This window comes from Jeotgalibacillus haloalkalitolerans, from assembly GCF_034427455.1.
GTDB classification, from domain to species: Bacteria; Bacillota; Bacilli; order Bacillales; family Jeotgalibacillaceae; genus Jeotgalibacillus; species Jeotgalibacillus haloalkalitolerans.
The window spans coordinates 56731-172073 of sequence record NZ_JAXQNN010000005.1; the positions used below are offsets into that span (position 1 = coordinate 56731).

A 115343-nucleotide genomic window follows, 5' to 3' on the forward strand; every position below is an offset into this window, starting at 1 on the left:
CTGCGATCAAGCCAATAATAATAACGAGTATCAGTATGCCAGTCCCCTTCCACCCTAATGAACCGACGAGATCGGAAAGATTACTGCCATGAATACCGCTTGAAGCACTTCTCAACTCTTTTTGCCTCAACTTTTCTCTTCTATCCCCAGCAGTTTGTTTCTCTTCACTCATACGATCCACTCCTTCTGCCTCGATTATTTTTTTTGTTTTTATTACGTGGGCTATTCTCTCTTCTGTTATTCTCCTGCTTCAACCAGTAGCGAATCCCTTTTCCCGCCAATGGTTCATCATGATACCTGGGGATAACGTGCAGATGGCAATGGGGGATCTCCTGATTTGAGACCTTCCCGACATTCCACCCAATTGTGTAGCCATCAGGACTGACAGTTTCCTGTAAGACCTTTTTCGCTTCATGAAGCATATTATATGTATCGTTCCACTCTTCTTTCGTTAACTCAAATATATCCTGTCTGTGTTTTTTCGGGACAATTAACCCGCTGCCTTCAAGGACATCCTGATGTCTGTTATGCTGCAAAAAATAACAGGTTTTGCTTTCCAGCACGATCTGCTGTTCAATATCCTGATGCGGGTTACATAATGGGCAATTCAAATCGTAAGACATATTTCTCCTCCTGAAGTAAAACTGACGCCAAAATAAAAACCGCCGGGCTCATGTCGGCAGTTTTATGCACCCGGTCTGATCCGGTCCTTGTATCTCGCAATGCTTTTTTCAACGCTCAGTACAAGCTGCTTTTCCTTACGCCGCTCATGCCATTTCGTGACAAGAGAGTGAAGAAACATCAGCCCGATAAATGGAACAATGCTTATGTAAATAAAATGAGACTCTCCCTGGAAAATCTCCTGCAGGATAAACCACCAGTAACCGATGTAAATGATCGTGAAAGTAAGATTTATGAGCCCTTCGCCTGAAGATCTGCTTCTTTTTTTACGCATTCATTCACCTGCTTTGCTATACAAGATAGTCTAATCCTATCATAACTTGTCAGAAAATTCATTTCTTTTCTAATTGGCTTTATTAATGTTGACTGTTGATTTCCGCTTCAGGGGGACGCTTTCCGTCGGTGGACCGTTTTTTGGTCCTGTCCTTGAGCCCGCAGGCTTCGCCATAAGCCTCACCTGTCCCTTCCTGCGAGCCGCCCCCTTACGCTCCAATCAACAGCTGTGCAGAATCAACAATGATCTTTAACATGGTTTTCTCATTTAAAAAATCCCGCCGGAAGCGGGATTTTTAATTAGCGGCTGTATTAAACACCTGATCCAGGTACTGAATACTTCCGCTTAGAGAAATTAAGAGCATGACCATCATCACGAGTGAAATGAGCAGCAGGACTGCATATAGAATATCCTTCACTCTGAGGCCCTCTTCTTTTCTGTGCTGGAATGCAAGTATTACACGCTGCAGAAGGTACACAGCAAAAATACCGAGTGTCAGTGACAGTACCCAGGACTGGATCGCACGATTAACTTCGTCCTGAAACAGTAAGTATCTGAGTGTATTATCGTCATTGACTTCAACTGTTACATCTTCTTTTACAAACGTTCCACGCTCAAGCGTTAACTGCTGTGTGCTTTCGTCATAAATATAGCCATAGCCGCCCGGATATACATTCAGTGTGACTGCTAATGTAATCAGCAGAATGATAATGCTGTAACCGCCGGCTGTGAACCAAAATGATCGTTTACTTTTCATTCAATCAGGCCCTCCGCTTTAAATCAGCTAACGTTTATTCTATCAGACTGACAGCCCAATCGTAAGTCATAGCGATTTTTTCACGAAATTACAGAAATTTCACCCTATTTCAGACTATTTATAGTAGAATACATAAGTACTAATGGGGTATATATCTAGTAAACAGCGGTAGTGTTTAAAGAAACGGCTCACCTGATGTATAATGGGATGCAGTCCGTTACAAATTATTTTTTAAGAATATGGGGTGCTGATATGACACAGGCTAATGTAGGACAGAAAGTTAAATTTACACGCCATGGATTTGATATCACTGGCGAAGTGACAAAAATTCTCGAACGATCTGTGATTGTAAGTATATCAGAAGAGGACGCTTTGCTTTTAGATTACGGTACAAACTTCACAGTTGTTTCGCATGAAAATTATAAAGTGGTAGAAAAAGCTTAATGATTTTATAGCAGCGGCGTCTGCCTCTATGTAAAAATCTCCTGTCAGGATGCTGACAGGAGATTTTTAGTATCTGCAGCCAGCGCTTCTGCTGACGCATACTGCTCAGGATCAAAATTGAGCATCAGTATAAAAATAAGAATGATCATCACGATGACAAGTGCTACAATTGCAATTACGCTTTTTTTACCACTCACATGCTTCAACTCTTTTCTGTAGAATGTATGGTTAGCAGCATATCCACGTGAGGAATGCCGTCATCAAGATATTCTGCCGAGATTTCTTCAAAACCGAATGAACGGTAAAAATCTCTTAAGTAAGTCTGCCCCTGCAGCATAATCTCTTCAGTGCCCCACTCCTTCATCAGATCAATTGACTGTTGAACAAGCAGGCGGCCAAGCTTGCGGTTTCTGAATTCCTCGAGCACAATAATTCTTCCAATTGAGGCCTTATTATACTTTGTCCCTGCCTTCATCAGTCTTGCATATGCTGCAAGCCTGCCGTCAATCCTCAGCTGAAGGTGCCAGGATTCAGGGTCATATCCATCCACTTCATGATAAGCACAGTTCTGCTCTACGACAAAAATATCCACGCGCGCTTTTAAAATATCGTGCAGTTCTTTTGCTGAAAGCTCGTCAAAGCGAGTACACTTCCATTCCATTATGGTTCCCCCGTTCTGCTTTTACATCTCCTCTCATTATATTAGAATGAGAGAGAAATTTCACATCATTGGAGGGATTGAATTGGAAAGTGCAATGGACTGGGTATTTCAGGTACTGTTTGGTATCGGCCTGTTATTTATCATCAGCTTTGGCATTGTCATTATGCTGTTACTGCAAAAAAAGAACTCTAACCGCCGGAAAGACGATTAGAGCTGAAGACTACTTATCTAAATCAAGTGACTGCGGCTCTTCTCCTGAATTCATCAGGCGAATAGATGTCGGTTCAACCTCAAGTACCACATACTTTGGATCATCCGGGCCTTCAAACCAGTTTGAAAAGCGTTCATTCCAGAGCTTTTCCTTGATCTCTTTTGAATCACGGATCACAGCTGTCCCTTCAACCTCTACATATGAATCGGCATATCCGTCTCCCTCATATCCGAGTAATACATGCACAAATGGATTGTCATCAATTTCTTCAGCTTTATGCGTATCAATACTCGTTGGTGTATGAAGCACATAGCCCTCATTATAAAAGGTCATATAACGTGAATGCGGACGGTTGTTTTTCACCGTTGCAAGCGTCCCTGTTTTATTATTTTCAAGTACATTTAAAATATGGTCCTTCAGTTCTTTCTGGTTCATGAATACTCCACTCCTTTTTCTGGTCATGGTTTTAGTATTTCCACGAAGTGGGGGATGGGAAACATTTGGAGGTGTTTTATTTTGGGAGGCGCAGTGGGGACGCCATACAAAAAACGCCCTGCCGCAGCAGAGCGTCTCAGATTTATTCAGCTAAAAAATACTCTTCAATGTCATCCAGCATCACATTTGCTGCAAGCACGCCGCCTGCTGTGTTCCAGATTGTGTCGCTTACTTCCTGGATGTTACCTTCCTGAACGACTTCGAGGTTCTGGAATAATGGGTCATTCAGCCAGTCTTCAGCGTTCTGGTTCGCTTCACCGTCTCCTGTTTCGTAAGTGAAGTAGAATAGGACGTCACCTTCCATCGCTTCGACACGTTCTTTTGTGACGCCGTTTTCTGAGAAGTCATCTACATCCTGCTCGGGTGGACGTGCAAAGCCGAGCTGATCCAGGATAATTCCTGAGAATGAATCTTTATGATAAATACGCGTGTCTCCTGCAAGGAAACGGACCATTGAGATTTCTTTTTCAAGGTGTCCGCCTTCTTCAAGCTGACCGCTCAGCTCGTCAACGCGTGTTTCAAAATCAGCCATGACCTGTTCGCCTTCTTCAGTCATGTTCAGTGCTTCAGCGTACAGTTCAAAGTTTTCCTGCCAGTCACCTTTCAGTGTTTCTGACATCACAGTTGGTGCAATTGCTTCAAGCTGCTCGTATACAGCTTCCTGACGAAGTTTTGTACCGATAATCAGATCCGGATCAAGCGCAGCAATGGCTTCAACATTTACTTCACTTTCTGTTCCGACTACTTCGACACCTTCCATCTGATCAGCAATATGGTCATACCACGGATCTCCAGTCCATGACTGAACAGCTCCTGCAGGTGTTACGCCCATTGATAAAAGAGCTTCCGTTCCTTCGTTTGTCAGGATCACGACTTTTTCAGGTGTCCCTTCAATTTCGGCTGTACCCATTGCGTGTTCCACTGTATATGTTTCAGCAGATTCCCCGCTGTCAGCTGCTTCTTCATCTGATGATTCAGATGAGCCGCCACATGCTGCAAGGATCAGCGCTGCTACACTCATTAAGAGTAATAGGTAACTAAACTTTTTCATATTCGTCTCTCCCTGTATATAAAATGTTGATAATGATTCTCACTACTATTTAAGCATAATCAACAGACTTCACAGTGTCAACAGCTAAATGAAAACCGTTTTCATTTAACAGTTTTTTCGATATAATAGACCTACTTGTTTGAGGAAGGATCTTTTATCATGAAATCTTCGAAATTCTTTACACTTTTTTCAATCATGGGTGCATTTGTTTTTATGCTGATTCTATTGTTTGCAAGTGTGAGGTTCGGTTACCAACAGACTTCGATGCAGCAGATTATTCAGTCATTCACTGCATTTGACGGGTCAAATGCCCATTTAATTATACAAAACGTCCGCATTCCAAGAGCACTGATTGCAGCTGCAGTTGGTGCAGCACTGGCTGTGTCAGGTGTGCTGATGCAGACGCTGACGAAAAACCCGCTTGCTTCCCCGAGTATTTTCGGGGTGAATGCCGGCGCAGGGCTTGCGGTTGTGATTGGGGTTACAGTGTTCAACGTCAGTTCTCTTAATGCCTTTGCAATTCTTGCTTTTATTGGCGCAGCTGTTGCGATTACAGCGGTGTTCGGATTGGGCTCACTTGACCAGAGAGGCTTATCACCGCTTCAACTGACACTTGCCGGCGCTGCATTATCCGCGCTTTTTGCATCAGTTACCCAGGGGCTTCTGGTGCTGAATGAATCAGCGCTCGAATCCGTGATGTTCTGGCTCGCCGGTTCTGTGCAGGGACGCGATCTGGCGCTGTTACAGACAGCTCTTCCCTACCTTGCTGCCGGCTTTATCATTGCGCTGGTCTTTTCAAGGTCCTTTAACATTCTCGCGATGGGTGATGATGTCGCAAACGGGCTTGGCGTGAAAACCGGTCCTTTAAAAATCTGGATCGGCGTTATTGTTGTGCTGCTGGCCGGCGGCGCTGTATCTGTTGCCGGGCCAATTGGATTTATCGGAATTATGATTCCCCATTTAGCGAGAAAGTGGATCGGAATTGATCACAGGGTATTGATACCAATGTCTGCCCTGCTTGGTGCAAACCTACTGCTCGCAGCTGATATTGCCGCAAGGTATGTGATTATGCCTCAGGAAATCCCTGTAGGCGTCATGACGGCAATCATCGGTACACCAATCTTTATCTATATCGCAAGAAGGGTGGGGACATCACAATGAGCCGTTTTAAATCTGTGCGTTTTGGTAAACGGGGTCCCTCCTTCCTGTTTGATCAGCGGACGATGCTGAGCGTAGCTGTGGCACTAGCTGTTGTGATCGGCGCATTCCTGATCAGTCTTGGATTAGGTGAAGTCTGGGTCTCGCCGCTTGATATTATAAAAGTGTTCTTAGGAATGGGGGAACCGCTGAACGAGCTGGTCATACGGGAATTCAGGCTGCCGCGTGTTCTGATCGCTCTGCTTGTAGGTGTAGCGCTGGCTGTTGCCGGTGCGATGCTGCAGGGAATGGTCAGAAATCCGCTCGCTTCACCGGATGTGATCGGAATTTCAGGCGGGGCAAGTGTCTTTGTTGTCGGATTCCTTGTGCTATTCAGCGATTCGAATGGGGCGCTGTCAGTTTCTATTCAGTGGCTCCCGGTTGCCGCCTTTCTCGGTGCATTGATTGCAGCTATACTTGTCTATATTTTTTCATGGAAAAACGGGCTTTCTCCGATTCGCCTCGTGCTGATCGGGATCGGCTTATCTTTATTCGCAAATGCCGTGACCACCATGCTGATGCTGATTGGTCCTATCTACCGGGCCAGCCAGGCAAACATCTGGATTACCGGGTCAGTGAACGGATCCACGTGGAGTCAGGTATGGATTCTGCTGCCGTGGGTCAGCGTATTGTTTCTTGCTGCGCTATTCATGGCACGTCATTTAAATCTGCTTGAACTTGGTGATGATATCAGCACGTCAATGGGCTCAATCGTCTCCAGACAGCGGATATTGATTCTGCTGATCAGTACCGGACTTGTTGGAGGTTCTGTGGCCTTTGCCGGAGGGATTGGTTTTGTCGGACTGATGGCACCGCATCTTGCAAGAAAGTTAATCGGATCCTCGTTCGGTTCGCTGATTCCAATGTCAGCGCTGATCGGGGCAGGGCTTGTCATGCTGGCTGATTTAATGGGACGGCTGATTGCTGCACCACTTGAGATTCCGGCAGGGGTATTCACTGCAGCAATTGGCGCACCTTACTTTATTTATCTTTTATTTAAAGAAAGGGGCAAAAAATCATGAATCAACAGGAACTTTTATCTTATATAGAAGACGCGTTTCCAGTCAGGTTCAGTGAAACAACTCTTGGGACGGAGTGGAAGCTTTCAGAATGGCTTTCAGAAGATACCGTAGCGGATGATCTTGCGTATATTCAGCGGATCCAGGAAGCCCCGAGACTGATGGTAGCAGGCTCCCTTTCAATGAAACGGACGGCCTTTACCCTTGTCAGTGTGCTGCTTGCCCATTATAAAAGCGGTGAAGCCTGGGACCTGTCTTCTTCTGATGTCAGACTCGTCCATGATCAGGATGCGCCATTTCAGCTAGGGGTACATCTGAGCGGTATTCAATCTTACGATGATCAGCCTGCGTGGGATGAATTGCTGAGAAGATTATACGCGGACTGGGTGAAGCCGTTGATTCAGTCTGTTGAGAAAGCCGGTAAAGTGAAGCAGATTGTGCTGTGGGAAAACTTTTTCATTTACCTGAGATGGTTCTATAAAAGTCTTGCCCCTGAGTTAAAAGGGCTTGAACAGCAGGACTGGGATTCGCACTGGCAGCAGATCGTCTCAGAAGATTTCTTTGGAGATAATGAGCCGAATCCATTTACCCATCTTGAACAATTCGAAGCAAAACGTAAGCTTGAGGATGCACGTGTCAGAAGCACGTGCTGCTATAAATATATGCTCCCGGGCAAGAAGAACTGCCGGACATGCTGCCTGATTAAAGAATAAAATAAAAAATGCGCTGTTCCCTTTTATGGGACAGCGCGTTTTTATTATAGCGGTCTCATCTCATCATCTGTACGCTGATACGGATCCTCTACCACTTTCGGTTTGCGGACAAAGCACATGATTCCTGCGATCAGGAATAATAGTGCCGGCAGCCAGCCGAGTAGCACTGTTCCTACTGCCACAACCAGTGTACTTGCAATTAATAATCCACCTGCAAGCTTCGGTTTTTTATTGCGTTTCATTGCAAACAGGGCGATTATGCTTAGAATTGTACTGATAATAACAACTACATTAAAATATAAGCCCAGTCCTGCGAACATATCTGTAATCATTGTCGGGTCAATACCCGCATCTGCCATTGCAGGGTCATTCTGTAACTCTCTTTCAAATTCCGCCTGCATCGCAGGATCATTAAATAATGCACCGATTAAAAATACACCGATGATCATCAATACATTAACGATGATCCCAATAATCGTCATTACGCCTTCTGCTGTTCTTTTCATCTGATTACCTCCCAGTAATGTAATATGTATGATTTCCATATCCCCTACTTTACGGAAACTTACACCTAAAGGTTTCAAATTTTCACAGCAGATTTAAAATTTCTTTCAGGCGGCTGATGGTCCGGTCAGGCCTACCGTCGCCTTCACCAGGTGTTTTTGACGCGTCATGCTGGATCCAGATGCTGTGGATCCCCGCACGGTTAGCCCCAAGAATATCTGTTTTCAGGTTGTCCCCGATCATCCAGACGTCTTCGGCAGCTTTCCCAGAGACTCGGAGTGCATGCTCGAAAATAGGCTGTCCCGGCTTCCCTTCTGCGACATTTCCCGAGATCACGATATGGTCAAAGTAAGGTATCAGCTCAGGAGTGATCCGTAATTTTTCAAGCTGCAGTGACGGCGCACCGTTTGTGACAACGACAAGCTGATATTTTTCTTTGAGTTTGTCCAGTACATCGAGGGTTTCTTCATATAGAAACGGTGAGGACTTTCGATGGCTGATGAATTTCTCTCTTAATGCTTCACCTGACTGTTCGATGCCTTGTGCTTTGAGCGCTTCCTGCCACACACGAAGCTGGTAATCCTTTATTTCAGCGCCCATCTCCCTGAATTTGTGGTGTACCGGATCACCAAACTGTCCCCAGAGCCCTTCGAACGGGTTGATCCCAATCATTTTTGTGAAGTCGTAGAACGCGTACTCCTGATAAAGCTGTGGCGCGGTTTCTTTTACTGCTGTAAGGAGTTTTTCAGGATTTGTTCCGTACAGCTCTTCAGCATCCTTTACCGTTTTCTCAAGTGCAGTCTCAATACTTTTTTTATCCCATAAAAGTGTATCGTCAAGATCGAAAAAAATTGCAGATGGCATATCCTCAGCTCCTGTTCTCTTAGATTTTAATATTGTCACAAAATTCGGTGGATAAAGCAATTGGAATTTGGGGGTTGGGTGGTGCACGTTCGTAGAATAGTAGCCGGGGTTCGTGGAATAACCCGGGTGGTTCGGAGAATAATACGGCATGTTCGGAGAAAAAGCAGAACGGTTCGGAGAAAAATCGATCTGATTCTTAGAATAGTGTAATTTTACCTATGACCGTCCCTCCGCTTTTCTCATGTACGCCACTCCCGACGAATTAAAAACCCCGCAGCCACACCAGCCACGGGGAACATTAAAATTATGACGGATTCAGCACCCGGTCCAAAAACTGCTTCGTTCTCGCTTCTTTCGGCGCCTTAAGAATCTCTTTTGGCGGGCCCTGTTCAACAACGACACCGCCGTCAATGAACATGACATGGTCAGCGACATCTTCAGCGAATTTCAGCTCATGGGTGACGACAACCATTGTCTGGCCTTCTCTAGCAAGTTCCTTCATGACGCTGAGTACTTCGCCTACAAGTTCAGGGTCAAGCGCTGAGGTTGGTTCATCAAACAGCATTAGTTCAGGCTGAATGGCAAGCGCACGCGCAATACCGACGCGCTGCTGCTGACCGCCTGAAAGCTGGTGCGGGTACAGGTCCATTTTTTCGCCCAGCCCTACTTTTTCAAGCAGTGAGACGGCCTTCCCGCGCACTTCTTCTTTATCGAGTCCCTGGACAATGACGGGTCCCTCCATCACATTTTCAAGCGCTGTTTTATGAGGGAAAAGGTTATAGGATTGAAACACCATACCTGATTTCCGGCGGAGCTTCAGAATTTCATTTTTCTTCGGCTGCTTTGAAAAATCGAGCTTGAAGCCATCGGAGAATTCAAATAGTCCTTTGTTTGGCATTTCGAGCGCGTTCAGACAGCGCAGGAAAGTCGTTTTACCGGAGCCGGACGGACCAATAATCGCGACAACGTTTCCTTTTGGCACTTCAAGGTCGATCCCGCGAAGTACCTCGAGCTTTCCAAATGATTTATGAAGATTTTGTACCTGAATCTGCATCTGTTCCACTCCTTATTTCGCGACGTAGCGATCCAGTTTTTTCTCGATCCGGTCCTGAACGAGTGACAGGACGAAGCAGACAATCCAGTAGAGGATGGCCGCTGTAATGTATAACTGAAGAAAATCGTAGGTCCTGGCTGCGATTTCCTGTGATTTCCGAAAGAGCTCTACCACCAGAATCTGTGACGCAAGCGATGTATCTTTTACCAGGCTGATAAATGAATTTGACAGCGGTGGTATGGAGACACGTGTCGCCTGCGGTAAGATGATCCTGCGTAATGTCTGCGGGTACGTCATCCCGATTGTATACCCTGCCTCCCATTGTCCTTTTGGGACTGAAAGGATTGATGCACGGACAATCTCAGATGCGTATGCCCCTACATTCAGAGAAAACGCAATGACCGCACTTGGGAATGGGTCGAGTGTGATGCCAAGGTCCGGTAAACCAAAGAATACGATAAACAGCTGAACGAGCAGCGGTGTGCCACGGATGGCTGAGACATAGACTCTTGCAATGCCTGACAGGATTTTGTTGCCTGAGAGGCGGGCTAATGCTGTTAACAGTGCGAGAATCAGACCAAATGTAAAGGATAAAAGAGTAAGCGGAATCGTATTTTTGATTCCGCCCTCCACCATTGGTCCAATTGAAGACCAAAACAGCTCCCAGTCAACGAGTGGATCAGCTGCTCCTAATATGAAATTACTGAGAAACATCTTCGCCAAACCATTTCTCTGAGATTTCTGTCAGTGTACCTTCTTCTTTCATGTCTGCAAGATGCTTATTGAATTCTTCCACAAGTTCTTCGTGACCCTGACGGAACATGAATGCACTTTCTGATACGTCGCTTTCTTCTGCTGCAATTTTAATACCTGCTTCAGGCTGCTGCTTCTGGAAATCAAGAATGGCCAGTTTATCATTGACTGTTACTTCTGCACGGCCCGTTTTAATCAATTCAATTGCCTGTGCAAGTCCTTCAACCTGGACTAGCTCTGCGCCATATTCTGTAGCGATTTCAGCATAGTTACTTGTCAGTGACTGTGCTGACTGCTTTCCTTCAATATCTTCAAATGAAGAAACTTCACTGTTGTCTTCAGGTACAACGACTACTGCTGATGAAAGCGTATATGGCTCTGAGAAATCATATGTTTCAAGGCGCTCATCGTTAATCCCGACCTGATTTGCAATCACGTCAAAACGCTCTGAATTCAGCCCTTCAAACATTGAATCCCACTGTGTTTCGTTATATTCAACTTCAACACCCATGCGTTCTGCGATTTCGTTCATGACTTCCACATCATAGCCTGTCAATGCATCTGACTCATCATGGAAAGTAAATGGTGCATACGTGCCTTCCGTTCCAACTGTAATGACGCCTTCTTCCTGGATTGATTCAAGAAGATTTTGATCCCCGCTTGAAGCGTTATTGCTGCTACCTTCCTCTTCTGAAGATCCGCAACCTGCCAGTACACCTGTTAATAGTAATGATGCTGCTAATGTTTTCTTCATATTTAAAACCCACCTATTCTTATCGGAATTATGTCATAAGCATGATTGTACGTCGAATCGGGTAAATTGTAAACACCAAATTTTTTTGAGCTTTGGGGTTGCATTTATTTTCAGGAGATGATTTAATACAAATATACCCCACAGGGTATTAATAAAATCTCTGTGAAACGATCAAGGAGGAGTTATACATGTTATTCCGTTCTTATTTTGATGATAAACTTGCACAATATTCATATCTTGTAGGATGCCAGCGTACAGGTGAGGCGATTCTGATTGATCCGCCGCGTGACGTTGAGCCAATTCTTGCGGATGCAAAAAAAGAAGGTTTAAATGTTTCAGCCGCGACTGAAACACATATTCACGCAGACTTTGTTTCCGGCGCACGTCAGCTTGCTGAAAAATACGGCGTAAAGCTTTATCTCTCAGATGAAGGCGACAACGACTGGAAATATCAATATACAGACAATCTGGATGTTCAGCCGCTTACAGACGGTGATGAATTCAAGATTGGTAACATCAAATTCGAAGTGATGCATACACCGGGACATACCCCTGAGAGTATCTCCTTCGTCTTAACGGATCTTGGCGGCGGTGCTGATAAGCCAATGGGTATCTTTACAGGAGACTTTGTCTTTGTAGGTGATATCGGCCGTCCAGACCTGCTTGAAAAAGCTGCCGGTGCTGCAGGTACTGCTGAAACGGGCGCAAAGTCAATGTTCAAATCACTTCAGCGCTTCAAAGAGCTGCCTGATCACATGATGGTCTGGCCTGGTCACGGTGCAGGAAGTGCATGCGGTAAATCACTTGGCGCTGTTCCTCAGTCAACCGTCGGCTATGAAAAGCAGTTCAACTGGGCACTGAATGAAAATGATGAGCAGAAATTTATCGAGGAACTGCTGAAGGATCAGCCGGAAGCACCAAAATATTTCGCTCAAATGAAAAAAGTAAATAAGCTTGGCCCTGCAATTGTTGAAGATCCATCAGTTGAATGGTTTGAAAATGCTGAAGATGTTGTTGAATTCAGCACACAGGATGGCAACATTCTGATTGATACACGCCAGTCTAAAGAAGCTGAAAAAGGACTTGTTCCAGGCTCAATCAACATTCCATTTGGCAAAATGCTGCCGAACTGGGCTGGCTGGTTAGTGGATTATGATGAAAAGATTGCGCTTGTTGTTGAAAAAGACCAGGCTGAAGAAGCCATGAAGATTCTGCGTTCTATTCATTTAGATAACGTCGTAAAGCTTGCTGAGCCTTCACTGATTGAATCAGTTGCAACTGAAACGTATCAGTCTGTTGATACTGAAGAGTTTGCAAAGCAGAAGGATCTGACTGATTATCAGGTGATTGATGTGCGTAACGATTCTGAATGGAACAGCGGACGCATTGAAGGAACTGAACACAAGATGCTTGGACACCTTCGTGAGGCGGGCAAAGCGCTTGATAAAAACAAGCCGGTATTAATCCACTGTCAGTCAGGGGCACGCTCTGCAATCGCAGCAAGTGTCATGCTGTCACTCGGATTTGACGATGTGACGCACCTGAGCGGCGGATTCAATGCATGGTCCAATAACCGCCCTAAAGAAGTTGTAACGAACTAAGAAAGGGGCCTGCTCTATGGAATGGATTTTAATCGGAGCTGTCGTACTCTTCTTCGTCTGGCGCATGATGCCGGCGAAGGGTGTACGCAACATTTCCGCGGATGAATTGAAAGCAATGAAAAAAACAAAGGATTCCCAGTGGATTGATGTCAGAACACCTGGAGAATTCAAAGCACGTAATATGAGAGGGTTTGACAATATACCGCTTGGCAGTCTGCCGAATCAGACATCAAAGCTTGACCCTGAAAAAGAAACGATTGTCCTGTGTCAAAGCGGAATGCGCAGTGCGCAGGCTGCAAAAATTTTAAAGAAAAAAGGATTTAAAAACGTTGCGAATGTCCGCGGCGGAATGAATCAACTTTAACCAAGGAGTGTTTACATTTTATGCATGCAGATCACAAGTTAGATGCAAAGGGCCTTGCCTGCCCAATGCCAATCGTACGTACGAAGAAATCAATGGCGAACCTTCAGGAGGGTGAAGTGCTTGAAATCACAACGACTGATAAAGGTTCCCTTGCAGATATGAAAGCATGGTGCCGATCTACAGGTAATGAATACCTGTCAGGTACTGAAGAAGGAAACGTGCAGATACACTACATTAAGCGCGTTGAAAAGAAGCAGTATGTGCCGAAAACAGAATTGAAATCTATTACGAATGAAGAGCTTGAAGCAATCATCGCTGAAAAGCCGGCAGTGATTCTTGATGTGCGTGAGCCTGAAGAATATGCCGGCGGCCACATCCCCGGCGCTCACTCTGTTCCACTGTCACAGGTTGAAAACTATATTGCAGCTCTTCCTGAGGAAGAAACAGTGTATGTCCTCTGTAAATCAGGAAAACGCAGTCAGGCTGCATGTGACAATATCAGAGCCAATGGCCGTGAGAACCTGATTCGTGTAACGCCTGGTATGAGCGAATGGAATGGACCGATTGCAACTTCACTTGCAGCAACTGCAGGTGTGAGATAATCATTTTTGTGTGACCCGGAAAGCGGAGGCTTTTCGGGTTTTTATTTTGGATGATGTGGCGTAGGATGGGGTGTGGCGGAGGGTTCGTGGAATTTTTGCTGATGTTCGGAGAATACAGCGCGGGGTTCGGAGAATAACATGCTTGGTTCGGAGAATAAACCGGATGGTTCAAAGAATAATCGCTTTTGTTCGTGGAATCGTGTAATTTGACCTACTCCGACACCATCAAAAAGCCAGGGAGCATCCTCTACTCCCCGGCACCATCAGTTGGAAACAGCATCTCCACAGAACCTTTATAAGACAAAATCGTTCCAAACAAAGGCTGATAAATATGAATATGAACATCAAAAAGTTCAGTCGCATCATTGTATTCTTCAAGAACCGTCGCTCTCACACCAAGCAGTCTTGGAATCTTCATATATTTTTTTCCGATATGAAGCGTCATATCACGCGAAGTTAAGAGCATTCCGCCTGTTTTAGTCGCCTTCAGATTGAGCGGCAGCCGAGCGATTCCCCACTGGTCAGTGAAGTTATCTACCGTGTTCGGCTCTTCCCCTTCTTTCATTTTGTCATAAAAGCAGCGGACTGTTTCAGGGAAAGTAAAGCTGCGTCTCCAGGACATCGTTTCCCGTCCGTGCCTGTCCCTGTAAGCTGCATTTTCCATATAAAAAGGAATCTCTTCTCCCCTTTCAGGAAAGGCAAAGTTCATTTTCACACCTAAGTGAGATAATTTGCGCACCAGTCTGGAACCGCCTTTGATTTCGTGCATGGTCCCTTTTGTGATGACTTTGTAGTCAGATGAGCTGTTCAGCGCGTACTTTTTCTGGAGTGATGGATGCAGTTTTTCAAAATCATCACCCATTGCTTTTTGAAACATCGATTTCATCCGGACACGCCTCCTTTGGGCTTAACTTTACACGTTCATTATATCACGGAACGCCATTCATTCCCTGATCCGGTCTGCAAAAGCGCCACTCATCAGAATGAGCGGCGCTTAGTAAAAAGATTACTTATGAATTTGTTTCTGATATTGAGAGATCTTCTTCCACTTTTTCTTTTCTAAAATCTGCTCACGCTTATTTGATTTTCTGTCCAGATAAGCCAGTTCTTTTTGCAGCTTCACGTAACTATTGTAACGATCCTGCTCGAGCTCGCCCGCTTCAATCGCTTCACGGATCGCACAGCCCGGCTCTGTTTCATGGCTGCAATCTCTGAATTGGCATGCTTCAGCAAGGGTTTCGATATCCTGAAAGCCCTGCGAAAGACCGCTGTCAGATTCCCACAGCTGCAGCTCTCTCATCCCTGGTGTATCAATGATCACGCCTTTATCAGGAAGCAAAATCAGTTCTCTGTGGGTCGTCGTATGCTTTCCCTTACTGTCGTCTTCACGAATGTCATTGACCGTCATCTTTTCTTCGCCGATCAGCGCATTGATGATCGAGGATTTCCCTACACCTGATGAGCCCATCACCGCAACTGTTATTCCCTCACTGATATGACTTTTTAATTCATCGAGTCCGGTTCCGTTATACGCACTGGTGACCAGCACCGGTACACCCATCGCAGCGGCTTCGGCTTCAGCTGCTTTTTCAGTGCTGTTTTCACAAAGGTCTGCCTTTGATAAAACAACAATCGGGTTCGCACCACTTTCCCAGGCAGCGATCAAATACCTTTCAAGTCTTCTCAGGTTGAAATCATGATTGAGCGACATCACCAGAAAAGCGATATCAATATTCGCCGCAACGATTTGTTCATTCGTCAGCTGGCCTGCTACTTTTCTTGAAAATTTTGATGTTCTTTCAAGCACCTGATGAATCATGGCATGACCTTCATCAGCAGGCGTCGAGACCATGACCCAGTCACCGACAGCAGGATAATCTTCTCTTGCTGAAGCCTGGTGACGGTATTTACCTGTTACTTCCGCTAAATGGATTGAGGTGTCAGTTTGTATTTTGTACAGGTTTTTATATTCAGTAATGATTCTTGCAGGTGTGAGGTCTGTTTGACCTGCTTTTTCCTGCCATTTTTCGTTCCATCCTAATTTCGTTAATGTATTCAATGTTGGTTCCTCCTGTTTTTAAATAGATAGCTTTGTGAAAGTTGGCTGATGATTTCCGTTTCAGGGGGACGCTTTCCGCGGACGAACGCTCAAGCCTCCTCGGGCAGAAAAGCGTTGCCCTGCGGGGTCTTTCACGATCGTTTTTCCGCAGGAGTCGCCCCCTTACGCTCCAATCATCAGCTGTGCATATTCATCTATTCTCTTTTCCAAAGCTAAATAAAAAAGTCCGCTGATTTGTGATTGTACACAAACCCGCGGACTTCTGATGTTTAAACAGAAAGATCCTATTCCTTAATTGGAAGCCTCTAAATGGGCAGACGGGTTGTGTACAATTGAAACAATGATCGTTTTAAGGTTTCTCATCGTACATCACTCCCTTTCCAAATACTTCTTGTTCATTATAATTGAAAGCGCTATGATTGACTAGCGGTTTTTAAAAGTTTTTTCTTTAATATTTTGGCTGATGATTTCCGCTTCAGGGGGACGCTTTCCGGACGGTGGTTGCTGAGCCTCCTCAGGCTTCGCCTTGCGGGGTCTCAGCTTCCCACTAATCGTCCCGGAGTCGCCCCCTTCCGCTACAATCATCAGCTGTGCAATTAAAATGATGGATTTTAATAAATTTAATCCTTAAAAGGGAGGTTTTACAATGAAAAAAATTCTATTAATCGGTTCTGGCGGAGCGGGTAAGTCTACGCTTGCGAAGCAGCTGGGTAAGAAGCTTTCGGTTCCTGTTTATCATCTTGATACAATCTTCTGGAAACCCGGGTGGACGCCTTCTGAAAGAGAGACGTTCAGGGCAAAAGTTGAAGAGCTGATGTCGGGTGATGAATGGATTATGGATGGCAACTTCGGGGGTACGCTTGATAGCAGGCTGCAACGGTGTGATACAGTGATTTTTCTTCATTATTCAAGGTGGACCTGTCTGTCTCGTGCGGTAAAACGCAGGTTCATGTACCACGGAAAAAGCCGTCCGGACATGACGGAAGGCTGTAAGGAAAAGATTGATCTGGATTTTTTGAAATGGATTTACTTTTATAATGACCGTAAGGCGCCTGAAGTGATCCAGAAGCTGCGTCAATCGGAAATAGAGAACATCATTATACTGAAATCCCCGGCTCAAACGGAGAAGTGGCTGAATACTATCTCTTCTTCTTAAAGCCGACAGCAGTCACTGCCATCTCAGGCCAGAAGTTACGGTAAGTGAGTGTGATGTGTTCAAATCCTGCCTTCTCCAGGCGGTGGTACATATTATTTCCCATCATTCTGGTGAGGTTCGGGCTTGCTGTTTCTTCTCTCGGCTGCATGGTGATGACAATCCGCCCGTCATCTTTTAAGGATGTATATAATTTCCCGAGGGCTTTGTCCGGGTCTTCCCATATCGTAAAGTTATTGACAGAAAGAATTTTATCGTAGTATTTTTCAGGCAGATTGATATGTTCTGCTTTCCCCTGCATGATTCTTACCTTTCCATTTTCAAGCTGTTTTTTGAGCCTTTTTTCAGCTAGCTGAGCCATTGCTGCTGAGGCATCCAGACCATCTACTGTGACCCCTTTTTTCAAGAGATTTTCTATACATACACCAGGTCCAAAACCGATTTCAAGAACGTGTTCACCAGGGTGTAAATCCAGACAGCCTGATGCCCATCGGTTGAGTTTCCGGTTTTCTTTTGACATGATAAAACCAGCCACTTTTCCTGCTTTTCCTTCCGGGTGGCTGAACTGCTTAAAAAATGGAACTGTCATTTTCCGCACCTGCCTCATTAGTTTGTACAGTTACTTTATACTGAATCTCACCATTTTAAACTTTTCAATAAGCTGTTTAGTCATTTTACATATAGGGAATTAAGCACTAAGGTGGATCAAAATAACCAGGACACCAGAAAGGAGACAATATGAAAAAAGAGAAAAAACCACTAGGCAGGGTATTTTACATATCCGCTGCAATCATTGCTACACTTGTGCTGATTGGAGCATTCTTACCTAACCAGTTTGCCGCGGGTGCGAATGCTGCGTTCGGATTCACAACCCAATCGTTTGGGTGGCTATATTTATTAGCTGTATTCTTCTTTGTATTATTCTTAATTTTTATCGCTTTAAGCAGGTATGGGCGTGTAAGGCTTGGCGGGGATGATGAACGTCCGGATTACCCGGTTTTTACCTGGATCGGGATGTTGTTCTCGGCCGGATTTGGTGTAAGCCTTGTATTCTGGGGAATCGCAGAGCCAATGAGCCATTTTTACACCTCACCTGAAGCCGGAGTTGAGCCATTAACCGAGGAAGGTGCACGACTTTCAATGGCCTATTCATTTTTCCACTGGGGCGTCAGTCAGTGGGCAACGTTTGCCATTGTTGGATTAATCATTGCATACTTCCAGTTCCGCAGAAAAACGAATGGGTTAATTTCAACCAGTCTTTCACCTATGATTAAAGAAGGAAAAATGAAGCAGCCACTCGGCCAGACAATCGATATTCTCGCTGTTATTGCAACAGTGATGGGGGTTGCAACATCACTGGGACTTGGCATACTGCAGATCAACGGCGGTCTGAACAGCGTGCTTAACATTCCAAATAACGCTTTTGTACAGGTCATGATTACTTTAGTATTAACTGCTCTGTTCCTGCTATCAACTACGACCGGTATTGATAAAGGAATCAAATGGCTGAGTAATATTAATCTTGGGGCAGCATTGGTACTGATGGTATTCGTATTCTTTGTTGGACCGACAGTCTTTATTCTTGAAACATTCGTACTTGGGCTTGGAGATTACATTACAAACTTTGTACGGTACAGTCTCCGTCTTCAGCCTTATGTTGAGGGGACATGGGTTCGCGACTGGACCATCTTCTACTGGGCATGGGCAATTGCCTGGTCACCGTTTGTAGGCGCATTTATCGCGCGTGTTTCAAGAGGACGTACGATCCGGGAGTTTGTTGTCGGCGTACTGATTGTTCCTCCGGCAATTGCAATATTATGGATTGCCGTATTCGGGGGTACTGCACTGCACCTTGATTTATTCCAGGGCACTTCTATTGCTGAGGCTGTTAATAATGATGTGACGAGCGCATTGTTTGCAACTTTTGATCAATTGCCGCTATCAACTGTATTATCAGTACTTTCGATTCTGCTGATTCTGACATTCCTGATTACTTCAGCAGACTCAGCTACTTACATTATCAGCAGTATGACAACGAGCGGCGGACTGAATCCACCATTAGTTGTACGTATTGTATGGGGCGTGCTGCTTGGCTCTATCGCTGCTGTATTGCTTGTAGCCAGTGGACTTGAAGGGCTCCAGACAGCCTCCCTCGTATCCGCTCTGCCATTTACGATTATATTGATCTTTATGATCTTTACACTGTTTAATTTACTGCGAAAAGAGTTTCCGCGTCCTAAATTGAAGACTGCTAAACAATTAAAAGCGGAAAGAAAAGCACGTGAATAGAAATAAGTTGTATCTGCCGGGGACAAGTTCCCCGGCAATTTTTTGTTGCAGCATTATTCTGCGCCTTCTTCCTTTTCCTTTAAAGCTGCGAGTATGCTTGTCTGCTGGATGTCAATTTCTCTTTCGATGGATGATGGAACGTCACCACGTGGCATCCGCCATCTGACATGCCACGGGAATAATTCCTTCATGCTGTCCTCATAAAGCTCACCCTCATCAGGCAATTCATGGCCCACCACTTTTCCATTCTCTATCAGCAGCTTTACAGCAAGCGAGGCGCCTGAGCCTGTTTCATTTTCTTCTGCCAGAAACTCATCAAAGGCATACCAGATATACAGTTCATCATCATTTCCACCATACACTTTAAATGAATCCGTTACTTCTCCCTGATTACTTGTAAAAGCTACTTCTTTTTCAAGATATGCTGATGCACTCTCATGCTCATAGTCAGGTACGGATACCAGCATATTGACAGCGATCATGGCTGCTGTTGAGAGTGATATGACGATCAGTCCTGTTTTTGCAGATTTTTTTAATTTCATGGCTGGTTCATCCCCTAAACCTTTTCCTTTTATATTCTGCAGTTTTTTGGAAAATCCTGTTTTGGGTGAAAAAATTTATTTAAAATATAGTCTTTATAAAAGTTGGCTGTTGATTTCCGCTTCAGGGGGACGCTTTCCGCGGCCGGGCGGTGAGCCCGCAGGCTTCGCCAAAAGCCTCACCTGTCCCTTCCTGCGAGCCGCCCCCTTCCACTCCAATCACCAGCTTTGCAGAAACAACATGGACTTTAACAAAGCGTAAAATATAAAAAAGGATAAGACAAATATCTGTCTTATCCTCTCGTTTCGCTGCGCTTCAGGCGGACGCTTTCCGGACGGTGGACCGTTTTGTGGTCCAATCTTTATCCCTCAGGCTTCGCCTTGCGGGGTCTCAGCTTCCCTCTATTCGTCCCGGAGTCGCCGCCTTACGCTCCGCTGCACTTAAATGTCTTTTAAATTTTATTTAACGAAAATAAATTGTTTGTCTCAAACATATACTTAAGAAGGCTGTTTTTGCGTTTCGTGTTCCTTGATCAGGTCGGCTGTCAGCTGTCCTGATAGTGTGACCATCGGAACACCGCCACCCGGGTGAGTAGAGCCGCCTACGAAGTAAAGGTTGTCGTATAGCTCACTCTTGGCAGGAATCTTGAACCCGCCGTTCTTTTTCTTATCTGAAGCCACACCATAGATTGAACCGCCGTTTGGTCCGTACAGTTCTTCAAGGTCTTCAGGTGTGAAGCGGTATTCGAATTCAATTGAATCTCTCAGCCCCTTCATCCCGTTTCTTTCAAGCTTATCAAGGACAAGCTCGCGGTATTCTGCCCAGTCGTATTTCCCCTGTTCCCCTTCTTTTAAAGGAGGAACATGCGTCAGGACGAACAGGTTATCTTTACCCTTTGGCGCCTGTGTTTCATCTGAACGCGCAGAGATCCCGATATAGACGGTCGGGTCATCTGAAGGAATCCCTTTTTCAAAAATATCATGGAATTCTTTTTCAGGATTTTCCGAGAAGAAGAAGTTATGGTGCTTCAGGTCTGTAAATTCACGGTCCACACCAAGCAGCAGCACGAGTCCCGACACACTTGGAACAAACTTTTTGTTCAGCTTCTTCGCTTCCTTCTTACCCTCTTTATGCGGTACGAGGTTACGGTAGGCTGGAATTGCTTCAAGATTGGATACGACAATATCCGCTTCATGGAGTGTACCGTCAGCCGTACGGATTCCTTTTACCTCTTTTCCTTCAATCACCAGATGATCAACAGGTGTATTTAATTCAATGTCTACACGCAGCTCGTTCAACAGCCTCTTCATGCCTTCAGCGATATTATACATGCCGCCTTTTACATAATGGATGCCAAGACCAAGCTGCACATAGATCAGCTGATTTAAAATAGCAGGTGCCTGGTAAGGATTTGAGCCTACATACATGACAAAGAAGTTAAACATCTGCTCAAGATATTTATTATTCAGGCGCTTGTTCGTCCCATCTGCAACTGTGCTTAAAGGATCCATCGCCATCAGTTCTTTTAACGTGTGGTGCTGCTTCAGGTCCTTCAGGTCAGCAAGGCTGTATTTATAGAAGCTCTTCATACAGAGCTCATACATATTTTCAGCATAATGGATCAGTTCAGTCAGTTTTGCTGATGTGTCTCCGGATACTTTTTTCATTTGCTCAAGCATATCCGGCAGATCACTTGTGACATCGATTTTAGTGCCGTCTTCAAAGAAGGTTCTCCACTGAGGCTCGACTCTTTCTATCGTTATGTAATCCTCCACTCTTCTGTGAACGCTTGAAAACAGCTGTTCAAGTACCCACGGCATTGTAAGGATGGATGGGCCAGTGTCAAAGCTGAACCCTTTTCCTTCTCTTTTATTCAGCTTTCCGCCTACATTGCTGTTTTTCTCAAGGATCTTTACGTCATACCCGTCTCCTGCCAGGCGGATTGCTGCTGACATACCGGCTAGTCCCGCTCCAACTACGATTGCTTTTTTCTTCATACTTCCACTCCCTTTTTTATCAGTATATAAATGGAATCAGCCTGAATCTTTGCTTCATCCATTGTTCATATTCCGGGCCGAACTTTGATACAAGCAGCTTTTCTTCATAACGGATCCGGATTAATAGTGTGACCGTCAGAACTGCTGCCCCTGCAAGTGTAGCGATGATGCTTGCAAAAAATAATGTCATACCTGTTCCAATAAAAAAAAGACCTGTGTAAAGCGGATGCCGCAGTTTGCTGTAAGGACCTGTACTGACGATTCTGTCGCCTTCCCTTACTGTTACGTGGCGTGTGAACTGGGCTTTGAGGTGAAGAATGCCCCAATACCTGAGACCTACACCTGATGCAAAAAGAATCAGTCCGGTCCAGGTGACAAATGCTTCTGCTCCGGTCCCTCTTAATTCCTGCAGGATCAATGCAAGTCCGATCATGCCAAGCAGACTCAGCAGAATATAGTAAAAGGACTTCTGCTCAAGCGGATCCCCTTCTCCGGTACCCCGATTGCGGAAGAATACAAATTCCCCAATCCATGCGATACTGACGATGATAAATAACCATTCAGCTAGAGACATTGGATTCTCCTTCCGCATTCATTGCTTCTTTTAAATATATAGAATTTTCAGACTTAAAACAATGAATAATAAGCGCGTATATAGCTGTTATTTCCTATTTAATGCAGAAAAAAACCTTCTTATTGATAAAAGAAGGTTTTCTTTGATAATAGGTATTCTAATGTTTATTTGCTTTATTAAAATTGGCTGCTGATTTCCGCTTCAGGGAGACGCTTTTCGCGGACGAACGCTCAGGCCGGGCAGAAAGCGACTGCACTGCCCTGCCCTGCCCTGCGGGGTCTTTCCCGATCGTTTTTCCGCAGGAGTCGCCCCCTTACGCTGCAATCATCAGCTGTGCAAATAAGATGATGGACTTTTACAAAGCATATATATTATTTTATTGTCTGTTTCTCTATTACGCTGACTGCTCAAGCTCTTCATCGACTACAATCGGGCGAAGTCCTGAGTCGCTTGCAGCAAGACGCGCTCTGACTGTGTAAAAGAATGCTGCAATAGATGCTGCTGTGATGAGTGATGCGCCTGCGTATGCCCATTCAATCGGCAGACGGAATCCGATTTCTGCATTCAGAATATAAGTGAATGTTGCCATCGTGATAAATGCTGCCGGGACTGCTGCAATCCAGAAATTTTTACGCTGCAGCGCCAGGTACATCGCACCTACCCACAGAGCGATCATTGCTGTTGACTGGTTAGCCCAGGAGAAATATCTCCATAGCAGGTTAAAATCGACCTGCGTCAGCACAACTGAAATCACAAACAGCGGCAGTGCAATCCAAAGACGATTTGAGATTTTCTTTTGACCCACTTTAATGTAATCCGCAATAATCATACGAGCGCTTCTGAACGCAGTGTCACCTGATGTGATTGGAAGTACAATGACACCAAGAATCGCAAGGGTTCCGCCAATCGCGCCAAGCGTTGTAATCGATACTTCTCTGACAACTGCAGCTGGTCCGCCGGCAGCAAGGATTTCATTCAGTCCTGCTCCATTGAATAGGGCCATACCTGCAGCAGCCCAGATCATCGCAATAATACCCTCTAAAATCATCATGCCATAGAAAATTTTTCTTCCCTGGCTCTCTTTTTGTGTGGTTCTTGAAATAATCGGTGATTGTGTCGCATGGAAGCCTGACAGTGCACCACATGAAATTGTTAAGAATAGAAGCGGGAATACTGCAAGTCCACCCGGATGCATGTTTTCAAGCGTCATTTCCGGAATTGGATGCCCCTGTACAACTAATGCTCCCCCGACACCAATCGCACTGATCAGCAGTAATGCACCAAAGAACGGGTACAGACGCCCGATGATTTTATCAACCGGAAGCAGTGTTGCGACAATGTAATACAGGAAGATGCAGACAATAATTGCACCCATTGTGATCCAGGCCGGTGAAATATCTGCAATTAGTGCTGCAGGCGCTGTTACGAATACCGTTCCGACAAGTACAAGCAGAAGAATTGAGAATGCGTTCACTACGTGTCTGAAGGCTTTCCCAAGGAACTTTCCTGCAAGTTCAGGTAAGTGAGCGCCTCTGTTTCTGATCGAAATCATACCGGTTAAGTAATCGTGAACTGCTCCGGCAAATATACAACCGAATACGATCCATAAGAATGCAACCGGTCCGTACAGCGCTCCCATAATCGGACCGAAAATCGGACCAACACCGGCAATATTCAGTAATTGAATCATTGAATTTCTCTTTGTATCCATCGGCACGTAATCCACGCCATCTGCATTCGCATAGGCAGGTGTCATACGTTCTTCTTTCACCCCGAATACTTTCTCTACAAACTTTCCGTACGTAAAATACCCAACAATTAAGATGGCAATTGCGACGAGAAATGTAACCATTTATGTTTCCCCCTCATCTTTTTTGTATCCGCTTACATTTTATCGCGTCTGTTCATTTTTTGGACAAAAACCGGTTAACGTGCAATTTTTCAGGATTGAAAAGTAGAATAAAACGCCTGAACTGTATGAAGAGATTCTTCACAGTTCAAGCGTTTCACGTAACTCTTTTACATAATTTCTACTGACTGGAATCAATTTCTGGCTGTTTCTTACTTTCAGCTCAAATACATTGGTACTCCATGAAACGAGCTCTTCTACTTTTTTGATATTGACCAGATAGCCTTTATGAACCCGGAAAAATGAGTAGTGCTTTAATTTAGCTTCGAGTTCCTTCAGCGATGTCTTTGTCGGATACGTTCCTTTTTCACTTACCAGAAAGGTGTCACGCCCTTCCCGGTAGACGTAAAGAAGTTCTTCCGGCTCCAGATAAATGATCCGGTCCTCACTCTGAACAGCAAGCCTGCCTGCAGAAGCCGGCTTCGTTTCCGTAGGCTGCAATCTGATTTTCAGTCTGTTGACTGCCTGTGTGAGCTGGTTATCATCAAACGGCTTTAACAGATAGTCAACCGCTTCAACGCGGAAGGCTTTCACCGCATAGTCCGGATAAGCCGTAGCAAAAATGATCGCCGGCGGTTTTTTCATATTTTGAAGGGTCTCTGCCAGTTCCACCCCATTCATGCCGGTCATTTCGATATCTAAAAATAACACGTCCGGTTCTTTTGTCAGGATGATCTCCATTGCTTTTTCTGCAGAAGGCGCTTCACCTATTACATGAATATCAGGATGTTCAGTTAAAAGGTGAAGCAATTCCTGTCTGCTCAGCGGCTCATCATCAATAATCACTGCACGTATCTCCATTTACATCACCTCTTCCAAACGCTTTACTCCCGGGCATGGGACAGAAAAGCTGATAATTGTGCCCTCCCCTTTCCCGGATTGAATCGTAAGCTTTGATTGTTCATCTATCATTTTAACCAGGCGCTCATTCAGGTTATACAGACCGATGCCTGTTCCTTTTTCTGAAGTGACAGGACTTTCAAGTAAAGTGGCGATCCGCTCCTGATCGATGCCTTCCCCGTTGTCTTCAACCTCGATTTTGATTCTCTTTCCTTCTTTTCCGGCTCTTACAATCAGCCGGCCATCCTCACTTTTGCCCCTTAGCCCATGCTTTACTGCATTTTCAACAAGGGGCTGTAGTGTAAGCGGCGGGACTGATGCCAGCAGTGCTTCATCTTCAATTTCATACGATACATCCAGCCGGTCATAGAACCTTGCTTCTTCAATTGATAAATAGGATTTTACATGCTCTACTTCTTCACTTAATGTGGAAACTTTCCTCGTTGTCCCGGCTAAGTTCTGTCTGAAAAATGCGGAAAGGGAAATTAAGAGCTTTCTCGCGTGATCCGGATTCGTCCTGATTAATGAGACGATCGTATTCAGTGCATTAAATAAAAAGTGCGGACTGACCTGCGCCTGCAGCATTTTAATCTCCGATTCCCTTGCAAGCTCCCGGTGCTTTTCACCATCTGCAATTTCAAGCTGATGGCTGAGAAGGGTGGATAATCCCCTGATCAGTTCAAGCATGATGGGAGAGATCATACGCTCTGAAGAAAAGTAGACTTTCAATGTTCCGATCGTCTGGTCCTTTCTTTTCAGCGGCGCAATCACTGCGGCCTGCAGCATACAATCCGGATTTTCACACTGAATTGATTCTTTTCCGACGGTTACACCCTGACCGGATTCAATCACATATTTCGTGGCTTCTGTCCGGATCTCCTCACCTGATCCATGGTGATCAAGCCCGTTGCCAATATGGGATAAAATCTTGTTGCGGTCAGTAATTGCAACGGCCAAAGACGGAATCTCCTTATAAAGAATAGCGCACACCTCTCCTGCTGAAACAGGTGTTAACCCTTTTCTCATATGTGTAAGCGTCAGGTTTGCGATTCTCAGCGCCTTTTGGGACTGCACAGCGCCCATCCGCTCTTCTTCCTGGATAACACTGCGTATAATGAGAACAAATAATGCTGTTCCGATTCCATTTGCGATAATCATTGGCAGTCCGATGTCCTGTACAAGTGCAAGTGCCAGGTCAAATGGGCGCGCAATTCCAAGGATAATTAACATCTGCACAGCCTCTGCAGAAGCCCCTACGATAAATGCAATTTGCGGGGAGACAATCCTTGTTTTCTTCTGCTTTTTAGAAATGATGCCAGCCATTGCACCGGCTACAATCGTCGCAAGACCGCATGCAAATCCTGTAAATCCACCCAGGAAAAAGCGGTGAACGCCTGCGATCAGACCTGCACCTACACCAATCCGCCAGCCGCCAAGCAGTCCGGCAACCACAACACCGAGCACCCTGGAGTTCGCAATCGCCTCATCTTCATTTAACACTGTCGTCCACCTGTTCAGGGAGTCCTCAACAGGGTTAACGACAATACCGGTATAGGTCCCGATAATCCCAAAGCAGCCGAATACAACAACCAAAATAAGCCGCTGTCTGACATTAATCTGCAGCTGTGCGTCAAACAGTCTTCTGAAAAACGGCAGTCTCGTTAACAGGAAAGCAACTGTTACGATAATACCCAGTCGTTCTAGCATGGCCAGTACAAGCATAGGATCACCTTCTGAATTTTTGTTAACGCTATCATATCACCTTTTTGAGTACTTGGCTTTTTTAATATTAGTCAGCAATTCCTTCAATTTGAGAATAATTCCCTCAGATCGCCTGCTGATTCGCTCAATCCTGAAATGATTCCTTCAAAATCGACATTAATTCCTTCAGCAGTCGTACGGCAGTGCCTATTTCCTTCACTTTGATACAGATTACCTTCATCCATCCAGTCAATTCAATCAACTCTGAACGCAGTTCCTTCACAACTTCTCTATAAAAGACAAGCACTCGCCAACGTCCATTAAGCCTATAAAAATAAAATGCTGCTTATGGTAAGCTAAAGTCATCGAGGTGAAAAACATGAATTCGACACAATTTATTCACGGCCATCAAATCTATGGCACATGTACTGATTCTGAGACAAGATGTGCTCATTATCATAGTGAGAAGGATATTATAGCGATCAAATTTTATTGCTGCGGCCGGTACTTCCCATGTGTAAGCTGTCATGATGAAAGCGGCTGCGGTAATAGGCAGGTATGGCCTGTGGAACGTTTTAGTGAAAAAGCAATTCTGTGTGGAAAATGCGGAACCGAGCTGACCATTCACGAATATCTGGGGTCAGGTTCACGCTGTCCTTCCTGTCAATCAGCCTTCAATCCGGGGTGCAGTCTTCACAAACACTACTATTTTGAAACCTCTTAATGGTTGATTAAGAGCGTAATAGTGTGTTTAGATTATAAAAGAAAAAGTTTGTAAAGGAGTTGCCCCTTTGCTTCATTATCGAACGTATTTTACACAGCAGTCCCTCCCATGGGTGACCTTTATTCACGGTGCGGGAGGCAGTTCAAGCATATGGTTCAAACAGATTAAAGAGTATAGAAAACATTTTAATGTACTGGTGATCGACCTCCGCGGACACGGTCAGTCTGAGCGCGGCCGCTGGAGAAAAGGCGACACATTCAAAGATATCGCAAAAGAAGTGATTGATGTACTTGATGCAGAAGGAATCAGACATTCCCACTTTATCGGTATTTCACTTGGCACAATCGTGGTTCAGACGATTACCAGTGAATATACACAGTACGTACGCTCCCAGACGTTGTGCGGTGCGATTATTCAGCTTGATATCCGTACCAAGTTCCTGCTTTGGGTTGGGCGTACGACAAAGCGTTTTATTCCTTATATGCTGCTTTATAAGCTGTTTGCATGGATCATCATGCCAAACAGAGACCACGAGGAATCACGCCTTGCATTTGTCAATTCAGCAAAAAAGATGTGTCAGAAGGAATTTATTAAGTGGTTTTCACTCACTAAGATGATTAATCCATATCTGGCAAAGTTGCAGCTTGACCATAAGGGAGTCCCTACTTTCTTTGTGATGGGTCAGGAAGACTACCTTTTCAGGGCGCCTGTTGAGGAGCTTGTGAAAAGAGACCCTTCTTTAAGCTACGTGACAATCCGTAAATCAGGACATGTCTGTAATATTGACCAGCCACAGGAATTCAATGACCGTACAATTGAATATATTAAACAACAGGAAGAAATCTTTTCTGTCACCGGCTGATTTTCCAGCCGGTTTTTCTTTATCTATCAATCTATCAGGAAATTGATATATAATAAGCAGAAAAAGGCAGGTGAATAAACGTATGCGGAATATGATGAAGGAATTCAGAGAGTTTGCGATGCGCGGGAATGTACTTGAACTGGCGATCGCTGTCGTACTTGGCGCCGCTTTCGGGAAAATTGTTACTGCACTTGTAGAAAATATTATTATGCCGATTGTTGGAATTATCCTCGGAGGTGTCAACTTTTCAGCCCTTGCCGTTACAGTGGGAAATGCTGTGATTACATACGGCATTTTTATTCAGGCAGTCATTGATTTTATCATCGTTGCCTTTGCCATCTTCCTTTTTGTTAAAGTGATTAACCGCTTTAAGCGTAAAGAAGAGGCTAAAGAAGCAGCAGCGCCTGTGATTGATCCACAGACAGAGCTGCTGACTGAAATCAGGGATTTGCTGAAAAAAGAGCGTGTATGAAAAAAATTCCGCCGGGAACTCCGGCGGAATTTTTTTATGTCTTCATTTTAGGATCGAGTGCATCACGCAATCCATCTCCCATTAAGTTAAATCCGAGTACGGCAAGCATAATGGCAAGTCCCGGGAAGAACAGTGTCCATGGCGCCTGCACGAGCAGTGCTCTTGATGCAGCCAGCATTGCGCCCCATTCAGGCTCCGGAATCTGTGCGCCGAGTCCAAGGAAGCCAAGTGCTGCTGCTTCAAGTATGGCTGTCGCAACAGCAAGTGAACCCTGAACAATGATCGGCGTCATTGAGTTAGGCAGTACATGTGAAAATAGTATACGCCGGTCACTCATACCGATTGCTTTTGCTGCCATAATGTATTCTTCCTCTTTGACACTCAATACACGAGATCTGATTAAGCGCCCAAAGTTCGGAATATTAATAATGGCGATTGCAATTAAAGCATTACGTAGTGAAGGTCCAAGAATCGATACAACCGCAATTGCTAATAGAATACTTGGAAACGCAAGCATGATATCAAAAAGGCGTGAAATGATTGTATCCACCCACTTACCATAATAGCCTGCAATGATCCCAAGCATACTGCCGACAATCGCTGATCCTACTACTGCAAGAAATCCGACTGTCAGCGATAACCTTGCCCCGTACACGACACGGGAAAAGATATCCCGGCCGAAATCATCTGTACCAAACCAGAAATCTGCTGATGGTGGCTGCAGCCTGTTCGGCAGATCCTGTTCATTAATTCCCTGCGGTGCAATCAGCGGTGCGAATAGCGCTACTAAAATAAAGAAAAAGACAATACTGGTTCCTACCAGTGCAATTTTATTTTTTCTGAACTTTCTCCAGGCCTCTTTCCACGGAGAAACTGTCTCCTCCTGAGGCGGTTTATTTGCCGGTTCCAATTTACGAGCCGGTTCACCCATATACGGTCACTCCTCTCCTGTCTAACATCCTTTAGTTATAGCGAATCCGCGGATCAATAATTGAGTAGAGAATATCTACAATCAGATTGATCATGACGAAGATAAAGGCGACGATTAAAATACCGGACTGGATTACAGGATAATCACGGGATGAGATGCCTTCATAGATATAACGTCCAACCCCTGGTAATCCGAAGATCGTTTCAGTCAGAATCGCTCCTCCAAGTAAAAGCCCCGTCTGCAAACCGATCACTGTCAGAACAGGAATCACAGCATTCTTTAATGAGTGCTTATAGACAACCCAAAACATTTTTTCACCCTTCGCACGTGCTGTACGGATGTAGTCAGATTTCATCACTTCAAGCATACTTGAACGTGTCATACGGGCAATGATTGCCATTGGGATTGTTGCAAGTGCAATCCCCGGCATGACCAGATGTTTTAGCACATCGACAAATTGGTCAAAACGCCCCTGAATTAATGTATCAATCAAATACAGATTCGTGATGGCATTAACCGGATTACGCACATCTTCACGTCCGGTTGTCGGGAACCAGTCCCACTGCAGTGAAAACTGATACTGCATCATCAGGCCAAGCCAGAAGATTGGCATAGATACACCAACAAGTGCAAGTACCATGGCTGTGTAATCAAACCATGAGTTCTGGAACCAGGCAGAAATAATCCCTGCGTTCACACCAATAATGACAGCGATCACGATCGCAAAGATTGAAAGCTCAAAAGTCGTAGCCAGATAAGGCCAGATTTCTTCATTTACCGGTGTTCTTGTACGGATTGATTCCCCGAGATCACCAGTCATTAAATTCCCCAGGTATTGAAAGTATTGAACATACCATGGGTTATCCAGTCCGAGAGATTCTCTGAGTGCCGCTACGGCATCCTCAGTTGCCTGTTGTCCAAGAATTACAAGCGCAGGATCTCCGGGAATTGCCCGTATGATCAGGAAGACGATAAATGTCATTCCAAGCAATACAGGAATTAGCTGCAGTAGACGTCTGATAATATACTGGAGCATATTCTCTCACCCCTCAAAGTTCAACATGATGTTTTTAGTATGTAAAACAAATATTTTAAAAGACCGCTGCCCCTTTCCATACAGGACTCCGCTTTCCGCACCCGGGCGCCGAGCCTCCTCAATGCTGCGCATTTCCGGGGTCTCGCCCGCCCTTCCCTGGTGCAGGAGTCTACGTCCTGTACTCCAAGTGACAGCTGGTGTGTGCAAATACTTCATTACATTTCAATGATTAAGAAGAAAAATACAAAGAAAAGGGAAAGGCGAATGTTCACCTTCCCCTTAAAAAGGTCTTACCGGATTATTCGAATGAAACTGTGTGTAACCAGTCAGAACCGGTCGGGTGAGCCATGAAGCCCTGAAGGTTTGCACTTCCTGCCAATAAAGGCGTAGAGTGTGCAAGTGGTACCCATGGTGCGTCCTGGTGAATCAGTTCCTGTGCTTCCATGTAAAGTTGATTACGTTTTTCTTCATCAACTTCAGACTGCGCTTCGATCAGCAGGTCATGGACTTCCTGGTTTTCATAGTACGTATAGTTGTTACTTCCGATGTTGTCCTGATCAAGAAGAACGTAAAGGAAGTTGTCAGCATCTCCGTTATCTCCAGTCCATCCAAGAAGGAAAGCATCTGCTTCTCCCATACGTGCTTTTTCAAGATAAGTCGCCCACTCATACGTGACGATTTCTGCATTGATTCCTACTTCAGCAAGGTTACTCTGAATTGCTTCGGCTACCTTCTGACCATCCGGCATGTAAGGACGCGGAACCGGCATTGCCCAAAGTTCCATATCAAATCCATCACCAAGGCCTGCTTCTTCAAGAAGCGCTTTTGCTTTTTCAGGATCGTACTCATAGCCTTCGATCTCGTCGTTATAACCAGCAATAACTGGTGGCATCGGGTTTTTCGCTACTTCTGCACGTCCCTCGAAGAATGCATCAACAATTGCCTGACGGTCAATTGCATGGTTCATTGCCTGACGTACTTTTGGATCATCAAATGGTTCACGTGTTGATGTTAAACCAAGGTAGCCAACGTTCATTGAAGGACGTTCGAACAGCTGAAGGTTTTCATCTCCTTCGATCTGTGCAGCATCACTTGGATTAATACCATCTGCAAGGTCGATCTCACCGCTCATCAGTGCGTTCAGACGTGCAGAGTTTTCAGGAATCGAACGGAAGATTACCTGATTTACTTTCGGATATTCAGAATTCCAGTATTCCTCGTTTTTCTCAAGTACAATACGCTCATTTCTTCTCCACTCAACAAACTTGAATGGACCAGTACCAACCGGATTTTCAGCAAGCTCTTCTTCACTCATATCAGAAATTGCTTTTGGTGATACAAGTCCAAACGGGCTCATTGCCAGGTTTTTAAGGAATGGTGCCTGTGGACGCTTCAGTTTGATTTCTACAGTTGATTCATCAACTGCCTTAACTGATTCAATTACGTGTCCTTCTTCATCACCAAATCCACCGAACATTGATTTGTAATAGTAGAACTTGTCTTCTGTACCATTTGCCCAGCGGTCGAAGTTAGCGACAACCGCATCAGCGTTGAAAGCTTCTCCATCATGGAAAGTAACACCATCACGAAGCATAAATGTGTAAGTAAGACCGTCTTCAGAAACATCCCACTCTTCAGCAAGACCAGGGTTGATTTCAGTATCCTGCTCTCCAAACTCAACAAGCTGTTCAAAAATATTCTTTGTTACTTTGAAAGATTCCCCGTCAGTAACTGTGATCGGATCAAGGGCTACAGAGTCTCCCCCGCGTCCAAATACTAATGTGTCCTGAGTTTCCCCACCTGACTCTTCAGCTGCGTCGCCCCCATCATTGCCTGAACCGCCGTCTTCCGATGAACCATCATCGCTAGAGCATCCAAACAATGCTGTTGATACTGTAAGTAATAATACAAAAAATAATAACCAGGCTTTCTTATTCATGCTTTCCCTCCTCAAGTAATTGTTTATTTTGACCCGCTGCACTGCCTTCTTCTGTGTATAAATGGCAGGCAACGTAATGTCCGGGTTCATGTTCCCTTAATTCAGGGACTTTTTGTGAGCAGACATCCATTTTAAAAGGACATCTTGTGTGAAATGCACACCCTGAAGGTGGGTTAGATGGACTTGGAATGTCCCCTTCAAGTACAACTGCATCCTTTTGATACAGAGGATCCGGAATCGGAACCGCTGATAGCAGTGCCTGTGTATAAGGGTGAAGCGGTTTGTCATACAGCTTTTCACTGTCTGTCAGCTCAGCCATGCGGCCAAGATACATCACACCTACACGGTCACTTATATGGCGAACGACACCGAGATCATGAGCGATCACGATATACGTCAGCTGAAATTCTTTTTGCAGATCCTGCATCAGGTTCAGTACCTGTGACTGAATCGACACATCGAGCGCTGATACGGGTTCATCTGCAATAATTAACTTAGGCTGGGTCATTAATGCGCGCGCGATACCAATCCTCTGACGCTGACCGCCACTGAACTGGTGAGGATAACGCTTCGCATGGTAGCTGCTTAAGCCTACAATTTCGAGCAGCTCACGGACTTTCTGTTTACGTTCTTTCGGCGTGCCGATGCCATGAACCTTCAGCGGCTCTTCAAGAATCTTTTCAACGGTATGTCTTGGATTTAGTGATGCAAAAGGATCCTGAAAGACCATTTGCATGTCTCTTCTCAGCTTTCTCATATCACCAGTGCTGAGCTTTGTCACATCCTGCCCTTCAAAATATACTTTTCCATCCGTCGGTTCGATCAGTCTCAGCAGCATCCGCCCTGTTGTCGATTTACCGCACCCTGATTCCCCTACAATGCCAAGCGTTTCTCCTTTTTTCACTTCAAATGAAACGCCTTCCACTGCTTTAACGGATCCCACTTCTTTTCCGAGGATTCCGCCACGTATCGGAAAGTGCTTTTTAAGATTTTCAACTTTTAACAGTGTTTCTGTTGTCATGAACCGTTTCCTCCTTTTCATCGAATAGGAAACATCTTGTCGAATGCCCCTCTGCTGTTTTGTATAAAGGAGGATCTTCCTGTCTGCAGCGGTCAAATGCAAATTCACAGCGGTCTGCGAAACGGCATCCCTGTTTGATTGAACCCGGTTTTGGGACATTCCCGGGAATTGAATAAAGACGCTGCTTTTTGTAGCGCATATCAGGAACTGACTGTATCAGTCCTCTTGTGTATGGGTGCTGAGGGTCTTTAAATATCTCAACTGCCGGCCCCGTTTCTACTACCTTCCCTGCATACATCACGACAATCCGCTCACACGTCTCAGCAACGACACCCAAATCATGTGTGATCATCATAATGGCTGTATTCATTTTTTCGTTCAGGTCCTTCATCAGCTTAAGGATCTGAGCCTGGATCGTCACATCAAGCGCAGTGGTCGGCTCGTCCGCAATCAAAAGCCTTGGATTACATACCATTGCCATCGCAATCATCACACGCTGACGCATCCCGCCTGATAGCTGGTGAGGGTAATCATTCATCAGCTCTTCTGCCCGCGGCAGTCCCACAAGCTTAAGCATTTCAATCGAGCGTTGTTTTGCCTGTTGTTTATTTCCCATTTTATGTATACGCATCGCATCCATCAGCTGATTGCCGATTGTAAATAGCGGATTCAGTGAAGTCATCGGTTCCTGAAAGATCATTGCTACGTCTTTCCCTCTGATCTGTCTCATTCTTTTTTCTGAAGCTGTCGTCAGCTCTTCACCATTTAATTTAATTTCCCCACCGATAATTTTCCCCGGCGGATTTGGAATCAGTCCCATGACTGAAAGTGAAGTAACACTCTTGCCGCAGCCCGATTCCCCTACAATACCGAGCACTTCACCTTCACGGACGTAAAAATCAATATCATCTACTGCAGGTACTTCTCCTTCGTCTGTAAAAAACGATACGCGGAGGCCTTTTACATCCAGTACCTTCTCCTGAGCCTTCATTGTGATCCCCCTCAAAATGACACGTTCTTTTATTTTTCTAATATACTTAGTTTTCTGAATTTTGATAAGACTTATTATACGATGTTACAGATAGATTTCAATAGCTATTCGTCATTTTTTCGTCAAATTGAATAAATTTGCAGTACTTTTTCTTCAAATTCGTTATCCCTATCATTTTTATTGGAATTAAGAAAAACTTCATTTAGCTAATTAAAATAAGGATAATCACATCTCTTTACACCCGTGAAACATTTCACATTCCTTTCTAAATTTTATTCAAATAATTTTATAATTATAAGTCATACAGAATATTTATAACCCTTCCATGTCTATACAGGAAAAAGAGAATGATTTTTATTCTTGACATACTGTTTAATCGGGGCTGAGATACCCATTTAAAAAGGCTCCCGGAATTTCCGGGAGCCTTACTTATTACTGCTGTGATTCATTAATTGGTTCTTCTTCTGATCCACCGAACAGACCTGAGATTGCATCAATTAATCCCTGGAAGAAATCTCTGACACCCTGCCAGAATCCTTCATCATTGACAACATCACTCAGACGATCCTGAATCGCTGTTGAAAGATCATTCAGCTGCTCTGACACATTATCAAAGTTGATATTCAGGTTACGCATCTGCTCGAATAAATCTGTCAGTCGCTGACGGTCTTCTTCACTCAAGTTAATTTCCAGGTTTGACAGCTGCTCATTAATGATCTGCTCAACATCTTCACGCGTTGCCGGGTTCTGTTCTGCGATTGCCTGCTTAATTTCAGCCAGCAGTTCACTTACCTTTTCCTGATCAATTCCCTCTTCTTCTGCAAGATCAGTCGCCAGGTTCAGCTCATCATTCGCAACTTCAAGTCTTGCTGTATCAAGTTCTTCACCGCTTACTTCATACGCTTTATAGATTCCTGTCAGTGCAGAATGACCGCTTACTTTTACCGGTGAAGCAATTTCAACCGTTGCATTTTCAATACCTGCTGTGAGTAAAGCATTGGCATACATTGTATCCGTTACCTGTGTAATATTTTCAGGGTTAACTCTTTCAATAACCAGTCCGTGTCCTTCATCTTGACGCGTGATTTTTGCTGAAGAAAACATACGTGCTCTGCTGTCTTCTCCTTCAATATAACGTACAAGATCTTCTCCTGTTACAACCACTTCTTCAACTGATTCAGGATCAGTCACGCCCAGCATCTCTCTTACTTCCTGTTTTTGGTTATCGTCAAGATTTCCGCCAAGCACCAGGATCGGAAGACCGAACCTTTCATCAATGCCTTCATCTGTATTATGGTCTGAAGCACCCGCTGTGCCGACTGCCGGAATAAGTAATATGATCGCTAGTAGAGCTGTAATCAACTGTTTCATCATTTGCATTCTCCTTTTGTTTTCAGTTCAGCAGAAATTTCCTCTGCATCTAATAGACGTTAAAATCTCCAAAAGGTTTCATGATGTTTTTTTCAGGTCCTCAGTCAGATGACCAGCCTGGTCTTTTACAGCATATGCAAATTGCGCAATTTCATCAAAAGCTGTTTCGAGCTCATGGACGGCATGGACGATTCCCTCAATGCCCTGGTCATTGTCAGCCGCGTGCTGCTGCATCATCTGCATGGTTCCCTGGACTGCCGTTCCACTCTCTGATGACAGCCTGGCTGCTTCAAGAATACGTCTGAATTGCAGCTTCAGTTCTTCCTGTTTACCAATTAACACTTCAAAAACATCTGAAGTCTGATTAATCGCATTCATGCTGCCATCCATTTTGTTTCTGGTTTCTTCAAGTGAGGCGGCCACTTCTTCTTTTGCAGAAGAGATTTCAGCAACAACTGTCCGGATATTCACAGAAACAGAAGCTGATTGTTCAGCGAGCTTCCTCACTTCATCCGCTACAATGGCAAATCCTTTTCCATGCTCCCCTGCTCTTGCAGCCTCAATAGAAGCATTTAAGGCAAGTAAGTTCGTCTGTGCTGCTATCCCGGTGATCTGGTCCAAAGCAGCGTCAATTTCCTTTGTTTTTTCATCGAGTACCTGAACCGTCTCAGCTGAATAACCGGACTGCTGTTGCACTTCTTTCATTTGACTGATCGTTGACTTTAGATTCTCTTTGTTTTCTTCTGCAGCCAGAATGACTTCATCGGTCAGTTTATTCATTTCTTCAGATCTCCTGGATACATCTGACACTTGTGACACAATGCCTGAAACATTTTTTTCTGCCGTGGCAGATGATTGCCTGTATTTTGATGACGCTTCTTCCATGATTTCAAGCTGCCCGCTGACAGAAGAAACTGAACTTGAGGAATCCGCAAGCTGGGTTGTCAGCTGGCTGACCATCTGATCAAGCCGGTCTGCCGTTGCTTCCACGTTAACCAGCATAGACTTCAGCTGAGTCTGAAGTTCAACACTCTGCTCATTTTTAAGACCGGCTCTTTTCACTGCATATAGTAAAATAATTGCGATTGGTACATATTGAACAATGTGATAAGCACCCGTCAGGATCGCATACTCCATCGAGGTTTCCACCATCATCGGTTCTGCAAAATAAAGATGGACAAACTGAGCAATGGCCAATAGAAAAGCGGTTGCGATCAGTGCCTTCTTCATGAGCTTTGCATCTGCATAAACGGCTGCAATACCGAGTGGAACAAACCAGAAGTATGGTACATTCACCCATGCATTCGCATAAAAGATAAATGACAGCAGTAATGTCGCAAGGACAGATAATTCCTTAAAATACTTAGCATCATTTGATAGCCTGTAATATAAAGCGGGAGCTACCAGCAGTAAAAACTGTGTATTGTACAAAACATTCATTAATGTCAGTTCCGGCACCCCATACATGATGACCTGCGCAATCATGTTCACCAGCATTAAAGCTGCTGACACCAATAAAATTCTGCTTAATAAACCTGAAAGTCTCCCCTCTTTCATTAAATCTTTCCCGTCCCCTTTCATTCTTAACCCCCCTGTACGTATATGAACCAACACCATTATTATAGTGAGTAAAATCCTAAATGAAAAGTAATTTTTTACAATTTTCAGTATAATAAGCATTCATTTTTCGAATTACTTTAAAAGATAGCGTATGATAGGAATACAACATTCAAGGAGGTCTACATAATGAATATTCTGATTGCAGGCGCCGGCGGGATTGGCGGCTATTTTGGCGGGAGACTGATGGAAAAAGGTCAGAAGGTTACTTTTCTTGTGCGTGAAAATAGAAAGAAACAGCTTGAAAAAACAGATCTTGTCATTGAAAGCCCTCACGGAAATTTCACCGGAAAACCCGATCTGATTACAAAAGATCAACGTGATCAAACGTATGATGCCATTATCATTACGACAAAAGCTTATCACCTTGAAGAAGTAATAAATGATATAAAACCGTTTGCTGATGAGTCTACACTGATTCTTCCTCTTTTAAATGGAATTGCTCATATGGAACCGTTGATTGAGGCTTTTGGCGAGCGTGTGATCGGCGGTCTGTGCTTTATTGAGACGACGCTGAACGCTGAAGGTCATGTGATTCAATCAAGTCCGATTCATGACCTGGTCTATGGAGAAAGAGACGGAAGTCCATCTGAACGGATCATGAAGCTGCAGGAGGCTTTTGAAGGTGCCCATGCAGGTTTTACACTCAGCGAAAATATCATGCAGGATATGTGGCATAAGTATTCATTTATCACTGCGATGTCCGGTATTACCACATTAATGAGGTCACCAATTGGTCCGGCAGTCAAACTGCCTGCAGCAAGACAGACACTTGAAAGACTGCTGCATGAAATTTCAGCTGTCATGCATGCCATTGACGCCCCAATCGCTGAAGGCCTCCCTGACATGCAAATGGCAAAAATGGAGGAAATGAAAGACGAAATGAAATCCTCTATGCTGCGTGATATGGAAAAAGGACTGCAGACAGAGACTTCACACCTGCAGGGCTGGCTGCTCGGGAAAGGAAAAGAAAATGGCCTTGAAACTCCTGTACTTGAAGCAGCTTTTGCACATGTGAAGATCTATGAGTCACTCAAATCCTGACAGATGACGACAACCTCAATTCTGCTGTATAATGAACTGACCAGATCGAAAAAAAGGAGGGAAAGATATGGCTGCGATGTCACTATGTCCAAAGTTCGAACAAGCTTTTCAAATTCTGGGCAAACGCTGGAATGGCGTGATCATACGCGTACTTGCTGATGGTCCTAAGCGCTTTTCAGAAATTGCAGAGCCGATCCCTCATATCAGCAATAAAATCTTAACTGAACGTCTGAAGGAACTAGAAGAACACGGGCTTGTTATACGTGAAGTGTATCCGGAAACACCTGTGCGGATTGAATATAGATTATCGGATAAGGGTGAGTCACTTACACCTATTTTGGATGAGATTCAACATTGGGCTGATCAGTGGATGGCTAAATAGAAAAAAGCCGGGACAATTTTTATTGTTCCGGCTTTTTTCTGTTTGGCGGGCTTCGGGTTAAATGTAACCGTTTCAGGCGGATGCTTTCCGGACGGTGGTTGCTGAGCCTCCTCAGCCTGCGGCTTCCGGGGTCTCAGCTTCCCACTAATCGTCCCGGAGTCACCGCCTTACGCTTCGCTGCACTTGGATTTCATTATAAACTGATGAAATTGTTTAGTTTTAATATCATTCTTTCCCATATTTAGTCCGGCCATTTTAGGCTTGCGCTCCGTCGAAAGCTTTTTTAAAGACAGACCCTAATCACTATAGTGAAAAAAAGCATATTTATTCTTCCACCGAAGATTCCAGCCTCTTAATTTTGAACTGTCCATTTTCTTCTGTGATCAGGAAACGGTAGTCAAATAAGGTTGATTCGGGTTTGTTGTTTATCAGTTCTTCTTTTTCGACTGAGGCCCTCACTTCAACGTCTCCTGAGACAACAAAGGCATCGGATGATTTTAATGAGATGGATAGTAAGTTTTGAAACTCGTCTTTAAATTCCGCAAATGTGAATTCCTGTTGAACAGATACGCTTAACAGTGAGTAAGCCGTAACAAAATCACCGAATTCAATGCTGGATAAGTAATATTGTGCGATATACAGCGCCTGCTCTTCTACTGTTGGCGTGACTGCGTCTGCAGGCTGTTCTGCATATTGATCAAATGTCGGGAGCTCCTCCATCGGTTCTGCAATCCAGCCGTCTATTAAATCAACCACATCAGCGATTGGGATACTGTATCCAAGATTCTGATCCGGTTCTTCTGCAGAATTGAGTCCAATCACTTTCATTGTATCTGCATTTAATAACGGTCCACCACTATTCCCCGGGGAGATCGCTGCTGTGAATTGATCAATATTTTCATATTTGAATGGCTCAATGACAAATGACCGGTCCGTTCCATCAATGACACCTGATGTGACGGTATTCTGAAAGCCGAGTGGGCTTCCGAGCGCGAGTACCTGGTCAAGCAGCTGAGCTTCATTTTCCGTTTCAAGTTCCATTGGTTCCTTACCTGAAAGTTCATCTACTTGAACGACAGCAACGTCCGTCGTTTCACTGATTCCTTTTACATAGCCTGTATAACGGGCAGAATCCGCAGTGATCACCGTGACTTCAGATGCGTTGGCAACGACGTGGGCATTGGTTACAATGGCGCCTTCTGTATTATAAATAAAGCCTGAACCAATTGAACCGATCGGCGTTTCAATCTGGATCACTTTTTGCTGTGCATCAAAAAGGGCTTCTTCTCTTGTCATTGACAGCTGACTGAGGAACTCTTCTTCATCTGCATTCAGACTGCCGGTTGTTAAGTATGAAGGTTCCTGTTTGATTGAGCCGGCCACATATTGCTTGATGGCTACACCGCCCCACACTGTCAACCCGACGATCATTGCTGCTGCGATCAGGCTTGCAGTCCATTTTTTATTCATACTTCACCTCTATTCCAAATACCACGTAATGGATTCAATTTCCACTTTTTCATAGGATTCACTTACTTCAAGCTCATCGGTAAACAGCCCTGTCCCCTCAGGCACAAGGTACTCAGGGTCCGCAACCGTGAGACTTTCAGCTACAACATTTCCCTCTTCGTCAAATACGCTCCAGGAAATCTCAATCCAGCTGATTGGCCGTGATCCGTTATTTTTCACTTCGCCTGTGAGCTGAATCTTCTTTTCATCTGCCGTGACTTCCCACTCCTCTACAGAAACTGCTTCTGTCCTGTTGAAGTGGTCCTGCCTCTCAGCCTCTTTCATCGCTTCAGCAAGCCGGTTGTACTCTTCCTCCTGATAAGCAGTCCTCTGCGTCTTGATCTTTTCTTTAAAGGACTGTAATTGCTCATTATCCGGCGCATATCCAAGTCCGATCTCTATGATATCAAGCGCTTCAGAGAAATGGTAAAGTTCAAGCTCATCAGCAGCATCACGGATTGATAAAGAGGCAATCTGTTCAACGATCCGCGCTTCCAGCTCTGAAGCACCTTCCTCGTCGATCTCACTTACCTCCAGCAGTTTACCCGCCAGCGATTGAATAGACAGCTGTTCATTTAAATCATCTTTGATCGAAAGTAATAATGCTTTTTCTTTTATATCAATCATGCGCTGCTGTTCTGCAAATAGCAGCTCATTCTGATTTTCTTTCATTTTTGATGTTAAGTTTTCAATTTCTTCCTGTATATTGTCATATTGTCCATTTTCAAGCTGCTCCTCAAGCTTTGTCAGCTGCTTCTGAAACCCTTCAGCCTGCCTGACTGCTCTGAGACTTTCCCTCAGAGATTCATACTCAGGACGCGCATTCGCAGCTTTCGCCAAATTCTGCTCCGCTGTACTCCAGTTCTTATAAAAAGCCGCATTTTCACCGGCAGATTTCCATTCTGTCACTTTATCATTAGTCCAGGTTTCATATCCATATATCGTTCCTAAAGATAAGATGCTGATCATGACTACGATCAGCAGGAATTTAAATGGGGTCAACATTCTTTTTTTTCCACTGAAATCTTTAGAAGGAGATTTGGACGATGGTTTGTTTTCTGACTGATCATGATTCATCGATGCATTCCCCTTTCCTTATCTATTGTACTACCCTTTTTTCCTTAATTTCACTCTAAATGAGACAATTTGCTAAAATTCTTTGATTTTTTTACAGAAGGGTTGATTTTAACAAATTCATTGATTTTAAAAAAATAAAATTTCCTTGTTGACTTTATCTCGAATTCAAGATAAACTAATTACAAATAACAACCGAGTTACAAAAAGTAACTCTAAACACTAAGGAGGAATTTATAATGACAAACACAACAGCAAAAAAATGGGCAGTAGATACAGCACACTCAAGCGTGGATTTTTCAGTTAAGCACATGATGATTTCAAAAGTAAAAGGTTCTTTCCACGAATTCAGCGCAGATATCTCAGCTGACCCTCAGGATTTGACTGGAGCAGACATCAGCTTCTCTATCAAAGTGAACAGCATCGATACACGCAGCCAGGATCGTGACAACCACTTACGTTCAGCTGACTTCTTTGAAGTTGAAACATACCCTGAAATCACGTTCCGCTCTACAGATATCAAAAAGACTGGCGAAGACGAGTATGAAATGACTGGCGACGTAACAATTAAAGATGTAACACGCCAGGAAACATTCAAAGTGGAATACGAAGGTTCAGGTCAGGATCCATGGGGCAACCAAAAAGTCGGCTTCACTGCAGACGGCAAACTTAACCGTAAAAACTACGGTCTTACATGGAACCAGGCACTTGAAACTGGCGGGGTTCTTGTAGGTGAAGATATTAAGATCAACCTTCAGATTCAGGCACAGGAAGCATAGAAAAGCGGAGGCAGGCGTTCAGCCCCCACAAGCATAAGACGCAATGAGAGAAATGGGTGACCTTCCCCATTTTCTCATTGTGGCTTATGACTCGAGGGGCTGCCTGCTGGGCTGGACATAGTATAGAAACCCCGCCGAGGCCCAGCTCGGCGGGGTTTCCTCTTTATATGGCGGCGTTTGTGGAAGGTGGCTTGTCTGTAACAAGAGTAGCCGCTATCCGGGGGGGAATGACTACGGCGTTCGAATAATCTGAAAGGTGATGGAATAAAACAAAAGGTGACTGAATAATCCTGATAGGTGAATGAATTAATTCGGCCGCGCCTTCATAACGTTGAATTAATCAAAAGGTGATAGAATTAAATGAATTGCTGATCGAATAATATATATTGATGGCCGAAAAAACGCCCACCCACCCTGCATACTAAACCATTTAAGCAAAACCCTATCCCCATCTGAAAAAGTCATTATCAACATGAATTCACCCTCCTATTTCACAAAAAAAACCGCCAAAGCCCGGGCTTCAGCGATTCCTCCACATCAGTTAATCATCTTCCCCTCTTTATCCTTCCAGAACTCCTTCCTCAGCACGACCTTCTGAATCTTACCTGAGGCCGTCTTTGGCAGTTCATCAGCGAAACTGAAGCTTTTTGGAATTTTAAAGCGTGCAAGCTTTTCGTTGGCAAAAGCAACAATGTCCTCTTCAGTCAGTTCAGCGTCTGGACGCTTCACGACGACTGCATGAGGCACTTCACCCCATTTTTCATGTGGTACGGCAATGACGGCTGCTTCCATAATATCCGGATGGTCGTATAGCGCAGCTTCCACTTCAATAGAAGAAATATTTTCTCCGCCGCTGATGATCACGTCTTTTTTGCGATCTACAATTTCCATGTAGCCCTGCTCGTCAATGACCGCCATATCACCCGTATACAGCCATCCATCCCGAATAGTCGCGGATGTTGCCTCAGGATTTTTATAATAGCCTTCCATCACATTATTTGAGCGGACAGCAATTTCCCCGATTGTTTTTCCGTCATGCGGCACTTCATCCCCGCTTTCATCAAATACACGGACTTTTGTGCCAATCAGCTCATAACCGGTTTTTGCTTTTAACCTTGCGTAGGCACTTTCATCTTCCGCTGGTGTATTTTCCCGAGGCTGCGAGGTCGTCACAAGCGGTGAGATCTCTGTCATACCGTATACATGAATGAATTCCCATCCGAGTTCCTCTTCAACCTTTCTGATAAATGCCGGCGGTGGTGCTGATCCGGCAATGACGATTCTGAGCGGATGATCAAATGTTGATTTTGTATGCAGAGATTCCTGCAGTACCATATTCAGAACGGTTGGCGCCATATGCATGATCGTCACCTGATGCTCTTCAATACGCTCAAGCATTTGCTTCGGATCCACTTTCCGCTGCATCACCTGTGTGGCACCATTCGCTGTATAGTAAAAAGGTGAGCCCCATCCATTTACATGAAACATCGGTAATACATGCAAAAGCGTATCCCGGTCACTCACGCGCAGGTGGTGCATCGTGGACAGTGCATGCAGATAATTTGAACGGTGCGATAATAACACACCTTTTGGATCCCCGGTTGTTCCGCTCGTGTATAAAAGAGAGGCGATATCTGTTTCTTCAAGCGGTTCCCTCTCAAATGATTCGTCTGTAAATGTCATCAGCCACTCTTCGTAATCAATGCATCCTTCAGCGGAACCACCCTGCACAATAATCGTATGAACACTTTCAAGCCTGTCTCTGATCGGTTCAACAAGCTGGTACAATTCTGTGTCTGCAAATAGCACTTTACTTTCACTGTGATTTAAAATAAACAGGTAATCATCCGGTCTGAGCCGTGTATTCAATGATGTCATGATGGCACCTGTCTGATAAATGCCGTAAAATCCTTCATACATTTCAAGAGAGTTTGGCGTTAAGTAAGCTACTTTGTCCCCTTTTTTGATATCCAGACTTCGCAAACCGCGCGAAAGTCTGTTTACTCTTTTTTCAACTTCTTTATAGGTGAGTGCTCTTTCTCCATCAATGACTGCTGTTTTATTCCCGTAAAGTGTTACTGCCCGATCCAGAAAGTCTGTCAAGATTAATGGCACATGCATCCTTACATCCCCTTTGTTTGTACTTAAATATGGGTGTATTGTATACGTTTTCAAAAAGTAAATCAATTATTGACAGAACTTTCAGGTATTTATCTATTAGCTAAACTGGCTGCTGATTTCCGTTCCAGGGGGACGCTTTCCGCGGCCGGGCGCTGAGCCAGCAGGCTTCGCCATGCTCTGTCTCACCTGTCCCTTCCTGCCGCAGGAGTCGCCCCCTTCCACTACAATCATCAGCTGTGCAGATACAACATTGACCTTTAATAAAATTTATCTTTTCAAAACTGTATCTAAAATAAGTGAGGATTTTCAGGGAGTGCCGAGACTCCAACTATGAGCTAAACATGCTATATTACATAGACATTAAATGTTAAAGAGCACCTCGCTAAAATGATTAATTCATTGTCAGTCGGGAAGAATATATACTATACAAATCTAAGGAGATGATTGAGATGGCAGATAAAGAGAATAAGAAAGAACAAAATAATAAGAATGATGCGGAAGAAAAAATCCAGGATATGTTTGAAGAAGGTACCGTGGATCGCAAGGAAGATGAGGAAGACAAAGAAGATAAGGATTGAAAAAAACCGGGTTGCCGTATTTGAGCAACCCGGTTTTTTTAGCTTCGGTTAACAGGCAGCGTGCAGCATCTGAAAGAGCCGCCAGACTTAATAATTTCTGAAATATCACATTCGATCACATCATAGCCCGCTCTTTTAAGCTTCTTATTGATGTCCTGATTGACGGGCAAACTGATGATTTTATCGTGCCCAATGCTAAGTACATTCGGACCCATCGTGAACTGTTCATCATCGGTTACATCAATCAGTTCATAGTGCTCCTTGAACTTATCGATCATTTCCTGTGAAAAAGCCGGGCTGTAAATCAGGGCTTCTTCAGGTGAGATGATGTTGAACAGACAGTCCAGATGTAAGTACTGTGAATCAAACGGGACAGCTGTGATGTCGTGTTCGGGCAGCTTCGCACGCAGTTCTTCAACTGCATCTTCTGTTGTTCTGCTGCTGATGCCGACCCATATTTTTTTGCCGTCTGTAATTACATCTCCACCTTCAATTGAGGGTGAAGTGATCTTTTCGAATTTCATTTTCGATTCCTGCAGCCATTCCTTTAAAATCCTGTCTTCTCCGCTGCGCATGTCTGTTCCCATGGTGGAAATGAAAACTGTGTCACCAATGGTAAAGCCGATGTCACGTGTGAAGACCTGTTCAGGATACATCGCAAGCGGCGGCAGCTGAACGACATCTGCACCGTGTTCATGAAGCAGCTGGATAAAGTTACGGTGCTGTTCCATTGCTTTTTCGCGGTCGATATTATCTTTTAAAAAGTGTTTTTGCGTTTCATTTATGGCCTCTTCAATTTTCATAAAGGCAGGCGGACATACAAGGACACGTTCAAGTGCGCCAAATTCATTTTGACAGCCGGCCTGGTTATGATTTTCTTTTCGTTCCATCAACATGCTCCAGTCCTCCGTTTTTACTCTTTTTGTATGTTATTCCTTTTTCACAGTAAAAATAAACGGAGGGTTCTAGGAAAATTATTGAACTGAATACTTTTGAAGCCCGGTATGACTGTTTTCGAGGATCGAAAAAATTTTTTCTTTGTACGATGCGAGACTTAAATCACTTCTGCTTCTCGGCTTTGGCTGGCTGATTTTGATTTCAGCTGCCAGTTCACCAGGCTGTCCGCTCAGCACCAGAATTCTGTCACAGACATGCAGTGCTTCATCAATATCATGCGTCACCATTACCATTGTGGTTTTTTCTTCCTGCCAGATATCAAGCAGCAGATCCTGCAGCTGCATTTTTGTAAATGCATCAAGTGCACTGAATGGCTCATCCAGTAATAGCACCGAAGGTTTTGAAGCGAGTGCCCGCGCAATCGCAGTTCGCTGCGCCATTCCACCTGACAGGTCACGTGGAAGTGCTTTTGAAAATTCACTTAACCCTACGAGGGATAAATAATGTGCACCCTGCTCACGGTATTTTGCAGGATGTTTAAATCCAAACAGCACGTTATCTTCTACTGACAGCCAGGGCATCAGCCGGGGTTCCTGAAAAATAACGCCTGCTCCTTTTCCGCTGCCGTCATGTAAGTGAATTGTGCCGCTGTCTGCCTGATCTAGTCCTGACAGTACGCGCAGCAGCGTACTTTTACCACAGCCGCTCGTCCCGAGAATACCGACAATTTCACCTTTTTGAACAGTGAAGGATATATCCTTAAATCCGGCTGCCCCATCTTTAAATAAGCGGGATGCTTTTTTTACTGTTAACAATGCAGTCACCTCTTTTACTGAGCATTTTGCAGGTTATCCTGCCACTTCAATGACTTTGCTTCAATTCCTTTGAGCAGTGCATCTGTCCCTTTACCGAGTGCTGCAAATAAGATGATACTTGCGATAATTAATTCCGGTGAAGATGTATTCTGCCCAAGTACAAGCAGATATCCAAGTCCTTCACTTGCACCAAGCAGCTCTGCAGCAACGACAAACATCCACCCTAAGCCAAGTCCGCTCCTGATCCCTACGAGAAACGATGGCAGAGACGCCGGCAGGATAATTCTTCTGACTAACTGCAGTGAGCTGAAACGATAGACCTTTCCCACTTCAATCAGCTTTCTGTCGACACCCTGAATACCTGATACGATATTTAAATAAACCGGGAAGAATACGCCGACTGCGATTAACGTGACTTTAGAAGGCTCTCCAATGCCCATCCATAAAAGAAATAATGGAACCCAGGCAAGTGACGGGATAGATCTGAATGCCTGCAGAATCGGATCGAGCAGCCTTTCTGCCTGTTTAAAGTATCCGACTGCTGCACCGACTATCAGGGCAGCTGCGGTTCCGATCAGAAATCCTGCCCCCACTCTGTATAATGTGATGGACACATGCGACCAGAGTGTACCCTCCTGTGCCATTTCAATTATTGACGTGACCACAACGGTCGGGGCTGGCAGCAGGTATGATTCGATCCAGCCGAGTCGGGCCGCTGCTTCCCAGACAGCGATCAGCACAACTGGGAGGATCAGTCCGAGTCCAATCAGATTCAATTTATTTTTCATACCGCTCCCTCCTTTACTCCAGACTCTCTGTAAATGACGGGTTTAACAATTCATCAACAAGTGCTTCAATATCTGCATCCTGATCAATCACTTCCTCCTGGCGCAGCACCTCACCCGCTGCAATCAGCGCTTCAGTATGTTCATCTCCAATGACCGGATTTGAAAAGTCATTGCGGGCAAGACTTGCTTTTGCCACCTCAAGGTTCATTTCCGCTTCATCTGCAAGAATTTGTGCGGCATCATCAGGATTCGCAATCGTCCATTCACGTGCTGCTTCATATTGCGCAATTACTTCTTCCACAATCTCAGGATAATCTTCAGCAAATTCTGATCTGACATTCAGTGTTCCATACGTATTAAAGTCAGGATTCCGGTAAAACAGTTCTGCATTCGTATCCAGTTCTGCTCTTGCCATATGCGGATCCAGTCCGGCCCATGCATCGACCTGACCTGAAGATAATGCATTTGCTCCATCCGGATGCTGAAGGTTCACAATTTCCACTTCATCTGAGGATACCCCTGCTTCTTCAAGTGCACGAAGGAGGAATATGTAAGGGTCTGTTCCAAGCGTTGCGGCGACTTTTTTTCCTTTCAGGTCTTCCACTGACTGAATATCTGATCCTTCAGCTGCAACAAGTGCAGTCCACTCCGGCTTTGCGTATAAGTAAACGGATTCCACCGGAGAGCCGTTTGATTTTGCGATCAGGGCTGCCGCTCCTGCAGTGGACCCAAAATCAACACTTCTGGAATTAAGAAACTCCAGTGCCTTATTACTTCCCTGACTGAGTACCCACTCCACTTCAATTCCTTCATCCTTCAGTGCTTCTTCTACCAGTCCCTGCTCTTTCAGTACAAGGCTCGTTGGTGAATAATAAGCATAATCAAGCGTAATTTTTTCCGGCTGTTCATCTGAACTGGCGTTTGCTGAGCATCCAGCGAGGACCCCGATTGCCGCTGATGATAAGATAAGTGCACTTAATTTATTCATTTATATTCCTCCCTGTTTACTCAGAATTATGTTTAAAAGAAACGGACAGCTTTTACTGTCCAGTTTCAAAATGATATTTGACGAGCTCCCCCCATTTTTCAAATTCAACGAGGAAGCCGTCATGACCAAAATCTGTATCGACTTCATGAAAGTCAGCTTCAGGTACATAGCTGATAAACTGTTCAATTACGTTCGGCGGGTATAGCAGATCCCCCTTAAATCCAATGCCAAGCAGCTTTGACTTAATCTTCCCGGCTGCTTCCTGAATACTGCCGTGATACCTGCTGATATCGTGATGATTCATCGCATATAAAAGTGTCAAATAGCTGTTCGGGTCAAACCGTTTCGTGATTTTTTCACCCTGGTATTTTAAATAGGATTCCACCTGATAAAATGGCTGCTTTTCTTCCACTTCTTTTTCTTCTCTGTTGAATCTGCCTGTAAACAGGTAGGGACTTCTGTAAGTGACAAGACCGACCATTCTGGCAACCTCAAACCCTTTTACGTCAGAGGCATTTTCATACAAGCCGTTGTTCCAGGCCGGGTCATTTTCAATCGCATGAATTCCGATCCGGTTGAAAGCTATCCCGTAATCACTTAATGATGGCGTCGCTGCAAGGAGCACTGCTTTTCCCATAAAATCAGGATAGCTGATGCACCATTCAAGTGTCTGCATACCGCCGAGTGACCCGCCTATGACACCGTGCAGGCTTGTGATTCCAAGCTTCAGACAGGCGTGATACTGGGCGTTCACCATATCTTTTACCGTGATAAATGGAAAGGCTGTGCGGTACTTTTCACCGTTTTGATTAAGTGAATCTGGACCTGTAGAACCGCTGCAGCCGCCAAGAACGTTAAATGTAATCACCTGAAACTTTGTTAAGTCAATGTAAGCATGTTCACCGGCAAATCCACGCCACCAGCCCGGATCCTGCTCCGTTCCGACTGACTGGTGCGTCCCGGTTAACGCGTGACAGATCAGGATCACAGGTAATGACGGATCTCCTGACCGCTCATAGCGGAGAGAGACATCATCTATCACTTTTCCGGATTCAAGTGTCAAAGAACCGATGTTAACTGTCCCTTCACGATGCATGACCTTCTCAGTTAATGTCTCTCCCATGGTGGTTCCTCCCTTACGAATGCGCTGGTACTGCCGCTTTTTCAATCGCCTGATTTAAATCGTTAATTAAATCTTCAACAGATTCAATACCGACTGATAATCTGATTTGCTCTTCCTTTACGCCGGCTGCCTCAAGATCTGCAGCTGTCAGCTGTGCGTGTGTTGTTGAAGCCGGGTGAATGATGAGTGATTTCGCATCCCCAACGTTAGCAACATGTGACCAGAGCTGCGTATGATCAATCACTTTTCTGCCTGCCTCGCGTCCACCCTTAATGCCAAATACAATAATTGATCCGGCTCCTTTAGGCAGATACTTTTTCGCCGCCTCATATGATGAGTGGCTTTCAAGACCCGGATACTGCACCCAGTCAACTGAAGGATGCTGATCCAGATACTCAGCGACTTTCAGCGCGTTTTCCACGTGACGCTCCACTCTCAGATGCAGCGTCTCAAGTCCCTGCAATAAATAAAATGCATTTTGAGGGCTGAGGCATGCGCCTGTATCACGCAGCAGATTCACCCGCAGCTTTGCGATAAATGCCGCTGCTTCAAGATCCACAAAGCGTAATCCGTTATAGCTTGGGTCAGGCGTTGTAAAATCCGGGAAGCGTCCGTTATCATAATTGAATGTTCCTGCATCTACAACGACACCGCCAATCGTTGTGCCGTGTCCACCGATCCATTTCGTTGCTGAATGGACAACGATGTCTGCCCCGTGTTCAATCGGTTTGTTCAGATAAGGCGTTGCAAATGTGCTGTCAACAATCAGCGGAACGCCTTCTTCATGAGCGACTTTTGCCACTCCTTCTGTATCAAGTACATGCAGACTCGGGTTTCCAATCACTTCTGCAAAGACAGCCTTCGTTTTCGGACCGATCGCTTTTCTGAAGTTCTCCGGGTCTGTCCCGTCAACAAATTTTACATTCACACCGTATCTCGGCAACGTCTGGGCGAAAAGGTTGTAAGTGCCGCCATAAAGATTTGCAGCAGCGACAATTTCATCTCCTGCGCCTGCAAGGTTCAGTACTGCATAAGTGATTGCCGCCATGCCGGAAGCTGTTGCCACAGCACCGACTCCGCCTTCTAACAGCGCGATTCTATTTTCAAAAGCAGCGACTGTCGGGTTTCCGATTCGTGTATAGATATTTCCTTCTTCAGCAAGTGAGAATAAATTCTGCGCATGCTCAGCGCTGTCAAACGTGTAAGACGTTGTCTGATAGATCGGGATTGCTCTTGAATTCGTAGTCGGATCTGATTCTGTTGCACCGTGAAGTAATAGCGTCTCAATATTGTATTGCGGCTGATTGTTGGTCATGAATGAATCTCTCCTTTAGTGAGTTGATGGATTTTTTTACAGTGAAGTTGTAACTGGATGAAGGTGAAAGGGGAAAACAAAAACCCCCTTCATAAGAAGAGGGTTATATATCCTCCTCTTATCTTTCAGACCTTTTCAGGGTCTGTAGGAATTAGCACCTTTCCGTATCAGGATTTGATACGTTGGTTGCCGGGCATCGCAGGGCCTAGTCCCTCCGCCACTCTGGATAAGAGTTATAAAGTTGTAAGTACATGTTGTGTTTGCTCTTGTTGAGGATTATAAAGAGTCTGAAAAAGGAAGTCAACCTTTTTCTGAATATTTATTTTATTGGGCTTTGAATTCTATTACCTCTGCTTCTGGATCGGACTGAATTTCTATGTGTGCCGGAACCCGCAGATGGATGACACTCATGCCACTCGAATAATTTAAGCCTGAAGCCAGGTCCGCACGCTCCCCTTTCATGAATTGCTGTGCGGCAACCGGTGGATTAAACTGATTGAACTGAAGCCTGTTGGTGTGAAATGAGTTTTCTACATTCACTGTACCAGCGGCAATTGACACTTCTGCTCTTTTGATGGTTTCCGTAATGTCATAACCATTTAATACGACAGGTGTTTCATAAATGTCAATCAGAATTTCACGGTCAACCTCTTCATCTTTTGTAACAGCAATTAGCACATCTCCATAAGACGACCCATAACCTGGCGCAGGAATAATCAGCCGGTCCATTGAAAAATCATACTGCTTTTGTTCCACCAGAAATTCAGGCGCAATATCATCAAACCTGTTTTGCTGAGCGGGTCCATACAGGTCAAAGTAATAGTCTGATGGTTCCGCTTCTGACATGGCATTCGTGTCATCAGCTGATACCGGTAAAATATAATATGCAGCCATAGCAACCAAGAGAACGCCGGAATAGATGATATAGATCAGTCGGGTACGCAACAGCTTCCCAGTAAATATTCTTTGTTTTTTGGGCTTTAATTGCTGCTCTCTTCTTCTCCAAAAGAGTGTGAAAATCAGTAAAACGAGTGCGATTGGAAGTATTTGAACAAGGAACATCATATTTCTCTCACCTCACTATTATTGGTCAGCGCTACTGCCAGACCATACAATATGACTGCAGTAAAAAGTGCTTTTACCAGAAAAATCAGCAGTGAGCTTTCCTGAACATAAAAGAGATGAGCGAATTCAAATAGAACGTAGTTTTGCAGGATGTTCGGAACAAATATGATTGCCGGGATCAGTGCAAAAAACAGCTTACTGATCTTCAATAATGTTCCAAACAGATACCCAAGCGCAACAGCCATTAAGTAATACCCGAACATACCGGCACCTGCAATGAACAGTTCCCCGGGTGACCCTACCGTTGAAAGCCCGGGAAAATACTCTGCCGGACGTACCAATAACATAATGAGATAAATCAGATAGCTGCTCAATACAGTAAAAATGGCAGCAATCAAGACAACAGAAGCAAACAGAATTGCATTGGAAACCTGAGAAATGAAACGGTTTGTAACAAATGAGAAATCTTCATACAAATAGTTTTTAGCAGTGAGCATAGCCGGCGTAACGAACATCCAGAATATCGTGAAAGCAAAAACAGTATTCGTCGAGTAGGTTGACACTTCAATCGAAAACAAATCATTAGTCGTCGCCATTCCTCCAGATCCAATCGCAGAGAATATAATCCCGATCACCTGCAGAAGAACAAGACTGCGCAGCAGATACGTATAGGAATACCATTTATAAATCACTTGCTGCCGGATCACATCACCCGTGCTGACTGTTGCTAAAGACATCATCAATCCCCCCTGTATTTCTTCTCGTCATATACACACACAAATCACTCGCAGACACCGGCGAAAATCTAAGATCACGCGCAGCTGCTTTCTCAGCCGCAGTAAAATGATTTTTCACAACCACTGTTGAGAATCCGCTTTTTTCTTCAAGACGGGCAATCACTTCCTGCTGATCTGACCAGCTTTTAACCTGAACAGTCGGGCCGGTGACAGCCATCGCATACTCTTTTACTTCTTCGATCGGGAGATGCAGAACCGAACGTCCCCCATCAATCAGCAGCAGATCTTCAATCAATTCATCAATTTCATCAAGGTGGTGACTTGAAATCAGAATCGTTCTCGGATGTGCAAGATAATCCTTCAGCAGTGCCCGGTAAAAATCTTTTCTGACTGAGGCATCCATGCCGGTTGTCGGCTCATCAAATATCGTCAGCGGACAGCGTGCTGCAAGACCAAGGATTCCGAAAAACGTATTTTTCTGTCCCTTAGACAGATAATCCGTTCCAACATTCATGGGTAAGGCAAAATACTCCGCAAGACGCTGTGCAAGCTCTGCGTCCCAGTTCGGATAAAAACGGCTGTGGTGATGCAAAATGTCTTTCGTCGTCAGCGCATTCGAGAAAACAGTGTATTCATCAAGATACATACTGTTGGCAGATACCTTCAGGCTGTTAAAGGGCTTTTCACCGAACACACTGATGTCCCCGCCTGTCTTTTTTAAATAACCGGCGATCGTTTTCATGAGCGTTGTTTTACCAGACCCGTTTCTTCCGACAATGCCGGTAATCGTATTTTCCTGAATGATAAAGTCCGCATCTTTTACACCGGCACCGTTTTTGAACCTTTTCTCAAGATGTCTGCATTCAATAACCGTCATGACGTTTCCCCTTTCCGGCGACTTTGCTCCAGCTGAATCATGTGGATCAGATCTGTTTCTTTTACATTCAGGTGTTCTGCCTCGGCAACTACATCGGATACAAGCGCTGCCAGAGTTTCGTTGATTCTCCTGTGGCGGATCTGTTCAGCCGCCTCTTCTGTCACAAACATCCCAAGTCCCCTTTTCTTATATAGAATCCCTGCATCTGCAAGTATGGTCAGCCCTTTTGCTGCTGTGGCCGGATTGATATTGAACTGATCAGCCAGCTGGTACTGCGAAAACATCTTTTCATGTGCTTTAAATCGTTCATGCAAAATTTCTGTTTCCAGCCACTCTGCAATCTGTATATAAATCGGTTTTGTACTGTCTGCATTCAGCATCAGCTCAGTCACCTCCTTTATCTGATATAGTGCATTACTGTTGTAATGTACTATATAGTATTTTGTAATCTTTGGCAATAGGTGTTTGTGGAAATTTTTGATATTGGGCGCGTGCGTTGGTTCGTGGAAAAGTGAGGCATGTTCGGAGAAAACATGTGGAAGTTCGTAGAAAAACATGGTGCGTTCTCAGAATAAACAGGGTGGTCCTTAGAAAAATAAACAAGGTTCACAGCTTCATGACGAAAGACTCACAAAAAAACTGCACAATTGCTGTGCAGTTTTAATTCGTATTTATGATTTCAACACCTTTGCCAACGGATGAACGCCTATACTTTGTATAAATAGCGACAGCAATACGGCAATAAAGGAAACGGTCATCACGGTTTCAATTTCTCCCGTGCCAGAGGCCTCGAGTAATAACAGCAGCACAACTGACATCGTTCCTTTCACTCCGCCAAATGAAATCAGCAGTGATTCCTTCCAGGACAGGTTCCTGCGGATCGGCGGCACGCTTTGAGCGGTAAGCACGACAAGCAGGGTTCTGATCACAAGTGACAGGATAAATACAATCGCCGCAAAGCCGAACCACTCCCATTTCAAATAGTCGACTGCTGTAAATCCGATGAGTAAGAAGACGAGTGATAACAGCGTCGGTTCGACTACATCCCAGAAGTGATCGAGTGATTCCCGGTAATGATCCTCTTTATTAATCCTGTTAAATTCCCAGGAAAGCATCAGTCCTGCTGCAACGGTTGCCAGCACCCCCGAGATGCCAAACGATTCCGCAAGCAGAAATAATCCGTAAGCCATGATAATGCTCAGCATGACCTGATACTCCTGATGATGCGTGAAATGAACTGCTCTGCTGACAATCCAGCCGAACACAACTCCGATCAGTGCGCCACCGATCGCCACATATAAGAATTCTCCCATAAACGAGAAAAACGAAAAGCTTTCATGACCCTGGTGAATAGATAACAGTGTCGCAAAAATAACATAGCTTGTTCCATCATTGATCAGTGACTCACCTTCTACAATGTCACCGACTTTTTCATTATCCAGAGACTTATGTAAGATGGAAGTCACTGAAACCGGGTCAGTCGGTGTCAGGACAGCTGCAATCAGCAATGCTTCTGTAAAATCAAGCGGTACAAACCACGTGGCAATCAAATAAATGACACCACCCAGTCCGAGCACTGTCAGCATCAGCCCGACAGTACTGAGCAGTGAAACCGCCCAGCTGTTTGTCTTTAAAGCCCCAACTGAAAACTTGTAAGCTGAAATGAATAACAGCGCGGGCAGGATGATTTCATACAGTGCTTTTTCAGATAATTGAATGCCTTCAAAAAAAGGAATGAAAAATAAGAGCATTCCGATGCCGACTAAAACGGGTGGTCTTGGAAACACCTGTGTCCGTTTATCAATTGTAAAAATGATATAGCCGATCAACAAAAGAACGACAATCTGAACCGGCTCCATCTGACGCACCTCCTTATCTCATAACGGCACCGCCCGAGATTTTCACAGATTCACCAATGATATTTTCAGCAGCATCTGAACATAAGAACAGAATGGTTCTTGCCACTTCTTCAGGCTGTGTAATGCGCCCGGAAGGCAGCCCTTCTTCAACGACCTTTAATTGTTCTTCAAAAGAACGCCCGGCACTTTTTCCTTTTTTCTGAATCGCATTACGACCCATTTCAGTATCCACAAATCCCGGACAGACTGCATTTACTCTGACACCATGCGCTGCAGCTTCATGAGCGAATGCCTGAGTAAAGGCAATCACTGCAAACTTGGATGCGGCATAGGCAGTGTTTCCATGTGTTGCCCTCAGACCGGATAATGACGATACATTCACGACTGCTCCAGCCTTTGCTTCCTTCATTTCCGGGTAGACGAGCTGCGTGAGTGCCACGGTGGAAAAATAGTTCAGCTCCATCACCTTACGCATATCTTCTTCTGACAAATTTTCAACCGTATCACCTCCGGATATACCGGCTGAATTGACAAGTGCTGTAACCGGTCCGGCATAATCTTTTGCTTTTTGAAGCAGTCTTTCTCTGTCTTCAGACTCGTTCAGATCTGCTGAGACAATTAACAGTTTCGCTTCGATTCCTGCTTCCTGGCATTTTTCTTTCAGATCATCGAGCTTATCTATATTACGCCCGGCAGCTGTGACTGCTGCGCCGGTTTTTAGTGCCTCTATGACTGTGTGCCAGCCGATTCCACCGGTTGCGCCTGTGACTAAAATGTGCTGATCTTTCAATCCATCCTGTGCAAAAATCATTGGTCATCCTCCTAAAAAGTATTTAGAAGTCTTTACCACTGATTTTTGCGGGCAAACAAAAAAGACTGGAACAAATTGTTTCAGTCTTTTCAACCGTTTCGCTGCGCTTCGAGCGGACGCTTTCCGGACGGCGGTTGCTGAGCCTCATCAGGCAAGCCTTGCGGGGTCTCAGCTTCCCGCTACTCGTCCCGGAGTCGCCGCTCTACGCTCCGCTACACTATGATTATGGAAATCATTTTTGTCGTATAGAATATCTAATATCATTACAACCAGTATTTGCTTTATACCTGCAGCGTCTGGTACGCGCCAACTTTATCAAGTGCCTGGCGCAGGTCAGCGAGCAGGTCTTCGGTGTCTTCCAGACCGACTGACAGACGCAGGAGACCTGAGGTGATACCGCGTGATTCGCGCTCTGATGGCGGCATTGCGGCGTGACTCATGGTTGCAGGGTATGACAGAATTGACTCGACAGCACCCAGGCTGACTGCAAATACAGGAATCTTCATTGCTTCAACGAGTACGCCGGCACTTTTTTTGTCAGGCAGTCTGAAAGATAGTACGGCGCCCGCTCCAGTCGATTGCCTCTGATGAATATGATATCCTGCGTGAAATGAAAAGCCCGGATAATAGACTTCATCAACAAGCGGGTGGTGATGAAGAAACTGTGCAATTTCTCTTGCTGAATCAGATGACTGCTTTAATCTGACGCTGAGTGTTTTTAACCCGCGCAGCAGTAACCAGCTGTCCTGAACACCAAGAATCGAGCCAAATGAATTCTGAATGAATTTCAGCTGTGCGGCAATTTCCTCGTCTTTTACCGCAGCAAGTCCTGCGACCACATCACTGTGACCGGAAAGGAATTTTGTCGCACTGTGTAACACGACATCCGCTCCAAGATCAAGCGGCTTCTGATAAAGCGGCGTCATGAACGTATTATCCACAAACGTCAGACAGCCGTGTGCTTTTGCCACTTTTGCCACGCCTTCAATATCAGTAATATTGAGCGTCGGATTGGATGGCGTCTCCACGTAGATCACTTTGGTATTCGGCTGAACGTTACGTGCCGTTTCATCAAGATCTGTCATATCGATAAATGAATGATCAATATTAAAGCGTGTTAATACTTCTGTGATCATGCGGTACGTGCCGCCGTAGACATCCTTTGAGACGAGGACGTGGTCACCTGCAGAGAGCAGCATGAACGCAGAAGAGATCGCAGCCATTCCTGATGCAAAAGCAAAGCCTGCGTGCCCGTTTTCCAGATCAGCAATGGTTTCTTCAAGTGCTTCACGTGTCGGGTTCCCTGAGCGGCTGTAATCATATGGACCGAATTCATCAATCGACTGCTGATGATAGGTCGATGAGTAATGCAAGGGCACATTGACAGCCCCTGTCTGTTTATCAATATATGATGGCTGGTGCAGTAATTTCGTATCAAAATGACGTGTCATAAATGATCTCCTCCTTTTCCGGCTGCTTCAAGCGCCTGTTTCAAATCAGTGATTAAATCCTCCGACTGTTCAATGCCAACAGAAAAACGTAAAAGTCTGCTACAGACGCCCTTTGCTTCACGTTCTGCCTCAGGAATATCAGCATGCGTCTGGGTAGCAGGATACGTAATAAAGCTTTCCACTCCACCGAGACTTTCAGCAAATGAGATGACCTTAATTGATCTTAAAAATGCATCGATCCATTCTGAATGCTCAAGCCTGAATGACACCATCCCGCCAATTCCCGGATAGATTACGTCTCTTACCTGCGGCTGCGTTTCAAGAAAGGCTGCTACTGCCGCTGCGTTCTGCTGATGGCGGTCCATTCTAAGGGCCAGTGTCTTCATTCCGCGTATTAACAACCATGAATCCATCGGCGAAAGGACGGCGCCTGCTCCGTTGTGGATCGCAAAAAGCTTTTCACAAATCTGTTCACCCTTCGCTGCAACCAGACCTGCAAGCACATCATTGTGACCACCGAGGTATTTTGTTGCACTGTGAATGACGATATCTGCTCCAAGCTCAATTGGACGCTGCAGGTAAGGCGTTAAAAATGTATTATCAACAATGAGATGAATCTGCTGATCGCGGGCAAAATCTGCTACCTGTCTAATGTCCGTTATTTTCATCAGCGGGTTTGTCGGCGTCTCCACAAAGACTGCCTTCACCCGCTCCGTACAGGCCTGCTGGAGTTCATCAGGATTGTTTGTATCAACATACACAAACTCTATGCCATAATGCTCGCTGTAATGATCAAATAAACGGTATGTGCCACCATACAAATCATCAGAAGCTAAAATGGTGTCTCCCGGTTTGTACATTGACAACACCAATTGAACAGCCGCCATTCCTGAGCTTGTTGCAAACCCCTGGTCCGCGCCCTCAAGTGCTGCAATCCCTTCTTCGAGGATCGCCCTCGTCGGATTTTTCGTTCTCGTATAGTCATAGCCGGTGGACTGTCCAAGTCCTTCGTGTCTGTAGGCCGTTGACAGATAGATTGGCGGATTCACCGTTCCCGTTAATTCTTCACTTCTGTTTCCAAGCTGGGCAAGGATGGTTTCAACTGATGTCATAAAAGCAGCTCCTTCAAAATCGTTCTGTATATACAGGAAAAGACCTTCTGATAAGAGAAGGTCTTAGTAAGCATTCTTCTTATCTTCAGGCTGATCGCCTGCTGGAATTAGCACCGTGCACTGCCGGTTGCTGAGGTTTCTAAGGGCCAGTCCCTCCACCTCTCTGGATAAGTTATGAAATTGTCTGAAAATAATAGTTGTTGTCTAGCCTACATCATATTGAGAGAATGTGCAAGATTTTTCACAGAAAAAAATGAAAATGAGAGGAAATATGTGGCTGGAATAAAGGTGGAGCGGGAAGAGCGATGTGACTGCAAATTTCAGGTATGTGAACTGAAATTACATACCCCTGGCCAAATGTGACCCCAATTTCCCGGAATCTGACCCTGGATTCTAAGTAACTGACCTGAAATTTCTAAAATGTGACCCGAAACCCGAGCAGCCCCTTTGAAAAGGAAAAACATCATAAAAACCGCACGCTGGTGTCAGGCAGCGTGCGGTTAAGGGAGGGGGCGTCGCTTTCTTCGGCGCCTTCTTTGTAAAAAGCCGGTGCGAAACGACTGTTTACAGGCTTATATAGTAAGTGCGACGTTTTATTTTTAATTGAGAATGAATCTCATTATTATTGTATACACAATTCAAATCTTTGTCCAGTCTTTAATCAATCTTTTTTTCACCATGGACATTTAAAAACTTTTCAAGGATCGGCTGAAAGCGGTTATGACTTTGCTCCACGTAGCCCGGATCCGCTCTTGGTCCTTCCATATCAACTGTTTTATCACGCTTTTCGATTTCCTGATCATCGTGATCAATCAGATTCTGAATGCCTTCCACCGTCATTTCAGGATGGAATTGAAATGCCAGAATGTGGTCTGTGTAAAAGCCCTGGACTGGTGTTATTTCGGATTTCCCTACCGGCTTAGTACCTTTGGGCAAATCATAAATATCACTGTGCCAGTGAAACATCGGGATGGTGAGCTGATCCACATCAAAGTCTTCAAGAAAAGAGGTATGCCAATTCAATTCTGCCCAGCCCATTTCATATTTTGGAAGACTCGAAACTTCTGTGCCAAGAATATGGGCAATCAATTGGGAGCCAAGGCAAATGCCTATGATTTTCCGCTTTTCATTGATTGCTTTTTCAATGTAATCCACTTCCTTTTGCATCCAGGCAGTTTCAGGCAGCTCCTGTACACTGTTCGGTCCACCTAAAATGACCAGCACATCCTGATCCTTCAGTACAGGGTAATCATCCGGTTTTTTCGCGTCTATATAATGGAGCTCGCAGCCCCAGGCTTTTGACCATTCTTCCAGATACCCCGCGTTGTCATACCAGACGTGCTGCAGACAAATAAACCTCATGACACATTCCTCTTTCCCATGACCTCAGTCATTAATTATTCGATGAACTTGCTGATGCTGCTGCACCTGCTGAGATCGCAGCAAGGACAGCCGCCTGCTGTGCCTGCAGGATCGACTCGATTGTTGATGCAAGTCCCACATCAAGCACGTTATTTTCCTCGACTTTTTTCTGAAGCACAAATCTCACAGCTGTCATAAAGCAAAGATCTTTATGCCATTTAAAGCTTTTAATGGCAACCAGCTGCTCATATGTTTCTTTCACTTCATTTAACAGCGCTGAGGGCGTCCCGGCAAGTGCCAGTACGCCGACAATCGGCAGATGATTACCGCGCAGCTTAATTTTGTTCGTCTTCAGGTCATCCAGCCAGGTAACTGTATTTTGTACGAGCAGCTGTCTGTTATCCTGTCGCCCGTATGTAAGAATCTGTGATAAGAACTGGCGGTTATTCCCCTTAGCCAGAACGATATGGAGCTGATCATAGTAATAAGCCATATCGTCGAGCAGTTCCTCCTCTTCCCCTTCTTCTTCTGCAAGCAGCACAGATAACGGATAATCTTCATGTGACGTTAAGAAGAAGTGCTGCTTTTTCATACCGCTGTACATACTTTTAGCGCGCTTCACGTGCTCATCCATTTCCTCTTCTGAACCTGTGTCGAGTGAAACGTAGAGGGCATACGCTGCAATGTAGGCATGCGGACTTCTTGAAAAACCTGCTTCGATCAACTTTTCATAGACAAGCATCATGTCATCAAATGATTTTTTCGGTTCATCAAAGTTTGATACCAGCAGCCCTGTCAGCATCAGCCGCAGATCTGCTGATTGAATATAGGAAAACTGGCTGGACTCTTTCTTGATTTTTTCATTTAAAGAAATCAGTCTCTTAAGTTCAAACGGCTTTTCAGCAGCCACCAGCTGACCGGCTAACATCATAAGCGATGTATTGCTGACACGCCAGCGGTATTTCTTTCTGAGCTGTTCATAAATTGACAGGTATTGTTTGATTTGCTCGTTTGTGTCCATTTGAATCACCCTTTTGACTTATTGTATAGCTTTTTTGCCATTACACCTGGCCAAGAAACGCTTCAAGCTGAGCTGAATCCTGAATTGACTGGTTACATTCCTTACTGTCATAGCAAATATACTGTCCGTAGGATTTCAGCCCCTCTGATTCACGCGGCTTATTCTGAATGCTTGTCAGCGCCACGTCACCAAAACGGTTGCATAGGCTGCAGATCCCTTTTTTAGCTGAAATCACATACCTTCCCTGTATTCCCTTCAACTTTCCATCTCTTACATATACAAAATACTGTTTACTCTGCCCGATATCCTTCCACCCAAGGTAAGTCAGTGCACGAAAATCCATATTTTCAAGATCAGGAACAGGTAATTTTTTCACCTTTGGAAAAAGCCCGCGTAAATCTGCAGGTGTCACGTCTGGAAATGATGTTCTGTATGGCATCAGATCCATCAGAAATTTCGTCCGCTCTTCTTCAGTTTCAAGGGATGCAATACCTGAAATCAGCTTCTCCTGATCAGGTGTCAGGTGTTGAAATATATCATGCACCTTTGCTTCTGCCGCTTCTTTTACCGCAGTTTTAACTCCCTCATCCGAAGTCACGTTCGCCTGCCTCTGCATACCGATAATCTGTGATTTAATCATATTAAATTGTTCATTAGAGATAAAATGCTCCATATAAAAAAGCCCCTTTACTTCATTTGAACTTATACTTTATATACTGTATATGTTACTCAATAGTTTCACGAATCCTCTGCTTCTTTATGCATATACCCCATTTTAAATACTTTGACGCATACTGCACCCACTGGCATATTTTATGTGTTGTATGTACACTGATAACAAATGACATGAAAAGGATTGATTAGTGATGAGGTTTGGCGTTGTCGGAACAAATTGGATTACAGATACTTTTATAGAAGGTGCGGGTGCAGCAGATCATGCAAGCGTAACGGCTGTATGTTCACGAAAGAAAGAAACAGCTCTTTCATATGCTGAGAAGCACCAGCTGTCTTATACATATACATCACTTGAGGAAATGTGTGAAGGCGGGGAGATTGATGCAGTATACCTCGCAACCCCTAATGCCGTGCATCACGAACAGGTATTAACCTGTCTTGAAAAAGGGATTCCAGTCCTTTGTGAAAAGCCGCTGACTGCTACAAAAGCACTTGCTGAAAAAATGATTGAAGCTTCTAAAACCCATCAGGTACTTCTGATGGAAGCAATGAAGTCAACAGTGATGCCCAACTTCCAGCGTGTAAAAGAATTGCTGCCTGAGATTGGTACGATCAGACAGGTCCGTTTTCAATACGGTCAGTACTCTTCCCGCTATGACAAATTCAAAGCCGGAGAGATTCTGAATGCTTTCAAGCCTGATATGGCTAACGGTTCACTGATGGACCTTGGCGTATATACGCTGTACCCGATCATTTCACTTTTCGGACCTCCAGATGCGGTTCAGTCAGACAGCACCGTTCTTCACACTGGCGTGGATGGACAGGGTGCCGTGCTTCTTTCATATGAAGGAATGAACGTCACAGCAGGCTACTCAAAAATTGCGGACAGCTTTCTTCCGAGTGAAATCGCCGGCGAAAAAGGTGCGATTCATATTGACCATATCAGTTCACCGGGTAAAGTGACACTTTTAACAAGAGATGGCGCTGTGGATCACACAACAGAGCAGACAAAGCCTTCAATGTCCTATGAAATAGAAGAATTCATCAAGACAGCGGAAGCAGGTAAAATCGAGTCGGATATTAACACACATGAAATTTCATTAAAGACAGTTGAATTGATGGAGCAGATCAGAAAACAGCAGGGAATTATTTACCCGCTTGATCGTGAATAAGTGGTTAAGATAGGAGCAATGAGCGGAAACGTTCATTGCTTTTTTGGTGTGGCGGGGGTGGGGTGCTGGCTTTAATTCCGACACGTATGGCGTTTATTCGATCACCTTTTAAAGGATTCAATCACCTTTTAGATTGATTAAGCCACCTTCCGTTGAGGCGGGCATTTATCGTACACCTTTTTTCTTATTTACATCACCTATCAGCTTTATTCATTCACCTTTTTGACTTTTCCACCACCCTTCCCATCCCGGCACCACGACCACCATGTCCCGCAACTTTACTGTAACAATTCCCGTAGCCTCTTCTGCACCTTCACTCCGCCAATCCGGATACCCCCTGCATGTAAGCGTTATCCGAATATTTCCTGCCGATTTAACCCTTGTGTCATATTTGTTAAAATGCTATGTTTTTAAAGGATTAATTTTAAGGAGGATTTACAAAGTGAATATAAAGAAGTTAAATATTCGTACCGTCTCTGCCGGTCTTTTAGCTGCAGCAGTTCTTGCAGGCTGTGGTGGTTCTGATGATTCTGCATCTGAAGAAACTACTGCGTGGGATGACATTCAGGAGGAAGGCGTGCTGAAGGTTGCTACTTCAGGAACACTTTATCCGACTTCGTTTTATGACGATGAAACAGATGAGCTGACTGGCTTTGAAGTAGAAGTTGTTAAAGAGCTTGCAAATCGCCTGGACCTTGAAGTGGAATGGGAAGAAATCGGTTTTGACGGCATGCTGACAGCTGTTAATACTGGTCAGGTTGACCTGGCGTCAAACGATATCGAAATTACAGAAGAAAGAGCTGAACAGTTTGCTTTTTCTACGCCAATTAAATATTCATATGGTACAGCAATTGTACGTGAGGACGACCTTTCAGGAATTGAAACATTCGAAGATCTTGAAGGTAAACGCGCGGCCGGTGCTGCTACTTCCGTTTATATGGATCTTGCACGTGAATACGGTGCTGAAGAAGTCATCTATGATAATGCGACAAACGAACAGTATCTGCGTGATGTATCAGTAGGTAACACTGATGTTATCCTGAATGATTATTACCTTCAGACACTTGCACTTCAGGCATTTCCTGACCTGGGCATTGTGATTCACCCTGATCTGCAGTACAGCCCTTCTGAAGTAGGACTTGTGATGAGTAAAGAAAATGAAGAGCTTGTTGAACAGGTAAACACTACACTTGAAGAAATGCTTGAGGATGGCACAATTGCTGAGATCTCAGGACAGTTCTTCGGTGGTGAGGATGTAACACAAAAACCTGATATTGATTTTGAAGAATAGATTTTGATAGAAAGGAGCGGTCGCTGTGGACGGAATCCGCTGGGATTTATTATTTAACCCTGAACTTGCCTGGGAGTCTCTTCCCTTTGTAATGTCGGGGATTGGTTATACGCTGCTGATTTCCATTGTCAGTATGGCGGCCGGTCTTGTTCTCGGCTTTTTTATCGCACTTGCCAGAACGTCAAAATTCGGCATTCTGAGCTGGCCTGCACGTACTTACATTTCCTTTATGCGGGGCGTGCCGATTCTTGTTATTTTATTTCTTTTGTATTTTGGTATGCCAGTGATTGGTGTGCAGATTCCAGCGGTCAATGCTGCGTTAATTGCTTTTAGTATTAACAGTGCAGCCTACATTGCTGAAATTATCAGATCATCGCTGTCTTCGGTGGATAAAGGGCAGTGGGAGTCCTCTAAAGCTTTAGGGCTTACTTATTGGCAGACAATGTATGGCGTGGTACTTCCACAGTCAGTCAGAATTGCCATACCGCCTCTTGGTAATGTATATGTTGATATTATCAAAGCGACTTCTCTTGCTGCGATTATTACGGTGCCTGATATTTTTCAGCGTGCGCGTATCGTTGGCGGCCGGGAATTCGATTTTATGACCATGTACATTGTGGTTGCGCTGATCTATTGGGGAATCTGCTCACTGATGACTGTATTCCAGAATTATCTCGAAAAACGTTATGAAGAGTATCTATAGAAAACGCTCGCCGGACAATTAATCCGGCGAGCATTTTTTTATGATCCGGTAAAAATCAGATAAGATACAACAAAGTACCCAATTACAATTAACAGTGAAGGCAACACATACGTAAACGTAGAACTTGCCTTCTTTTTAACGACTGAGAACATCACAATGATCGACAGAATCGTCACACCGATGGCAGTGAAAATGTGCGAATCCGATACAGCTGACAGAATTGATCCGCCGCGGTAAAATACATCAGATCCTGCGATAATCAGCATGTTAAAGATGTTACTTCCGAGAATCGATCCCAGTGCCAGGTTCACATTCTTCAGACGCAGTGCGACAAACACAGCAACTGCTTCAGGCAGTGACGTTGTCGCCGCGATCAAAAAGCTCCCGACAAAGCTTGAACCAAGCCCTGTAACAACAGCAATCTCATCACCCATAATCGACAGCACTGTACCTGCTCCCATAATGACCAGTGCAGCAATGATAAATCCGATGACAGCATGCTTGACACTCATTGAAAAGCTTGCCGCTACCTCTTTATCCTCTTCACGCGGAATTGACGGCTCCACCCCTCCAGAGTTGTCAGGAATCTTACTGATAATAATCATCCCGATGATATAAGCCCCTGCAATAATGAATGCATCAAGACCAATTCCTAAGAACGTCGTATCTATTCTCAGGTAAAGTGCAATCAGCGTTAAGACAGTTAGCAGCAGACCGAGACCCGCTGTATATAAATGACTGTTACTCGCATCTAAAAACAGACGCTTCTTACGGAAAAACAAATCAAAACCAGCGATAATAAATAAGTTGAACAGGTTTGACCCCAGCATATTTCCAATTGCAATATCCGGATTATCAATCACAACAGCTGATAAACTCGTTGTTACTTCCGGTAAAGATGTGGCACCAGCTAATAGCAGCGTTCCGACAAGCATGCCGCCCATCGCTGTCTTCGTACTGATGACATCTGCATATGTGGATAATTTAATCGCTGCGTAAACAGTTACAACAGCAGCTAATAAAAACCATACAAAAACCAATGAAATTCCTCCTCAAATACTGTTAACGAAAAAAGACCCTTTTATGAGCGCTCATTTTACTTGAGAACTCATAAAAAGGTCTTGCGTACTCTGTGTGTGACAGAGCTCAATGAACCGAGCAGAAATTCTGCCGTAATGACGATTCATTGACCCGTGAAGGTCGCTACTCCCCTTTTTAGGGACTTATTCGTTTCTACTAATATACCATAGCCTGCGTGCTTTGAAACCTATTAAGCTAATTCTTTTGTTTTAATCCCCGATCATCTATCAGTTTTTTCAGCTTCTCCAGATCTTCTTTCAGCTTCTCTTCCAGACTGCGATTATAAAAGATAGCGGCAGGATGAAAAGTCGGAAAGATCTCATAGGTCTCTTCAGTCCATTTAAAAGTGCTGTCCTCCGGGCTTTCTAAAAACTGGACCGGCTGCTTCAATAGCTGACCATGAACCTGTGACACCTTTTTATCTTTTCCGGCAAGCCGCTGGAGTCCAATATTACCGAGCGTCACAATGAGCGGCGCATTTACGTTTTTCACTTCGTAATCCAGTATGGGTGCATGCGCTTTTATTTCACCGGCAGTCGGTGCACGATTATATTTTCTGTCAATCATTTCCCCGCTGCTGCGGTCTTTCTTTTGACCCCATTTATACGGACGGCTTCTGACGGCACTTGTGATATAGACATCGTCTCTTGTCAGGCCGAGGAAATCAAGCGACTGCATCAGTTCTTTCCCGGCTCTTCCGCTAAATGGGATGCCGTTATGTATTTCAGTTTCTCCCGGCGCTTCACCGACGAGCATGATGACGGGATTGTCGGGCCCTTCTCCATATACGAAACCTTCTACGGGGTAATCTTTGATCCGCTCTTTCCCCTGTTGTGCGAGTGATTCAGGAATTCTCATAAAAAGCACCTCCATGCTTTTTCATTCCCTGAAATGTTTCTATTCAAAACAAAGGCTGTAAAAGAGTCCCTACTCTAAACGCTGCCTATTTCCGTGAGGGGCTGCGCTTTCCGCACCCGGGCGGCAAGCCTCCTCAATGCTCCGCATTTCCGGGGTCTCTTCTGCCCTTCCCCGGTGCAGGAGTCTCCGCCCCTCACTCCAATAGACAGCTCAGATAGCTTTAAAACTTAAAAGACTGTTAAAGGTCTATGAATAAAACTATTTTTTATTATGATTAACTCTCAATACAGCGAAACGTAAAAAAAAGCCTGAGAAAATGATCTCCCAGGCTTCTTCAATCATCTTATGCTTCTTCGTTAAATGTCTCTGTCAGTACAGGAACGATTTGTTTTTTACGTGATACGACACCTTCAAGCAGTGCTGTATGGTTTGAAAGGGTTACGTTGAATGCTTTTTCAGCAAGTGAAACGTGTGAACCTTTTACGATGATTGTCGAATTACTGTTTAGAATGTCAGTTACTGCGACTGTAAATAGCGCCAGTTTTTCTTCTTCGATCGCTGCTTCAACCGCTTTTTCGATTTCTTCCTGACGGATCAGGATATCCTGTGGATCTACTGCATTTACCTGTGCGATCTTCACGTGCTGACCGCCCATTTCAAATACTTTTGCATCGAGTGCAATAAGCTCTTCTGCTGTTTTACCGCTCAGGTCCGCTCCGGCTTTCAGCATTTCAAGACCATACTCTTCAGCGTTCACACCTGCAATTTCTTCAAGCTCTTTTGCTGCTTTCACATCTTCTTCTGTGCAGGTTGGTGACTTGAACAGAAGAGAATCTGAAATAATGGCAGATAGCATCAAGCCGGCAATATTCTTCGGAATCTCCACGCCGTGCTCTTTATAAAGCTTAAGTAAAATCGTCGCTGTACAGCCAACAGGCTCAGCACGAAAATAAACAGGGTCGCTTGTTTCAAAGTTAGCGATTCTGTGATGGTCAATGACTTCGATAACCTTTACTTCATCAAGATCGTCAACACTTTGCTGACGCTCGTTATGATCAACCAGAATCACACGGTCAGTTTCACCTGCCACCTTTTCAATTAAACGGGGTGCTTCTGCATTGAACTGTTCAAGTGCATAAGCTGTTTCTCCGTTGATTTCGCCAAGACGGACTGCTTCAGCTTCCATACCGATTTCATTTTTTAAATGCGCGTAGGCAATTGCTGCTGTAATTGTATCTGTATCAGGACTTTTGTGTCCAAAAACCAATGCTTTAGTCATAAGATAACTCCTTTATTCGAGTAATTTAAAACGTCTCTTCTATTCTACCAATTTTACTTCAAGGATTGAAGTGTTATTCAAAACCGGGAGTGTAAATATCACGACTGCAGCCTTTCACTGCGGGGAGATGTGGTCTCTGCAGACGGATGCTAATGCCGGGCACGGGCAGGAAAACGATGTGGTGTGTCCGGCTGGTGGCGCCGGGGTTTTTACATCACCTTTTCTGGTTTATCTCTCACCAATTGGCTTTATTACGTCACCTTTTAATTAATTCAGCTATTTGTCCGGATTGAGTGGATATTTCGATCAGCTATGCGATTATTTCTTTCACCTTTCGCCTTTATTCCACCATCTTTTCACTTTTTCGGACGACGGACGGCACCACTGCCAAGGGGCCCTTCACCCATCCGTCTCAAACCCCCACACAACGCAAAAAAGAGCGCACTGGCTGGCGCCCTTTTCTTTCGAGTAACTAAATGTAACAGCAAAAAAATAGCCGTTATTTCTTCCGTAGCAGCTCAAGTGTCTTCTCGATATTATTTAGCAGCTCCTGATCTGGTACCTGTTTCTTTTCCTCTTTTCTAGCAGGACGGTCCATGATGCTGAATGGTTTCTTGGTGTAAGTGGTTGCGCTAAGTTCAGAAATGCTCTCTAATATTGCTACGTGGCTGATTCTGACATATTTTCCGTCTTCATCATATAATTCTTCATTTACGCTGATTTGCGCTTTTACCATTTCACCTTCTGTCAGTCCTTTATCGACAGCAGTCGTCCAGATAAAACGGTTATTTGCAGAATCAATGAAATGAACTACGTTAGATAGATGTGACTTAACCCGGGGTTTTACATGCACTACTTTAAGGTCAATCGTAATCCTCATTCTTTTGCAGACCCTCTCTCTCTTGTTCTATATGTATATTTTTCCACTCAGCCCAATTCATTACCAATAAAATGAAAAGTACAGAGGACTTTTTCAGTATAATGGATAGACCACTGGTTTTGTCAATTAGAAATTTTATCCACATACTCCAGAATTGTCAGGATTCCTTATTCTAATAGGATTTTATTATATATATTTTTTTTTGAACTTTTCAATCTTTTTCTTCGCGTGGCGAATAAATTTACAATTTGTCATCTAATTTTAGACATATTATATAGAAAGAACTACTTTATTTAAATCTTCATTCCAAAATAAAACACCTTTTATAACATAAAATAAAGCTGCAGCTCACGTTCAGCTGCAGCTTTTCTTACATCAAAAAACTGGTCTTTTTATTTTGTTGAAAACTTCACACAAACCGGCTCAGGGACTTCCACTTTTACACCTGTGGATGTCAGGCGGCCTGTTTCTTTATCACGTTTAAATAAAACAAGCGTGTCACTTTCCTGGTTAGATGCCACAATGAAGGATTCAGATGGATCGAGTGCAAAATCCCTCGGCCAGTTCCCTTCTGTTTCGACGTATTCAATATGTGTCAGTTCACCATTATCTTCGTCCGCTGCAAACACTGCAATCGAATTATGGCCTCTGTTGCCGGCATAGACGAAACGTCCGTCCGCTGAAATGTGAATAGCACTTCCCTGACTGTTTTCAGTAAAGTCACCAGGGATCGCAGGAATTGCCTGGAGCTGTCTGAAGGCACCCGTTGAACTGTCATACGCAAGCACGAGCACTTCATTACTCAGTTCAGTCATTACATAAGCAAGCGGCTTTTCCGGGTGAAATGTCAGGTGTCTCGGCCCCGCTCCCGGCTCTGCATTAAATACAGATGCCTGCTTTAACTCACCGCTCTGGTAGTTGTAAGAAATAATTTCATCTGTTCCCAGGTCAACTGCTACAAGATATTTACCATCCGGCGTGAATCCGCTGAAATGCGCATGGGCTGCGTCCTGCCGTTCATGAGGTCCGCCGCCTTCATGTTTAATTACAGATAGCTGTTCAGTTACTTTACCTGTCTCTTTGTCCCGGCTGTAAAGTGCGATTGTACCATCAAGATAAGTAGCAGATGCAGCATATTCACCGTCAGGACTCACGCTGACGTGACAAGGCGATCCATCCTTTTCATCTACATGTGCGAGGAAAGTTAATGACTCCCCGATTTTGTATGAAGCCATTCCGCCTGGCGCAACAGTATAAAGATACGTCTCACCTTCATCCATGTTAACGTAAGTAGGGCTCTTTCCTTCTGCTGCCACCCCTTTTACCGTCAGTTCTTCTTTTGATGTATCAAGCTCAATTTCATAAACACCCTTACTAGACTTTTTGGTATATGTACCAATAAAACCTTTATATTTTGTCATCTGAATCGCTCCTCTCCATAATAGTATCTTTCCTTATTTTCAATGAGAGAAACCGAAAAATCAAATTAAGAGCCATGCGATAAATGGAATTGTTACCAGACTGAGCAATGTTGAAGCGAAAATGGTGACAATCGCTGTTTCCTCCTCAGATGTAAATTTTGAAAACAGAACCGCTGTAATCATTGCTGCCGGCATCGCTGTCTGGAGGACAATTAATTGTGCTGTCCATCCTGTAAATGAAAACAGGGATAAGATGAACATAACGATCAGCGGAATGACAAGCAGTCTGACGGTAACCGGAAACCAGAGCATCGGAAAAAGTACTTTCTTTCCCCTTTTCACCAGTGGCGGCAGCAGCATCCCAACATAAAGCATGGCCATTGGGGCTGCAAGTGCTGCAAGCATTTCAACAAACTGTACCATCATGCCCGGCGGCTTGAATCCGCTGAGTGCGACGATCATTCCAATCACAATAGAAAGTACCGGCATATTAATGACAGCCTTCAATTGTCTGATATGAAACTTTCCTTCTGCCTGCAGCAAATAAATGACCACCGTATACACAGTAAGACTTAAACCCGCATCAAAAATAGCTGCGAGGAATCCGCCTGCCGGACCAAAGATTGTTGCTGCAAGCGGAATCCCGAGAAACCCTGTATTACCTAAAGCACCAAGGATCATCATTTTCTTCCCGAACATTGAACGGATTTTTAATAAAACTGTCAGGATTTTAACAAAAACAAGTGCACCAATATGGTAGATGATTGAGATCCCAAAAATTAATCCTGCTTCCGCTAATGCATCACCAGTCAGGTCCACACTGAAAACACCATTTAAGATGACAGCTGGAACCGCAATATTTAAAATTAATAGTATGAGTACTGATTTCACTTCACTCGTGACATTGACTTTAAGCGCAAATAACGAGCCTGTTGCGATCATGAGCCCCATCACGATGATTGTGGAGACAACTGTTTGGATGTCCATTCCTTAATCTTCCTTTAACATTTAATTTTTTCAATCGTACGCTACTGTTTCCCATATGTCCAATTGATTCTGTTTAATTAGGTTTAGCGAATCATATCCCGGGAAACATGTCTAGACAATACATGAAAAATAATGTTAGAGGTGCTAATATGTTTCAAATTAAAGATATATGGACCTTTTTATGGTCGTTTCTGATTGTGTTTCCAACTGTCTCACTTGTTCATCAGCTGGGTCATGCATTCTTCGCGAGAATTTTTGGCGGTACTTCCAATTTTGCGTTAGGAAGAGGCAAATGTCTGATTAAGTTCGGCGGGATCAGTATTCACAGCATTTACTTTCTTGATTCTTTTTGTAAATACACTTCACTGAAATACAACAATCGATTTACAAATACCCTTGTTCATCTCGGGGGCGTCATATTTAATTTCGGTTCGATTTTGCTGATCAATGCTTTAATCATGCAGAATATACTGGACCCTGATATATTCTTTTATCAATACTCTTATTTCTCTGTATACTTCGCTGCCTTTTCACTGTTGCCTGTTAACTTTGGTAACGGAAAATTCAGTGATGGCTATGCCGCTTACCGTATTATGAGATATGGAGAGGAATTACAGCTTGAGAATTAACTAAACAACTTTTTATAAAGGAAGATGCGTATGCCGGAAGGTCCTGAAATCAGACGCGCAGCCGATCAGGTTGAAAAAGCGTTAACAGGCAGGAAAGTCATGGAGGTTCATTTTGCATTTGATCATCTGAAGGATTATGAAGATTTTTTTGCCGGAGCAGACGTATTAAAGGTCGATACCGTCGGAAAAGCGATGCTCATCCGTTTTTCAAATGGCTATACGGTATACAGCCATAATCAGCTATACGGCAAATGGGTGATCAGAAATGCTTATAACTACCCAAAAACGAACCGACAGCTCAGATTTGCTGTGCATAATGAAAAGAAATCCGCACTGTTATACAGTTCATCAGATATAGAAGTGATGCGTGATGAGGAAGTGCATCTGCACCCATTTATTCAAAGAGCAGGCCCTGACGTATTAAATGACAAGGTTTCTGCTGAGCAGCTGATCGAACGGATCAACAGCACAAAGTTCAGCGGCAGAAGATGGACAGCCCTTTTACTCGATCAGGGATTTATTGCAGGTAACGGTAATTATCTTCGGAGCGAAATCTTATTTAAAGCGGGGATTCACCCATCACTCCGTCCAAAAGACTGTACAGACGAACAGAACAGAGCAGCGGCTGAAGCGATCATTGATCTGTCGGTACAGTCCTATGAAACCGGCGGGATTACGAATGACCTTGAACTTGCAAACCGCCTGAAGGCTGAAGGAAAAAAACGGCCTCAGTACAGACACTGGGTGTTCAACCGCGCAGGGCAGTCCTGCCGGATTGATGGTACCCCGATTGAAAAGATTGTTGCCGCTTCAAGACGGCTCTATTTCTGTCCAACCTGTCAAAGGATTGAGGATACACATTGAAAAAACTCATTTTATTCGTATTGATTGCAGGGATCGGCGGCTGGCTGATCTATAAAGAGCTGGAACATCGCGAGGAATTACGCAGCCGCCCTTTACCTCAGGGGCTACATCCCACTGTAAAAGAAAAAAGTGATGAATTAGTTCAAATGGCGTCTGAACAGGACATTCAAATCATTATTACAGATGGCTTCAGATCCTTTGAAGAACAGGATGACATATACGCACAGGGCAGAACCCGGGAAGGCAACATCGTCTCTTATGCACAAGGCGGCGAGTCTTATCATAACTACGGCCTCGCCATCGACTTTGCACTTCAGACTGAGGATGACGTGATCTGGGACCTGGAATATGACGGAAACGGAAATGGCGAATCTGACTGGATGGAAGTTGTAGACATCGCGAAAGAACTGGGCTTTACCTGGGGCGGCGACTTCAGAGGCTTCAAGGATTACCCCCACTTCGAAATGCGATTTGGTCTATCCATCCGCGAATTAAAGCGTGGCGAACGGCCGAAGGAAGGACCGGTTGTTTATTAAAAGAAAAGCGGAAGGCGCTTGGTCAGCTCCGACAGGCATAAGACGCGGAGCGGAAAACGGGCGATCTTGCCGTTTACCGATGCGTGGCTTATGTCCCGAGGAGCTAGCGCCTGAAGCTGGACATGGTGGAAAAGCGGAAGGCGCTTGGTCAGCCGACAGGCATAAGACGCGGAGCGGGCGGCGTCTGAATAATTAAAAAGGTGAGTGAATTAATCTAAAAGGTGATAGATAAAATTACAAAGATGAGCGATATATCGATGGGTTACAGACAAACGTTTAATTAATAAAAAAGATGACGTAATTATTCTAAAAGGTGTCAGATAAAAACATAAAGGTGAGCGAAATAATCGCCCAGTCTCACATCAAAAAACGAACGCAGCAGACTATTTCAAAGTTAGACATAGTCCGCCTCACAAACAGATCGAGCCGGCGCAGAGCCACATGTCAGCAAATCCCCTGCAATCGCCACCTTCATCAAACATCAAAAACCATCAAACAGAAAAAGCGGTAATTCCACCAATCGGAATTACCGCTTTTTTTCAACTCACAATCGCAAGAACTTCATCAATGCTGCCGATCTGATAATCTGCCCGAGCAGCTTCTTCAGCTGTGCCAAATCCATATGTACAGTAAATCACAGGAATATCGTGATCCTTTGCAGCTTCTATATCAGAATAACGATCTCCTACCAGATACGCTTCTGACTTGCCAAATTTTTCAAAATGCACAGCCAGTACTTCACTTTTCTTTTCACCATAAATTGTGCCGAGGCATAACGGCTCTGAGAAATATTGTCTGATATCCTGCGAATCCAGAATCATATCAAGGTAATGCGTTCCGCAGTTTGAAGCGGTCGACAATGTATGACCATCCTGCTTCAGCTGCTGAAGTGTTTCTTTCACGCCGGGAAATAGAAGGTCTTTTCCTTTCACCAGCTGATCAAGAAATTCGCTTCTCCGCCTTCTGATAATTGTGATTTCCTGGGGAGAAGCGTCCGGTACAACCTTTGCCCAGAAGTCATTACCGGTGAGTCCATATGCAGCCTGCAGTGTTTCTTTGGTCGGCTCCTGAATATGCGGCATATCTTCTACTGCCAGATGTAATGCCTGAAGTAAATAGTCAGTTGAATCGATGATCGTGCCATCAAGATCAAATAATATCAGTGCCACATTCTTGTCCTCCTGTTAGATGCATTTTTTATTATTATTGCATACTTTTGCTAAGAAGGAAAAAAATGAGTGAATGTTCACAATACTTTCCGATTCTGACTAATGTTTTTATTTACATTGCTCGATTCCGGGCCTTTTTGTTTTTTCCAGCCGGTTGAAGTAATCTCTGATGAGGTCTTCATCTGAGTGAGGAATATATTCACCCTTTACGATTTGAGCGCCGTTAATACAGCCGCTTGTCAGCAGAATCAAATCCCCTTCTTCAGACTGGGAAAGTGCTTTTAAGACCCCTTCTTTTCTGGTCAGTGAAGTTAAAATCGACTGATCATACGGCTTTTTAAAACCGGTCATGACCTGATCTACTACTTTTTTCGGATCATGATCTCCCGGGTGATCTACCGTTACAACAATTTGGTCAGCCTGTCCTTCTGCGGTCTCTGCCATTTTCGGCATTTTATTAAAGTCACGAATGCCGATCCCCGCAATCATTGCGATCAGCTTATTGTGCGGCAGCTTTTTAGCTTCGGCAAGCAGGCTGTTTAAAGCAACAGGCGTATGTGCATAGTCAATAATAATTTTTCTTCCTCCATACTCTTCAATTACCTGAAAGCGTCCTTTTGGATTCTCAATATTTTTCAATACCGGAATTACCTGATCCAATTCAAGGCCGTGATGAAGTGCTGTGCCGATCGCGCTTAACAGATTATGCACGTTGTAGTTGCCGTAGACAGAGGAATTAACGAGATAAGACTGTCCGCCTACAATCAGCTCAAACATCGTGCCTTCTTCAGACACATGACAATTATCGGCAATCAGATCGGCTCCTGAATGGCGGTCGAGGCTATAAGTGATCAGATCGCCTTTGAAGCGTGCTGTCAGCTCTCTTCCCATTTCATCATCAATATTCACAACCGCTGTATGCGCCTGATCAAACAGCTTCATTTTCGCCTCTTTGTAATGGGCAAATGTTTTATGGTATTCGAGATGTTCAGTTGAAATATTTGTGTGGATTGCTGTATCAAACTGGATTCCTGCTACTCTTTTCTGATCAATGGCAATGGAGGAGACCTCCATGACGACTGCTTCATCCTGCTTTTTAACAAGCTCATTGAAAATGGCATGCAGATCTGAAGCTTCTGGCGTCGTTGGCGTACTTTTTTTGTATACAATTTCTTCCTGCGAAGAATAGATACCGTTTGTACCAATCGAACCGGTCCTGATTCCGCATTGTGTCAGCAATGATTTAACAAACGCAGCAACCGTTGTTTTTCCATTTGTACCGGTGACACCAATCGTCCTGATTTTGCGGTCAGGCTGCCCGTAAAAGGAAATAGCAAACTGAGCGAGTACTTCACGGTCATCTGCGACTGTTGCAAACGAGCAGTGCGGATGTCGTAAAGCAGCCTCTTCAATCTGCTCTTTGTCCGTTCCTATCACAACGGTGGCACCATTTGTAATGGCTTCTTCTATATAATCGTGACCATCTGAGTTTTCTCCCTGCAGACAGATAAATACACTATCCTTTATTGCCTGCCTGGAATCATATGCAATATGACTTACCTGCTTCACCGGATCGTTATAATAAGCGGTAATAAACTCTAATTCGTCTAAATGAATAAGCATGTGTCATCCCCTGTCTCTTTTTTCTGATACCTATCCTTTCCCCTAAATTCGACAGAAAATGCATGTTTGCTTATATTTAGTTCAATGGATGCGCAAGCTGTAAAAATTTTTATCCATTATCACACTCGCATACCATCAGTACATTTCCATCAGGATCTTCAAACGTGAAAAACTCCCCAAATTCAACTTCACCTATATTATCTGCTTCGAAGTCCTGGACATACGCATAACTCTCCTGAATGTCAGTAGTATTAAAGTGAAATAATGGTGCACGGTGCTTCCGGTGCTTTTTGTATATCTTCTGATCCAGCACAAGATTGTGACCATCCTGCAGCCTCAGTACATACAGGTGACCATTTACAATTTCTTCTGTTGGTTCAATGTTTAGCAGTCCGCAATACCAGTCTCTCGCTGTTTCAACGTCTTTTACCGGGATAAATGTAGCGCCAATCTTAGGCTGAATTGGATGATTCATTCAGGTTCCTCCTTAAAGTGTGTTAATACCCATTTCCTTACAAACACCTGATTCTCCTGCACATCTGTTCAATTTCCGGGAAGTGTTTTAAGATAGAGAAAAAAGTGATATTCCGGAGGGTATTATGACAGTCATCAGAAAAGCAAGTGAAGCCGATATTCCGGCGATGAACGATATTTATAACCAGGCGGTACTGGAAACCGTCGCGACATTTGATTTAAATCCACATACGATTGAACAGCGGACAGACTGGTTCAGCCGTTATCAGGGCCGCTACCCACTTTTTGCAGCAGAGATTGATGGAGAGGTTGCCGGCTATGGAAGTCTGAGCCCGTTTCGCGATAAAGAAGCCTATAAAGATACAGTTGAACTTTCCATCTATTTATCTCCCCGCTTTCAGGGCAATGGGTTAGGTAAAAAAATGATGAATGTGTTAATTGAGGATGCAAAAGCACGCGGTTTTCATACGATCATCAGCGGGATCACAGGGGGAAATGAAGTCAGTGTCCGTCTGCACGAACGATTCGGGTTTGAATTTGTAGGGAATTTTAAAGAGGTTGGCTTTAAGTTCGGTGAGTTGCAGGATGTGCATTTTTATCAGTTGATTTTAAAATGAAGGTTGCTTGCTGCATGCAGCGGCAGCAGTGCGGCTGTTATGACGGGGAATGCAGCCGTTAACTCGGTCACCTTTCAAGTTTTATCTATCAGGTCCTGTGATGATTGCGACACTTCTTAATTGAATTCGCACCATCTCAAGGCAGACAGCGGGAATTCCTGCACCAATTCAAGTAAATCTATCACCCTTCAGATGAATTCCATCATCTCCAGCCATATTTGTGCACGGGCGGCTCCACCCGGCTCAGCCCGTTTAAAAAAGCGGAAGCCCGGCGCCTCCGCTTTTTAACCTTTATAAATCCAGTTTGACACCATACATCTCAAACCAGTCATCAAGCTGTACCAGATACGCAATCAGCTGTGGTCCTTTCATCAGCTGTCCGAACCATGGGACTTTGAATGAAGCGCCGTCTGTCCGGATCAGCTCCTCAAGTTTCCCGCGCTCGAACAGTTCAGGCAGAACAGAGCTGCTTTCTTCAATCCTGCTCCCCAGCATTTGCTTAACGGCTTCTGTATAAGCGGGATGGTACGTTTTTGGATAAGGGCTTTTTTTGCGGTACAGCACCTCATCAGGCAATAATCCCTCAAGCGCTTTTCGCAAAATGCCTTTTTCCTTGCCGCCAAGCTGCTTCGTTCTCCATGGAATGTTCCACGCATATTCAACGATTCTGTGATCTGCAAATGGGACGCGCACTTCAAGGCCTGCTGCCATGCTCATGCGGTCTTTGCGGTCTAAAAGGGTGGTCATAAAGCTGACCATATTCAGATAAGCCATTTCCCTGCGCTTTTGTGTCAACGGCGGTTCTCCATCCTGCTGAGGCGTTTCCGCCCGGATTGCCCGGCTCTGCTCAAGAAGATATTGATTCAGCTCAAGCTTTTTGTGCCATTCAGGCAGCATGAATGCCTCTCTTTCTTTGACGGAAGTAATCCACGGGAAACCCTCCTGTGTGAGAAGCTTCTCCTGCTGAAACCACGGATATCCGCCAAAGATCTCGTCTGCACATTCCCCGCTCAGCGCAACGGTGAAATCCTTTTTGATATGCTCACAAAACCATAATAATGATGAATCGATGTCGGCCATTCCCGGAAGATCACGGGCACGTACTGCATCCTTCAGCCGGGACGCAAGCTCAGCCTGAGAGATGATGTGATCATGATGAATAGAAGAAAGGTGTGAGGACATTTTCTGAATCCACGGGCCATCGTCACTCGGCTTAAAAAGGTCAGGCTGGTAATGCAGGTCATTTTCTTCATATCCAATTGAACACGTATGAAGCTTTTCATTCAGACGCATCGCCGCGGCAGCACTGATCGCACTTGAGTCCACACCACCTGATAAAAATGTACAGATCGGCTTATCCGAGACCAGCTGCCTGCTGACGGTATCTTCAAAAAGCTCCCGCAGATACACGGCTGTCTCCTGCTCAGTGTGCGGATGATTCGCGCTTTTCACATTCCAGTACCGCCACTTTTTCAAGCCGGATCTGGTGTATTTGAAGGCATGCGCAGGTCTGAGCTCATCGATTCCTTTAAAGACACCACTGCCCGGCTTGCGCGATGGCCCCATACTTAATAATTCCTGCAGCCCCTCACGCGTGATACGCGCCTGCTGATCAGGATGCGCCAGAATTGCCTTCAGCTCTGAGCCAAAAATCAGCTCTCCTTCTTTTTCTGCATAAAAAAACGGCTTCACCCCAAGTCTGTCACGTGCACCAAAGCACTCTTCACGCTTGTGATCCCAAACCGCAAATGCAAATATTCCATTAAATCGTTCCGGACATTCCTCTCTCCATTCAATATACGAACGGAGCACAACCTCTGTATCAGATCTTGAAATAAATAAATGTCCCTTCTTTTTTAATTCATCTCTGATTTCATCTGTATTGTATAGCTCACCATTGTAAACTAACGTATACTCTCCCGAATCCGTTCTGATATTCATTGGCTGTGCGCCGCCTGCAGGATCTATTACCGTCAGGCGGGTATGCCCAAACAATGCGTGATGCATTGCTTTAATACCGAAAGCATCAGGTCCCCTTTTATCAAGGGTACTGACCATTTTTTCGATTGTTTGCCATTCACTTGTCAGCGGACGCTTCCAGCTGATCCAGCCAGTAATTCCACACATATACTGCCACCGCCTTTCACCAGGCATTATATGCACAGAAATATCTGATTAGAACGTATAGCGCGCGACCTGCTCCCCTTCAATGAATAAGCCCTCCTGCTCTTTAAACCCCATACTCTGGTACAGCGCTCCTGCAAATGTATTTTCAGGCTCATAAGACAGCGTAAGCGTTGTATGACGGTCTTCTTTATGCTGTCTGATATCTTCAATTACACATTCAATTGCCGCTTTTCCATACCCTTTCCCCTGATGCTTTTCATCAATCATCATTCTGTACATCCAGTATTCCCCGTCATCTTCATCAATTCCGTACAATGTGAATCCGACCATTTTATCATCCGCATAGATCCCCTGTGCATGAAAACCGGGAAGAAAATTCAGCTGTGCAAGTGAAACCGCATTTGAGGCAACAAAGTTTTGCTGATCCTCTCTTACTTTGAGACTGATTGCCTTAAGCCAGTTGTCTTTATCGATTCTTTTTAGATAGACCATTTCATTTCCCCTTTTTATAAACCTTCATCAGTTCTTCAACAGATATACCGTCAATTGTCATACCGGCTATATTGCAATTTTCAAGCGCTACACCAGACATATCTGAGGTTCTGAAAACAGAGCTGCTGAGATCAGCAAACCAGAACGTGGCATTTTGCACGGTAGAATCTGCAACAAGGCTGTCAGATAAATTGACATTTTGCATTTTTGTCTGCTGCATGGCTGCATTGGAAATATGTAATGACCTTATATTTGCATCTGTCACTTTAACTCCCCTTGCTTGTACTGATATCAATTCAGCACTAGTGTAATCCTGGTCCTGTCTGCGGGTATTTTCAGGTTCAACAGACGCTAAAAGCTTCTTCTCAAACATGAGCTCTTCTGTTTCCCATACACACTCATATCCCACTGATTCATAAAAATACCGGTTGCCAATCTGCTTTGGTGATGTTTCAAGCTGCCAGCGTGTAACCTCAGGATAGCTTTTTTCTATTTGGCGGATTGCTTCTTTTCCAAACCCTTTCCCCTGCAGCTCAGGAGCTATAAAAATCCGGTCGATCCTGGCATAGCCTGAAGCAGGAAGGGTTAAGACAGCCCCTCCGATCAAGGTCCCATCATTGTAAATGCCATATGTATCAAGGTACGTAATCATATAGGTCATCATGTCTTCTGAATCATAACCGGGCGGCTGAATGTTTGCATCTTCTTCTCCAGCAGTGAGCCATCTGGCGGCTTCCCGGCTGAAAACCTCTGATGATAAAGCTGTAAGCTCTTTTACCATGGATGCCTCTGCTTTTACTAATCTGATTAGACTTTTCATTCAATGTTTCCCCCATTTAAAAAGGCAGCGCTAAAAGAGCGCTGCCGTCCCTTTGTTCTGTTTTACACACTTTTTTCCATACATGCAATTAGTCTTTCTTCAATATCTGCTGCAAGGCTTCTGATGTCTTCATCCTCTACCATCTGGATTAATGAAGTCGGTTTTGGCATCCCGATCTTTGTCGTTCCATTTTCATCATAGACAACCATTTTACATGGCAGAAAATAGCCTGCGAGCAGGTTCTTTTCCAGTACATTTTTCGCTTCTTTAGGGTTACATACTTCAAGGACATGGAATGTCTGATCAAAATCCAGCCCTTTTTCCTGCAGCTTATTTTTAATGTCAAACTGCCATAGAACGCCGAATTGTTCTTCCTTCAGGTTGTTCTCGAGTGTTGTCATTGCTTCTTCCACCGACTGCTTTGTTTCCACTGTGTAATGAAACATGATGATACCCCTTTCTGAATTGAAGTTACACACATACGATACCCTAATGAGTATTCCTTCAATCAGAAAAATTGACCATATTCCCTTAAAACACCAGTTTCAATATAACTCCTGACAAGCTTTATTTGACCATCTTTTTCACGAAACGTTTCAAAGAATAGACTTCCGCTTAACTGAGTGTCCGCTTCAGTTTTAACGGTTACCCACAACACAACGGTTGTTTCCGTATTGTTTAATTTGTATCTCGCACGCTCTTCTATGATCCACTCATTGATACCGGATGAAAGGGATTGAAAAGCATCTGACCACCCTTTAACTGACTCCTCATATCCAAAGTCCTCAGCCTGGCCGTTTCTGATTTCTCTTGCCTGATACTGTGGATGGATAAAGTCGGTCAGCCTGGAGATAGAAGAATCTTTCCAGGCTTCTATAAATGCTTCAATTGTTTTTTCCAATGTAACAGCTCCCCTCATTCTGTCTATTTCGGCTGAGGGCTTAGCGATTCCTTTATTTTTTAAGCTTTGTTAAAGTTGGCTGTTGATTTCCGCTTCAGGGGGGGACGCTTTCCGCTACAATCACCAGCTGTGCAGAAACATCAATGATCTTTAACATAGCTATTTTTTAAGAAGACTTCTCTTTTTTTTCAATAGCTGCTGAAATTCCTGATCCAGCTCTTCACTGGGGGACATGCTGAGACGGCTTAATACTTCAGATATTTTCGTTTCAACCTTTAACAATTCATCCGATGTTTCATCATGTTCTTTTGGTTCATGCTGCAAGAATTCCTGCAGGTTCCCATCAAAAACTGTCAGCTTTCCGTTTTTGATTTCAAGCACTCTTTCCGCAAGTTTTGAGACCATTTTTCTGTCATGGGAAATGAATAGCACCGTCCCCCGGTATTCCTGCAACAATCCCTCCAGCGCTTCCACAGCGTCAATATCAAGAAAGTTGGTCGGTTCATCCATGACCAGCACATTCAAATCACTGACAAAGATTTTGGCAAAAGCAACTTTTACTCTTTCTCCGCCTGACAGGACATGCACCGGTTTGAACACATCATCTCTGTAAAAGTGAAGGCGTGCCAGAATCGTTCTGACAATGTCTTCTGTCTGGATGGCATCCTCCATCACATTTTCAAGAATCGTCTTATCAGGCTTCAGGATATCAAGATTCTGACTGAAGTAACCGAATTTCACTGCCGGTGAAACTGAGATTCCTTCCTTCCTGGCAAGAATAGACTTAATCAGCGTCGTTTTTCCTGTTCCGTTCCCTCCGATCAGCGCAGTCTTTTGACCACCCTTCAGATAGAATGGCTGGAGATCAAATAACGCTCTGCTGCCTGCTTTAATGGTCTGTTCTTCAAACCTGATAATCGGTCTTCCCTTCATATCTGATTCATTTGGCAGCGTCATTTTAATTGGTGGTGCTTCTTTCGGTCTTTCCACTTTTTCCATCTGGCCAAGTCTTGTTTCAAGTGCTTTAGCGGTTTGCCTCAGTTTCTTCTGCTTTTTCGCAAAATATGGTTTCGCATTTTTATGCTCTGACGCTGTCCCATCTGTCGGTTTTTTCGTCGCTCTTTTTGCCCGCTTCTCTTTTTCCTCGATTGCAGCTTCAAGCTGTTTTTTCTTCCGTTCATACTGTTCATGCGCTGCTTCTGCCTGACGCACTTCAAGCTGTTTCTGATCAGCATAATCCTGATAGTTGCCTTTATATTCCTTCAGATTCCCATCACTAATCTCCCAAATACTGGTACAGAGCAGATCCAGAAACGCACGGTCGTGAGAAACCAGCACCATTGATCCCCCAAACCGTGACAAATGCTGTTCAAGCGTCTTCACCCTTTCCACGTCAAGGTTCGTTGTCGGCTCATCCGCCAGCAGCAGATCCGGATTCTCTGCAAAAGCCTGGTTAATATAAGCCTGTGTCACCTCTCCTCCGCTTTGAACGGTATCGGTGTTTTTCAGCTGCGGTAGAAGTGTAATCCGTCCGTTTCTGAATATATCTCCCTCATCAGGCTTCAGCTCACCGCTGATTAAATGAAGGAGTGTTGATTTTCCGGAACCATTTTTACCGACAAGTCCGATCCGGTCACCTTTTCTGATTTCGAGTTCATCAATATGGAAAAGCTCTCTTTCCCTGACTGAATAGCTGATTTCCTTAATTGAACAAATTAAAGTCATTCGATCATCCCCTGTTTTCATCATTATGGGGACAAAAAAAGCCCCCTATCCGTTTATCCGAATAGGAGGCATGGGCGTACGCAAATAGACCACGGCAACTGCCGCGAGCGTACCCGGTGTGAAAAGCCTAATCCTATTTGGAAAACGGATGATGCGCGTGAAGACAGACTGGTTGCGTTTGCCTTTCATCACTTCATTCATCTTTGTTTTCAAAAATAGAATTAGTTCCACATTCTCCCGGGTCACCCTTCCGTTGTTTGTTAGCACTATCTTATGGCAAACAGTTATTTTCTGTCAAGCTGCTTTCAGGTTTTGGGGATTGGGTTCATGAGATTTCTGTGCATGTTCCTGAGATTACCTGAATGGTTCATGACATGATCTCTGGTATTCAGAACATTTTCGCGGTGGTTCAGGAGATTATAACGCCGGTTCATGAAATCATGACATTGGACCTGCTATACAACACGCCCGATTAACACAAAAAAATCCGGATCCCCCGGAAACATAAAGTCCCAGGGTCACCAGACCGTTTTACAGTAAAATATCCAGCCAGATTTTAATGGCAGTCGCCAAAATAATGAGTGCCAGTAAGATCTGCAGAATTTTTGTATTCATTTTTTTACCTAACTTAGCACCAAGGGGAGCAGCAATCAGGCTGGCTACCACCATGACCAGTGCAGGCAGATAATCGACCTGTCCTGTGGTGATTTTACCGATCGTTGTTCCGATTGAAGCGATAAATGTGATGGCCAGTGAAGATGCGATCGTGACACGGGTCGGAATCTTCAGGACGACCAGCATAATCGGAACGAGCAGGAAAGCTCCTGCTGCACCTACAATACCAGCACTGATCCCAACAATAAATGCTAAAACAGCTGCAAGCCATTTGTTAAAAGTGATCTGATCAAAAGGAATATCCTCCCGGCCTTTCTTAGGTACAAACATCATGACTGCTGCAATTAAAGCAAGCACCCCGTACACAGTATTAATCGCAGCTTCTGACATCGCATCCGAGCCTACACCACCGATCAGACTTCCGATCAATACGCTGACACCCATATAAACAATCAGCGTTTTATTTAAATACCCGCCTTTACGGTATGCCCATACACCACCAATGGTAGCAAAGAACACCTGCACAGCTGAAATCCCTGCAACCTCGTGCGCTGAAAATGCTGCAAGTCCGAATAATGGCGGGATATACAGAAGCATCGGGTATTTTATAATTGAGCCCCCGATCCCAAGCATCCCTGAAATATAAGAGCCTATAAATCCAATGAGAAATAATACAATAAACAGTTCAATACTCAAACCTTACACCTCCCGGCTGCTCTTTTAGAATTAGATAAACAGATTCACATTCCCGTCTTCTGCATCTGCCAGGTAAGCTGCAACGCCTGCGTACTCGATTTCATCCAGCAGTTCTTCTTTATGAAGTCCTAAAAGGTCCATTGTCATCGTACATGCAACAAGCTTTACGTCCTGTTCCTGTGCCATTTCAATCAGGTTTGGCAGTTCCATTGCATTGTGCTTTTTCATTACACCTTTAATCATTTTCTGTCCAAGACCGCCAAAATTCATTTTTGACAGACCCATTTTATCTGCACCCTTAGGCATCATTTTACCGAACATTTTTTCCATGCCGCTCTTTTGAACTTCAACGTCTCCGTCTTTACGAAGGGCATTCAGTCCCCAGAATGTATGAAAAATCGTTACTTCGTGATCGTAAGCTGCTGCTCCGTTTGCAATAATATAAGCAGCCATCGCTTTGTCGTAGTCACCGCTGAATAATACAATCGTTGTTCTTTTCTTTTCCATGATTTAAAAATCCTCCTAAATATAATTACCCCATAGGGTATATTAGTTTTCAAAAAAATTACCTGCTCTTCACAAGCAGGTTCACCGCTTCCTTGATTACATCCTCCGGTTCGCGCTCATCATCTTCTCTCGCTTCTCTTACACACGATACCAGATTTTCACTTACGACTAATCCAATTGTCCGGTCAATCGCTGTTCGGATCGCTGACAGCTGCGTCACGACATCCTTACAATCCTTTTCTTCTTCCATCATTGCAAGTACACCACGAAGCTGACCTTCCACTCTTTTTAACCGGTGAACAGACTGTTTTGAGTAATCCATGAAGTGAACCTCCCTTGCTTAACATTGATTACATGACCCATAATATACCCAATGGGGTATGTTGTCAAGAGATGTGATGGTATTTTTTTCAAAGAGAAGTTAAAACAAAAAAAGCCTGGGACAAAAGTGTCCTAGACTTTTAAAATCGTTTCGCTGCGCTTCAGGCGGACGCTTTCCGGACGGAGGTTGCTGAGCCTCCTCAGGCAAGCCTTGCGGGGTCTCAGCTTCCCTCTAATCGTCCCGGAGTCGCCGCCTTACGCTCCGCTGCACTAAAATTTTATTATAAATGTCGTTTTGCTTTATAGATTATCTTGTACCAACTTTTTTAAAACTTAAATCGATAATCCTTCTATCGCAGTTTTTAAATTCTTACGGATCGTCATGCCTTCGAATTTGATGCCGATTTCCACGACAGCCTGGGCAATTTCCGGTCGGAGGCCTGTCAGGATCGTTTTAACGCCTATCAGCTTCAGTGAATCAATCACCTGTGAGAGCTCATTTGCAACCATCGTGTCTACTGTCGGAACACCTGAAAGATCCAGAATTAATATAGAATTGCGAAGCTCAATACACTTATGAAGGGCTACTTCTTTTAAAATTTTTGCACGATCATCATCGAGTTCACCAATCAATGGGAGAATCGCTACCTGATCGTTCAAGCCTACCACAGGAACGGAATATTCCATTACGCTGCTTTGAGCTTTCTTCATATAACGGCGGTAATCTTCCACGTAAGCCATACTGAATTCGCGGCCGGCTTTGTTGATGACCGGCTCAATGTTGTAATTGATCGCGGTAATTTCTTCGGCAGTAAAATTCAGCTCATCCTGCTTTTCTGACATCAGCTTCCAGATCAACATTCTCAGCTGTGAAAGAATACTGAGACCGTCATCAAGCTCAATTCCTCTTTGTACAGCTGATTCACCTGTTTTTCTTGCCCAGTCAATGACCTGTTCTTCAAGTCCGGTGGCGTCATTATACTTAATCGCTGTACCTATATATGAAATAAGATCACTTTGAAGATCAATCAGTTTTTGCTCATCATTTTTCGACAGTAACAAATCAGGGCTTCCCCCATCAAGCTTTAACGCTAATTCGTGTCTTTTTTCAAGTATGTACGAACCGAGTTGCTCATAAGCTTTCATTCATTATTCCCCCCTGGTGTTGTCGAATCTTTACATATAATGTTCTCTTATTTTTGTCAAAAAGTAAATGCAAATTATTATATAGACAAACGAAATAGTTTACCCCATACTTTTTCACGTAGGTACATATTCAGAAAGAAGGTTCGTTATGCTTCGTAATCGCAATGTGTGGATTCTGCTTGCAGGTGAGTTTATAGCCGGAGTGGGTTTATGGCTTGGTATTATCGGTAATCTGGAGTTTATGCAGGAAAAGGTTCCATCTGATTTTGTGAAATCTCTGATTCTTGGCGCAGGACTGCTGGCGAGTATTTTGATTGGTCCCCTTGCCGGCAGGCTGATTGATCAGTTACACAAAAAAACAGTTATGCTTGCTTCAGGCTTTGTCCGGGCTCTGAGTGTTATTTTTATGTTAATTGCCATCCAGCAGGATTCAATTATCTGGATGATTGTCTTTTTGGTATTTATACAAGTGGCAGCCGCTTTTTATTTTCCAGCTTTGCAGGCAGCATTACCGCTCGTTGTGGCGGAAAGAGATCTGCTTCAGCTGAACGGGATTCATATGAACGTTGCTACATTATCCAGGGTTCTTGGTACTGCAATCGCAGGTGTACTGGTTGTCCAGCTGCCGTTATCAACTGTATATATTCTATCTCTCGTTTCTTATCTCATTTTATTCGGGTTAACCTGGCTGCTTGTGATTGAAGAACAGCAGCCGGCAAAACTTCCTTCTGAAGGTAAGCGGAGTGCAGGTTTTAAAGAGGTATTTCCGATTATCAAAGGGTTGCCGATCGTCATGATGACACTTATTTTAACACTGGTTCCACTCTTGTTTATCGGCGGATTTAATCTGGTTGTCATTAATATCAGTGAAATTCAGGATAGTTCAGCAATCAAAGGCTGGATCTATACTGCTGAGGGTATTGCTTTTATGGCTGGTGCTTTTGTTATTAAAAAGCTGGGAGAAGCCTTTTCTCCGTATACCATATTGTTTACATTTTCTTTTGTCATCGGACTTTCTCAGCTCATCTTGTTTTTCGCACATATTCCATTCCTGACCATTCTTGCATTTATCATCTTCGGTTTCGCAGTCGGCTGCTTTTTCCCGACAGCTGCAACGATTTTTCAAACGAGAATTCCAAAAGAGTTTCACGGAAGGTTCTTTTCATTTAGAAATATGCTGGACCGGATCGTCTTTCAGGTCGTGCTGCTGATGACCGGGCTGTTTCTTGATTTAATCGGTCTCGCTTACATGGTCATTGTATTCGGGCTGTTCTCACTCATCATGACCGGAGTGTTTTATACAAGGTTTGTCAGGCTTCAGAGCAGTGAAAAACTTGCATCGACACCCGGTGGCATGATTAAGTGAAACCAGAAGGCAGATTGGTTCGTATAGTAATCAAAGGATGTGACATCATGTTTAAAAAGCTGACAAATATGTTATCTCCGGGTAAAGGAAAAGTTGATCTGGTATTAGATCAAAATGTACTGATACCGGGCACTCAAATTACAGGAACATTTTATTTACAGGGACCGAAGAAACGAAAGAAAGTGTCCCGCCTTGAATGTGACCTGATGGCGTTCGATCCAAAACATTTAGATGAAAAGCCTGTAGAAATTGCAACGACTATCTATATGTCTAAGGAAATTGACGATAAAGTGATCAGGGAAATACCTTTTTCCTATGTGATTCCTGAACATTTAAAGGATAAAAGTGACCAGTGCCGCTACCGCTTCAGAACAAAATTGATTTTTGAAGATCAGGTGCAGTATATTGATCATGATGAATTAAAGGCTGAATAACGTCAAAAAGGGTGGGACAAATATGTCTCACCCTTTAATTGTTCCGCTGCGCTTCAGACGGGCGCTTTCCGGACGGAGGTTGCTGAGCCTCCTCGCCTGCGGCTGCGGGGTCTCAGCTTCCCTCTATTCGTCCCGGAGTCGCCGCCTTACGCTCCGCTGCACTAAGATTTAAATAAATATTATGTTTTCTCATACTATTAATATTGTTTCATGTTCATTTTAATTCAGAGATGCTTCTTTCAAAATAATTCTTTCAGGACATGTATACACGTTAAAAGAATTCCCTCTGACAAAGCCGACTGTTGTCATATTTAACTCTTCAGCCAGTTCCAGTGCGCGCTCAGTTGGTGCCGACTTTGATATCACCATTTCACATCCGATTTTCGCAACTTTTAGCAGAATTTCTGACGATAATCTTCCGCTGAATACAATGACTTTATTTTTCACAGAGATGTTTTGACGAAGGCAATGCCCATATATCTTATCAAGTGCATTGTGCCGGCCGATGTCCATTCTACTCAGGACAATCTCATCCTCAGTACATAAAGCTGCATTATGTACACCGCCTGTTTCTTTAAAGGTTAATGCAGACTGCTGCAGTTTTTGCATCAGATGAAAGCACTGGTCAGGGTGCAGTTTTACATTTTGTTCGGTCATTTTTTTAGCAGTCATGGCATCACTTGCGAAGACAAACCCCTGACGGCTGCCACCGCAGCATGAGGTTATATAACGCTTATTCTGCAATGAATCATATAACGGATTGAGGTGTTCAGCTGTCACATGAATAAATCCGCCTTTTGAATCTAACCTGATGGAGCTGATATCTTTTTCAGAGCGGATCACCCCTTCTGATGCAAGGTAACCGACGGCCAGGTCTTCCATGTATTCAGGGGAACAGACAACGGTCACAAATTCCTCCCCATTCAGTTTAATCGTCAGCACCTGTTCGGTTACGATCGTATCTTCCACCCATTTTGCTTCTCCATCAGCTACTCTTAAAATCTTTCTTTTCTTTATGGAATCAGCGCTCATTCAGCACCCTCCCTTTAGTGTCAGAAAAGTCCGGGCTGAGGCAGCCCGGACTTACAGCATCAGCTTGTTGCTTCAGCCGGTGCAGCATTTTCTTCTCGTATTTTCTTAATATTAACACGGATTAACAGAGATACAATTAATGCAACAACAAATGCCCCTGTAAAGATGTACATCGTCAGGGCGTAGCTGTTTGTTGCCTCTTCAATTCTCGTCACCACACTCGGACCGACAAGACCCGCCGCTGCCCATGCTGTTAAGATATACCCGTGGATCGCACCAAGCTGCTTTGTTCCAAAGAGGTCTCCGATAAACGCAGGAATTGAGGCAAACCCTCCGCCATAACATGACAGGATGACAAAGATTAAAATTTGAAACAGCAGCGCATTGGTTACGTTAGGCAGCATAATGAATGCCGCAATCTGCAGAACAAAAAATGTCGTATACGTATTCGGGCGGCCGATATAATCCGAGGCAGAAGCCCAACCGAGACGGCCAAGTCCGTTGAATACGCCCATGATTCCTACCATTAATGCTGCAGCGCCAGCCGTCATGCCTGCAATAGACTGTGCCATTGGAGAAGCAACGGCAATAATGGCGATCCCGCATGTCACATTAATGAAGAGCATAATCCAAAGTGCCCAGAAACGTACGGTTTTAACAGCTTCATTTGCAGTCAGCTGTGCAAGATCCCCGGTTTCTGTGTTCTCTTGTTTCTCCTTCTTTTCTTCCTGCGTCATGCCTTTCGGAACATAATCAGCAGGCGGTTTTTCGAGATAAAGAGAAGAGCTGAACATCAGAACGAAATAGATGGCCCCGAGTAAATAGAAGGTTCCCGAAATACCAATATTATTAATTAATGCTTCCATCACAGGACTTGCGATCATTGACGCAAAACCAAATCCCATGATCGCAAGACCGGTTGCCAGTCCCCGTCTGTCAGGGAACCATTTGACAAGGGTTGAAACCGGTGTAATATACCCGATCCCGAGGCCGATTCCACCTAACACACCATAAAAGAAATACAGCAGATAGAGATTTCCGATCCCATCTGCAAAACCGGAGCCGATCATTCCAATACCAAAACTCACTGCAGCAATCATCCCGGATTTCCTTGGACCATGCTTCTCAACAAAGTGCCCCATAAAAGCAGCTGAAAGACCTAAAAATAAGATAGCAATACTAAAAATCAAAGCAATATCACTGGACTCCCAGCCATGCTTTTCATTTAATGGGTTGGAAAATACACTCCACGAATATACAGATCCGATCGAAATATGAATACCTACCGCTGACGCAGCGATCAGCCAGCGGTTTTTAAGCTTTTTTTCAGCCATTATTGTTCCCCCTCAATTTGTCCCCGGACTGAGCGTCCGGGGGTTCAGTCATTATTTTTTCTTTAAAAAATATGAGATCGGAATTGCAGCGAGAGCAAGTCCTGCCGGCAGCAGCCAGCTGTTCTTATTGGAGGAACCCGAATCATTTTTGACAGGAGCTGAGTTGTTTGTCAGCTTGTGATACTCAGTTGTAAAAATATCACCGTTCCAGTCTTCGCTTTCTTTTGGCTCATGATCCTCTTCCATTTTTTGATCCTCAGGCTTTTGTGTTGTTCTTTCATAATCATCCTGCTTCACACCCAGCCCTTTTAAAAAGGCCGCACCTACTGCCATTGCACGCTTTACTTCCGGATCATTCAGTGAGCGCAGAAGGGTGAAGTACCCTTCCTGCTCCCGCTTTTCATCCAGCTCTGCCACTTTGGCAATACCCGCATTCACTTTCAGAATCAGCGGTTCAAGCTGCTGAACGTTCAATGTGCCAAGCGTGCCCACCATGAGCAGCAGATTTTTAATACTATTTGTTGTTTCTTTAGAATCAAGTGTTTTCACAATTACATCAAGGACCTTGTCACCTTCTGCGAATAGCGAGGTGCCCATATCAAGCACACCTCTTCTTTGCATGTGTTCAATCATGTCAAATATCTCATGGATCGCCTCTTTATTTTCAAGAAGTCTTGTTTTAATTTCCTCTAAATCACGCTGACGGATTTCCTCTTCACTGAATTCCATACGGTGAATTACTTTTGTCGCTTTAGCCACGCTTAGACGCCTCCTTCCGAAGTTTCACAAGGTCTCCAGGGAACACATAATCTTTACGTGCCCACTTTTTATCCACTCTGACGCCAAGCTGCGGCTGAGGATTCCCATTGCGGTGATTTGTTCTCGGGATTGGTCTCTCACCTTTCGGCTTCAGCACTTCCATTTTCGCGCTGATTTCCTTGTAGGCTGGTGTATCAGTATCTTTATCTGCCTGCGAGCTGGTCAGGTAGTTAATCGCACCTTCACCATTATCATTCATCGGCAGATATACTTCTTTCCCTTTTACGCGGTCCGTCACAAGACATTCAACCTTCACTGCGCCATAAGGAGACGTCAGTCTGACAAGTGTGCCGTCTTCAAGTCCTCTATCCTTCGCAAGCTCTTCTGACACTTCAAGGAATACATTAGGTGTCTTAGAGGCAATGCCGTGAGACTTATAAGTCATATTTCCTTCGTGGAAATGCTCAAGCAGACGGCCGTTGTTGACGTGAATATCGTATTCTTCGTCAAACTCAAGCGGCTTTGTCCAGTCCACCGGGAACAGTCTTGCCTTTCCATCCGGGAACGGGAAATCTTCCAGGAACAATAGCGGCGAATCAGTACCGTCTGCAGCGACCGGCCATTGAAGACTCTTATAGCCTTCAAGACGTTCATACGTTACTCCGGCATAAAGCGGTGCAAGTGATGCAGCTTCTTCCATGATTTCACTCGGATGCGTGTAGTTCCAATCTGCACCGAGACGGTTTGCAAGGTCCTGAATAATTTCCCAGTCAGGTCTTGAATCACCAAGCGGTTCAAGTGCCTGGTATAGACGCTGCACACGTCTTTCGGTGTTTGTAAACGTACCATCCTTTTCAAGACTCGGACTTGCCGGCAGCACAACATCAGCAAATTCAGCTGTTTTTGAAAGGAAGATATCCTGTACAACAAAGAAATCAAGCTTTTCAAATGCTTCGTGCACGTAGTTGATATTAGAATCAACAATGCCCATGTCTTCACCCTTCAGATACATCATCTTCAGGTTGCCTTCATGGATGGCATCAATCATCTCATGGTTATTTAATCCCGGTTCACCCGGAATCTCTGTGTTCCAGGCTTTTTCATATTTCGCTCTGACTTCATCATCAGCCACTTTTTCGTAACCCGGGAAACGGTCCGGCATACTGCCGAAATCACTTGCTCCCTGTACATTATTGTGACCGCGCAGCGGATAGCTTCCTGCGCCTGGCTTACCATAGTTGCCTGTGATTAAAAGCAGGTTGGAGATTGCTGTACTTGTATCACTTCCTCCTGAGTGCTGCGTTACACCCATTGCCCAAAGGACTGATGTTGTTTTCGCATTATGCACTTCTTCAGCAATCTGGATCAGCGTTTCTTTTGATAGACCGGTTGCTTCTGACGCGTAATCCAATGTGAATTTCTCAAGACTGTCGACATATTCCTGAAGTCCATTTACACGGATATTCAGGAATGTTTCGTCCGCCCATCCCTGATCGACGATATATTTCGTTACAGCTGAAAGCCAGACAAGATCAGACCCTGGCTTTGGCTGGAAGAACAGATCTGCTCTTTCTGCCATTTCGTGCTTTCTGATATCTGACACAAGCAAACGCTGGCCGTGCAGCTTATGGGCACGCTTCACACGCGTCGCAAGTACAGGGTGGGATTCAGCTGTGTTAGAGCCGACGATCAGCACAAGGCCGGCCTGCGCAATATCGGTAATTGAACCTGAGTCACCACCGTGGCCGACTGTTCTGAACAGCCCCATCGTTGCCGGTGTCTGACAGTATCTTGAACAGTTGTCCACGTTATTTGTGCCGACCACACCTCGCGCAAGTTTCTGCATGACGTATGATTCTTCATTTGTACATTTAGAAGAACTGATGAATGCCATTGAGTCTGCACCACTGTTCTTTTTATGTTCTTTCATTTTTGACGCAACCAGGTTCAGCGCTTCATCCCATTCAGCTTCTCTGAATGCATCGCCTTCACGGATTAAAGGTTTCGTAATTCTTGATTCGCTGTTTACGAAATCCCAGCCGAATTTACCTTTCACACATGTAGAGATTCCATTTGCCGGTGCATCAACGGAAGGCTCGACTTTCAGGATTTTGCGGTCCTTCGTCCAGATATCAAAGCTGCAGCCGACACCACAGTATGTGCAGACTGTTTTCGTCTTTTTAATCCGGTCTTCACGCATGGCTGATTCCGCATCTGAAATGGCAAGGATCGAACCATATCCTGTTTCAACATTTTTCGTGATCTCGATCATCGGACGAAGGGTATTTTTCGCAAGACCCGTCAGGAATCCAGCTTCGCCTTCCATCCCTTTTTCCATCATTGCGTTACATGGGCAGACTGTTGAACAGTGACCGCATGATACACATGAAGATTCATTGATTTTGGAGTTTTTATCCCAAATGACACGCGGCTTTTTCAGCGTCCAGTCAATTGTCAGTGTTTCAGTTACCTGAACATCCTGACATGCTTCCACACAGCGTCCGCATAAAATACACTGGTCCGGGTCATAGCGGTAAAATGGGTTTGAATCATCCACTTCGTAAGGTTTTTCTTCAAATGGCATGCTCTGATGATTGACTTTCATGTCCTTGACGGTGTTATGTATTTCGCACGTACCATTGTTGTAATCACACACTGTACAATACAACTCGTGATTTCTGAGGATTCTGTCCATTCCGACGACCTGCGCTTCTTTTACATCAGCTGACACGCCATCAATTGCGTCCCCTTCTTTCAGCTGTGTAGAGCATGAACGGACAAACTCGCCATTCACTTTAACAATACACGTATCACACGTCTCAATTGCTCCGAGACTCGGGTGATAACAAACAGACGGAACTTCAGTCTGGTGGTCTTCCAATGCCTGCATTGCAGACAAATGTTCACTGATTACAGCTGGTTTGCCGTTAATCGTTACGTTAATTTGACCTGACACATTGATCTCTCCCCCGTAATGGATTACTGCTCAGAAGGCAGCTTTTTTAAAAATATTCAGTTTTCTCACCTGGTCATAAATACCCTAATGAATGTTTCGTAAAACTAGATTCTCTGAAAAAAGACATATTTTCGACAAAATTCTTGGAAGAGGATGGATGGGAGAGTGAGGCGTTCAGGGGGATTGCTGCAAGGTTACGGAGAGATTTCTATAACTTCCAAGGTGGAATGCTACCGGTTTCCGGGGGGATTGCCGCAACTTTAGCGGGAATTGCTACAACTTCCCGGGCGTATCGCTAAAACTTTAGCGCGGATTGCTACATCCCCGACCAAAACAGCGACAGCATCCAAAACAAAAACCGCAGCCCGGTGCCGCGGTTTTTTACTGGTCTTTATTCAATTCACGTATCACGTGCCCAAGCTCAGGCAATATCAGCTTTTCCATCGCAAGCTTCACTGCACCTGTTGAGCCGGGTGTTGAGAATACGGCTGTTTTGCTGGCAACACCTGCAACTGCACGCGACATCATCGCAGCTGAACCGATGTCTTCTGTATAGCTTAAGAACCTGAACAGTTCCCCAAATCCAGGGATTTCTTTTTCAAATAGCGGCGTTACGGCTTCAATGGTGACGTCCCGTGCAGCTAACCCGGTTCCTCCATTGATCAGAACCGCCTGGATTCCGTCGTCCATCAGTCCGGCTTTAACCGCCTGCTGAATCAGGATGATTTCATCTGTAACGATTTCATAAGCAGCGACCTCATGACCTGATGCCTGAAGCATCTCTTTCATCTGCCTGCCGCTTTTATCTGTTTCTTCCGTTCTTGTGTCACTGACTGTGATGACTTTACAGGCAACCGTGCGCGGCGCCTGCTTTTTATGTTCTTCATGCAAGTGATTTCAGCTCCTTTATCCGCCGATATAAGACATTTCAATTTTAGGACGGTTTTTCGCTGTTTCTTCTGTTCTTTCATCAGAGTAACGGTCTTTTCTCACACGCCAGATTGATGAAACTGCTTCAACTAGCTCAGTGTGATTCTTCGTCTGAACCGCCTTTTTCAGATCGTGGCCTTCTGTCGCGAACAGACATGTGTACATTTTCCCATCTGCTGACAGTCTTGCACGTGTACACGTCGAGCAGAATGAATCTGATACAGAAGAGATTACCCCGACTTCAGTATCCGTTCCTTTATAAATGTAGCGGTCAGCTACTTCACCGTAATAATTCGGATCAGCCGGTTCCACTTCAAATTCTTCATTCAGCATGCCAATGATTTCTTTTTTCGTGACGACAGATGACATTTTCCAGCCGTTTGTACTGCCGACATCCATGAATTCAATGAACCTTAACATGATGCCACGTTCTTTAAAGTAGCGCGCCATCGGGAGGATCTGATCGTCATTCACACCTTTTTGCACGACCATATTAATTTTCACTTCAAGTCCAGCTTCAAGTGCAGCATCTATTCCTTTAATTACAGGCTTCGTACTGACGTTTCTGCCGTTCATTTTTTTAAAAACGTCCTCTTCAATTGCATCCATACTAATATTGACGCGCTGAAGTCCGGCAGCCTTCAGTTTCCCTGCAAGCTTTGGCAGCATCATTGCATTCGTAGTGAGTGCAATGTCTTTGATCCCTTCGATTGCAGTGAGCTTCTCAATCAGCTCGTACAGATCTTTTCTGAGGAGCGGTTCTCCCCCAGTCAGCCTGACTTTTTCAACACCCATTTCACTCATCGCCCTGACAAGCTTTTCAATTTCATCAAAAGTCAGGTACTGTTCTTTTGGCATAAAAGCAAAGTCCGGTCCGAATATTTCTGCCGGCATGCAGTATCCGCACCGGAAGTTACATTGATCGGTAACGGAAATTCGAATGTCATGCAGCGGCCGCTGATAAAAATCTTTAATCGGTTCCATCCGTCGTCCTCCTCTGTGCGTATTGCTTTACTTGCTCATATGCCTGCTGATCATTGATATTACTGAAGGCTGCTTCGCTGATCCCAAGTCCGGTATGCGGTACCTCCAGCCAGTTAACCTGTTCAAAAAAGCTTCTCATCCGGAAATCCCCTTCTTCCAGCTGAGCTTTAATGACTGGGAGACAGCTTCCTGAATACACAGCTGATAATGGCTGCAACTTCCCATTCACCGATGGAATCAGTGCCTGTATATCTTTTTGACTGCTAAAAAAGTTCAGCAGTTTTTCTGCATCCTCTTTTTCAAATAGCGGCATATCACACGGCAATGTGATGATCACTTCTGCGTCAGTCTTTGTCATCAGTGCAAATAATCCACCCAGCGGTCCGCATGATTCATAGGGTGGGAGGTCTGTCACCAGCTTTCCTGAAAAGCCGGGAAAATCATTCAGCTGATCTTCTCTGACTGATAGCACGACGTCATTGCAGATCGGCGCGAGTGCATCCACTGCCCTTTCATAAAAGCGGCTGTCCTCCCAGGTGGCAAAGGCTTTCGGACGGCCAAAGCGACGTGACTCGCCGCCTGCCATAACAGCTCCCTTTATCTTCATCCCCCGCTCACTGGCGGAATCAGGGCAACCGTATCATGTTCTGTTACCTGATCATCAGGTAATGCGTACTCTTCATTGATTGCGACCAGGACACTATCCGACTGAATATGGTATTGTCTCTGCACTTCTTCAAGCAGTTCTTTGACAGACATTTCTTTACGGTCAATCTGAATCATATTGCCGCCTGCAAGCTCCTTCAGGTGAGCAAAACAGTTCACTTTAATCATCTGATTTCCTCCTTTTCAGGGACACCGGCATTTGATTCAAGCTGATCACCGATCCACTCTTCACCGTCTTCCCACTTCTCTTTCTTCCAGATTGGCACAATCTGTTTGATCCGTTCAATCGCATATTCATTTGCCTCATAGGCGTCTTTTCTGTGAGGGGTCGATACTGCAATCACAACAGCAATATCAGAGATTTCAAGCTTTCCGGTTCTGTGAGAGATTGCTGTTACAGCGTCAGGCCAGCGTGTGGTGATTTCATCTCCAATTCTCTTAAGCTGCTTTTCTGCCATCGAGGCATAAGCTTCATATGTTAAATAAAGCGTGCGCTTCCCTTTTGTGAATTCTCTTACTGTTCCTGTAAATGTGACAACTGCCCCTGCTTCAGGGCGGATCACTTTCTGTGAGACCGCTTCAATTGATAGCGGCTCAGATGTGACTTCAAACATGGCTGCCAGCCTCCTTTAACCAGTTTCCAAACCAGTCTGTATATGATGTTACATCCTGATATTCAAATACTGTCAGATCCGGACGGTCAATTTGCACCGCAGAAATGACGGCTTTTATATTTAAGCACTGATCAAGCAGTGCCAGCTCTTCTTCATTCCGAATGACCACAATCTTGCTGAATGGCTCCCTTTTATATCCTTCTACAAGGATAACATGAAGGGGGAGGGTCCTGTAAAAAGTGAGCAGATTCTCTAAATCTGTCAATCCGCTCACAGACTCAATCACAATAGCCCCAGAACCCTCGACTGTACTGATCGCAGCACCTGCCTGGAAGTGACGGCTGCTGTCCTTTGCAGTATTCGTGTAATCAGGTACGCCTCCATGACCATGATGCTTGATTGTTCCCGCTTTTAAACCATTCTCTGCAGCCGTTCTCACCAGGCGATTCATCACCGTCGTCTTCCCGCTGTTCTGATAGCCAACCACCTGCAAAATAGGCATTACCAAGGCATTTCACTGCTTTCGGCTGTTTCAAGAAGTGCTATTTTCACCTGATCTCCGGCTGTAAAACCTCTTGTTCCACCAGGTAAGACGATCAGGCAATTCGTTGCAGCGAGCGAACTGACTGCACTCGATTTGTTAAACCCTGATGGACTGGCCTCAAGTCTGCCATTGTTGATGGTGAGTGTCCCTCTGACAAAACGTGTAAATGGATTCGGCTTTGTAAAGTCTGCTCCAAGTACTGCTTTTTCTACAGGGAGATGTGGTTTTGGGTTCCCTAGCATTTGCTGGATCAATGGTCTTGTAAATAATTCAAACCCGACATAGCAGGCAGAAGGGTTGCCTGAAAGTCCAAATAAAAACTGTCCGTCTTTATGTGCAACCGTCGTGACACTCCCCGGACGCATCGCCACTTTATTAAATAACACCTCTGCTTCAAGGCGCTTATATACTTCAGGCAGGAAATCAAAGTCTCCAACCGACACACCGCCCGTTGTAATGAGGATATCCACTTCCTTCATTGCCTGTTTGACAGATTCATAGCATGCTTCAAGATCATCAGAAAGCTTACCGAGCATCTTCACCTCTGCCCCTGCTCTTTCAATCTGGGCAGCAGCCATCAACGCATTACTGTTTCTGATTTTCCCCGGCTCAAGCGGCTCATTGACTTCGAGTAATTCTGATCCGGTCGCAAGCACCCCGACAACCGGTTTTGAAGCTGCAGTTATGTATTCATATCCAAAGGTCGCAAGCAGCGCAATCGTGCCCGGGTTGACGATGGCTCCTTTTTCAACCAGCACTGTCCCCTCTTTTGCATCCTCACCCTGAAATGAGATATTATCGCCCTTTTGAAATGATCGCTTGATTCTCATGACACCGGGCTCAGGCTCTGAAGTTAACTCAAGCATGACGACTGCATCACATTCAGATGGCATCATCGCACCTGTCATAATCCGTGCTGCTTCAAATTCACTGACTGGGACACTTTGTACAGATCCTGCACCAATCGTTTCTGTCACTTTAAAATCAAGCGGGTTCTCTCTTGAAGCATTTTCAGTGTCTGCTGAGCGGACTGCAAATCCGTCATAAGGTGAACGGTCAAATGGCGGTACCGGATGCGTAGCGATTAAATCCTCTGCCAGCCTTCTTCCGAGCGCTTTCTCAATATGTACTTTTTCAGTTTTAGAAAAAACTTGTTTTTCGATAACGCGCTGAACCGCCTCAGCTACGGGGATCGGTTTACGTTGTTCTACCATTTCATCTGCTCCTTTCAGGTCGTGCTACAATGGGTATATTAATTAATTGAGGTGATAGCAGTGTCAGATTTAACACATTTTAATGAACAGGGCCGCGCCAGAATGGTCGATATTTCCGACAAGCATGAAACAGTCAGAATCGCGGTTGCGCACTCAAGTATTGTAGTAAATGAAGAAATCTATCAGCATATCCAAAACGGGACATCTAAAAAAGGCGATGTACTCGCAGTTGCGCAGGTGGCTGGTATTATGGCTGCCAAACAGACGTCAACCATCATCCCTATGTGCCACCCGCTTTCTTTAAGCGGAATCGATCTGGCTTTTGAATGGGATCTTGATTCCCGCTATGAACTGAAAATTTCAGCTTCAGTAAAGACAAAAGGCAGTACAGGCGTTGAGATGGAAGCACTCACCGCTGCTTCAGTGAGTGCTTTGACGATCTATGATATGTGTAAGGCATCTGACAAGGGAATGGTCATCGGACCAACCTTCCTCGCTGAAAAGACCGGCGGGAAAAATGGTGACTATCTGCGGGACAGAAGCCCGGAGATGAAGCTTTAACGCAGCCTGCCAATCGCAATAAAGATCAGACTGACTGTCAGAATCAAAGCAGCGCCGCCGGTAAAAGGCAGGCCTGCTTTTTCACTGACAAACCCTGCTAAGCTTGAGCCTGCTACAACACCGGCTGAGAAGAAGGAATAAAAAATCCCAAACGCTTTCCCTCTCGTTGCTTTATTAGACATGTCCGTCACCATTTGATTCATTGACGGGAAGATCAAAGCAAATCCAATGCCGTAAACAAACATCAGCACAGGAATGATCACAGGTAATGTGATCCACTGAATCAGTCCAAGTATCAGACCGATCGTAATCAGCCCTGTTGCAGTCAGTTTTTCAGATGTGAATCTATCGTATATTTTATTCAGTCTCGTAACGAAAATAATGACGGCTGTTATACCGAATATACTTAACCAGATCCCCGCAGAGGCCTGCGTCAGCCCGAGATCCTCCGCTTTTAAAGGCAGTGCGAATGCAAGTGTACCGTTACTGACCATCAGAGCAAACGCTGCTAGCGATGCCTGCTGAAGCTTTTTGTCTTTTAACAGTTCCAGAATCGGTGCGCCTGTAACCACTCTTCTCTCTCTTTCCCTGAATGACTCAGATACATACCTGATCGTAAGCCAGATACAGATGGCAAAAAGAACGGCCACTGAATAGAACACAGCATCTGTTAAACCATTCGCTGCAAGTATGCCACCGGCTGCCGGCCCTAAAATCGCTGCACTCCCGATCCCGGCACCAATGTAGGCCATCGGTTTCGTGCTTCTTTTCGCAGCATAGTCACCTGCAATCGCAAATACACACGGGATCAACAGACCGCTGACTACACCATGAACCGCTCTGACCACCAGCAGCTGACCTGCATCCTGCGCAAGCGGATAAAATAAAAGAACCGCGGCAGACAGCACTGTTCCGATTACCAGAATCGGTTTTCTGCCATATCGGTCCACTGCATAACCGCCTGCTATATTCCCAACGACATTCAGTGCTGAATAAACCGCAATAATCAGGCCGGCCATGGTTTCAGTCGCACCCAGGCTGATCGCGTAAGGTGTCATCACCGGAAGCTGAATGAATGTATCAATAAATGTCACGATAATGATGAAGTAAATGATCTTGGTCATGGTCATATCTTCTTTCTTCTTATACTGTGAGTTAATCTTACCATTCCCTTAATTAATTTGTGAAAACACTGTACTTTCCGGTTATTTAAAAAGCGGATTCCCTTTTGCTTCATTAGGGAATCCGCCTTTTTCAGTTAAATACCTTATGATAGACTTTCTTAGCTTCTCCCTTGTCACTGGTACCGTGTATCAGTACTCTTCCATCTTTAAAAATGACCATTCTGTATGGATCAAATGTGATGCTGATCAAAAATTGATTGTATTGCACAGGCAGCCCCTGGGTTGAAAAGATTGTATGTAAATCCCCAAGATCTACACTCTTTTTTTCAGCGGGTCTGATCTGTACTGTATCCCGTCCACATAAAACAGCTGTTTTCATTGCTGTTTCCATTGATAGATATGGATAAGTCGGCTTTTCTCCACATGATGGACAATCCGTTTTCTTCAGTCTCGAGACACCAACTGCCTGGTAATCGTTCTGCCACACATCAAATGTAACGAGCTTTCCGCTGAGTGCTTCAGTATTTCCCGTCAGGATTTTCAGTGCATCTGCTGTCTGGTGAGCAGTCACCATCATCACCGCCGGACTGATAATACCTGCCGTATCACATGTTTGTCCTGTTGGAGGTGTCGTTTCCCACAGACAGTTAAAGCACGGTGTGACACCCGGGACAACTGTAAAACTCATACCCGTGCTGCCGACACATGCACCATAAATCCATGGGAGTTTTAATTTCTGCGCCACATCATTAATGACAAATCTTGTTTCAAAGTTATCAGTCGCATCTATGATTAAGTGGCTCTTTTCAGCATACTTCAGCAAATCTTCATAGGTGATATCCGCAACAACTGCCTCAATCTCAACGTAGCTGTTAACCTGCTCCAATCTATATTTAGCCGCTATTGCTTTTGGCATTTTTCTGCGTGCATCCTGTTCACTATATAAAGATTGGCGCTGAAGGTTGCTCCATTCAACATAATCTCTATCGATAATCGTGATTTTTCCTACTCCTGCTCTTACCAGTGCTTCAGAGGCACCTGTTCCGAGCGCACCAGCGCCGATAATGAGTACATGCTTCCGGCTGAGTTCTTCCTGTCCGGTAGACCCGATCGGCTTGAAAAGCTCCTGTCGTGAGTATCGGTCCTGCTGCAACTGATCCGCCCCCTTCATTTAAAATAGTTTTTTACTAAGATAGCAGTTATTACATGTCGCGACAAGGTTACAGCTTAATAATTCATACAATTCTTATTTTTAAGGATGTTTAAAAGAATGTGACCCGGGAAACCACCTACTAGAAAAGCAAGTAAATTTTTACAGGAGGTTTTATCATGGATATTGAAAACAAAGTAGAACAGGAAGCACGTCATACGGAACCTGAAAAGAAAGAAGAAATTCTTCAAAGCTTTGACCGCTTCAAGGATTACTTAGGCGATCAGGTATCTAAAGGTGAAAAACTGGGCCTCGGTGAAGAAGCACTTGCGAAAGGTGCTGAAAGAGTCGGAGATTACCTGGCTAAAAATGAAGAGCCTCGTAACCGTGAAGAAAAGCTTCTCCAGGAACTCTGGAAGCTTGGCGATAAAGAACAGCGTCACCAGCTGGCGCACCTGCTTGTCAGACTTGCACAATCAACGAACTGATATAGACGAGAGCCTCCGCCTGGTTGCGGAGGCTTTTGTATGTCCGGGGCCGGTGTTGAATAATGCGGCTGGGTGATTCAATTAAATGGAGTGCCCCACTGGAGCTAAACCTCTTACCCCTGCGCATGATACAAATACGATCCCGATAAAACACCTGCCACACCCCTCCACCCCTATCCGAAAAATATGACTTTGTAAATTTAATGTTAAGATCCACATTCATCCCTTCACAACTTTGCAAACCCCTGTTAAGATGCTAATATCGATTTTCGATATCGAATTACGATTTCAATAAAGGGGACATGCGTATGGATGATAAAATACTGCGAAAACTGTTTCTCGGCTTTATTCAGATCCACATTCTGCATCATGCACTTGAGCATCCGATCTACGGAGCCTGGATGACTGAAGAGCTGCGTGAGCACGGCTATGAAATCAGCGCCGGTACACTCTATCCTATTCTTCACTCAATGGAAGCAGACGGCCTTTTGTTAAAAGAAGAACGAAAAGTCGACGGTCATATCAGAAAATACTATACGGCCACTGTCCGTGGTGAAGAAGTGTTAAAAGAAGCACGCAGCAAAGCGTATGAACTGTTTAAGGAAATCAAGGATTAAGAAGGGAGATTCATATGAAAAGACAAGGATCATTACTTGAAATTTTACTTGTGTCACTCCGTCTCGGATTAACTTCTTTCGGCGGGCCAATCGCCCACCTCGGTTATTTCAGAGATGAATATATTCAGAGAAGAAAATGGATGACTGATAAAACGTATGCTGACCTGGTTGCACTCAGTCAGTTCTTACCCGGACCTGCGAGTTCTCAGGTCGGAATCGGAATTGGGGTTATGCGGGGCGGCCTGCTCGGGGGTCTGATATCATTTATTGGCTTTACCATGCCATCAGTCATCGTACTGATCATCTTCGCAATGATTGTATCAAGCTTTGACGTCTCAGACGCCGGCTGGCTCCAGGGTCTTAAGGTTGTCGCTGTTGCGGTTGTAGCGCATGCCATTATGGGAATGGCAAAAAATCTGACGCCCGACCTTCAGCGTAAAGCTATGGCACTTCTCGCGCTTTCTGTCACATTACTGTGGCAAACGACGATCAGTCAGGTCGTAGTCATTGTAATTGCCGGAATCGCAGGATTCTTTCTATTTAAAGGAGATACAACTGAAAAAAATCCTGAATTTACATTCCCGGTATCTAAAAAGCTCGGCGCTGTCTTTCTTGCATTGTTCTTTGCACTCCTTGCCATTCTCCCTATTGCCCGGGAAATAACGACAGCAAACTGGATTGCAATGTTCGACAGCTTTTATCGTTCTGGTTCACTCGTATTCGGCGGCGGACACGTTGTACTTCCTTTACTGGAGCGTGAATTCGTCCCGACCGGCTGGCTGACTGAAGAAGAGTTCCTTGCAGGTTACGGTGCCGCACAGGCAGTTCCAGGTCCGTTATTTACATTCGCGGCTTACATTGGTGCTGTAATTGGCGGCTGGCAGGGCGGACTGCTTGCAACTGCAGCGATCTTCCTTCCTGCGTTCCTCCTCATTCTTGGAGCACTTCCATTCTGGAATGCTTTAAGAACAAACCCAAAAATGAAAGCAGCATTTATGGGTGTAAATGCAGCAGTTGTCGGCATTCTGATCTCAGCCTTCTACTTCCCGATCTGGACAAGCTCTATTCTGGAGCCGATCCACTTCGTACTGGCAGCATTTTTATTCAGCATGCTTGTGTTCTGGAAGCTTCCACCATGGGTTGTGGTGTTGACTGGTGCGGTTGCAGGGCTGTTGTTTCTGTAAATGAATAATAAGGATAATATTGTAAAGGTGATACAGTAACCTCCGTCCCCGCTGTATCGCAAAAAAGGAATCGCCCACCGGCGATTCCTTTTTTACATTCTTTATTTATCGCGGCCTACATCACCCGGGATATCTCCCTGCGGTGTTGCGTCGACTGTGTTTTGGCTCTTTTTGTTCAGCTGGACAACAGAGTCGTTTGATGAGCCTGTTGATCCTGACTGTGAAGATACGCCTTCTTTGACTTCAGATCCTGCATCAGCAACCTGGCTGCCGATGTCTTTTGCATCTTCTGTAGCTTCCTTCGCTGTATCAACGATATCAGAAGCGCTGTCGCGGATAGCTTCTACCTGTGGCACGACATCTTCATTTACTTTTTCATATAGAGACTGTGCCTCGTTCATTGCATTTTTAAGCGTTGAGACAGCTGACTGGAAACGTCCTGACAGGTCATTTTTGAACTCGCCCGGATTATCTTTTACGTTGCGTACAAAGCCGCTTGTAGATGATCCGATGTTCTTACTTCCTGTTTTCACCTGTTCTCTTGTGTTTGTGTCAAGAAGTGCAACTGCAGCACCAACCGCTGCACCAACTAATACACCCATTAATAATTTGCTGCTGCCTTCATTTTTGCCGTTATAATTTTGTGCCATGGTTAAATAGCCTCCTAAGATGTTTTGTATATTTAGGAGTCTACCCTTCTGTTATTCATTTAAACATTCAGACCGATTCTTTCAGCCTTGCCATCGCAAGCCATGTACCGAGCTCAGTTCTGCTGATACCAACGCCTACGTACCCTGAAGCCATGAAATCTCTTTGTCTTTCTGTTTTATCAGTTCTGACAAAAATATATGAATCTTTATCAACAAAAAGCTTTTGTTTCAGCGGTTTGTAAAAAATATAGCGTGGCATATTACCATATTTCAATTTCACATCCACTACGACCATTTCCTGCTTGAACTTGTCACGCATGCTTGGCAGGTTTGACGGTGAGACTGTACAGCAGACGTGTTCAAAGTATGGATTTGTGAATTTCAGTTCCTGCATGATCACTTTAGCCATTGTCTGCTGAAGACCGTTGCCGCGGTAATCAGGATCCACAAGTGAAATTTCCTGGTGTACAACCTTCATCTGTTCTTCATATGACAGTCCGAGATCCCTGCCCAGATTTTCTTCATCATCCCCCGGGAAAAGCAGTGCGCGGACCGCAATCAGCCGGTTTTCCACATACACCCCGACCAGGATGCCTCCTTCACCTAAGACATATTGTATTTCTTCATCTGTCAGCGGCTGAAGTGTTACCTGGTCTTCAAGCCCTGCAACAATTTTATGCTGAAATGCTTTGAATTCATCAAATTGATTATCCGTCAGCTGTCTCATGACATATTGTGTTTTCACGTTGTCAGATTTTCTGACAGCTTCTCCCTGATATAACTCCATAAGTTGATCTCCTTTACGTTCCATCTGAATTAATTGATAATTAATGTTAGTTTAACACGTTAAAATCAAAGGTGTGAAAGATTTGAAAATCATTGTACTCTCAGATACGCACATGCCCAGAATGGCGAAGTCACTTCCACCCAGACTTTTAAAAGAATTAAATACAGTTGATTTGATTCTTCATACAGGGGACTTTAACACAATAGAAGTCCTCCATGAACTCGAACAGTTTGCGCCGGTGCTAGGCGTTGTGGGAAATGCAGATGATGAAGCTGTCCTTAAAGTGCTGCCTGAAAAACAGATTGTCGACGTCGGTTCATTTAAAATCGGGATGGTTCATGGTCACGGAAAAGGAAAAACGACTGAAAAAAGAGCCCTGGAAGCTTTTTCAGATGACAGGATTGATCTGCTGATCTACGGTCACTCGCATATTCCTTCTTTTAAAACAGTGAATGGCCTGCAGGTCCTGAATCCGGGGTCCCCGACAGATAAAAGAAGACAGAAGCAGTTTTCTTTTGTCGTGTTGACGGTTGAGGATACGTTAGGTGTGGAATTTATCTATTATGATAGTAAAAAATAGGAGGAATTCAAATGGAGAAAAAATTAGTGATTGCACATGACCTTGAAGAGAACCTGGTAAAGGCAGCTGAAGAAGCAGCTCCCGGTTGGACAGTCATAACCGGAAAAGATGAAGATCAGTGGGGGCCTCGCCTGAAAGATGCAACTGTAATTGCAGGATGGAAGAAAGCGATGACACCTTACCTTGATCAGGCTGAAAATCTTGAGTGGATACAGTCCTGGAGTGCCGGGATCGACAGTCACCCGCTTGAAGCGTTTGAAAAGCATAATATTAAGCTGACAAGTGCAAACGGTGTTCATGCGTTTCCAATTGCTGAAACCATTTTTGCAATGATGCTTGGCTGGACCCGCCATATTCATACATACACCCGGCAGCAGCAAGAGAAAAAATGGCATCATGCCGGATTAAAGCTTGAATTGCACGGGAAGAAGCTTGCCCTATTAGGTGCCGGAGCAATCGGTAAGGAAACAGCTAAGATTGCTAAAGCATTTGGCATGGAAGTTGCAGGGTTCCGCAGAAGTGGTGAAAAGGAAGAGTATTTTGACGAAATGTATCAGCTTGATCAGCTTCATCAGGTTCTGCCTGACTGTGATTATATTGTCATTACATTACCACTTACAAAGGAAACAAACGGTCTATTTACTGCAGAAACATTTGAGCAGATGAAGCCGGAGAGTTTTCTTGTGAATATCGGACGTGGTGAAATTATTGATGAGAAAGCCATGGTTCAGGCGCTGAAGGAAGGGGAAATTGCTGGAGCAGGGCTTGATGTATTTGCAACAGAACCGCTGCCTGAAGACAGCCCGCTGTGGGAAATGGACAATGTCATCGTCACCCCACACACAGCAGGGTCAACGGAATATTACAATGCCCGTGTGATCAGGGATATCCTGATTCCTAATCTGAAATCATTCATTAATGATGAGAAGCTGAGTGTGAATGTGGTGGATTACCAGAAGGGATATTAAATACACTTTATTATATTGGCTGATGCTTTCCGCTTCAGGGGGACGCTTTCCGTCGGTGGACCGTTTTTTGGTCCTGTCCTTGAGCCCGCAGGCTTCGCCATGGCCTCACACGTCCCTTCCTGCGAGCCGCCCCCTTATGCTCCAATCACCAGCTGTGCAGAAACAACAATGGACTTTAACAAAGCGTAAATAAAAAACCTGAACATCCAGTGAAATTCGGATGTTCAGGTTTTTTAAGTTGAATTATTCAGTCTTCCCCTGCCAGTTCATCATGCCGCCTGACATATTGGTTACGCTGTAGCCCTGTCCTTCAAGATACTGCGTGCCCATTGTGCTGCGGCCGCCTGATGCACAGACAACGATATACTCTTTCGATTTATCCAGCTCCTGCTTACGGAATTCAAGCAGGCCGAGCGGGATGTTTACTGCACCGGGAATCTTCCCGCCTTTTACTTCTTCCGCTTCTCTTACATCCAGAATATGAAGCTCTTCATTTGCATTTAACTTCTGTTCTACTTCAGTTGGCATAATTGATTTCATTTTAATAACCTCCACATTTTTTTAATTTAACTACTCCAGCCTCAGACTTCTGGAGGAGAGTCATTTTATTGACCATGTACCCTTTGCTTTTCAGAAAACGGATTCCAAGCTTCAGGTCTACATGATCTGATGCGATGACATGTATATTTTCTTTCGGCAATTCTTTATAAAATCGTTTCAGGTAAGCATATGGAATATGCTGAAACGGGGAAAATCTGTTTACGGTTGAATCGTTATATGGCCTTAAGTCAACAACCACTTCTGACTGGTTCATCTGGTCTTCAGGTACACACTCTACACCGTTTACAGGGGCATAGCGTTTATAAATTGAAATGAGTGCAATGACGATTGCTGCAATGAGTAATAATTCCACTCCAACACCACCTCTTAAAGTTTACATTGATTATATTATACCCCCAGGGGCATATAGTCAAGCGGAAAGTTTTTGCGTATTAACCCTTTTTTCTTCTATACTGTTAGTAGAAATTTCAGGAGGTCAAACGATGAAATTATGGATCAACCGAATTAGCTCAATTCTCACACTTGCTGCACTTACCATGGTATTCGTGCGGTTTTTCTTTCCGGATGTCACGCCGTTTCTGACAACGGGCATACTTTTTATTCTATTCTTTGTCTTTTTAGCCGTATCTATTGTAACCTTTGATCCAAAAGCCTCAAAGCGTGACGAACTGGTCGGTCTGCCGGTGACTATTTATTTTTCGGTTCTGGTCGTATTTCTGCAGTTGATCGGTGGCAAAACGGATACCCCGCTCAGCATTGATCAGCCTTTTTTATGGATCGCGATTGCCCTCGGGATATGGCTTGATATTAAAAGAACCCGAAAAAATAAGAAAGACAGAGAAAAAAGCGCCGCATAGGCGCTTTTTTCAATCTGCGTATATTGAATAAATCAAATGATCTGTCCATTCGCCGTTTTCATGAATAAACTTTTTCCGTGTGCACTCATATGCCATCCCGGCTTTTTCTGCTGTTTTAACAGAGGCCGTATTATCTAAATTGATCTGAGCTTCCAGTCTGTGCAGGTTCAGCTTTTCAAATGCCATGCGGATGAGCCCTTTAAGACTTTCTGTTCCGTAGCCCTCTCCCCAAAACTGGTTATGCAATGCGTAACCACCAGAAGCCCACTGTGTGTCGTCACGCTGTAAAATCAGCATATCAACGTGACCCAGTAACGTCTGGTCCTCTTTCCTCACAACTGCAAAGACATAAATATGATCGTCTTCTGCCCATTTATCAAAACGTTCAATTTTCTCTTCAAATAGATCCGCGGTAAATCCGGTCAGATCAATATACCCCTCATCATATTGATGCTGAGAAGGCTGTCTGCTGCTGATCTGCTTCTTGTATTCTTCAAAGTCTTCTTTTTCAAACGGTCTTAACAGGATTCTTTCCATTTCTAATTTCATACAATCACCTCTTACAGATCTGACCATTTACCCTTATACTGAGAAGAAAAGAAAATCCAGGTGAGTTTGATGAGATCTGCTTCTATTTTATTTGTATTGTTTGCTGCTGTCCTTTGGGGGACGACCGGGACAGCTCAGTCGTTTGCACCTGCTGGTACGCACCCTGTTGCATTCGGCGCCTTCAGATTATGTATTGGCGGTGCAGCACTCCTGCTATTTTCAATTTTGCAGCGGAATTTTTCTATTTCCGGCTGGCCGCTCCAGTCATTAATCGCTGCTGCATTATGTATGGCTTTTTATCAGCCTTTTTTCTTTTCAGCTGTCCTGATGACAGGTGTGGCAGTCGGGACCGTAACAGCCATCGGTTCTGCACCGATCATTGCCGGTCTGCTTGAATGGCTGTTGTATAAAAGAATCCCTGACAGTAAATGGTGGCTCGCGACAATGACCGCGATCACAGGTTGTGTATTGCTGTTTGCTAACCCCGAAGCCATTACGGTTGATCCGGTCGGCATGCTGCTGGCGCTTGGTGCAGGCACAGCCTTTGCAACATACACCATTGTCAGCAAGGAACTATTAAATACGCACCCTCCTGACACTGTCACAGCGGTCGTATTCACGATTGCTGCGATCATACTTGCCCCGGCCCTGCTGTTCTTTGATCTGAGCTGGATTGCAACACCGGCGGGCATCGGTACAGGCCTTTATATCGGTATCATCGCAACTGCACTCGCTTATTTAATGTTTGCGAGAGGTCTTAAAGGAATCAAATCGTCCACTGCGGTTACACTCTCACTCGCAGAGCCGATGACAGCTGCGCTTTTAGGCGTCATGCTGGTTGGTGAAGCACTGTCTCTGCTCTCATGGACGGGCGTTTTACTGCTCATGATGTCGATCGTCATCCTGTCTTTCAAGCGAAAAACAGAAGCAAGGGTATGACAGACCCTGCTTCTGTTTTATTACTTATTGCTGCCGGTAAGCAAGCTCATTTACCTTTGTCAGCCTGCGCATATCCTGCCTCGTGATAAACGGGAACTGTCCTTTTCCAATCTGTGATGCCCATTGTGACATGGCATTTGGAAGACCTTCAGGCAGCACAGCTTCCTTCCATTCACCGTCAGTCTCAGCGTTTTTATAACGCGCCTGTTTATCCTCCACCAGATAAACTCCCTCAGAGCCGTGAATTTCAAGTTGAAATAATCCGCTTGTGACAAATCCTGTTTCAAGGACAGCCATCTGACCGCTTTCATATTTCACAAGCACCGCTGACTGATCATCGACTTCATGACCGTATACGTGCTGGAACATCGCTTTCACTTCAACCGGTTCGCCACACAGGCGGTTGGCAAGATAGATCGGATGGGCACCGAGGTCAATCAGTGAACCGCCGGCGGTCCCTTCCTGCTTTAGGAAATGAGGAGGAAGCCACCCTTTCCCGCCGTCTTTTGGCACTGCACCATCATGCGCCACGCGGCATCGGACAGATGAGATTTTGCCCAGCTTTCCTTCATCAGCCAGCTGCTGACCATACAGGTAATAATCTGCTGAAAGCCTTGGCAGGGAAAGCATCAGATGAACGCCTGCCTGATCGACAGCCCGAAAGATTTCCTCACATTCACTTTCAGTCAGACCGAGTACCTTTTCAGAAAAAATATGCTTGCCATGAGCAGCTGCTTTCAGGATGATTTCCTTGTGCATTGTCGTCGGCGTATCCACAATGACACCATCAATCTCCTGATCGGACAGGACATCATCAAGCGCTGCTATAAAGGGGATGCCCTGCTCATTTGCCCAGGCTTCCCCTCTTTCACGATCTTCATCCCAAATTGCTGCTACTTCAATATCCGGGTTATTTAACGCTTCCTTTATGTAATCATCTGCATGCACGTGCCAGCGGCTCAACATAGCGATTTTAATCATTTGAAACACCTTCCTTTTTGAGCGAGTAATTGAATTCTCTGATGATCAATGTAATACCTGAAACGAGCAGAACCGCGCTGAGTATAAGCGGAAAAATACTTGTCTCCTGCATCGCAGTAAAAAACTTACCGGAGCGTGTATTCCAGGCATCCAGACTTGCTGCATAAATGGCTGATGCAATCCATGAACCGATCAGCAGCAGAATACCTGATAATAAAGCAACCCCACCTATTATCAGCTGATTTCTTCTTGATTGCTGATCGATTTGCATCGTTGCCCTTGCTGTTGCACCGCTGCGCTGGAGGTTTCGTATACGCTGATCAGCCTCTGTTAAAAAAACCTGCATTGTAATGGATGTACCTGACGTCCCAACCTTTTCAAAGCCAAAGTCTTTATAAAGTTTAACTGCCTGGTGATTATAAGGATCCACACTTAGAGATAACGAGTCATATCCCTGGTTCATTGCGTGAGAAACAACTTCTTCAAGCAGTTTTCTCCCAACACCTTTCCCTCTTTTATCGGCTCTGACAGCCATACCAATCTCCGGTACATCAGATCCGGCAAAACCGTATCCCGGATGCTCTTTTGTAAACTGCCGGTACCAGATTGCGCCGGTCAACTCGCCATTCTCTTCGGCCACAAGTACCTCGTCCCCCGGCCGGCCCCAATCTTCATGATATTTTCTCATTTCGTCTGAAGATAACAGCACCTCTTTGGATGGTTTGTCTTCAGTGATATAAATCGACTCATACAACATCTCCAGAAAGAAATCGTGTTCATCCTCTTTCATTTGCCTGACCTGCATCATAAACCGCCCCTTTTTTATCAAGCCATTATTTAACCGCCTGCTTACTTGTTTCGACCTCAAGTACATCATGAGGCAGCACGGCATGCACACCTTTCACCTGATTCACAACCTGTGTAATGTGAAGATCAACAACTGTACTGCCAAGCGCAATTGCTTCTTCTCTGCTTATCTGAAAACGCTCCTGCATGAGATCAATCATTTCTTTCAGCGCAATACCGGCAGCTTTATTCAAATCCTCGTCAAAGCCGAATGTCAGCCATCCGGCCGGTGTATCAGCCCGTGGTCCATTGATAGATTGATTTTCAAATAGCGTGAAGGTCAGACTGACTTCATCCATCGGGCATTCGATAGCTGTACCAGAAATTTCACCATCTCCCTGTGCTGCGTGGCCGTCTCCTGTGGAAAACAGCGCACCTTCTGTGGCGACCGGCAAATAAATTGTGCTGCCTTCAACCAGCTCTTTACAGTCAATATTACCACCGCAATAGCGGGGCGGGATTGTTGAATGCAGTCCTTTTTCAGCGGGTGCAGTTGCCATTACACCCATAAAAGGAGAAAGCGGCACCTGGAATTCTCTTGTTCCGATTGTTGTGGTCCCGGTCATATCTTCAGTATTTAATTCCCAGTTTAAAACTGTTTTTTCTTCACGGGAGATCTCTGCCTGTTCATTCTGCCAGGCGTCAGAGCCTCCTCCCACATTCCAGCCGTACCAGCCCGGCACAATCTTATTAATGCGGACGGCAAGCATCATACCCGGCTTAGCTCCATTTATGTAAATAGGTCCAATCAGTGGATGTCCCGGCTTTTTCTCTTTCGTGCGGGAACGGAATGTAACGGAGCTTCCATCTTTATTTTTCAGTCCCCACTCAAGACCGATTGTATTCAATGTGACGCTGTCGCCATTTTCGATTGTCAAAACCGGCTTATGCTCCGGACTGAACGAACCGTGAAGTACTTTGTCTGATGCTTCTATGTGATGTGTTGCCATGTGTGTTCCCTCCAGCTGTTCGTTTCTTCCATTGTACGTGAAATGACTGGGAATTGAAAAAGGTATACTGAATATTCTTGAAATGCAATTATTTTCACAGGCACATGCTGATTCTGGTACAGTTCACTTTCCTAGTTGTCGCTGTTTCCACACGAGTTGTAGCAATCCAGCTCCGGCTTGTAGCGATACGCCCGGGAGATTGTAGCATTCATCCCTCAGAATGTAGCAATCCCACATTTTTGTTGTCATATCCGTCCGCCACTTTGTTGCAACACACCCTCTTGATGCCTTTAAGTAACTAAAAGACGGTTTCTCAAGTGCATGCAGAGTTTGGTGCGGTTCACAGGCTTAGTTGTCGCTGTTTCAACTTGGCATGTAGCAATCCAGCTCCGGGACGTAGCGATACGCCCGGAACCTGCAGCAATCATCCATCAAAGATGTAGCAATCGCATATTTTTGTTGTTATCTCCGCCTATTAAAAAACACCAGCTAAAAAAAGCTGGTGAGACATCATTTTATAGCCCTTTAACTACCTCTGAAATTTTTTCAGGAGGATACGGCTTGGTCAGGTAGTGAGTGACATTGTATTGCTGTATTTTTTCATGATCTGCGTCCAGCGCAGAGGACACGATAATTGGCAAATGTTCATTCTCCGGCTGGCTGCGAATTTGCCCGATAACATCCCACCCGCTCAGGTCATCACCCAGCATCAAATCCACAATGACACCTGTAAAAGTCTGGTTCGCCACCGCATCAACTGCGCGCTCAGGCTGAAAATGATGAACAACCGAAAAGCCACTCGACTTTAGTTCATCTGCAATTAATAGAGCAAGACTTGGATCATCCTCCAGTACAAGTATGGTATTCTCCCCCGTCATTGTATGACTCTCATTTTCGCTAATCAGCGGAAGTTCAACATGAAACGCAGCACCTTTACCTTCTTCACTCGTCACAAAGATATGACCCATATGTTTTTCAACAATTTCTTTACAGATTGCCAGCCCAAGACCGGTACCGCCGATTTTACGGCTTTCACTATTATCAATCCGCTTGAACTTCTGGAAGAGTTTGCTGACTTCATTTTCAGGTATTCCGATTCCCTGGTCTTCTATAACAAAAGACGCTAAGCTTTGGTCAGCATGCAGACTGACAGTGATATCCCCACCATCAGGTGAAAATTTCACAGCATTATTCAACAGATTGGTCATAACCTGCGTTAATCTCTCTCTGTCCCCTTTAATCATGCTGTTTTCCATTTGATCACGTAAAATTAATGCGTGTGATGATGGTATACTCACTTTTTCAAGAACCTCCATCACAAGCTCATTCAATTTAATTTCTTCCATATGATATTCCTGCTTACCTGATTCCATCCGC

The 115343-nt window shown here is 44.6% G+C and carries 124 protein-coding genes, 1 pseudogene and 2 riboswitches (2 of these 127 only partly in view); of the genes and pseudogenes, 34 read left to right on the forward strand and 91 right to left on the reverse strand.

Annotated elements, in window-relative coordinates; all coding sequences use genetic code 11:
- The 4 genes from UFB30_RS13230 to UFB30_RS13245 form a co-directional block, all read right to left on the reverse strand.
- Positions 1-172: the 5' portion of a DUF6366 family protein gene (locus UFB30_RS13230; protein ID WP_322422168.1), read on the reverse strand. Its footprint begins 20 nt before the window's first position; 172 of the gene's 192 nt are visible here — the first part of the coding sequence; it begins with the start codon at positions 170-172; the stop codon falls past the left edge of the window.
- Positions 165-623: an HIT family protein gene (locus tag UFB30_RS13235; RefSeq protein WP_322422169.1), complete on the reverse strand. Its 459-nt coding sequence runs from the start codon at positions 621-623 to the stop codon at positions 165-167. The genes UFB30_RS13230 and UFB30_RS13235 overlap by 8 nt, the downstream gene beginning before the upstream one ends.
- Before the next feature lie 62 nt (positions 624-685).
- Entirely contained in the window at positions 686-955 is a 270-nt protein-coding gene (locus UFB30_RS13240; RefSeq protein WP_322422170.1) for a hypothetical protein, read from the reverse strand.
- A gap of 295 nt (positions 956-1250) precedes the next feature.
- Positions 1251-1712, reverse strand: coding sequence for a hypothetical protein (locus tag UFB30_RS13245; RefSeq protein WP_322422171.1), 462 nt, complete (start codon positions 1710-1712; stop codon positions 1251-1253).
- A 252-nt stretch (positions 1713-1964) separates the two neighbouring features.
- Between UFB30_RS13245 and UFB30_RS13250 the strand changes: the two genes are divergently transcribed.
- Positions 1965-2156 carry a DUF2187 family protein gene (locus tag UFB30_RS13250; protein ID WP_322422172.1) on the forward strand — a complete coding sequence of 64 codons (192 nt, stop codon included), beginning with the start codon at positions 1965-1967 and terminating at the stop codon, positions 2154-2156.
- 44 nt (positions 2157-2200) lie between these two features.
- On the opposite strand, the gene UFB30_RS13255 is transcribed toward UFB30_RS13250, so the two are convergent.
- Both UFB30_RS13255 and UFB30_RS13260 read right to left on the reverse strand, forming a co-directional pair.
- A complete protein-coding gene (locus UFB30_RS13255; RefSeq protein WP_322422173.1) occupies positions 2201-2353 on the reverse strand; it encodes a hypothetical protein in 153 nt (50 codons plus the stop codon).
- Positions 2354-2358: 5 nt separating this feature from the next.
- Complete coding sequence (locus tag UFB30_RS13260) at positions 2359-2817, reverse strand: GNAT family N-acetyltransferase (protein ID WP_322422174.1); 459 nt, start codon at positions 2815-2817, stop codon at positions 2359-2361.
- Between the two features lie 82 nt (positions 2818-2899).
- Between UFB30_RS13260 and UFB30_RS13265 the strand changes: the two genes are divergently transcribed.
- Complete coding sequence (locus UFB30_RS13265) at positions 2900-3028, forward strand: hypothetical protein (protein ID WP_322422175.1); 129 nt, start codon at positions 2900-2902, stop codon at positions 3026-3028.
- A 9-nt stretch (positions 3029-3037) separates the two neighbouring features.
- Here UFB30_RS13265 and UFB30_RS13270 read toward each other — a convergent pair whose 3' ends face one another.
- Both UFB30_RS13270 and UFB30_RS13275 read right to left on the reverse strand, forming a co-directional pair.
- Positions 3038-3463 (reverse strand): pyridoxamine 5'-phosphate oxidase family protein, encoded by a 426-nt coding sequence (locus tag UFB30_RS13270; RefSeq protein WP_322422176.1) that lies wholly within the window; start codon positions 3461-3463, stop codon positions 3038-3040.
- 142 nt (positions 3464-3605) lie between these two features.
- On the reverse strand, positions 3606-4574 hold the full coding sequence (locus tag UFB30_RS13275) for an ABC transporter substrate-binding protein (RefSeq protein WP_322422177.1): 969 nt from the start codon (positions 4572-4574) through the stop codon (positions 3606-3608).
- Positions 4575-4733: 159 nt separating this feature from the next.
- Here UFB30_RS13275 and UFB30_RS13280 point away from each other — a divergent pair, with 159 nt between their 5' ends.
- From UFB30_RS13280 to fhuF, 3 genes are read left to right on the forward strand one after another with little or no spacing between them, the layout of a single operon-like run.
- Entirely contained in the window at positions 4734-5735 is a 1002-nt protein-coding gene (locus UFB30_RS13280) for a FecCD family ABC transporter permease (RefSeq protein WP_322422178.1), read from the forward strand.
- Positions 5732-6793 (forward strand): FecCD family ABC transporter permease, encoded by a 1062-nt coding sequence (locus UFB30_RS13285; protein WP_322422179.1) that lies wholly within the window; start codon positions 5732-5734, stop codon positions 6791-6793. Before UFB30_RS13280 ends, UFB30_RS13285 begins: the two co-directional genes overlap by 4 nt.
- Entirely contained in the window at positions 6790-7503 is a 714-nt protein-coding gene (fhuF, locus tag UFB30_RS13290; RefSeq protein WP_322422180.1) for a siderophore-iron reductase FhuF, read from the forward strand. Before UFB30_RS13285 ends, fhuF begins: the two co-directional genes overlap by 4 nt.
- A gap of 44 nt (positions 7504-7547) precedes the next feature.
- Here the strand turns inward: fhuF and UFB30_RS13295 are convergent, their stop codons facing one another.
- From UFB30_RS13295 to UFB30_RS13315, 5 genes are all read right to left on the reverse strand, one after another.
- Entirely contained in the window at positions 7548-8009 is a 462-nt protein-coding gene (locus tag UFB30_RS13295) for a DUF4064 domain-containing protein (protein ID WP_322422181.1), read from the reverse strand.
- A gap of 82 nt (positions 8010-8091) precedes the next feature.
- Positions 8092-8871, reverse strand: a complete 780-nt coding sequence (locus tag UFB30_RS13300; protein WP_322422182.1) for an HAD family hydrolase — start codon at positions 8869-8871, stop codon at positions 8092-8094.
- A 304-nt stretch (positions 8872-9175) separates the two neighbouring features.
- Positions 9176-9925 (reverse strand): amino acid ABC transporter ATP-binding protein, encoded by a 750-nt coding sequence (locus tag UFB30_RS13305; RefSeq protein ID WP_322422183.1) that lies wholly within the window; start codon positions 9923-9925, stop codon positions 9176-9178.
- Positions 9926-9937: 12 nt separating this feature from the next.
- Positions 9938-10639: an amino acid ABC transporter permease gene (locus UFB30_RS13310; RefSeq protein WP_322422323.1), complete on the reverse strand. Its 702-nt coding sequence runs from the start codon at positions 10637-10639 to the stop codon at positions 9938-9940.
- Positions 10626-11432: an amino acid ABC transporter substrate-binding protein gene (locus UFB30_RS13315; protein WP_322422184.1), complete on the reverse strand. Its 807-nt coding sequence runs from the start codon at positions 11430-11432 to the stop codon at positions 10626-10628. The genes UFB30_RS13310 and UFB30_RS13315 overlap by 14 nt, the downstream gene beginning before the upstream one ends.
- 188 nt (positions 11433-11620) lie before the next feature.
- Here UFB30_RS13315 and UFB30_RS13320 point away from each other — a divergent pair, with 188 nt between their 5' ends.
- From UFB30_RS13320 to UFB30_RS13330, 3 genes are read left to right on the forward strand one after another with little or no spacing between them, the layout of a single operon-like run.
- The gene (locus UFB30_RS13320) at positions 11621-13033 is read left to right on the forward strand and encodes a rhodanese-like domain-containing protein (RefSeq protein WP_322422185.1); all 1413 of its coding nucleotides are present in this window, start codon (positions 11621-11623) and stop codon (positions 13031-13033) included.
- A 16-nt stretch (positions 13034-13049) separates the two neighbouring features.
- On the forward strand, positions 13050-13397 hold the full coding sequence (locus UFB30_RS13325) for a rhodanese-like domain-containing protein (RefSeq protein ID WP_322422186.1): 348 nt from the start codon (positions 13050-13052) through the stop codon (positions 13395-13397).
- A 20-nt stretch (positions 13398-13417) separates the two neighbouring features.
- Positions 13418-13999: a sulfurtransferase TusA family protein gene (locus UFB30_RS13330; protein WP_322422187.1), complete on the forward strand. Its 582-nt coding sequence runs from the start codon at positions 13418-13420 to the stop codon at positions 13997-13999.
- A gap of 247 nt (positions 14000-14246) precedes the next feature.
- On the opposite strand, the gene UFB30_RS13335 is transcribed toward UFB30_RS13330, so the two are convergent.
- A complete protein-coding gene (locus UFB30_RS13335) occupies positions 14247-14885 on the reverse strand; it encodes a DUF4166 domain-containing protein (protein ID WP_322422188.1) in 639 nt (212 codons plus the stop codon).
- Positions 14886-15005: 120 nt separating this feature from the next.
- Entirely contained in the window at positions 15006-16058 is a 1053-nt protein-coding gene (rsgA, locus tag UFB30_RS13340; protein ID WP_322422189.1) for a ribosome small subunit-dependent GTPase A, read from the reverse strand.
- Between the two features lie 646 nt (positions 16059-16704).
- Between rsgA and UFB30_RS13345 the strand changes: the two genes are divergently transcribed.
- Positions 16705-17214 carry a DNA topology modulation protein gene (locus UFB30_RS13345; protein WP_322422190.1) on the forward strand — a complete coding sequence of 170 codons (510 nt, stop codon included), beginning with the start codon at positions 16705-16707 and terminating at the stop codon, positions 17212-17214.
- Here UFB30_RS13345 and UFB30_RS13350 read toward each other — a convergent pair.
- Positions 17198-17800: a class I SAM-dependent methyltransferase gene (locus UFB30_RS13350; RefSeq protein WP_322422191.1), complete on the reverse strand. Its 603-nt coding sequence runs from the start codon at positions 17798-17800 to the stop codon at positions 17198-17200. The two genes, UFB30_RS13345 and UFB30_RS13350, sit on opposite strands and share 17 nt — an antisense overlap.
- A gap of 149 nt (positions 17801-17949) precedes the next feature.
- Here UFB30_RS13350 and UFB30_RS13355 point away from each other — a divergent pair, with 149 nt between their 5' ends.
- Complete coding sequence (locus UFB30_RS13355; RefSeq protein WP_322422192.1) at positions 17950-19500, forward strand: BCCT family transporter; 1551 nt, start codon at positions 17950-17952, stop codon at positions 19498-19500.
- A 53-nt stretch (positions 19501-19553) separates the two neighbouring features.
- On the opposite strand, the gene UFB30_RS13360 is transcribed toward UFB30_RS13355, so the two are convergent.
- The 7 genes from UFB30_RS13360 to UFB30_RS13390 form a co-directional block, all read right to left on the reverse strand.
- Positions 19554-20042 (reverse strand): hypothetical protein, encoded by a 489-nt coding sequence (locus tag UFB30_RS13360; RefSeq protein WP_322422193.1) that lies wholly within the window; start codon positions 20040-20042, stop codon positions 19554-19556.
- Positions 20043-20537: 495 nt separating this feature from the next.
- Positions 20538-22037: a phytoene desaturase family protein gene (locus UFB30_RS13365; RefSeq protein ID WP_322422194.1), complete on the reverse strand. Its 1500-nt coding sequence runs from the start codon at positions 22035-22037 to the stop codon at positions 20538-20540.
- A gap of 19 nt (positions 22038-22056) precedes the next feature.
- Positions 22057-22611, reverse strand: a complete 555-nt coding sequence (locus UFB30_RS13370) for a methyltransferase family protein (protein ID WP_322422195.1) — start codon at positions 22609-22611, stop codon at positions 22057-22059.
- A 394-nt stretch (positions 22612-23005) separates the two neighbouring features.
- A complete protein-coding gene (locus tag UFB30_RS13375) occupies positions 23006-24463 on the reverse strand; it encodes a carbon starvation CstA family protein (protein WP_322422196.1) in 1458 nt (485 codons plus the stop codon).
- Between the two features lie 138 nt (positions 24464-24601).
- Positions 24602-25321, reverse strand: a complete 720-nt coding sequence (locus tag UFB30_RS13380) for a LytR/AlgR family response regulator transcription factor (protein WP_322422197.1) — start codon at positions 25319-25321, stop codon at positions 24602-24604.
- On the reverse strand, positions 25322-27082 hold the full coding sequence (locus UFB30_RS13385) for a sensor histidine kinase (protein ID WP_322422198.1): 1761 nt from the start codon (positions 27080-27082) through the stop codon (positions 25322-25324).
- 124 nt (positions 27083-27206) lie between these two features.
- Entirely contained in the window at positions 27207-27368 is a 162-nt protein-coding gene (locus UFB30_RS13390; protein ID WP_322422199.1) for a hypothetical protein, read from the reverse strand.
- A gap of 72 nt (positions 27369-27440) precedes the next feature.
- On the opposite strand from UFB30_RS13390, the gene UFB30_RS13395 reads away from it, so the two are divergent.
- The 3 genes from UFB30_RS13395 (at position 27441) to mscL (ending at position 29119) form a co-directional block, all read left to right on the forward strand.
- Complete coding sequence (locus tag UFB30_RS13395) at positions 27441-27785, forward strand: CHY zinc finger protein (protein WP_322422200.1); 345 nt, start codon at positions 27441-27443, stop codon at positions 27783-27785.
- A 67-nt stretch (positions 27786-27852) separates the two neighbouring features.
- Positions 27853-28647 carry an alpha/beta fold hydrolase gene (locus tag UFB30_RS13400; RefSeq protein WP_322422201.1) on the forward strand — a complete coding sequence of 265 codons (795 nt, stop codon included), beginning with the start codon at positions 27853-27855 and terminating at the stop codon, positions 28645-28647.
- 91 nt (positions 28648-28738) lie between these two features.
- The gene (gene mscL, locus UFB30_RS13405) at positions 28739-29119 is read left to right on the forward strand and encodes a large-conductance mechanosensitive channel protein MscL (RefSeq protein WP_322422324.1); all 381 of its coding nucleotides are present in this window, start codon (positions 28739-28741) and stop codon (positions 29117-29119) included.
- Positions 29120-29153: 34 nt separating this feature from the next.
- On the opposite strand, the gene UFB30_RS13410 is transcribed toward mscL, so the two are convergent.
- The 7 genes from UFB30_RS13410 to UFB30_RS13440 all read right to left on the reverse strand — a co-directional run bounded on the left by UFB30_RS13410 (position 29154) and on the right by UFB30_RS13440 (position 37989).
- Positions 29154-30050: an ABC transporter permease gene (locus tag UFB30_RS13410; RefSeq protein WP_322422202.1), complete on the reverse strand. Its 897-nt coding sequence runs from the start codon at positions 30048-30050 to the stop codon at positions 29154-29156.
- 31 nt (positions 30051-30081) lie between these two features.
- A complete protein-coding gene (locus UFB30_RS13415) occupies positions 30082-31086 on the reverse strand; it encodes an ABC transporter permease (protein WP_322422203.1) in 1005 nt (334 codons plus the stop codon).
- A gap of 298 nt (positions 31087-31384) precedes the next feature.
- Positions 31385-33025, reverse strand: coding sequence for an ABC transporter substrate-binding protein (locus UFB30_RS13420; protein ID WP_322422204.1), 1641 nt, complete (start codon positions 33023-33025; stop codon positions 31385-31387).
- Positions 33018-34046 carry an ABC transporter ATP-binding protein gene (locus tag UFB30_RS13425; RefSeq protein WP_322422205.1) on the reverse strand — a complete coding sequence of 343 codons (1029 nt, stop codon included), beginning with the start codon at positions 34044-34046 and terminating at the stop codon, positions 33018-33020. The genes UFB30_RS13420 and UFB30_RS13425 overlap by 8 nt, the downstream gene beginning before the upstream one ends.
- Positions 34018-35037, reverse strand: a complete 1020-nt coding sequence (locus UFB30_RS13430; RefSeq protein ID WP_322422206.1) for an ABC transporter ATP-binding protein — start codon at positions 35035-35037, stop codon at positions 34018-34020. Before UFB30_RS13430 ends, UFB30_RS13425 begins: the two co-directional genes overlap by 29 nt.
- A gap of 432 nt (positions 35038-35469) precedes the next feature.
- The gene (locus tag UFB30_RS13435; RefSeq protein ID WP_322422207.1) at positions 35470-36411 is read right to left on the reverse strand and encodes a DUF1002 domain-containing protein; all 942 of its coding nucleotides are present in this window, start codon (positions 36409-36411) and stop codon (positions 35470-35472) included.
- 75 nt (positions 36412-36486) lie between these two features.
- Positions 36487-37989: a methyl-accepting chemotaxis protein gene (locus tag UFB30_RS13440; RefSeq protein WP_322422208.1), complete on the reverse strand. Its 1503-nt coding sequence runs from the start codon at positions 37987-37989 to the stop codon at positions 36487-36489.
- Positions 37990-38154: 165 nt separating this feature from the next.
- On the opposite strand from UFB30_RS13440, the gene UFB30_RS13445 reads away from it, so the two are divergent.
- Together UFB30_RS13445 and UFB30_RS13450 are read left to right on the forward strand one after the other, a co-directional pair.
- On the forward strand, positions 38155-39069 hold the full coding sequence (locus tag UFB30_RS13445) for a ketopantoate reductase family protein (protein WP_322422209.1): 915 nt from the start codon (positions 38155-38157) through the stop codon (positions 39067-39069).
- Positions 39070-39136: 67 nt separating this feature from the next.
- Positions 39137-39451 (forward strand): winged helix-turn-helix transcriptional regulator, encoded by a 315-nt coding sequence (locus UFB30_RS13450; protein ID WP_322422210.1) that lies wholly within the window; start codon positions 39137-39139, stop codon positions 39449-39451.
- Between the two features lie 324 nt (positions 39452-39775).
- Here UFB30_RS13450 and UFB30_RS13455 read toward each other — a convergent pair whose 3' ends face one another.
- Both UFB30_RS13455 and UFB30_RS13460 read right to left on the reverse strand, forming a co-directional pair.
- A complete protein-coding gene (locus tag UFB30_RS13455; protein ID WP_322422211.1) occupies positions 39776-40921 on the reverse strand; it encodes a S1C family serine protease in 1146 nt (381 codons plus the stop codon).
- A 9-nt stretch (positions 40922-40930) separates the two neighbouring features.
- Complete coding sequence (locus UFB30_RS13460; protein ID WP_322422212.1) at positions 40931-42037, reverse strand: FxLYD domain-containing protein; 1107 nt, start codon at positions 42035-42037, stop codon at positions 40931-40933.
- Between the two features lie 236 nt (positions 42038-42273).
- Between UFB30_RS13460 and UFB30_RS13465 the strand changes: the two genes are divergently transcribed.
- Positions 42274-42813 (forward strand): YceI family protein, encoded by a 540-nt coding sequence (locus UFB30_RS13465; RefSeq protein WP_322422213.1) that lies wholly within the window; start codon positions 42274-42276, stop codon positions 42811-42813.
- 537 nt (positions 42814-43350) lie between these two features.
- Here the strand turns inward: UFB30_RS13465 and UFB30_RS13470 are convergent.
- A complete protein-coding gene (locus UFB30_RS13470; RefSeq protein WP_322422214.1) occupies positions 43351-44934 on the reverse strand; it encodes a long-chain-fatty-acid--CoA ligase in 1584 nt (527 codons plus the stop codon).
- 449 nt (positions 44935-45383) lie between these two features.
- On the opposite strand from UFB30_RS13470, the gene UFB30_RS13475 reads away from it, so the two are divergent.
- Complete coding sequence (locus UFB30_RS13475; RefSeq protein ID WP_322422215.1) at positions 45384-45512, forward strand: hypothetical protein; 129 nt, start codon at positions 45384-45386, stop codon at positions 45510-45512.
- Between the two features lie 38 nt (positions 45513-45550).
- Here the strand turns inward: UFB30_RS13475 and UFB30_RS13480 are convergent, their stop codons facing one another.
- The 17 genes from UFB30_RS13480 to UFB30_RS13560 all read right to left on the reverse strand — a co-directional run bounded on the left by UFB30_RS13480 (position 45551) and on the right by UFB30_RS13560 (position 62406).
- On the reverse strand, positions 45551-46408 hold the full coding sequence (locus tag UFB30_RS13480) for a dimethylarginine dimethylaminohydrolase family protein (RefSeq protein ID WP_322422216.1): 858 nt from the start codon (positions 46406-46408) through the stop codon (positions 45551-45553).
- Positions 46409-46486: 78 nt separating this feature from the next.
- Positions 46487-47224, reverse strand: a complete 738-nt coding sequence (locus UFB30_RS13485) for an ABC transporter ATP-binding protein (protein WP_322422217.1) — start codon at positions 47222-47224, stop codon at positions 46487-46489.
- A 14-nt stretch (positions 47225-47238) separates the two neighbouring features.
- Entirely contained in the window at positions 47239-48012 is a 774-nt protein-coding gene (locus UFB30_RS13490) for an ABC transporter permease (RefSeq protein ID WP_322422218.1), read from the reverse strand.
- Between the two features lie 13 nt (positions 48013-48025).
- Positions 48026-49000, reverse strand: a complete 975-nt coding sequence (locus UFB30_RS13495; protein WP_322422219.1) for an aliphatic sulfonate ABC transporter substrate-binding protein — start codon at positions 48998-49000, stop codon at positions 48026-48028.
- Positions 49001-49052: 52 nt separating this feature from the next.
- Positions 49053-50123: a homoserine O-acetyltransferase MetX gene (metX, locus tag UFB30_RS13500; RefSeq protein ID WP_322422220.1), complete on the reverse strand. Its 1071-nt coding sequence runs from the start codon at positions 50121-50123 to the stop codon at positions 49053-49055.
- Positions 50124-50136: 13 nt separating this feature from the next.
- The gene (locus UFB30_RS13505; protein WP_322422221.1) at positions 50137-51438 is read right to left on the reverse strand and encodes an O-acetylhomoserine aminocarboxypropyltransferase/cysteine synthase family protein; all 1302 of its coding nucleotides are present in this window, start codon (positions 51436-51438) and stop codon (positions 50137-50139) included.
- A gap of 115 nt (positions 51439-51553) precedes the next feature.
- Positions 51554-51671: riboswitch (SAM riboswitch) on the reverse strand.
- A gap of 91 nt (positions 51672-51762) precedes the next feature.
- Positions 51763-52503, reverse strand: a complete 741-nt coding sequence (locus UFB30_RS13510) for a hypothetical protein (RefSeq protein ID WP_322422222.1) — start codon at positions 52501-52503, stop codon at positions 51763-51765.
- Entirely contained in the window at positions 52500-53240 is a 741-nt protein-coding gene (locus tag UFB30_RS13515; RefSeq protein ID WP_322422223.1) for a hypothetical protein, read from the reverse strand. Before UFB30_RS13515 ends, UFB30_RS13510 begins: the two co-directional genes overlap by 4 nt.
- The gene (locus UFB30_RS13520) at positions 53212-54117 is read right to left on the reverse strand and encodes an ABC transporter ATP-binding protein (RefSeq protein WP_322422224.1); all 906 of its coding nucleotides are present in this window, start codon (positions 54115-54117) and stop codon (positions 53212-53214) included. The genes UFB30_RS13515 and UFB30_RS13520 overlap by 29 nt, the downstream gene beginning before the upstream one ends.
- A complete protein-coding gene (locus UFB30_RS13525) occupies positions 54114-54500 on the reverse strand; it encodes a GntR family transcriptional regulator (RefSeq protein WP_322422325.1) in 387 nt (128 codons plus the stop codon). The genes UFB30_RS13520 and UFB30_RS13525 overlap by 4 nt, the downstream gene beginning before the upstream one ends.
- Before the next feature lie 288 nt (positions 54501-54788).
- Entirely contained in the window at positions 54789-55976 is a 1188-nt protein-coding gene (locus UFB30_RS13530; RefSeq protein ID WP_322422225.1) for a cation:proton antiporter, read from the reverse strand.
- A 13-nt stretch (positions 55977-55989) separates the two neighbouring features.
- The gene (locus UFB30_RS13535) at positions 55990-56787 is read right to left on the reverse strand and encodes an SDR family NAD(P)-dependent oxidoreductase (protein ID WP_322422226.1); all 798 of its coding nucleotides are present in this window, start codon (positions 56785-56787) and stop codon (positions 55990-55992) included.
- Positions 56788-57068: 281 nt separating this feature from the next.
- Positions 57069-58238 (reverse strand): cystathionine beta-lyase, encoded by a 1170-nt coding sequence (metC, locus tag UFB30_RS13540; protein WP_322422227.1) that lies wholly within the window; start codon positions 58236-58238, stop codon positions 57069-57071.
- Entirely contained in the window at positions 58235-59350 is a 1116-nt protein-coding gene (locus UFB30_RS13545) for a methionine biosynthesis PLP-dependent protein (RefSeq protein ID WP_322422228.1), read from the reverse strand. Before UFB30_RS13545 ends, metC begins: the two co-directional genes overlap by 4 nt.
- A gap of 76 nt (positions 59351-59426) precedes the next feature.
- Positions 59427-59524, reverse strand: a riboswitch (SAM riboswitch).
- Between the two features lie 483 nt (positions 59525-60007).
- Entirely contained in the window at positions 60008-60712 is a 705-nt protein-coding gene (locus UFB30_RS13550) for a type 1 glutamine amidotransferase (protein ID WP_322422229.1), read from the reverse strand.
- A gap of 31 nt (positions 60713-60743) precedes the next feature.
- Complete coding sequence (locus tag UFB30_RS13555; RefSeq protein WP_322422230.1) at positions 60744-61733, reverse strand: DUF4003 family protein; 990 nt, start codon at positions 61731-61733, stop codon at positions 60744-60746.
- Between the two features lie 40 nt (positions 61734-61773).
- Complete coding sequence (locus UFB30_RS13560) at positions 61774-62406, reverse strand: FusB/FusC family EF-G-binding protein (protein ID WP_322422231.1); 633 nt, start codon at positions 62404-62406, stop codon at positions 61774-61776.
- Between the two features lie 193 nt (positions 62407-62599).
- Between UFB30_RS13560 and UFB30_RS13565 the strand changes: the two genes are divergently transcribed.
- The 3 genes from UFB30_RS13565 (at position 62600) to UFB30_RS13575 (ending at position 65574) form a co-directional block, all read left to right on the forward strand.
- Positions 62600-63580 (forward strand): Gfo/Idh/MocA family protein, encoded by a 981-nt coding sequence (locus tag UFB30_RS13565; RefSeq protein ID WP_322422232.1) that lies wholly within the window; start codon positions 62600-62602, stop codon positions 63578-63580.
- Between the two features lie 442 nt (positions 63581-64022).
- Positions 64023-64871 (forward strand): transporter substrate-binding domain-containing protein, encoded by an 849-nt coding sequence (locus UFB30_RS13570; protein ID WP_322422233.1) that lies wholly within the window; start codon positions 64023-64025, stop codon positions 64869-64871.
- Positions 64872-64896: 25 nt separating this feature from the next.
- A complete protein-coding gene (locus tag UFB30_RS13575; protein WP_322422234.1) occupies positions 64897-65574 on the forward strand; it encodes an amino acid ABC transporter permease in 678 nt (225 codons plus the stop codon).
- Positions 65575-65612: 38 nt separating this feature from the next.
- On the opposite strand, the gene UFB30_RS13580 is transcribed toward UFB30_RS13575, so the two are convergent.
- The 6 genes from UFB30_RS13580 to UFB30_RS13605 form a co-directional block, all read right to left on the reverse strand.
- The gene (locus tag UFB30_RS13580) at positions 65613-66614 is read right to left on the reverse strand and encodes a sodium:calcium antiporter (RefSeq protein ID WP_322422235.1); all 1002 of its coding nucleotides are present in this window, start codon (positions 66612-66614) and stop codon (positions 65613-65615) included.
- Between the two features lie 235 nt (positions 66615-66849).
- A complete protein-coding gene (locus UFB30_RS13585) occupies positions 66850-67512 on the reverse strand; it encodes a uracil-DNA glycosylase (RefSeq protein WP_322422236.1) in 663 nt (220 codons plus the stop codon).
- Positions 67513-67855: 343 nt separating this feature from the next.
- Positions 67856-68791, reverse strand: a complete 936-nt coding sequence (locus UFB30_RS13590) for a manganese-dependent inorganic pyrophosphatase (protein ID WP_322422237.1) — start codon at positions 68789-68791, stop codon at positions 67856-67858.
- A gap of 499 nt (positions 68792-69290) precedes the next feature.
- Complete coding sequence (locus UFB30_RS13595; RefSeq protein WP_322422238.1) at positions 69291-69671, reverse strand: hypothetical protein; 381 nt, start codon at positions 69669-69671, stop codon at positions 69291-69293.
- Positions 69672-70063: 392 nt separating this feature from the next.
- Positions 70064-71092: a lactonase family protein gene (locus tag UFB30_RS13600; RefSeq protein WP_322422239.1), complete on the reverse strand. Its 1029-nt coding sequence runs from the start codon at positions 71090-71092 to the stop codon at positions 70064-70066.
- A gap of 60 nt (positions 71093-71152) precedes the next feature.
- Complete coding sequence (locus tag UFB30_RS13605; RefSeq protein ID WP_322422240.1) at positions 71153-72079, reverse strand: AEC family transporter; 927 nt, start codon at positions 72077-72079, stop codon at positions 71153-71155.
- Positions 72080-72228: 149 nt separating this feature from the next.
- On the opposite strand from UFB30_RS13605, the gene UFB30_RS13610 reads away from it, so the two are divergent.
- The 3 genes from UFB30_RS13610 to UFB30_RS13620 are packed head-to-tail and all read left to right on the forward strand — an operon-like array spanning position 72229 to position 74108.
- Complete coding sequence (locus UFB30_RS13610) at positions 72229-72708, forward strand: RIP metalloprotease (protein WP_322422241.1); 480 nt, start codon at positions 72229-72231, stop codon at positions 72706-72708.
- 30 nt (positions 72709-72738) lie between these two features.
- Positions 72739-73572: an endonuclease VIII gene (nei, locus tag UFB30_RS13615; RefSeq protein ID WP_322422242.1), complete on the forward strand. Its 834-nt coding sequence runs from the start codon at positions 72739-72741 to the stop codon at positions 73570-73572.
- Complete coding sequence (locus UFB30_RS13620) at positions 73569-74108, forward strand: M15 family metallopeptidase (protein WP_322422243.1); 540 nt, start codon at positions 73569-73571, stop codon at positions 74106-74108. The genes nei and UFB30_RS13620 overlap by 4 nt, the downstream gene beginning before the upstream one ends.
- 539 nt (positions 74109-74647) lie before the next feature.
- Here UFB30_RS13620 and UFB30_RS13625 read toward each other — a convergent pair.
- The 3 genes from UFB30_RS13625 to UFB30_RS13635 all read right to left on the reverse strand — a co-directional run bounded on the left by UFB30_RS13625 (position 74648) and on the right by UFB30_RS13635 (position 77375).
- Complete coding sequence (locus tag UFB30_RS13625; protein WP_322422244.1) at positions 74648-75277, reverse strand: HAD family hydrolase; 630 nt, start codon at positions 75275-75277, stop codon at positions 74648-74650.
- 108 nt (positions 75278-75385) lie between these two features.
- Positions 75386-76900: a UDP-N-acetylmuramoyl-L-alanyl-D-glutamate--2,6-diaminopimelate ligase gene (locus UFB30_RS13630; protein WP_322422245.1), complete on the reverse strand. Its 1515-nt coding sequence runs from the start codon at positions 76898-76900 to the stop codon at positions 75386-75388.
- Positions 76901-77009: 109 nt separating this feature from the next.
- Entirely contained in the window at positions 77010-77375 is a 366-nt protein-coding gene (locus UFB30_RS13635; protein WP_322422246.1) for a VOC family protein, read from the reverse strand.
- 124 nt (positions 77376-77499) lie between these two features.
- Between UFB30_RS13635 and UFB30_RS13640 the strand changes: the two genes are divergently transcribed.
- Positions 77500-77991 (forward strand): GNAT family N-acetyltransferase, encoded by a 492-nt coding sequence (locus tag UFB30_RS13640; RefSeq protein WP_322422247.1) that lies wholly within the window; start codon positions 77500-77502, stop codon positions 77989-77991.
- Between the two features lie 291 nt (positions 77992-78282).
- Here UFB30_RS13640 and asnB read toward each other — a convergent pair whose 3' ends face one another.
- The 10 genes from asnB to UFB30_RS13690 form a co-directional block, all read right to left on the reverse strand.
- A complete protein-coding gene (gene asnB, locus UFB30_RS13645; RefSeq protein ID WP_322422248.1) occupies positions 78283-80118 on the reverse strand; it encodes an asparagine synthase (glutamine-hydrolyzing) in 1836 nt (611 codons plus the stop codon).
- A 48-nt stretch (positions 80119-80166) separates the two neighbouring features.
- Positions 80167-80610, reverse strand: a complete 444-nt coding sequence (locus tag UFB30_RS13650) for a GNAT family N-acetyltransferase (protein WP_322422249.1) — start codon at positions 80608-80610, stop codon at positions 80167-80169.
- A gap of 1 nt (position 80611) precedes the next feature.
- Positions 80612-81430: a GNAT family N-acetyltransferase gene (locus tag UFB30_RS13655; protein ID WP_322422250.1), complete on the reverse strand. Its 819-nt coding sequence runs from the start codon at positions 81428-81430 to the stop codon at positions 80612-80614.
- 62 nt (positions 81431-81492) lie between these two features.
- The gene (locus UFB30_RS13660) at positions 81493-81876 is read right to left on the reverse strand and encodes a DUF302 domain-containing protein (RefSeq protein WP_322422251.1); all 384 of its coding nucleotides are present in this window, start codon (positions 81874-81876) and stop codon (positions 81493-81495) included.
- A gap of 62 nt (positions 81877-81938) precedes the next feature.
- Positions 81939-82331 (reverse strand): hypothetical protein, encoded by a 393-nt coding sequence (locus UFB30_RS13665; protein ID WP_322422252.1) that lies wholly within the window; start codon positions 82329-82331, stop codon positions 81939-81941.
- 159 nt (positions 82332-82490) lie between these two features.
- Positions 82491-84056, reverse strand: a complete 1566-nt coding sequence (locus UFB30_RS13670; RefSeq protein ID WP_322422253.1) for a Vga family ABC-F type ribosomal protection protein — start codon at positions 84054-84056, stop codon at positions 82491-82493.
- 531 nt (positions 84057-84587) lie between these two features.
- The gene (locus UFB30_RS13675; protein WP_322422254.1) at positions 84588-85367 is read right to left on the reverse strand and encodes a sulfite exporter TauE/SafE family protein; all 780 of its coding nucleotides are present in this window, start codon (positions 85365-85367) and stop codon (positions 84588-84590) included.
- A gap of 30 nt (positions 85368-85397) precedes the next feature.
- A complete protein-coding gene (locus UFB30_RS13680) occupies positions 85398-85877 on the reverse strand; it encodes a DsrE/DsrF/DrsH-like family protein (protein WP_322422326.1) in 480 nt (159 codons plus the stop codon).
- A 55-nt stretch (positions 85878-85932) separates the two neighbouring features.
- Entirely contained in the window at positions 85933-86196 is a 264-nt protein-coding gene (locus tag UFB30_RS13685) for a metal-sensitive transcriptional regulator (protein WP_322422255.1), read from the reverse strand.
- Between the two features lie 332 nt (positions 86197-86528).
- Positions 86529-87341: an STAS domain-containing protein gene (locus tag UFB30_RS13690; RefSeq protein ID WP_322422256.1), complete on the reverse strand. Its 813-nt coding sequence runs from the start codon at positions 87339-87341 to the stop codon at positions 86529-86531.
- A 148-nt stretch (positions 87342-87489) separates the two neighbouring features.
- Here UFB30_RS13690 and UFB30_RS13695 point away from each other — a divergent pair, with 148 nt between their 5' ends.
- Entirely contained in the window at positions 87490-88707 is a 1218-nt protein-coding gene (locus UFB30_RS13695) for an MFS transporter (protein WP_322422257.1), read from the forward strand.
- Positions 88708-88754: 47 nt separating this feature from the next.
- Positions 88755-89141, forward strand: a complete 387-nt coding sequence (locus UFB30_RS13700) for a sporulation protein (protein WP_322422258.1) — start codon at positions 88755-88757, stop codon at positions 89139-89141.
- A 219-nt stretch (positions 89142-89360) separates the two neighbouring features.
- Here the strand turns inward: UFB30_RS13700 and fdhD are convergent, their stop codons facing one another.
- From fdhD to UFB30_RS13755, 11 genes and pseudogenes are all read right to left on the reverse strand, one after another.
- A complete protein-coding gene (gene fdhD, locus UFB30_RS13705) occupies positions 89361-90173 on the reverse strand; it encodes a formate dehydrogenase accessory sulfurtransferase FdhD (RefSeq protein WP_322422259.1) in 813 nt (270 codons plus the stop codon).
- A 59-nt stretch (positions 90174-90232) separates the two neighbouring features.
- The gene (locus tag UFB30_RS13710; protein ID WP_322422260.1) at positions 90233-91507 is read right to left on the reverse strand and encodes an L-lactate MFS transporter; all 1275 of its coding nucleotides are present in this window, start codon (positions 91505-91507) and stop codon (positions 90233-90235) included.
- A 204-nt stretch (positions 91508-91711) separates the two neighbouring features.
- Positions 91712-92266: pseudogene (locus UFB30_RS13715) on the reverse strand (helical membrane plugin domain-containing protein); the annotation flags it as partial.
- Positions 92259-95222 (reverse strand): formate dehydrogenase subunit alpha, encoded by a 2964-nt coding sequence (gene fdhF, locus UFB30_RS13720; RefSeq protein WP_322422261.1) that lies wholly within the window; start codon positions 95220-95222, stop codon positions 92259-92261. The pseudogene UFB30_RS13715 and the gene fdhF, both read right to left, overlap by 8 nt.
- Before the next feature lie 381 nt (positions 95223-95603).
- Positions 95604-96113 carry a MogA/MoaB family molybdenum cofactor biosynthesis protein gene (locus UFB30_RS13725; RefSeq protein WP_322422262.1) on the reverse strand — a complete coding sequence of 170 codons (510 nt, stop codon included), beginning with the start codon at positions 96111-96113 and terminating at the stop codon, positions 95604-95606.
- A gap of 15 nt (positions 96114-96128) precedes the next feature.
- The gene (gene moaA / locus UFB30_RS13730; RefSeq protein ID WP_322422263.1) at positions 96129-97136 is read right to left on the reverse strand and encodes a GTP 3',8-cyclase MoaA; all 1008 of its coding nucleotides are present in this window, start codon (positions 97134-97136) and stop codon (positions 96129-96131) included.
- Entirely contained in the window at positions 97123-97743 is a 621-nt protein-coding gene (mobA, locus tag UFB30_RS13735; protein WP_322422264.1) for a molybdenum cofactor guanylyltransferase, read from the reverse strand. Before mobA ends, moaA begins: the two co-directional genes overlap by 14 nt.
- Entirely contained in the window at positions 97740-97970 is a 231-nt protein-coding gene (locus UFB30_RS13740) for a MoaD/ThiS family protein (protein WP_322422265.1), read from the reverse strand. The genes mobA and UFB30_RS13740 overlap by 4 nt, the downstream gene beginning before the upstream one ends.
- On the reverse strand, positions 97967-98416 hold the full coding sequence (locus tag UFB30_RS13745; protein ID WP_322422266.1) for a molybdenum cofactor biosynthesis protein MoaE: 450 nt from the start codon (positions 98414-98416) through the stop codon (positions 97967-97969). Before UFB30_RS13745 ends, UFB30_RS13740 begins: the two co-directional genes overlap by 4 nt.
- Positions 98409-98918 carry a molybdopterin-guanine dinucleotide biosynthesis protein B gene (gene mobB / locus UFB30_RS13750; protein ID WP_322422327.1) on the reverse strand — a complete coding sequence of 170 codons (510 nt, stop codon included), beginning with the start codon at positions 98916-98918 and terminating at the stop codon, positions 98409-98411. The genes UFB30_RS13745 and mobB overlap by 8 nt, the downstream gene beginning before the upstream one ends.
- Positions 98918-100174, reverse strand: coding sequence for a molybdopterin molybdotransferase MoeA (locus tag UFB30_RS13755; RefSeq protein WP_322422267.1), 1257 nt, complete (start codon positions 100172-100174; stop codon positions 98918-98920). Before UFB30_RS13755 ends, mobB begins: the two co-directional genes overlap by 1 nt.
- 60 nt (positions 100175-100234) lie before the next feature.
- On the opposite strand from UFB30_RS13755, the gene moaC reads away from it, so the two are divergent.
- A complete protein-coding gene (gene moaC / locus UFB30_RS13760; RefSeq protein WP_322422268.1) occupies positions 100235-100735 on the forward strand; it encodes a cyclic pyranopterin monophosphate synthase MoaC in 501 nt (166 codons plus the stop codon).
- Here the strand turns inward: moaC and UFB30_RS13765 are convergent.
- On the reverse strand, positions 100732-101859 hold the full coding sequence (locus tag UFB30_RS13765; RefSeq protein WP_322422269.1) for an MFS transporter: 1128 nt from the start codon (positions 101857-101859) through the stop codon (positions 100732-100734). The two genes, moaC and UFB30_RS13765, sit on opposite strands and share 4 nt — an antisense overlap.
- A 130-nt stretch (positions 101860-101989) precedes the next feature.
- Entirely contained in the window at positions 101990-103012 is a 1023-nt protein-coding gene (locus UFB30_RS13770) for a ThiF family adenylyltransferase (protein WP_322422270.1), read from the reverse strand.
- Between the two features lie 176 nt (positions 103013-103188).
- Here UFB30_RS13770 and UFB30_RS13775 point away from each other — a divergent pair, with 176 nt between their 5' ends.
- From UFB30_RS13775 to chrA, 3 genes are all read left to right on the forward strand, one after another.
- Entirely contained in the window at positions 103189-103497 is a 309-nt protein-coding gene (locus UFB30_RS13775; RefSeq protein ID WP_322422271.1) for a DUF3243 domain-containing protein, read from the forward strand.
- 308 nt (positions 103498-103805) lie between these two features.
- Positions 103806-104114: a PadR family transcriptional regulator gene (locus UFB30_RS13780; protein ID WP_322422272.1), complete on the forward strand. Its 309-nt coding sequence runs from the start codon at positions 103806-103808 to the stop codon at positions 104112-104114.
- Between the two features lie 14 nt (positions 104115-104128).
- On the forward strand, positions 104129-105298 hold the full coding sequence (gene chrA / locus UFB30_RS13785; protein WP_322422273.1) for a chromate efflux transporter: 1170 nt from the start codon (positions 104129-104131) through the stop codon (positions 105296-105298).
- 101 nt (positions 105299-105399) lie between these two features.
- Here chrA and UFB30_RS13790 read toward each other — a convergent pair whose 3' ends face one another.
- Positions 105400-105948, reverse strand: coding sequence for a YtxH domain-containing protein (locus UFB30_RS13790; RefSeq protein ID WP_322422274.1), 549 nt, complete (start codon positions 105946-105948; stop codon positions 105400-105402).
- Between the two features lie 67 nt (positions 105949-106015).
- Entirely contained in the window at positions 106016-106735 is a 720-nt protein-coding gene (locus UFB30_RS13795; RefSeq protein WP_322422275.1) for a GNAT family N-acetyltransferase, read from the reverse strand.
- Positions 106736-106808: 73 nt separating this feature from the next.
- Between UFB30_RS13795 and UFB30_RS13800 the strand changes: the two genes are divergently transcribed.
- Positions 106809-107315: a metallophosphoesterase family protein gene (locus tag UFB30_RS13800; RefSeq protein ID WP_322422276.1), complete on the forward strand. Its 507-nt coding sequence runs from the start codon at positions 106809-106811 to the stop codon at positions 107313-107315.
- A gap of 11 nt (positions 107316-107326) precedes the next feature.
- A complete protein-coding gene (locus tag UFB30_RS13805; RefSeq protein ID WP_322422277.1) occupies positions 107327-108283 on the forward strand; it encodes a D-2-hydroxyacid dehydrogenase in 957 nt (318 codons plus the stop codon).
- A gap of 243 nt (positions 108284-108526) precedes the next feature.
- Here UFB30_RS13805 and UFB30_RS13810 read toward each other — a convergent pair whose 3' ends face one another.
- Positions 108527-108823, reverse strand: a complete 297-nt coding sequence (locus UFB30_RS13810; RefSeq protein ID WP_322422278.1) for a rhodanese-like domain-containing protein — start codon at positions 108821-108823, stop codon at positions 108527-108529.
- A gap of 1 nt (position 108824) precedes the next feature.
- Positions 108825-109196: a sulfurtransferase gene (locus UFB30_RS13815; protein WP_322422279.1), complete on the reverse strand. Its 372-nt coding sequence runs from the start codon at positions 109194-109196 to the stop codon at positions 108825-108827.
- Positions 109197-109326: 130 nt separating this feature from the next.
- On the opposite strand from UFB30_RS13815, the gene UFB30_RS13820 reads away from it, so the two are divergent.
- The gene (locus UFB30_RS13820) at positions 109327-109701 is read left to right on the forward strand and encodes a hypothetical protein (protein ID WP_322422280.1); all 375 of its coding nucleotides are present in this window, start codon (positions 109327-109329) and stop codon (positions 109699-109701) included.
- Between the two features lie 9 nt (positions 109702-109710).
- Here the strand turns inward: UFB30_RS13820 and UFB30_RS13825 are convergent, their stop codons facing one another.
- Positions 109711-110250, reverse strand: coding sequence for a GNAT family N-acetyltransferase (locus UFB30_RS13825; protein ID WP_322422281.1), 540 nt, complete (start codon positions 110248-110250; stop codon positions 109711-109713).
- Between the two features lie 69 nt (positions 110251-110319).
- Here UFB30_RS13825 and UFB30_RS13830 point away from each other — a divergent pair, with 69 nt between their 5' ends.
- Complete coding sequence (locus tag UFB30_RS13830) at positions 110320-111189, forward strand: EamA family transporter (RefSeq protein ID WP_322422282.1); 870 nt, start codon at positions 110320-110322, stop codon at positions 111187-111189.
- 24 nt (positions 111190-111213) lie between these two features.
- Here UFB30_RS13830 and UFB30_RS13835 read toward each other — a convergent pair whose 3' ends face one another.
- The 4 genes from UFB30_RS13835 to UFB30_RS13850 form a co-directional block, all read right to left on the reverse strand.
- Complete coding sequence (locus UFB30_RS13835) at positions 111214-112170, reverse strand: Gfo/Idh/MocA family protein (protein ID WP_322422283.1); 957 nt, start codon at positions 112168-112170, stop codon at positions 111214-111216.
- Positions 112163-112975, reverse strand: a complete 813-nt coding sequence (locus UFB30_RS13840; RefSeq protein WP_322422284.1) for a GNAT family N-acetyltransferase — start codon at positions 112973-112975, stop codon at positions 112163-112165. The genes UFB30_RS13835 and UFB30_RS13840 overlap by 8 nt, the downstream gene beginning before the upstream one ends.
- A gap of 28 nt (positions 112976-113003) precedes the next feature.
- The gene (locus tag UFB30_RS13845; RefSeq protein WP_322422285.1) at positions 113004-113966 is read right to left on the reverse strand and encodes an acetamidase/formamidase family protein; all 963 of its coding nucleotides are present in this window, start codon (positions 113964-113966) and stop codon (positions 113004-113006) included.
- 515 nt (positions 113967-114481) lie between these two features.
- On the reverse strand, positions 114482-115343 hold the 3' portion of the coding sequence (locus UFB30_RS13850) for an ATP-binding protein (protein ID WP_322422286.1). It continues 1895 nt past the right edge of the window; the window shows 862 of its 2757 coding nt (coding positions 1896-2757); the start codon falls outside the window, past its right edge — the gene reads right to left on this strand; its stop codon occupies positions 114482-114484.

Excerpts from the sequence above, each read along its gene's own strand:
- UFB30_RS13235 (WP_322422169.1), bottom strand. The coding sequence starts at position 623 with ATGTCTTACGATTTGAATTGCCCATTATGTAACCCGCATCAGGATATT.
- UFB30_RS13240 (WP_322422170.1), bottom strand. The coding sequence starts at position 955 with ATGCGTAAAAAAAGAAGCAGATCTTCAGGCGAAGGGCTCATAAATCTT.
- UFB30_RS13245 (WP_322422171.1), bottom strand. The coding sequence starts at position 1,712 with ATGAAAAGTAAACGATCATTTTGGTTCACAGCCGGCGGTTACAGCATT.
- UFB30_RS13250 (WP_322422172.1), top strand. The coding sequence starts at position 1,965 with ATGACACAGGCTAATGTAGGACAGAAAGTTAAATTTACACGCCATGGA.
- UFB30_RS13260 (WP_322422174.1), bottom strand. The coding sequence starts at position 2,817 with ATGGAATGGAAGTGTACTCGCTTTGACGAGCTTTCAGCAAAAGAACTG.
- UFB30_RS13270 (WP_322422176.1), bottom strand. The coding sequence starts at position 3,463 with ATGAACCAGAAAGAACTGAAGGACCATATTTTAAATGTACTTGAAAAT.
- UFB30_RS13275 (WP_322422177.1), bottom strand. The coding sequence starts at position 4,574 with ATGAAAAAGTTTAGTTACCTATTACTCTTAATGAGTGTAGCAGCGCTG.
- UFB30_RS13280 (WP_322422178.1), top strand. The coding sequence starts at position 4,734 with ATGAAATCTTCGAAATTCTTTACACTTTTTTCAATCATGGGTGCATTT.
- UFB30_RS13285 (WP_322422179.1), top strand. The coding sequence starts at position 5,732 with ATGAGCCGTTTTAAATCTGTGCGTTTTGGTAAACGGGGTCCCTCCTTC.
- fhuF (WP_322422180.1), top strand. The coding sequence starts at position 6,790 with ATGAATCAACAGGAACTTTTATCTTATATAGAAGACGCGTTTCCAGTC.
- UFB30_RS13295 (WP_322422181.1), bottom strand. The coding sequence starts at position 8,009 with ATGAAAAGAACAGCAGAAGGCGTAATGACGATTATTGGGATCATCGTT.
- UFB30_RS13300 (WP_322422182.1), bottom strand. The coding sequence starts at position 8,871 with ATGCCATCTGCAATTTTTTTCGATCTTGACGATACACTTTTATGGGAT.
- UFB30_RS13305 (WP_322422183.1), bottom strand. The coding sequence starts at position 9,925 with ATGCAGATTCAGGTACAAAATCTTCATAAATCATTTGGAAAGCTCGAG.
- UFB30_RS13310 (WP_322422323.1), bottom strand. The coding sequence starts at position 10,639 with ATGTTTCTCAGTAATTTCATATTAGGAGCAGCTGATCCACTCGTTGAC.
- UFB30_RS13315 (WP_322422184.1), bottom strand. The coding sequence starts at position 11,432 with ATGAAGAAAACATTAGCAGCATCATTACTATTAACAGGTGTACTGGCA.
- UFB30_RS13320 (WP_322422185.1), top strand. The coding sequence starts at position 11,621 with ATGTTATTCCGTTCTTATTTTGATGATAAACTTGCACAATATTCATAT.
- UFB30_RS13325 (WP_322422186.1), top strand. The coding sequence starts at position 13,050 with ATGGAATGGATTTTAATCGGAGCTGTCGTACTCTTCTTCGTCTGGCGC.
- UFB30_RS13330 (WP_322422187.1), top strand. The coding sequence starts at position 13,418 with ATGCATGCAGATCACAAGTTAGATGCAAAGGGCCTTGCCTGCCCAATG.
- UFB30_RS13335 (WP_322422188.1), bottom strand. The coding sequence starts at position 14,885 with ATGAAATCGATGTTTCAAAAAGCAATGGGTGATGATTTTGAAAAACTG.
- UFB30_RS13345 (WP_322422190.1), top strand. The coding sequence starts at position 16,705 with ATGAAAAAAATTCTATTAATCGGTTCTGGCGGAGCGGGTAAGTCTACG.
- UFB30_RS13350 (WP_322422191.1), bottom strand. The coding sequence starts at position 17,800 with ATGACAGTTCCATTTTTTAAGCAGTTCAGCCACCCGGAAGGAAAAGCA.
- UFB30_RS13355 (WP_322422192.1), top strand. The coding sequence starts at position 17,950 with ATGAAAAAAGAGAAAAAACCACTAGGCAGGGTATTTTACATATCCGCT.
- UFB30_RS13360 (WP_322422193.1), bottom strand. The coding sequence starts at position 20,042 with ATGAAATTAAAAAAATCTGCAAAAACAGGACTGATCGTCATATCACTC.
- UFB30_RS13365 (WP_322422194.1), bottom strand. The coding sequence starts at position 22,037 with ATGAAGAAAAAAGCAATCGTAGTTGGAGCGGGACTAGCCGGTATGTCA.
- UFB30_RS13370 (WP_322422195.1), bottom strand. The coding sequence starts at position 22,611 with ATGTCTCTAGCTGAATGGTTATTTATCATCGTCAGTATCGCATGGATT.
- UFB30_RS13375 (WP_322422196.1), bottom strand. The coding sequence starts at position 24,463 with ATGGTTACATTTCTCGTCGCAATTGCCATCTTAATTGTTGGGTATTTT.
- UFB30_RS13380 (WP_322422197.1), bottom strand. The coding sequence starts at position 25,321 with ATGGAGATACGTGCAGTGATTATTGATGATGAGCCGCTGAGCAGACAG.
- UFB30_RS13385 (WP_322422198.1), bottom strand. The coding sequence starts at position 27,082 with ATGCTTGTACTGGCCATGCTAGAACGACTGGGTATTATCGTAACAGTT.
- UFB30_RS13395 (WP_322422200.1), top strand. The coding sequence starts at position 27,441 with ATGAATTCGACACAATTTATTCACGGCCATCAAATCTATGGCACATGT.
- mscL (WP_322422324.1), top strand. The coding sequence starts at position 28,739 with ATGATGAAGGAATTCAGAGAGTTTGCGATGCGCGGGAATGTACTTGAA.
- UFB30_RS13410 (WP_322422202.1), bottom strand. The coding sequence starts at position 30,050 with ATGGGTGAACCGGCTCGTAAATTGGAACCGGCAAATAAACCGCCTCAG.
- UFB30_RS13415 (WP_322422203.1), bottom strand. The coding sequence starts at position 31,086 with ATGCTCCAGTATATTATCAGACGTCTACTGCAGCTAATTCCTGTATTG.
- UFB30_RS13420 (WP_322422204.1), bottom strand. The coding sequence starts at position 33,025 with ATGAATAAGAAAGCCTGGTTATTATTTTTTGTATTATTACTTACAGTA.
- UFB30_RS13425 (WP_322422205.1), bottom strand. The coding sequence starts at position 34,046 with ATGACAACAGAAACACTGTTAAAAGTTGAAAATCTTAAAAAGCACTTT.
- UFB30_RS13430 (WP_322422206.1), bottom strand. The coding sequence starts at position 35,037 with ATGAAGGCTCAGGAGAAGGTACTGGATGTAAAAGGCCTCCGCGTATCG.
- UFB30_RS13435 (WP_322422207.1), bottom strand. The coding sequence starts at position 36,411 with ATGATGAAACAGTTGATTACAGCTCTACTAGCGATCATATTACTTATT.
- UFB30_RS13440 (WP_322422208.1), bottom strand. The coding sequence starts at position 37,989 with ATGAAAGGGGACGGGAAAGATTTAATGAAAGAGGGGAGACTTTCAGGT.
- UFB30_RS13445 (WP_322422209.1), top strand. The coding sequence starts at position 38,155 with ATGAATATTCTGATTGCAGGCGCCGGCGGGATTGGCGGCTATTTTGGC.
- UFB30_RS13450 (WP_322422210.1), top strand. The coding sequence starts at position 39,137 with ATGGCTGCGATGTCACTATGTCCAAAGTTCGAACAAGCTTTTCAAATT.
- UFB30_RS13455 (WP_322422211.1), bottom strand. The coding sequence starts at position 40,921 with ATGAATAAAAAATGGACTGCAAGCCTGATCGCAGCAGCAATGATCGTC.
- UFB30_RS13460 (WP_322422212.1), bottom strand. The coding sequence starts at position 42,037 with ATGAATCATGATCAGTCAGAAAACAAACCATCGTCCAAATCTCCTTCT.
- UFB30_RS13465 (WP_322422213.1), top strand. The coding sequence starts at position 42,274 with ATGACAAACACAACAGCAAAAAAATGGGCAGTAGATACAGCACACTCA.
- UFB30_RS13470 (WP_322422214.1), bottom strand. The coding sequence starts at position 44,934 with ATGCATGTGCCATTAATCTTGACAGACTTTCTGGATCGGGCAGTAACA.
- UFB30_RS13475 (WP_322422215.1), top strand. The coding sequence starts at position 45,384 with ATGGCAGATAAAGAGAATAAGAAAGAACAAAATAATAAGAATGATGCG.
- UFB30_RS13480 (WP_322422216.1), bottom strand. The coding sequence starts at position 46,408 with ATGTTGATGGAACGAAAAGAAAATCATAACCAGGCCGGCTGTCAAAAT.
- UFB30_RS13490 (WP_322422218.1), bottom strand. The coding sequence starts at position 48,012 with ATGAAAAATAAATTGAATCTGATTGGACTCGGACTGATCCTCCCAGTT.
- UFB30_RS13495 (WP_322422219.1), bottom strand. The coding sequence starts at position 49,000 with ATGAATAAATTAAGTGCACTTATCTTATCATCAGCGGCAATCGGGGTC.
- metX (WP_322422220.1), bottom strand. The coding sequence starts at position 50,123 with ATGGGAGAGACATTAACTGAGAAGGTCATGCATCGTGAAGGGACAGTT.
- UFB30_RS13505 (WP_322422221.1), bottom strand. The coding sequence starts at position 51,438 with ATGACCAACAATCAGCCGCAATACAATATTGAGACGCTATTACTTCAC.
- UFB30_RS13510 (WP_322422222.1), bottom strand. The coding sequence starts at position 52,503 with ATGATGTTCCTTGTTCAAATACTTCCAATCGCACTCGTTTTACTGATT.
- UFB30_RS13515 (WP_322422223.1), bottom strand. The coding sequence starts at position 53,240 with ATGTCTTTAGCAACAGTCAGCACGGGTGATGTGATCCGGCAGCAAGTG.
- UFB30_RS13520 (WP_322422224.1), bottom strand. The coding sequence starts at position 54,117 with ATGACGGTTATTGAATGCAGACATCTTGAGAAAAGGTTCAAAAACGGT.
- UFB30_RS13530 (WP_322422225.1), bottom strand. The coding sequence starts at position 55,976 with ATGGAGCCGGTTCAGATTGTCGTTCTTTTGTTGATCGGCTATATCATT.
- UFB30_RS13535 (WP_322422226.1), bottom strand. The coding sequence starts at position 56,787 with ATGATTTTTGCACAGGATGGATTGAAAGATCAGCACATTTTAGTCACA.
- metC (WP_322422227.1), bottom strand. The coding sequence starts at position 58,238 with ATGACACGTCATTTTGATACGAAATTACTGCACCAGCCATCATATATT.
- UFB30_RS13545 (WP_322422228.1), bottom strand. The coding sequence starts at position 59,350 with ATGACATCAGTTGAAACCATCCTTGCCCAGCTTGGAAACAGAAGTGAA.
- UFB30_RS13550 (WP_322422229.1), bottom strand. The coding sequence starts at position 60,712 with ATGAGGTTTATTTGTCTGCAGCACGTCTGGTATGACAACGCGGGGTAT.
- UFB30_RS13555 (WP_322422230.1), bottom strand. The coding sequence starts at position 61,733 with ATGGACACAAACGAGCAAATCAAACAATACCTGTCAATTTATGAACAG.
- UFB30_RS13560 (WP_322422231.1), bottom strand. The coding sequence starts at position 62,406 with ATGGAGCATTTTATCTCTAATGAACAATTTAATATGATTAAATCACAG.
- UFB30_RS13565 (WP_322422232.1), top strand. The coding sequence starts at position 62,600 with ATGAGGTTTGGCGTTGTCGGAACAAATTGGATTACAGATACTTTTATA.
- UFB30_RS13585 (WP_322422236.1), bottom strand. The coding sequence starts at position 67,512 with ATGAGAATTCCTGAATCACTCGCACAACAGGGGAAAGAGCGGATCAAA.
- UFB30_RS13590 (WP_322422237.1), bottom strand. The coding sequence starts at position 68,791 with ATGACTAAAGCATTGGTTTTTGGACACAAAAGTCCTGATACAGATACA.
- UFB30_RS13595 (WP_322422238.1), bottom strand. The coding sequence starts at position 69,671 with ATGAGGATTACGATTGACCTTAAAGTAGTGCATGTAAAACCCCGGGTT.
- UFB30_RS13600 (WP_322422239.1), bottom strand. The coding sequence starts at position 71,092 with ATGACAAAATATAAAGGTTTTATTGGTACATATACCAAAAAGTCTAGT.
- UFB30_RS13605 (WP_322422240.1), bottom strand. The coding sequence starts at position 72,079 with ATGGACATCCAAACAGTTGTCTCCACAATCATCGTGATGGGGCTCATG.
- UFB30_RS13610 (WP_322422241.1), top strand. The coding sequence starts at position 72,229 with ATGTTTCAAATTAAAGATATATGGACCTTTTTATGGTCGTTTCTGATT.
- nei (WP_322422242.1), top strand. The coding sequence starts at position 72,739 with ATGCCGGAAGGTCCTGAAATCAGACGCGCAGCCGATCAGGTTGAAAAA.
- UFB30_RS13630 (WP_322422245.1), bottom strand. The coding sequence starts at position 76,900 with ATGCTTATTCATTTAGACGAATTAGAGTTTATTACCGCTTATTATAAC.
- UFB30_RS13635 (WP_322422246.1), bottom strand. The coding sequence starts at position 77,375 with ATGAATCATCCAATTCAGCCTAAGATTGGCGCTACATTTATCCCGGTA.
- UFB30_RS13640 (WP_322422247.1), top strand. The coding sequence starts at position 77,500 with ATGACAGTCATCAGAAAAGCAAGTGAAGCCGATATTCCGGCGATGAAC.
- asnB (WP_322422248.1), bottom strand. The coding sequence starts at position 80,118 with ATGTGTGGAATTACTGGCTGGATCAGCTGGAAGCGTCCGCTGACAAGT.
- UFB30_RS13650 (WP_322422249.1), bottom strand. The coding sequence starts at position 80,610 with ATGGTCTATCTAAAAAGAATCGATAAAGACAACTGGCTTAAGGCAATC.
- UFB30_RS13655 (WP_322422250.1), bottom strand. The coding sequence starts at position 81,430 with ATGAAAAGTCTAATCAGATTAGTAAAAGCAGAGGCATCCATGGTAAAA.
- UFB30_RS13660 (WP_322422251.1), bottom strand. The coding sequence starts at position 81,876 with ATGTTTCATTACACAGTGGAAACAAAGCAGTCGGTGGAAGAAGCAATG.
- UFB30_RS13670 (WP_322422253.1), bottom strand. The coding sequence starts at position 84,056 with ATGACTTTAATTTGTTCAATTAAGGAAATCAGCTATTCAGTCAGGGAA.
- UFB30_RS13685 (WP_322422255.1), bottom strand. The coding sequence starts at position 86,196 with ATGGATTACTCAAAACAGTCTGTTCACCGGTTAAAAAGAGTGGAAGGT.
- UFB30_RS13690 (WP_322422256.1), bottom strand. The coding sequence starts at position 87,341 with ATGAAAGCTTATGAGCAACTCGGTTCGTACATACTTGAAAAAAGACAC.
- UFB30_RS13695 (WP_322422257.1), top strand. The coding sequence starts at position 87,490 with ATGCTTCGTAATCGCAATGTGTGGATTCTGCTTGCAGGTGAGTTTATA.
- UFB30_RS13700 (WP_322422258.1), top strand. The coding sequence starts at position 88,755 with ATGTTTAAAAAGCTGACAAATATGTTATCTCCGGGTAAAGGAAAAGTT.
- fdhD (WP_322422259.1), bottom strand. The coding sequence starts at position 90,173 with ATGAGCGCTGATTCCATAAAGAAAAGAAAGATTTTAAGAGTAGCTGAT.
- UFB30_RS13710 (WP_322422260.1), bottom strand. The coding sequence starts at position 91,507 with ATGGCTGAAAAAAAGCTTAAAAACCGCTGGCTGATCGCTGCGTCAGCG.
- moaA (WP_322422263.1), bottom strand. The coding sequence starts at position 97,136 with ATGGAACCGATTAAAGATTTTTATCAGCGGCCGCTGCATGACATTCGA.
- mobA (WP_322422264.1), bottom strand. The coding sequence starts at position 97,743 with ATGAAGATAAAGGGAGCTGTTATGGCAGGCGGCGAGTCACGTCGCTTT.
- UFB30_RS13740 (WP_322422265.1), bottom strand. The coding sequence starts at position 97,970 with ATGATTAAAGTGAACTGTTTTGCTCACCTGAAGGAGCTTGCAGGCGGC.
- UFB30_RS13745 (WP_322422266.1), bottom strand. The coding sequence starts at position 98,416 with ATGTTTGAAGTCACATCTGAGCCGCTATCAATTGAAGCGGTCTCACAG.
- mobB (WP_322422327.1), bottom strand. The coding sequence starts at position 98,918 with ATGCCTATTTTGCAGGTGGTTGGCTATCAGAACAGCGGGAAGACGACG.
- UFB30_RS13755 (WP_322422267.1), bottom strand. The coding sequence starts at position 100,174 with ATGGTAGAACAACGTAAACCGATCCCCGTAGCTGAGGCGGTTCAGCGC.
- UFB30_RS13765 (WP_322422269.1), bottom strand. The coding sequence starts at position 101,859 with ATGACCAAGATCATTTACTTCATCATTATCGTGACATTTATTGATACA.
- UFB30_RS13775 (WP_322422271.1), top strand. The coding sequence starts at position 103,189 with ATGGATATTGAAAACAAAGTAGAACAGGAAGCACGTCATACGGAACCT.
- UFB30_RS13780 (WP_322422272.1), top strand. The coding sequence starts at position 103,806 with ATGGATGATAAAATACTGCGAAAACTGTTTCTCGGCTTTATTCAGATC.
- chrA (WP_322422273.1), top strand. The coding sequence starts at position 104,129 with ATGAAAAGACAAGGATCATTACTTGAAATTTTACTTGTGTCACTCCGT.
- UFB30_RS13790 (WP_322422274.1), bottom strand. The coding sequence starts at position 105,948 with ATGGCACAAAATTATAACGGCAAAAATGAAGGCAGCAGCAAATTATTA.
- UFB30_RS13795 (WP_322422275.1), bottom strand. The coding sequence starts at position 106,735 with ATGGAGTTATATCAGGGAGAAGCTGTCAGAAAATCTGACAACGTGAAA.
- UFB30_RS13805 (WP_322422277.1), top strand. The coding sequence starts at position 107,327 with ATGGAGAAAAAATTAGTGATTGCACATGACCTTGAAGAGAACCTGGTA.
- UFB30_RS13810 (WP_322422278.1), bottom strand. The coding sequence starts at position 108,823 with ATGAAATCAATTATGCCAACTGAAGTAGAACAGAAGTTAAATGCAAAT.
- UFB30_RS13820 (WP_322422280.1), top strand. The coding sequence starts at position 109,327 with ATGAAATTATGGATCAACCGAATTAGCTCAATTCTCACACTTGCTGCA.
- UFB30_RS13825 (WP_322422281.1), bottom strand. The coding sequence starts at position 110,250 with ATGAAATTAGAAATGGAAAGAATCCTGTTAAGACCGTTTGAAAAAGAA.
- UFB30_RS13830 (WP_322422282.1), top strand. The coding sequence starts at position 110,320 with ATGAGATCTGCTTCTATTTTATTTGTATTGTTTGCTGCTGTCCTTTGG.
- UFB30_RS13835 (WP_322422283.1), bottom strand. The coding sequence starts at position 112,170 with ATGATTAAAATCGCTATGTTGAGCCGCTGGCACGTGCATGCAGATGAT.
- UFB30_RS13840 (WP_322422284.1), bottom strand. The coding sequence starts at position 112,975 with ATGCAGGTCAGGCAAATGAAAGAGGATGAACACGATTTCTTTCTGGAG.
- UFB30_RS13845 (WP_322422285.1), bottom strand. The coding sequence starts at position 113,966 with ATGGCAACACATCACATAGAAGCATCAGACAAAGTACTTCACGGTTCG.